This is a genomic window from Brevibacterium sp. CCUG 69071 (assembly GCF_021023135.1).
In the GTDB taxonomy this organism is placed as follows: domain Bacteria; phylum Actinomycetota; class Actinomycetes; order Actinomycetales; family Brevibacteriaceae; genus Brevibacterium.
Map to the genome: position 1 here is coordinate 746137 of NZ_PGFV01000002.1, position 115343 is coordinate 861479.

The following is a 115343-nucleotide window of genomic DNA, read 5'->3' on the forward strand; positions in this document are numbered from 1 at the left end:
CGAGGGCGTGCCCCGCGCGGTGGGATGAGGATCCTGTCGACGTGCTGCCATTCGATCGAGCGCGGGCGTCCGATGGAGCCGCACCAGATAAAACGCTCCGGAGTGATCTCCAGTCGGGACCGTGACCCCAGGTGGTAGTTGACCCAGGCGCCGATGAACAGCAGGACGGGTCCGAAGAGGAAGATGAGCAGCATGGGATCGGCGAATATCGCCAGGATGACGAGGACGATGATCGCGAGCACGCCCATGCACGCGAGCATCCAGGCGACGAACGTCGAGATGTTTCCGTCACGCCTGATGATCGTGTTCATGCCTTCGACTGCTCCTCGCGGGTTCGACGTTCTTCGGTATTGAGCGTAGCGGATACGACCGCGGCCCTGCCCCCACCGAAGGGGAGCAGGGCAGCGCGTGCCTGTGACCTGGCGAATCAGGCCTTATCGGTCGACGTCAAGCCCTCGGACTCAGAGGCATCGGCCGGCGAAGCGGCACCGGCCGACGAAGCGTCGTCGCCCTTGCCCCCGGTCGGCGCCGCGGACACAGTTTCGTCCTCCTCCTCGACCGGAAGCTCGGAGGTCTCGAGGCTGAAGACCGAACCGTCGTACTCATCGACGGCGGTGGCCACCGACTGCTCGAGCACATGGCTGGCCAGCTGTCCCTGGATGATCAGCGGATCCTTGGACAGGTCCTTCCACAGCGCCACACAGAGCAGAAGCATGACGATGACGAACGGCAGCGCGGAGACGATCGTGATGTTCTTCAGCCCATCGAGCGCCTCGGCGGGATCCGATCCTCCTGCCAGGAGCATCACGGCGGCAACGGCACCGGTGGCCGTACCCCAGAAGATCACGAGCGCACGGCCGGGTTCGAGCATGCCGTTGGCGGAGAGCGTGCCCATGACGATCGAGGCCGAGTCCGCACCGGTGACGAAGAAGATCGCGATGAGGATGACTGTGACGATCATGAGGATGATCGCAATGAGGTTCGGCAGGGGCAGAGCCGCCAGCAGGTCGAAGAGGATCGTGTCCATGTTGATGTCCGGCTCACCGTCGACGACCGAGGCGAGGGCCTTGACGGTGCCTTCACCGCGCTCGGCGCGTTCCTGGATGCCGATGGCGCCGCCGCCGAAGACCGCGAACCAGATGGTCGAGACCACGGAGGGGACGATGAGCACGCCAGTGACGAACTGGCGAACGGTGCGACCACGGGAGATGCGGGCGATGAAGAGACCGACGAACGGCGACCATGAGACCCACCAGGCCCAGTAGAAGACCGTCCACGAGGACAGCCATTCGTTGACGCCCTGACCATCGGCCGCGGTCCGCGAGGCCAGCTGCGGCAGATCCTGGATGAAGGCACCCACCGAGGAGGGAATGACGTTGAGGATGAACAGCGTCGGTCCGCCGATGAAGACGATGAGGGCGACGATGACGGCAAGGACCATGTTGATGTTCGAGAGCCACTGGATGCCCTTCTCGACACCGGAGACCGCCGAAGCGACGAAGGCTGCGGTGAGGATCGCGATGATGATCACGAGCACCGGCGAGGTGACCTCGGACATGATGCCCGCCGATTCGATGCCGCCGCCGATCTGAATCGCTCCGAGACCCAGGGAGCAGGCCGAGCCGAAGAGAGTCGCGAGGATCGCGAGGATGTTGATGACCTTGCCGCCGATGCCGTTGACAGCGCGTTCGCCGAACAGCGAGGTGAACATCGACGAGAAGAGCTGCGAACGACCGAGGCGGAACGATCCGTAGGCCACGCCGAGCCCGACGATGGCGTACATGGCCCACGGGTAGAGGGTCCAGTGGAAGAGCGTCGTGCCCATCGAGGTGCCCATCGCCTCGGCGGTGGAGCCGTCGACGGTGTTCGGGGGAGGCGACATGTAGAAGAAGAGGGGTTCGCCGACCGCTGAGAACACGAGCCCGATGCCCATGCCGGTAGCGAACATCATGGCGATCCACGAGGAGGTCTTGAACTCCGGCTTCTCATCGTCGCGGCCCAGCGGGATCCGACCGAAGCGGCTGACGGCGATGACGATGACGAAGATCGTGAAGATGGTGGCGGCGATGACGAAGAGCCAGCCGAAGTTGTTCATGACGCCGGTCAGCAGAGTGCCGGCGACGGCACCGAGGCTGTCGGGGGAGACGAAGCCCCAGACGACGAAGGCGACGGCGAGGATGCCGGCGGAGAAGAACACGACCCTGTCGAGTCCCTCGCGTTTGAACGGCCGCAGGGCGGTGGTCGGATTCTTCAGGAGCTCGATGAGCTCCTGAGTCTTACTGTGTTCACTGCTCATGTGGACGATGGTCGAATCGGTCGGCTCCCTGATCTCCAGGGGTGATCCGGCTCGACTCTCCTTCCTTGCTGTTCGACGACATCTGACGTAGGCACAGACTTCAGAATTGAGAATCCTCGGTACGTGCCCATTGAACGGCGATGGCTCCGTCGGACGACGACGGAGCCATATGGTGAGCTCCCCCGGCTGGGCTCGAACCAGCGACCCTTCGATTAACAGTCGAATGCTCTGCCAACTGAGCTACGGAGGAACGGCGCAGGTGCCTGCGCACAAGGAGACATCTTAGCAAAGAATCAGGAAATTGCAGGTTGAGTGCCAGAATCGGCCCCTCGGCAGGGCGGAAACGCCTGATCTGAGGCCGTGGCGGATATGCTGAGTGACACCATGCATCTCAAGAGCCTGACCCTGCGCGGATTCAAATCCTTTGCCTCGGCGACGACACTCAAGTTCGAGCCGGGCATCACCTGCGTCGTCGGTCCCAACGGCTCCGGGAAGTCCAATGTCGTCGACGCCCTGTCCTGGGTGATGGGCGAGCAGGGGGCGAAGAATCTGCGCGGCGGGAAGATGGATGACGTCATCTTCGCCGGCACCTCGAAACGACAGGCCCTCGGCCGCGCCGAGGTGACCCTGACCATCGACAACTCCGACGGAGCCATCCCCGTCGACTACACCGAGGTGACGATCTCGCGGACCCTGTTTCGCACCGGCGGCAGCGAATACGCCGTCAACGGGGCACCAGCCCGGCTGCTCGACATCCAGGAGCTGCTCAACGACTCCGGTCTCGGCAAGGAAATGCACGTCATCGTCGGGCAGGGCCGGCTCGACGCCATCCTCCACGCGGACCCCGTCGAACGCCGCAGCTTCATCGAAGAAGCCGCCGGCGTGCTCAAGCACCGCCGCCGCAAGGACAAGGCCGTGCGCAAGCTCACCGGCCTGCAGACGAACCTCGACCGCCTGGCCGACCTGCGCACCGAACTCAACCGCCAGCTCGGCCCGCTCGGTCGGCAGGCCGAGGCCGCCGCGAAGGCCGCGACCGTGCAGGCGACCCTGCGCGATGCCACGGCCAGACTGCTCGCCGACGACGCGGTGCGTCTGCAGTCCTCCCTGTCCTCGGCCGCAGACGGGGAGAGCCACACGGATCGCATCGCCGATCTCGAACACCGCAGCCGAGGCAGCGAAGCACGCCTGTCCGAGATCGAGACGCGCCTCGGCGGCCTCGATGCCGAACTGGAGACCCAGCGCAGCGCGGAATCACGGACCCAGACGCAGATCGTGCGGGCCCGCGGACTGGCCCAGCGCGCCGAAGACAAGCGTTCCCACCTGCTCTCGGAGGTCACGAGCCTGGGGCGGCGGGAATCGAAGTCGCCCGATGAGCTGCGTGCCCAAGCTGGCCATTTCAAGGAGGAGCTCAGCGGCGCCGAGGCCGCCGTCGCGGAGTCGACGGCGACCCTGGAGGCCAGCCAGGCCCGCAAGGAGAAGCTGAGCGAGGAGCTGCGCCGGGCCGAACAGGAGGTCAAGGCCGCCCAGGTCGCCATCACCGAGGCCGTGAAGAACCGCTCGGCACTGCAGTCGAAGCAGCACCAGGCCGCCGAACGCATCGCTGACCTCGGCACCCGCATCGAAGCCAACCGGGCCGAGATCGAGACCATCGAGAAGCGCCTGGCCGAATCGACCACTGAACTCGAGACCGCCGAATCCTCCGTCGAGGACGTCGAAGCCGGGGAGAGCGAACTCGACACCGCCTACGAGAGCGCCAGAGCCGCCCAGGAGAAGCTAGAGACCGAACTCGAGACCCTGCAGGCCGAGAAGGCGCGAACTTCCTCGGAGCTGGCATCCGCGCAGGCCAGGGCCGAGGCCTTGGACCTGGGCACTGCTCTCGAGGCCGACCTCGAAGCGATCGTCGAGGCGGACCTGCCGGGAGTCGGAACCGCGGTGACCGAGAGGCTGAGTGTCGCCAACGGCTACGAGATGGCGGCGGCCGCTGCCCTGTCGAGCACGGTCTCCGGAGTCATCGTCGACTCCGGTGATGTCGCGCTCTCGGTGCTCGACCACCTCGGCGAGGACACGAATGTGTCCCTGACCATCCCCGCCGAGACGAAGGAACCGACCACCCCGGCGGGGGCGGGCAAAGGCGGCGCTGCCACCCGGGAGCTGCCCGACATCGCCGGCCTCGAGTCGGGGGACCTGCGCTGGCTGGCCGACCTCGTCTCCAGCGACACCCCGGCACTCGAGGACCTCGTGACCGCCAGCCTCGACACGGTCGTGTGCACGCAGGACGCGGCGACCGGACTCGCCGTCATCGCCGCACGCCCGGATCTCACGGCCGTGACCATCCACGGGGAGGTGCTCACAGCGACGCGGATCAGCCGGGCCCGCACCGCCTCGGGCACCCGTCTGGCCTCTCAGACCGCGCTTGAGGACACGCGAACCCAGATCGCCGAACTCGAAACCGCTGCGGCCGGATTCGACGCCGAGATCGCCCGGGTCGAGCCGGCGCTGACCGAAGCGAAGACCGCCAGCGCGCAGGCCCTGGAATCGCTGCACTCCTCGGATGCCGCGATCATGGCCGCCGCCGAGGAGGTCTCCCGGATCACCGGCGAGATCAGCGTGGCGCAGACGCGGCTGCAGCGCGCCCGGGACAATGCCGCCGAACTCGACTCCCGACTCGAAGCCGCCCGACGCGAGTCAGCGGCCGCCGAGTCAGCACTGGCCGGGGCCGCCGACGTCGATGAAGTCGTCGACACCTCCACCCGCGACGAACTCAGCAGACAGGTCTCCCAATCCTCCGAGGACCTCATCGAGGCCCGCATCAACCACAAGTCGGCCACCGATCGCGCCCGCTTCCTCAGCGACCGCGTCGACTCCCTGCTCCGTGCCGCCGCTGCCGAGGAGACCGCGCGGGAGCAGACGCAGCGGACGATCGCGAAGAAGAAGCGCGCGGCCGCCTCGGCGACACTGATCGCCGAAACCGCCCAGGAAGCCGCGGAGCTCGCCGGGGCCACGGTCACCGAACTCGGTGAGGCCATCCAGGTCCTCGTCGACGAACGCGGCGGGCTGCGGGAGGAGAAGAACCGCCTCGGCGAGGAGGTGGGAACCGCGCGCACGGAACTGCAGCGACTCAAGGACGCCGCCGCCGAGGCGGAGCTGGCCAAGGAGCGCTTCCGGCTCAAGCTCGAGGAGATCGAGCATCGAGCCCAGGAGGAGACCGGGCTCGGACTCGAACGCCTCATCGACCAGTACGGTCCGCACATGCCGGTGCCCGCCTTCACCGAGGACGAGGAGGAGCGGCCCTACGTCCGCGCCGAGGTGGAGAAGCGGCACAAGCAGGCCGCGGCCGCGCTGGGGCGCATCGGCACGGTCAACCCGCTCGCCCTCGAGGAGTACGAGGCGCTCAAGGAGCGGCACCAGTTCCTCGAGAAGCAGATCGCCGACATCGAGGACTCCCGAAGGGACCTGATGAAACTCGTCGAGGAGGTCGACCGGCACGTCGAACGCGTCTTCGCCGAGGCCTATGCGGACACCGCACGTGAGTTCGAGGACATCTTCTCCCGCCTCTTCCCCGGCGGCGAGGGCTCGCTGAGCCTGACCGACCCTGATGACATGCTCACCACCGGCGTCGACGTGCATGCCCGGCCCGCGGGCAAGAAGGTCAAACGACTGTCCCTGCTCTCCGGCGGAGAACGCTCCCTGGTGGCCGTGGCGATGCTCGTCGCGATCTTCAAGGCCCGGCCCAGCCCGTTCTACGTCATGGACGAGGTCGAGGCCGCCCTCGACGACCTCAACCTGTCCCGCCTGCTCACGGTCTTCCAGGAGCTGCAGGACTCCTCCCAGCTCATCGTCATCACCCACCAGAAGCGGACGATGGAGATCGCCGACGCACTCTACGGGGTGACGATGCACGGTGACGGAGTGTCGAAGGTGATTTCTCAGCGCATCCCGTGAGGTGGGGCCGCCTCGGCGAGATTTCCCGGCGACGCCCAGGGGAGTCCCAGGGAATTCTGAAACTGCCATGCGGACCCGGAACACACATGTCGTCGACGGTGACTATAGACTTGGGGCGAAAGAAGTGTTGTCGACAAGTGTGAGGAGCGGGACGTCCATGACCGAGGCTGCTGAACCACGAGGTGGCTTGCGGGCGTGAATGCAGTACTCGTCGTCATCGTCGGACTCGCCATCTCCTTCGCGCTCGCCCTCGTCGTCGTCCTCCTCGTCGCCCTGCCCGGGCTGCGGGCCGAAGGCCGTCTGAAGTACTCCTCCGATGTGCAGCGGTTCCGCCTGCCCGGGGAGTGGACCGGATACGACGACGAGGTCTACGAATTCTTCGGCCACGACGACGGCACCTCCCACCTGGCCACGCGGGAACAGGCGGCCGTCACCGTGATCCGCGATCATTCCTATGTGCTCCGACCCCAACCTCGGCGCCACGCCGCGCCTTCGCTGATGACCGTGCGACCGCGCACCCGTCACTGGAAGATCCCAGAGTCGGGCACGGGGTGGAGGACCACCGCGGGCCTGCTCTTCGGCAGCCGAGGTTCGTGAGCTCAGACAACATTCGCCCCGACACGTGTGGGGCGCACCGGCGAGGGCCCGACCGCTGAGGCGGATTCGGCGGGCCCACCGCCACCCGGGGCCGACGCGCATTACGTTGCGCGAGCGACCCACAGGAACTCAAAGGAGGACGCAGTCCAATGGATCAGCCGATCATCTTGCTCATCGTCGCAGCCATCGTCTTCATTCTCGTCGTGGCGCTGGGCATCAGCCTCCGCGTCAACGCGAGGAAGAAGGGACTCGGGGACGACCGGGGGATCGACGCCGATGTCACCGGTGAGCTCAAGATCGATGAGATCTCCGAGGCGGTCGAGAAGGAGAAGGCCGAAGCCCGCGGCTCCGAGGTGCCCACCGCACCGGGCAACCGGCTCGTCCGCCTGCGCGAACGCCTTGCGAAGTCGAACTCCGGGCTGGGCAGGGGACTGCTCAACCTGCTCTCCCGCGACAACCTCGACGAATCGACGTGGGAGGAGATCGAGGACACCCTCATCCTCGCCGATGTCGGCGTCGACCCGACCACCGAACTCGTCGACAAGCTGCGCGACCGCGTCAAGGTCCTCGGCACCCGCGATCCCGAGGACGTCCGCGGGCTGCTGCGGGAAGAGCTGATCAACCTCGTCGATCCCACCATGGACCGGGACCTGGCCACCTCCCACGTGTCCGGTGATCCGGCCGTCATCCTCGTCGTCGGTGTCAACGGATCCGGCAAGACCACGACCGTGGGCAAGATCGCCCGTGTGCTCGTCGCCGAGGACAAGACCGTCCGCCTCGGCGCCGCCGACACCTTCCGCGCCGCCGCCGCCGAGCAGCTGGCCACCTGGGGCTCCCGCGTCGGCGTCGAGACCGTGCGTCGCGAAGAGGGCGCCGATCCCGCCTCGGTGGCGTATTCGGCCGTCGAAGAGGGCAAGGACGCCGGCACCGATATCGTCCTCATCGACACCGCCGGTCGCCTGCAGAACAAGATCGGCCTGATGGACGAGCTCGGCAAGGTCAAGCGCGTGGCCACCCGACCGCTGGGCGAAGGCCACGAGATCGACGAGGTGCTCCTCGTCCTCGATGCCACGACCGGTCAGAACGGGATGCAGCAGGCCAAGGTCTTCGCCGAGGCGGTCAACATCACCGGCATCGTCCTGACCAAGCTCGACGGCACCGCGAAGGGCGGAATCGTCATCGCCGTGCAGCGTGAGCTCGGCGTCCCGGTCAAGCTCATCGGCCTCGGCGAGGGCGCGGACGACCTCGCGCCCTTCACGGCCGAAGGCTTCGTCGACGCCCTGCTGGACTGAACCTTCCGGGGGCTGGTGCGCAGCCTCGGCGGGGGACTCCGCACCGCCTCGGCGCCGGACTTCGGGCTCGTGTGAGAGCCGCGACACATTCCTGAAACATGGGCGACTCACTGCTGTGACATCCGTCATGGACACTGTCTCTGTGCGATTCGACATGGAATCGCCAGAGACACGAAAGAGACGACATGGAACTCGATGCAGTGAATGTATGGATGATGGTCGCCGCGGGTCTGGTGCTGCTCATGACCCCCGGTGTCGCCTTCTTCTACGGTGGGATGACTCGAATCACTTCGAGCATCAACATGATGATGATGGTCTTCTCGGCGATGGCCGTCGGCGGACTCGTCTGGGTCCTCTACGGCTACGGACTGAGCTCGGGTGAGTCGATCGGCGGAATCGTCGGCAACCCGCTGGAGCAGCTGGGTCTGACCGGCGCGGTGGCGAACGAACCCGACTCCCTCATCTCCATCGGCTACGGTTCGACCTTCGCCATGATCGCCATCGCCCTCATCGCCGGCGCCGTGGCCGACCGTGCGAAGTTCTCCACCTGGCTGGTCTTTTCGGCCCTGTGGGTGACGCTGGTCTATTGCCCGCTGGCCTTCATGGTCTGGGGCGACGGCATCCTCACCGCCGACGGTGCGATCGGCAGCCTGTTCGGCCCGGCCATCGACTTCGCGGGCGGCACCGTGGTCCACATCAACGCAGGGGTCTCCGCGCTCGTCCTCGTCGTCGTGATGGGACGCCGGGCGCGCTTCTCGGCACCGCACAAGCCCCACAACATTCCCATCACGGTGCTCGGTGCCGCGCTGCTGTGGTTCGGCTGGTTCGGATTCAACGGCGGTGCCGCCTCCACGATCGAACAGGGTGGGCTGATCTGGATCAACACTCTCGTCGCCCCGGCCGCCGGCATGATCACGTGGATCATGATCGAGCGGATCCGCTCCTCGCGACCGAGCAGCATCGGCAGCGTCTCGGGCCTCATCGCCGGCCTGGTCGCGATCACCCCGGCCTGCGCCAGCGTCGATCCCTATGCGGCGATCCTCATCGGCATCGCCGCCGGGGCCGGAGCGCTCTTCGCCGTCGAGGCGAAGAACCGCCTGCGCTACGACGATGCCCTCGATGTCGTCGCCGTCCACCTCGTCGCCGGTGTCATCGGCACCGTGATGATCGGCTTCTTCGCCTTCCCGAACGAGGAGAGCCCGGCCGGTCTCTTCTACGGCGGCGGCTTCGAGCTGCTCATCGCGCAGATCCTCGCCTGCCTCGTGGCCCTCGTGTTCGCGGGACTCGTGACACTTGTCATCGCCCTGGCGCTGCGCAAGACGATGGGTCTGCGCATCGACCACCGGGACGAACTCGACGGGATCGACAACATCGAACACGCCGAGCAGGCCTATTCGTTCAACTGACGCCGCGGCCGCTCCCGGTTCGCTCGGTCCTCGCGGACCCGGCACCGGGGCGGCCCCGGCCCCGGAACTCCCACTAGGGGGCCGGTCGGTCTCGCCGGCCGCCTCGGTGTGGGGGAGTGCGTGAGCGTACTCATCGATCGCCTCGGTGCGGGTGAAGCAGACACCCCGCCGAGGCGATCGGTCATGTCCGGGGATTCCCAGCCGCTTCGGTTTCGGCCGAGCCCGGATGGGTTGCTAGTCTAGAGAGTCGACCAATTCATCGTGAAGAAGGCTTGTACGTGTTCAACTCTCTCTCCGACAGGCTCACCGCGACCTTCAAGAACCTGCGCGGCAAGGGCCGGCTGTCCGAAGCCGATGTGGATGCCACCATCCGCGAGATCCGGCGCGCCCTCCTCGACGCCGACGTCGCGCTGCCTGTGGTCCGCGCCTTCACCGGCCGCATCCGCGAACGCGCGCTGTCCGAAGAGGTCTCCGGTGCGCTCAACCCCGGCCAGCAGGTCGTCAAGATCGTCAATGACGAACTCGTCGGCATCCTCGGCGGGCAGACCCGGCGTCTGACCTTCGCCAAGCGTCCCCCGACGGTGATCATGCTCGCCGGCCTGCAGGGTGCCGGTAAGACCACCCTGGCCGGCAAGCTCGCCCACTGGCTCAAGTCCGAGGGTCACCGGCCGATGCTCGTTGCCGCCGACCTCCAGCGACCGAACGCGGTCAACCAGCTCCAAATCGTCGGCGAACGTGCCGGCGCCTTCGTCTACGCACCGGAGCCGGGCAACGGCGTGGGCAACCCCGTGCAGGTCGCCACCGAATCGCTCGAGGTCGCGAAGTCGAAGCTCCACGATGTCGTCATCGTCGACACCGCCGGTCGCCTCGGCATCGACGAAGAGCTCATGCAGCAGGCCGCGGACATCCGAACAGCTGTCAACCCGGACGAGGTCCTGTTCGTCATCGACGCGATGATCGGTCAGGACGCGGTGAAGACCGCGGAGGCCTTCCTCGAAGGCGTCGACTTCACCGGTGTCGTGCTCTCCAAGCTCGATGGTGATTCTCGCGGCGGTGCCGCGCTCTCCGTCGCCGAGGTGACCGGCAAGCCGATCATGTTCGCCTCGACCGGTGAGTCGATGAAGGACTTCGAGCAGTTCCATCCCGACCGGATGGCCGACCGGATCCTCGACATGGGTGACATCCTCACCCTCATCGAGCAGGCCGAGAAGAACTTCGACGAGAAGGAGACGGCGAAGCTCCAGAAGAAGGTCGAAGCCGGTGAGGATTTCGATCTCAATGACTTCCTGACGCAGATGTCGGGCCTGAAGAAGATGGGCTCGATGAAGAAGATGCTGGGCATGATGCCCGGCATGAGTCAGTACCAGGACCAGCTGGAGAACTTCGACGAACGCGAGGTCGACCGGGTCGAGGCGATTGTGAGATCGATGACGCCCGCCGAGCGGACGAACCCGAAGATCCTCAACGGCTCCCGGCGTGCGCGCATCGCCAAGGGTGCCGGCACCACGGTCACGGCCGTCAACCAGCTCATGGAGCGCTTCACCCAGGCCCAGAAGATGATGCGCGGAATGACCCGCGGCGGCGGCATGCCCGGGATGGGCGGTGGCGGCGGGATGCCTGCCATGCCGGGAATGGGCGGCATGCCCGGCGGTGGCGCCAACCGGAAGAAGAAGGCCGGGGCGAAGAAGGGTCGCAAGGGCGGCAAGTCCGGCAATCCGGCCAAGCGCGCACAGGAGGCTCAGGCCCTTCAGGACAAGAAGGACGGCAAGACCAAGGACCCGGTCGGCTCGGCCTTCGGCGGGGTCGATCTGGGCAAGGACGAGGAATTCGATCCGACGAACCTGCCGAAGGGCTTCGGCGGAATGTTCCCCGGCGGCAAGAAGTAGGACCGGGCGGGCTCGGGCGTTCGGGCCGACGTCGTCCTGGCGTCGGTTCGGCGTTGATTCGGAGTTGATTCGCCTGGCAATTGGCGAGATGCAGAGCCGTCTGGCACAATTGACTCTTGTACTTTTGCAACCGGTCCGGGCCCTCTCATCCGCGCCGATTGTGATTGTCCGAGTCACAGCCTCCGGCAGGTCAACCCCACGATTCTGTTGGAACCACTGTGCAAAGAAATTACCAAAGGAGACACCACTAAAGTGGCAGTCAAAATTCGTCTGACCCGCATGGGCAAGATCCGTGCACCCTTCTACCGCGTCGTCGTCGCTGATTCGCGCACCCGTCGCGATGGCAAGGCCATCGAGCAGATCGGCATCTACCACCCGACTCGCAACCCCTCGGTCATCGAGATCGATTCCGAGCGCGCTCAGTACTGGCTCTCCGTCGGTGCTCAGCCCAGCGATCAGGTGCGTGCCCTGCTCAAGCTCACCGGTGACTGGCAGAAGTTCACGGGTGTTGGTGAAGCGGTCAACACCGTGAAGCCGCAGCCGGAAAAGGAAGCCTACGTGGCTCCCAGCGCCGGTTCCGTGATCAAGGAAGCGATCACCAAGAAGGGCGGCGACAAGGCCGAGGCTCCTGCTGCTGAGGCTCCCGCCGAGGAGGCTGCTCCCGAGGCCGCCGCCGAAGAGAGTGCTGAAGCCTGACATGTTGGCTGATTCGCTCGAACACCTGGTCCGCGGCATCGTCGATCATCCCGACGATGTCGGCGTTCGCTCCCGCTCGTCACAGCGCGGGACGACTCTCGAGGTGCGGGTTCATCCCGACGACCTCGGTCGTGTCATCGGTCGTGCTGGCAGGACCGCCAAGGCCCTGCGCACCGTGATGAACTCACTGGCCGGACGCGAGTCGGTGCGAGTGGACCTCATCGAGGCGTAACACCTTTATTGCGAGAGGGGGCGCGGCGTACGAACGCCGCGCCCCCTCTCTCATATTCACCTCCAGGAGTGCTCGCTCCTCCGAGCTCTCGCGGACAGAGGCGGCGACGACTGCGATTAGACTGAGGGATGAACGAAATCGGGTGAAAAGGAGCAGAATGGACACGGTTCTCGCCAGGCTGGGCAAGCCGCACGGAATCAAAGGTGAGTTCACCGTCGAGGTGCGCACCGATCGGCCCGATGAACGGCTCACCCCCGGCAGCACCTTCGCCACAGACCCGGACATCGGGACGCTGACACTGAAGTCGGCGCGGTGGCATCGTGATCGACTGCTTCTGGCCTTCGCCGAGGTGCCCGATCGCAACCGTGCCGAGGAGATCCGCAATACGCTCATCCTCGCCGAGCAGGAGACCGAGGAAGACGACGAGGACGCGTGGTACCTCGACGACCTCATCGGGCTGAGCGTCTTCGCGGATGAAGAGAAGGTCGGCGAGATCGTCGACGTCACCAACGGCGTCGCCCAGGACCTCCTTCACCTCAAGCATGTCCAAGGTCACGAGGTGCTCATCCCCTTCGTCACGGCCATCGTGCCCGAGGTCGATATCGAGGGCGGACGGATCACCATCACCCCTCCGGCCGGACTCCTCGACGCCGAATGAGTGAGGACGGCAGCGTGAACGAAGCCGCGCCGAGTCGCTCGGACGAGCCGGTGCTCCCGACCTCGCCGAGGACGGCCATCGACGTCGTCTCGATCTTCCCGGAGTACCTCTCGGGCCTCAGGCTCTCCCTCATCGGCAAGGCCGTCGACCAGGGACTGCTCGGACTCAACGTCCACGACCTGCGCGACTTCACCTTCGACCGCCACAACACCGTCGACGACTCGCCCTACGGCGGCGGCGCCGGAATGGTGATGAAGGCCGAACCCTGGGCTCTCGCGCTCGAGCACATCCTCGGCGACAGCGCGGAGGGCACCAAACCGATCCTCATCGTGCCCAGCCCCGCGGGACCGGTGTTCGACCAGCGCATCGCCGAGGACCTCGCCCAGGCCGATCACCTGGTCTTCGCCTGCGGACGCTACGAAGGCATCGACCAGCGGGTCATCGACTGGGCAGGGGAGCACTTCGACCTGCGCCCGATGAGCATCGGCGACTACGTCCTCAACGGGGGAGAGGTCGCCTCGATGGTGATGATCGAGGCTATCAGCCGCCTCATCCCCGGGGTCATCGGCAACCCCGAATCGCTGACCGAGGAGAGTCACGAGGACGGCCTCCTCGAATACCCGATCTATACCAAACCCGCCTCCTGGCGCGGTCGTGATGTGCCGGAGATCCTCCTCGGCGGCAATCATGGGGCGATCGCCCGATGGCGACGTGACCGACGTCTCGAACGCACCGCCGAAGTCAGGCCCGATCTGCTGGCGAAGCTCTCGGACCTCGACAAGCACGACCTGACGGTCCTCGAGCGGTTTGAGTCCGAGGGCCCCGCCGTGCCAGAATAGATCGTCGCGTTTGTTGGCATCCACCTGCTTCAGGGGGATGGGTGCCCACAGCGATTCGCCGATGTCTGTGTCGGCGGGTTCCGGGGAGCAATCCCGACAGACGATCCAGTCACCGGTTCGACCGGTCCGATATGCGTGTCCTCGACCTGAAGCAGGGGCCACAGGAGAAACCACAATGCAGAAGCTCGATGTTGTCGATGCAGCCTCGCTGAAGACCGACGTCCCCGAATTCCGCGCCGGAGACACCCTCAACGTTCACGTCCGCGTGATCGAGGGCAGCCGCTCGCGTATCCAGGTGTTCAAGGGAATCGTCATCCGCCGCCAGGGCGACGGAGTCCGCGAGACCTTCACCGCCCGTAAGATCAGCTTCGGCGTCGGAGTCGAGCGCACCTTCCCGGTGCACTCGCCCATCGTCGAGAAGATCGAGGTCCTCTCTCGCGGCGATGTCCGCCGTGCGAAGCTCTACTACCTGCGCGAACTGCGCGGCAAGGCTGCTCGCATCCGCGAAAAGGCCTGATACTTGCCAGGCACTGTGGGCGATGATCACACTGTGCCGGACAGACATGAGAACGCGACCTTCGGGTCGCGTTTTCTGTACTCGGCCCGGTTCTGGAAGACGATCGGCATCATCGCCGTGGTCATCGTCATCCTCGGAGGCTCCGTCCGCGGCTTCGTCATCCAGCGCTTCACCATTCCGAGCGCCTCGATGCAGCCGACCCTGAAGGTCGGCGATTCGATCACCGTGTGGCGTCCCGATGCGCTGGGGCAGAAGATCGACCGCGGAGACATCGTCGTCTTCGACGGTCGCGGATCCTTCGTCGACGACGCCCTGCCGACCCCGCTGCAGAAGATGGGATCGTGGGTCGGGCTCGGCCCGCGCGACGTCTACTACGTCAAACGGGTCATCGCGCTCGGCGGTGACACCCTGCAGTGCTGCGATGCCGAGGGGCACCTGCTCCTCAACGGCGAACCCCTGAGCGAGGACTACGCCCCGGTGCCGGCCTCGAAGGTCGAATTCGCCATCGAGGTTCCCGCCGACACCATGTGGGTGATGGGCGACAACCGCAACGACTCCACCGACTCCCGCGCCCTCCTCGGGCGCCCCGGCGGCGGGTTCATCCCCCTCGACCGAGTGGTCGGCCCCGTGATCGGACACGGGTCCTCCGTCGACTGAGCTCGGCGCCGGGTCGGCGCTCCCGCCTCGGCGGGAGCGATGATCGGCGCCTGAGCGCGGCCCGGAACGGGTGCTGGTACGCTCATTTCAGTCCCACTGCGGTACCCATGGTCCGATGCGAAAGCGAACGAATGTCAGCCGAAACCGAAGCTTCCCCGCCACCCGCCTCGAAGAAGTTCTTCCGCGGTCTGCTCGAGACTCTCGCGATCATCGTCATCGCCATCCTCATCTCGACGGCGCTGAAGACCTGGGTGGTCCGGTCGTTCTACATTCCCTCGGGCTCGATGGAGACCACCCTGCAGATCGACGACCGCGTGCTCGTCAACCAGCTCGCCCCGCGCTTCGGACCGGCCAACCGCGGTGACATCATCGTCTTCGATGACCCCGACAACTGGCTCTCGGCCGCCGAAACCTCCGAATACCAGCCCAACCCCTTTCTCGAATTCATCGGACTGGCACCCTCCGACGCCGGCAATCAGCTGATCAAACGCGTCATCGGCGTCGGCGGGGACAAGGTCGAATGCTGTGATGCCGAAGGCCGCCTGATGGTCAACGGCAAACCGATCGACGAGACCTACCTCGATGAGGGAATGGCCCCCTCGGAGATGGAGTTCTCCGTCACCGTGCCTGAAGGCCACTACTGGGTGATGGGCGACAATCGGAGCAACTCGGCCGACTCCCGCTACCACGAAGACACCGACCCCTTCGTCTCAGAAGACGACCTCGTCGGCACCGTCTTCCTCATCAACTGGCCGTTCAAGCACTTCGGCTGGGTGTCCAACCCCGAGGACGTCTTCGCCGGCGTCCCCGAACCCGAGGGAATCACCGGCGACTGATGAGTGCACGCGGACTCACCGACCTCGGTCTCGAACGCAGTCTCCTCGCCGAGGGCTTCACCGGCGTCATCGGCGTCGATGAGGTCGGCAGGGGTGCGCTGGCCGGACCCGTCAGCGTCGGCGTCGCCTACTTCGACCTAGGCAGTGTCACCGGCGCCGAGGTGCCTGCGGGGATCCATGATTCGAAGCAGCTGAGTGCACTCTCACGTCGGGCCGCGACGAATCGGGTGCGTTCCTGGGCGCAGGCGGCGACCGTGGGTTCGACGAGCCCGAGCGAGATCGACCAGCTGGGCATGACGATGGCGCTCAACCTCGCCGGGCGTCGGGCGCTGCTGACGATGCTCGCGGAACTGGGCGTGGGCGAAGTCTGTCCCGAGGGGACACTCGTCCTCCTCGACGGAAAACACGACTGGCTCTCGGCCCCACTTACGCTCGATTGCCTGGGGATATTCGGCCCCTGCGCCGAGCTCGAACTGCCGAAAGTGCGCACCGTGATCAAAGGCGACGGTTCTGTCCCCGTCATCGCCGCGGCGAGTATCGTGGCGAAGGTGGACCGAGATGAGGAGATGATCGCCCTCGCCGAGGCGCACCCCCACTATGGTTGGGAGTCGAATGTGGGATACGGGACCAAAGCGCACCGGGCCGGCATCGCCGAGTTCGGCCCCAGCATCCACCACCGGAGAAGTTTCCGCCTGCAGGCGGTCGAAGAAACGAAGGAGGAGTCGTCATGAGCACCGATGATCTCGATGACTACGAAGCTCAGCTGGAACTCCAGCTCTACAAGGAGTACCGCGACGTGGTGGGCCTGTTCGCCTATGTCGTCGAGACGGAGCGACGCTTCTACCTGGCCAATCACGTCGACCTCAAGGCCCACAACGATGCCGGTGACGTGTACTTCGAGCTCACCCTGCGTGACGCCTGGGTGTGGGACAGCTACCGGTCCGCGCGGTTCATCAAGACCGTGCACGTGCTCAGCTTCAAGGACGTCAACATCGAGGAGATCGCCAAGAGCGACCTCGAGCCGCCCTCGTCGATCCGGGGCTGAACGGGTGCGAACCGGGGACAGGTCCGCGGTGCTCCGTCGATAGGGCGGGCACGTTCCCGGGGTTGCTTGCGGCCGCCGATCCACTCGCACACCGGACGCCTGTGGAGACCCATCCGACTTGCGCGTGATCGGCCTGTGGAGGCAGAAGCACTGTCCACAGGCCGATTCCCCGCTCTTGTCCGGCTTTCAATGACCATGCTGGTCTTGGCGGTATGGGACGAACAATGTCGGGCCGCGGCCGCACCGAACGCGGGATGCGCAAGCAAGCACTCGGGCGAATCGGTGAGGACCTCGCCGCCGACTATCTCGAGCGGGCGGGAATGGTCGTCGTCACGCGGAACTTCCGCTGCCCACAGGGAGAGATCGACATCATCGCCCGTGACGGAGAGACGATCGTCTTCGTCGAGGTCAAGACCCGCCGCACAGCGGCACTCGGCTCACCCCTGGAGGCCGTGACCCGAGATAAGGTCGCTCGTCTGCGCAGGCTCTCCGGGATCTGGCTGAGCCAGCAGCCGGCGTACTACCGATCTACTCGCATCGATGCGCTCGGGATCGTAATGGAACCCGCACCCATCTATGACCATTGCCCGAACATCCAGGTCGACTCATGAGCGAGGAGCCGATCCTCAATGTCATCGGACGTGCCTCGGCGGTGGCGCTGTGGGGTCTGACGGGAAAGATCGTATCCATCGAAGCCTGCATGAGCGCGGGTCTGCCCGGCATCGACATCGTCGGCCTGCCCGACGCCTCGGTCAGCGAGTCGCGCAAACGGCTGCGTGCGGCTCTGGCCTATCTGGGAATTCCCGTCGCCACCCAGCATCTGACGATCAACCTCACCCCCGGAACCGTGCCGAAGGTCGGCACCGGCTTCGATCTGGGCATTGCCGTGGCCGTGCTCAAAGCCCAACGGGTCATCACGAATGAGAGCACCGAGGGCGTCATCCATTGCGGTGAGCTCGGACTTGACGGGCGGATCCGCCCGGTCAGCGGAGTCCTGCCGAGCCTGCATGCCGGTCTTCACTCGGGCTTCGACCACTTCGTCGTCCCCATCGGAAACGCCCCGGAGGCCGCCCTGCTCGCAGGTGCGCGGATCCAAGCCGTGGCCTCGCTGGCCGAACTGGTCAACCTCTACGGCGGCGACCTCGAGGTGCCGTCGCTGCCGCCGGTGGTCGAGGTCGACAGGCCCGTGGCCAATCCGCCCGAACTCCATGACCTCGCCGAGGTGCAGGGCCAAGCCGAAGCTCGCTTCGGCATCGAAGTCGCCGCCGCGGGCGGGCACAACCTCCTCATGCGCGGCACCCCGGGCGCCGGCAAGACTCTGTTGGCGCAGTGCCTGCCGGGGATCCTGCCGCCGCTCGATGATGCCGAGGCCGTCGAGGTGGCCGCGGTGCGATCCCTGCGGGGAGAGCTCGACGGCAGTCAGGGACTCGACCACCGGCCACCGTTCGAGGCACCCCACCATCGCAGCACCGCCTCGGCTCTGATCGGGGGTCGCAAGCCCGGGACCGTGGGGATCCTGTCCAAGGCCCATCGCGGGGTGCTGTTCATGGACGAGGCGCCCGAGTTCTCCCGGGACGTCCTCGAGGCCCTGCGCCAGCCCATGGAGGCGCGGCAGGTGCACATCCACCGGGCCTGGGGTTCGATGGTGCTGCCGTCCTCGTTTCAGCTGGTCATGGCCGCGAACCCCTGCCCGTGCGGGGCGGGAATGCCGGGGACTCAGGTCACCTGCCGCTGCACGCCGATGGATAAACGGCGCTACCGCAACCGACTCTCCGGACCGCTGCTCGACCGGGTCGACCTGCAGCTCGAGCTCTTTCCGGTCTCCCCGGCGGACCTTCGCCTCGGCGGGGAGCAGGAGGACAGTGTCACCGTGGCCGCCAGGGTCGCGATCGCCCGCAGATGGCAGGCCGACCGCTACGTCGACTGTGCATGGACACTCAACTCCGGTGCACCCGGGGCATGGCTGCGCGAGCACTTCGCGATGCGACCGAGTGCTCTGGCCGATCTCGACCGGGCCCTGGACACCGGACGGATCACCATGCGCGGCTACGACCGGGTGCTGCGGGTCGCGACCACACTGTCCGACCTCGACGGGGGCGAGGGGCCGAGCCCGGACAAGATCAGGATGGCACTGGCATTGAGGACGCAGGAGACATGAACGAACACGCGCACGATGAGGTGTACCCGGGCGACGGGGCGCACCCGGACGACGGGGCACATCCGGACGGCGGGGCGCATCCGGACGACAAGGCGGGCCCGAATGACGGTGCGCACCCGGACGACGGGGCCGGTGCAGGAAGCGACGAGATGCGTGCCGCGGTGGCGGCGCTGCTGCGGATCGGGGAACCCGGCGACGGTCTCCTGAAAGGACTCGTCGATGCGATCGGGCCGGTGGCGGTCCTTGAGATCGTCCTCGCCGTAGCGGCAGGGGCAACCTCGTCCGCCGAGGCGGTGGCCGGGTTGGGGGCAGTCGTCGACGAGGTGCCCGGCAGCGGGCAGCTGAGCGAGGCGATCGACCGCTGGGCCGTTCGCGGTGGCGATGGGACCGGACCACGTGATCTCGAGGCCATCGACCGCCTCGGTGGTCGGCTCGTCATTCCCGGTGATGAGGAATGGCCGGCAGCGCTGTCGGATCTCGGGCCGGCGACGCCCCTGGGACTGTGGGTGCGGGGGACGGCGCGACTGGATCAGGCTCTTACCCGGGCCATCGCCATCGTCGGCGCCCGCGCAGCGAGCAACTACGGCACCAAATGTGCTTCCGATCTGGCATGGGACCTCGCCGCGAGAGACATCACCGTGGTCTCCGGGGGCGCCTTCGGCATCGACGCGGCCGCCCACCGGGCCGCGATCGCCCGCGAAGCGCCGACCATCGCCTTCATGGCCGGGGGAGTCGACCGGTTCTACCCGGCGGCGAACACCGAACTGTTCCAGCAGATCCTCGAGACCGGAGCCATCGTGTCCGAGACCGCACCCGGCATGACTCCGATGCGTCACCGGTTCCTGCTGCGCAATCGCCTCATCGCCGCCTCTGCGCAGGCCACGGTCATCGTCGAAGCAGGATGGCGCAGCGGAGCGCTCAACACGGCCCGGCATGCGCTCGAGCTCTCACGCGAGGTCGCCGCCTTTCCCGGCTCCGTCTACTCCGCATCCTCGACCGGGACCCACCGCCTCATCCGGAACCACGAAGCCGAACTCGTGACCAGCAGCGACGACGTCATCGCCCTCCTCGACGACGGAGCCCCGGCTCTGTTCGACACCTCGTCGTTCTTCGGCTCAGCGGCCGCGGGCGGGGTGGACGCGGAACACGCCGGAACGGGTGCTGTCAGCGGCCCGCTCGATGACCTCGGTGAGGGGGAGAAGATCTGCCTCAACGTCCTGTCGACGACGAAATCCCTGGACGTGGGCACCGTCGCGGCCAGAGCAGGGCTGACGGTGCCGGGGGTCCTCTCGGCGCTCGCCGCCCTCGAACTGCTCGGACTCGCGACCCGTCGCGACACCGGGTGGGTGAAGCTGCGACCTCGGACATGAGGCGAGGGAGAGCGCGTAACCTGGGGGAATGAGCACATCGTCGACCGTCGCCGAAGTGGTGTCCGGCTATGCCGAACACCTCCGGGCGCGTGGCGTGTCCGAACACACCTCGCGGGCCTATGTCTCCGATGTCTCCGACTTCTTCGACCACACCACCTCGGCGAAGACCGAAATCGATGTCAGCTCCATCGGGCTGAATGATCTGCGCTCCTGGCTCATCGCCCTCGACGATGCCGGAGCAGCGAAGTCGACGGTGGCCCGCAAGATCGCCGCCATCAAATCCTTCTTCTCCTACGGGGTCGACCAGCTCGGTCTGAAGAGCAATCCGGCCGCCCGTCTGCGTACACCCAAGAAGGACTCTCGCCTGCCGACCGTGCTCAAGCCCCAGCAGGCGGCCGACCTCATCACCGCCGGCTCTCGCGCACGGGCCGGAACCGGCGGCTCCGCGCGATCCTCCGATTCCGCGAATGACGGCGCTCGCGGTCAAGACAATTCCGACGCGGTCGACGGCGACTCGGGACCAGCCGGCGAACCCGATCCTGTCGAGATCGCCAAAGGTCTCCGCGACGCAGCGATCCTCGAACTGCTCTATGCCACGGCGGTGCGTGTCTCGGAGCTGACCGGACTCGACCGTGCGGACATCGATCAGCGCGCGTCGATGATCACCGTGCTCGGCAAGGGCAACAAGGAACGGCGGGTGCCCTTCGGCATCCCGGCCCGGCAGGCGCTCAGCGCCTGGTTGAGTGTGCGCGAGACCTTCGCCTCGGCGAACAGCGGTGACGCCCTGTTCCTCGGCTTACGTGGTGGGCGAATCGGGGCCCGTCAGGTCAGAGAGCTCGTCCATCACTACGGGGCGAACGACCCCAGCGCCCCGGACATCGGCCCGCACGGACTCCGCCACTCGGCGGCCACGCACATGCTCGATCGGGGAGCCGACCTCCGCCAGATCCAGGAGCTGCTCGGACACTCGACCATGTCCAGCACTCAGATCTATACGCACGTCTCCATGCAGCGACTCCAGGAGACCTACCGGCAGGCCCACCCCCGGGCCTGATCTCGCTGCCGGGCCGAGTCATAGCTCAAGAAGGGCCCGGACTATTGCTCACGAACGGCTCTGATCATCGCCCTAGAGCAGTCCGTCGGGAGTTCGCCACCTCGACCCACGGAAGCCTCACTTCACTTCCGGAACTCCCAGTGCCAGGGCTCCGGCAGCGACCCGGTCTGCCGAGCCCACCCGGGATGGATCCACCCGAACTTCGGTGCGTTCGCCCGCATCCACTGGTGCTGGGCGCTGCCGAAGGAATTGATTCCGCCACCGAGGTCGACCGCCAGCGCCCACCCGTGATTCGAGGTTCCCGGGGTTGCCGCCATCCGCCCCTTGCGCTTCTTGAGGATGACCTGGGTCGCGTAGTCGCGATAGGAATCCGTCACCGAGATCGGCACTTTGAAGCGAGCTTCGAAGGCGTGGGAGAGGCGATCGAAGGCCTTCTGCGCGTCACAGCGCAGCATGTGCCCGGGCGCGGTCGTCAGCGGGCACATCGCCGAGGCGGGGATCCGGCCGTTGCTGTGTCCGCCCCAGGCTCCCGCTCCCGAAGTGGTGCTGTCACTGCCGCCGGCGGGCTCTTCGGCGGGTTTGCGTTTCAAAGGAAGCAGAATCGACTGCTCGTGGCCGAAGAACTGTGCCGGATCGATATAGTCCTTATTGCTCGCTGCCGTCCACACACCGATGTGCAGACAGGACTTCTCGCAGTGGGTACCCTCGGCGACGACTCCGATCTCCTCACCTGCGGCGAACTCATCGCCCTTCTTCCTCTCTGTGCTCGCCGGCTGGAACGACACCACATGGCCGGAGTCGGTTTCGATGCTCACGGTCGGTGTTCCCGCCACGGACCCGCGGAAGCGGATGCTGCTGGCAGTCGGTGCGCGCAGCGGCTCACCGTCGACGGCGAGCACGTCGATTCCGCGGTGGCCTTTGAGCCAGGGTTTGTCCGGCGGGTCGAAGGCCTCGATGATCTCCATCGCCGGCACGGGGGAAACCCACGTCGTCTCGGACGCGCCAGTTCCGCTGGACCCACCAGCGTTACTGGCTCCAACGGGCCCACTGACCTTGCCGGACCCACCATGCCCACTGGACCCACGCGTATCTGCCTGTACCGCGCCGTCACCCGCTGGGGCGGCAAGGGCCAGCACGAACGAGAGGAAGAGCGCGGTGATGATGAACCGTGCGCGACGAGCCTGCGCCGAGTGCAGGCGGCGACCGGACAGGGGATGCAGTGACCGCGGCGGATCGAGAGAGAAGGGGTTCATAAGGCCATGGAAACCTCCCGACAGGTTGCGTGTCAGCACCGCCGACTTCACCTGTGGAAGGCTGTTCATCGTCCACAGGCAGATGACGCGCAAGTGGATGCGCAATCCACAGCTCGTCGCACTTGAGTCCGGGCTCCCGATGCACGGTCACAGAGGTGGACGTCGTCCCACCGAACGAACGCGACCGAGTCGGCCCAGGACAACCTCGGCGGGCGACGCTATCTATCCACAGCTCACAGCACGCAAGTCGGTGTCGGTGACACCCACGCAGCTTCCGCAAGTCGGTGTCAGTGAGCCCCGCGAGCCTTCCGACCCCGATTGGAAATGGCTTGCCCAACCGGGCTAGACTGGCCTCAGCAGAAGCGTGTCTTCTGACTACGCGTATCCGAATTCTTCTCCATCCCATGGTGCAAGGGAACCCGTCTGGGCTCACTTGTGGGGCGGACGAACCGGATACCAGGAATCAACCGAAAATGTCACCGTCGCCGTCAGCAGAATCGACGACCGGCTGTGACGTAAAAGCGCCTTCGCGGTGCGAGAGAAAGGAGGGCGTCGGCATGGCCGTCGTCACCATCCGCCAGCTGCTCGACAGCGGCGTTCACTTTGGACACCAGACCCGTCGTTGGAACCCGAAGATGAAGCGCTTCATCTTCACCGAGCGCAACGGCATCTACATCATCGACCTCCAGAAGTCGCTGGGCTACATCGACAACGCCTTCGAATTCGTCAAGGAAACCGTCTCGCACGGTGGTTCGATCCTGTTCGTCGGCACCAAGAAGCAGGCCCAGGAATCCATCGCCGAGCAGGCCAAGCGCGTGGGTCAGCCCTTCGTCAACCAGCGTTGGCTCGGCGGTATGCTCACGAACTTCCAGACCATCTCCCTGCGTCTGCGTCGCCTCAAGGAACTCGAAGAGATCGACTTCGACGACGTTGCCGGTTCCTCGCACACCAAGAAGGAACTGCTCATTCTCCGTCGTGAGAAGGACAAGCTCGAGAAGACCCTCGGCGGTATCCGCGACATGCAGCGGACCCCGTCGGCCGTCTGGATCGTCGACACCAAGAAGGAACACCTCGCCGTCGACGAAGCCAAGAAGCTGGGCATCCCGGTCATCGGCATCCTCGACACCAACTGCGACCCCGATGACGTCACCTACCCGATCCCGGGCAACGACGACGCCATCCGCTCGGTCTCGCTGCTCACCCGCGTGATCGCCGACGCCGTGGCCGAGGGCCTCATCGCCCGACACTCCTCGGACGACGCAGGTGGAGAGAAGAACGTCTCCGCCGTCGAGCCGATGCCCGAGTGGGAGCGCGAGCTCCTCGAAGGCAACGCCTCCACCTCGGAGGAGACCGCCACCGAGGCTGCTCCCGCCGAAGCTGCTCCCGCTGAGGCCGCTCCGGCCGAAGCCGCTGCTCCCGCCGAGGCTGAGGCTGCCCCCGCCGCCGAAGCGAGCGAAGAGCCCGCCGAGGCTGCTGCGGAGTCCGCAGAGTCGACCGAGTCCTGATTTCCGCCCACTCCACCACCCTTAGGAGAACGAATGGCAAACTACACTGCCGCTGACATCAAGGCACTGCGCGAGAAGACCGGCGCCGGAATGATGGACGTCAAGAAGGCCCTCGATGAGGCTGACGGCGACCAGGCGAAGGCAATCGAGCTGCTCCGCGTGAAGGGCCTCAAGGGCGCCACCAAGCGTGAGGGCCGCTCCACCTCCGACGGACTCGTCGCCACCCACGTGGACGGCGGAGTCGGAACCATCATCGAGCTGAACTCGGAGACCGACTTCGTGGCGAAGTCCGACCCGTTCATCGCTCTGGCCGACCAGGTCCTCGAACTCGCCGTGGCGAACAAGGCCGACTCGGCCGAGGCGCTGCTCGGGGCCGAGACCGACGGCAAGCCAGTCTCGCAGTTCATCACCGAGAGCGGTGCGACCCTCGGCGAGAAGGTCGCCCTGCGTCGCGTGGCTCGCCTCGAAGGTGGGAACGTCGAGTCCTACCTCCACCGCACGAACAAGGACCTGCCTCCGCAGGTCGGCGTTCTGCTGGCCTACGAGGGTGACGACTCCGCCGTCGCTCACGATGTCGCCGTGCACATCGCCGCGCTGAGCCCGAAGTACTTCTCCCGCGACGAGGTGCCTGCCGAACTCGTGGAGAACGAGCGCCGCATCGCCGAAGACACCGCGAAGAACGAGGGAAAGCCCGAACAGGCCATCCCGAAGATCATCGAAGGTCGCGTCAACGGCTTCTTCAAGGAAAACTGCCTGCTCGACCAGGGCTTCGCCAAGGAGCCCAAGCAGTCCGTGGCGAAGATCCTCGAAGCTGCCGGGGTCAAGGCCACCGGCTTCGTGCGCTTCCGCGTCGGAGCCTGAAGCACCACTGACCGCCCGGCGGGTCACCGCCCGCCGCGCAGTCCACGCCCCTGAACAGGTTCACCTGTGAGTGGGCGGCCGGAGAGCGGAAGCTCACTCATGAGTGAAACCTCACCGGCATGAGACGGGGTCGGACCAATCGGTCCGGCCCCGTTTTCGCTAGACTTGCCCCGATGACCATCCGGGCTCCCATCTGCCCGCACGGAAGAAGGACTTAATGACAAGTACTCCGGTTCACGAATCCAGCCTTGCCAGCAGACCCGTTCGCACCCATCGGCGCCGAGTGCTCCTCAAGCTCTCGGGCGAGGTCTTCGGCGGAGGCAAGATCGGTGTCGATCCCGATGTCGTCGCCGCGGTCGCCCGTGAGGTCGCCCCCACCGCAGAAGAGGTCGAAGTCAGCATCGTCGTCGGCGGCGGCAACTTCTTCCGCGGTGCCGAACTCTCCCAGCGCGGCATGGACCGCACGCGTGCCGATTACATGGGCATGCTCGGAACCGTGATGAACTGCCTGGCTCTCCAGGACTTCCTCGAACAGACCGGGGTTGACACCCGGGTGCAGACCGCGATCCCCATGTCGCAGGTCGCCGAGTCCTATATTCCCCGTCGCGCCATGCGCCACATGGAGAAGAACCGGGTCGTCATCTTCGGCGCCGGAGCCGGACTGCCCTATTTCTCCACCGACACCGTCGCCGCCCAGCGCGCACTCGAGATCCACGCCGATGAGGTCCTCATCGCGAAGAACGGTGTCGACGGCGTATACACCGCGGACCCGAAGATCGACCCGAGTGCGGAGAAGATCAAGGAGATCACCTACCAGGAGGCGCTGCAGAAGGGCCTCAAGGTCGTCGACGCCACCGCGTTCTCCCTGTGCATGGACAACAAGCTCCCGATGCACGTCTTCGGGATGGAGGGCGAGGGCAACCTCCGGAAAGCCATCGTCGGCGAGAAGATCGGCACCGTCGTCCACTGAGATTGTCCACTGAGGCCATCATCCACTGAGACAGCCGGGCAGCATACGTGCAGGTCAGAACACTCCGATACCGGTTCGGTGAGGAAATTGTGACCTATGGCCCATAGAATGAATCCAAAGCTCCCAGATACGAAAAGAGTGAGTCGTGATTGAAGAGACACTGGCCGAAGCCAGAGAGAAGATGGACAAAGCCGTCGAGTTCACGCAGGACGACTTCGCGTCGATCCGCACCGGACGCGCCAACCCGGCCCTGTTCGCCGAGATCGAGATCGAGTACTACGGTGCCCCGACCCCGCTGCAGCAGCTGGCCTCTTTCCAGACTCCCGAGGCTCGAACGATCCTCGTTACCCCCTATGACAAGGGCACGCTGAACGACATCGAGAACGCACTGCGCAACTCGGACATCGGAGCGAACCCGGCCAACGACGGCAACGTCATCCGCGTCGTGCTCCCGGAGCTGACCGAGGAGCGCCGCAAGGAATACGTCAAGATCGTCAAGGGCAAGGCCGAAGACGGCAAGGTCTCGATCCGCAACATCCGCCGCCACGCCAAGGAGACCCTTGAGCGCATCAAGAAGGACGGCGAGGCCGGGGAGGACGAAGTCACCCGCGGCATCTCCGAGCTCGATGATCTGACGAAGAAGAAGGTCGAGAACGTCGATCAGCTGCTTTCCCAGAAGGAAGCTGAGCTTCTCGAGGTCTGATGATCGCTGTGACCGGGTCCGACAGCCTCTCCTCCGATCCGGCTCCCCTCGGGGAGCCGGAGGAGCCGCGTGCGTCGGCGGCGGAGAACCCGTACCCCCGACGTCGGGACCTCCGCAATTCCGACAAGACCTATTCCCCGGATGATCCGGAGTTCGCGCCGATCCCGGAATCGGTGACAGAACCCGCCGAGGTGGCCGCCAAGGACTACGGCAAAGCCGGTCGCAATCTTCCCGCCGCCATCGGCATCGGTCTCCTCATCGGCGGGATCGTCCTCGCCTCGTTGATCTTCCTGCCCATCTCCTTCATCTTCATCATCCTCGTGGCCATCGTCGCGGCGATGTGGGAGCTGGCGAACGCGCTCTCACGGTCCGGCTCGCTGGTGTCCCGAGTGCCGACGATGATCTCTGCGGCCTGTATGGTCGTGGCGACCTACGTCGGCGGCCGCGAGGCCCTGTGGGTGACCTTTGCCGCCAGCGCCGGAGCCGTCATGCTCTTCACGATGGTCGAGAGGCGCAAGAACGCGGTCAAGGACGTGTCCCTGTCCCTGTTCGCGCTCACCTATGTCGGCCTCATGGCCTGCTTCGTCGTCTACCTGATCACCCAGCCGAACGGCAACTTCTACGTCATCCTGTTCCTCGCCGCCGTCGTCGCCTCGGATGTCGGCGGCTACATCTTCGGCGTCCTCTGGGGCAAGCACCCCATCGCCCCGACGATCTCACCGAAGAAATCGTGGGAAGGCTACCTCGGGTCGGTGGTGTTCGCCGCCGCCGTGGCGACGATCCTGGCCGTCACCCTCTTCGATGCGCCGATCTGGACCGGGCTCGTCTTCGGTGCGGTGATGCCGGCGTTCGCCACCCTCGGCGACTTCAGCGAATCGATGATCAAACGCGACCTCGACCTCAAGGACATGGGCACCCTGCTGCCGGGCCACGGTGGTGTGATGGACCGACTCGACTCGATCCTGCCGACCGCGCCCGTGGCCCTTGTGATGTTCTCGGTCCTGCCCGGCTACCTCTGAGGCCCGGCTGCCGCTGAGGCTCACCGCTCGCGGCGTGGCGGTCCGCACACCACAGCGACGGCCGCATCATGAGACAATAGGTGTGTGAGTTCTCAAGCAGGCAGAAGGCAGACCCGTCCCGTCGTGGAGCATCCCGACGGCACCACGTCGACGACACCGACGCGTGACGGCCGCCCCCTTCTCAATTTCAAGTCCCCGCGGGTCAGCCAGCCGCAGCAGCATCTGGCGGACATGAGCATGGACGAGCGCATCGACGCCGTCAAGGAGATGGGCCTGCCCGCCTTCCGCGCCAAGCAGATCTCCACCCACTACTTCACCCACTTCCAGACCGACGCCGAGTCGATGACGGACCTGCCCAAGGACCTGCGGGCCCAGGTGCAGGAGCGCTTTTTCCCACATCTGCTCACCGAGGTCCGCCGCCTGCGCACCGAGAACGGCGACACCATCAAGTTCCTGTGGCGCCTCTTCGACGGCGCGCTCGTCGAATCCGTGCTCATGCGCTACCGCAACCGCGTCACTCTGTGCGTATCGAGCCAGTGCGGCTGCGGCATGAACTGCCCGTTCTGCGCCACCGGACAGCAGGGCCTGACCCGCAATATGTCGACCGCGGAGATCGTCGAGCAGGTGGTTCGCGCCAACCAGGTCATCGCCGCCGGTGAGCTCGCCGCGGCTCCGTCCTCGGACATGCCGGGTGCCGGAGAGACCGCTCTGGGCGCCGAAGCCGATGAGGAACAGGGCGAGGAGCCGAGCTGGGGCGAGGACGGAGCGTCAGCGTCCGCCGGCGCTTCGACCGGATCCGGGCCGGCCACCTCGGCGACGGGACCCGAACGGGTCTCGAACATCGTGTTCATGGGCATGGGCGAACCCCTGGCCAACTACAAGCGCGTGATGAACGCGGTGCGCCGGTTCGTCGAACCCGCACCCGGCGGCCTGGGCATGTCTGCCCGCCGGATCACCGTGTCCACGGTCGGCCTGGTGCCCGGCATCAACAAACTCGCCGCCGAGGACATCCCCGTGACCTTCGCGCTCAGCCTCCACGCCCCCGACGATGAGCTGCGCGACGAGATGATCCCGGTCAACACCCGGTGGAAAGCCGACGAGGCCATCGACGCCGCGTTCAACTACTACCAGGTCACCGGTCGTCGCGTGAGCATCGAATATGCGCTGATCAAGGACATGAACGACCACGCATGGCGTGCGGAGCTGCTGGCGAAGAAGCTCAACGCCCGCGGCCGCGGCTGGGTCCACGTCAACCCGATCCCGCTCAACCCGACCCCAGGCTCGGTGTGGACGGCGTCCGAGCCTGAAGTCGCGAACGAATTCGTCCGCCGACTCATCGACCAAGGCATCCCGACGACGATCCGCGACACCCGCGGCTCCGACATCGACGGTGCCTGCGGACAGCTCGCCGCCGCCGACTGAGCAGCCCCGGGCACGCAAATTCCCCGCCATCCATTTATCATGGTGGAAACGACACATTCGCACGATTCGCTTCTGGAGGAGACATGGCGGACACGACTTTCCCTCGAATGTCCGGGTGGAAGAACGGGTACGACCCGAAACAGGTCGACAGCTTCTTCAAGCGTGCTCGTGAATCCTTCGAGCGCCCGACCCCCCAGCCCGGTGACCTCGACTCCCGTGCCGTGCGCACCGTCGGCTTCGACCTCGTCCGCAAGGGCTACCACGTCGCCGTCGTCGACGCCGCCCTCGACCGCCTCGAGGACGCCTTCGCCAAGCAGGCCCGCGACCGGCTCATCGCCCAATCCGGACAGGACGCCTGGGTCTCCGAGCTCACCCGCGTCGCCGCGTCCCTGCGAGGACGCCTGGTCCGCGAATCCGGCGAACGCTTCGACAATCCGGCACCCGGCGTCATCGGCTACGACATCGTCCAGGTCGACGACATGTGCGACAAGGTCAACGCCTACTTCACGCAGGGCGTGGCGATGAGCGTCGACCAGGTCCGTCGCGTGCTGTTCAAGACCGCGAAGGGCAACAAGGCCTACGACGAGGACCAGGTCGATGCGTTCATCGACCGCGTCGTCGAGGTGATGGCCTCCGTTGACTGAGTTCCACTTCTTCTCTGCACCGACGAGCACCTCGCCCGGCACGCTCAATCCGGTCTACGAACTCCTCGACTTCCCGATCGTCATGGGCGGCGCCGATGACATCGTGCTGACGGGTCCGGCCCCGGAGCGGCCGCTCGTCGACGGACGTGAGGTCAGCGACCCGCGCTTGGTCAAGGCGCTGTCGAAGCCGATCGAGCTCGACCGCGCCGAGGTGCTCGACCGGAGCGCGAAACTCGCCGGAGTGCTGCGGACGATGGGAATCGACCCGGAGTCCGGAATCCGACTGACCATCGCCGAGGATGTTCCGCCGACGGCGCGGGCGCTGAGCATCCTGGCTGCCGCGCGGATCGGCGTCATCGTCGATGCGCGCCAGGAAAACGGACGCCAAGCCGACGGAGTCGTGGGGGAGGAGCCCGCCGAGGCCGGTGATGGTCCCGTGGTTCGCATTCACGCGATCGAGACCCAGCCCGTCGAACCGGGGCGCGCCTCGGTCAAGGTCACCCGCTCACGTTTCGAAGGTGTCGGCGCCACCTTGGGTGAGCAGACGGCCAACCTCGACCAGGCGATGCGCGACTCCCGCGTCGAATCCGCCGAAGTTGTCCCGCTCACACCCGAGCGACCGCTGGTCCTCACTTCGGCCGGTGTGCTCGACGCCCGTGCGAGCCACGACTGGCTGCGCGCCGAGGTTCTCCCTGAAGCCTGAGCCGTCGGAGGCTGATTCAGTCGCGGCGCTTGTGAGTGAGCTCAGGGCCGCAGGCTGCGTCTTCGCCGAGGAAGAGGCGGCCATTCTGCTCGTGGCCGCCACTTCCGCGCCGGCCACGCTGGATGGGATGCTCGCCCGCCGAGTCGCGGGTGAACCCCTCGAGCAGATCGTAGGCTGGGTCGAATTCGCAGGCCACAGGCTCACCGTCGTCCCGGGAGTGTTCGTTCCCCGGCAGCGGACGACCCTGCTGGCCGAGCACACCACCCGCGTACTCCGCATGGCCGAAGACGCCGCGGTGCTCGTCGAAGCCTTCTGCGGGATCGGTCCGGTTGCGAGCACGGTCGCCCGTGTTCTTCCGGGAACGACCATCCACCTCGGCGATCGAGATCAGAGGGCACTCGACTGTGCCCGTGCGAACGTCGGGACCGGAGCGGGTATCCACCTGCTCGATTGCCTGTCGGGCCTGCCGTCCGAATTGGCCGGCCGCGTCGCTGTCATCTGCGCGGTGCCTCCCTACGTGCCCGAATCGGCGCGGGAATTCCTCCCGCGGGAGGCCACGGACCATGAGTCACCGAACGCCTTGTTCGGCGGGGCAGACGGGCTCGACCTGGTCAGACGCCTCATCGCAGAATCGCTTGACTGGCTGCGCCCGGATGGGACCGTACTCATCGAAGTCGGTCACGGGCAGACTGAAACAGCCGCCGCTTATGCCCGGGAACTCGGGTACACGACGCACAGCCACCTCGGCGAGGACGAGCAGACGGCGGTGCTGGAACTCCGGCGCTGACGGCAAGTACGTCGGCGCGGTGCGCGGCAGATACAGACAACCGCTGGCCAGAAGACCGACTGCTATGGACTAGTCCGATGCATGGGGTCTTCTGGCCAGCGGTTGCAAGCGCCAACGGGCCGACTCCGCTGGCTGGCCGCTGGCGGCTCAGTTCGCGAAGGCGTTGATTCCGGTCAGGGAGCGGCCGAGGGTGAGCTGGTGGACCTCGTGGGTGCCCTCGTAGGTGAGCACGGTCTCGAGGTTGACCGCGTGACGCAGCGGCGGGTACTCACTCGTGATGCCTGAACCGCCGAACAGGGCGCGCAGGTCACGGCAGACATTCATCGCGGTGTCGACGTTGACCATCTTGCCGAGGCTGATCTGCTCGGGACGCACACCCTTCTCCGAGTCCTTGAGCTTGCCCAGGTGAGCGGCGAGCAGGGTGATCTGCGAGTACTGGCCGAAGGCTTTCGCGAGCTTCTGCTGGCTGATCTGGAATGAGGACAGCGGACGGTCGAACTGGATTCGGGTGCCGGTGTACTCGAGGGCCGAGAGCAGAGCGTCGCGGGCGGCACCGGTGACGCCGAAGACGATGCCGTAGCGGGCCTCGGACAGGCAGGACAGCGGCCCCTTGAGTCCCTTGGCCTCGGGCAGCATCGCATCTTCGGGCAGGCGGACGTTGTCGAGGACGATCTCACCGGTGATCGAGGCCCGCAGGGAGATCTTGCGGTGGATCTCCGGGGTCTGCACGCCGGGCGTATCGCTGGGCACGACGAAGCCGCGCACGATCTGCTTGCCCTTGTCATCGGTCTCCTCGATCTTGGCCCAGACGACTATGACGTCGGAGACCGGGGAGTTCGTGATCCACATCTTCGATCCGTTGAGGATCCAGTCGGTCCCGTCCTTCTTCGCCGTGGTCTTCATCCCGGAGGGGTCGGAGCCGACATCGGGTTCGGTCAGACCGAAGCAGCCGATGGCTTTGCCGGCGGCCATCTTCGGCAGCCATTCCTCTTTCTGGGCTTCGGAACCGAAGTGGTGGATGGCGAACATCGCCAGGGAGCCCTGGACGGAGACGAGGGAGCGCAGACCGGAGTCGATGGCTTCGAGCTCACGGCAGGCCAGTCCGTACTGGGTGGCGGTGGAGCCGCCGCAGCCGTAGCCCTCGAGGTGCATGCCGAGGAGGCCGAGTTCGCCGAGTCCTTCGGCGAGTTCGCGGGCGGGGATGGTCGATTCGAGGAAGTAGTCGCCGATCTTCTCACGGACGTTCTCGTCCAGCCACTTCTTCACGATCGATGCGAACTCGAGGTCGTCGGGTTCGAAGACCGAATCCAGTCCCAGGATGTCATCGGGGCTCAGCGCCTTACTCATAAAAACCTCTCTCGCCGTCGAATCGGATTTCACGCCCACCGTATCGCTGTTCAGCAGGAGGACTGTCGAGTCATTTCCCAGAGAACTTTGGCATCATCGGTAGGCGTGAGCAAACGTAGAATCATTGTAGTCGGCTCGACCGGATCGGTCGGCACGCAGGCCCTCGACGTCCTCTCCGAACACCGAGAGACCTACGAGATCGTCGGTCTCGCCGCCGGCACCCAGCTCGACCTGCTCCTGACCCAGGCCCTCGACTTCGCGGTGCCCGTCATCGGACTGACCACCGCGCCGGCCGGGGGAGAGGCCGAGATCCGGCAGCGGCTGAGTGAGCTGGCGGCCCAGCGGGGCATCGCCGATCCCGTCGAAGAGATCCGACTCGGGGACAATGCCGCCGAGGCGGTCGCTGGGAACGACTGCGACATGGTCCTCAACGCGGTGACCGGGGCCGTCGGTCTCGGTGCGACCTTGGCCGCCCTCGAGCGAGGCTCCGACGTGGCCCTGGCGAACAAGGAATCCCTCATCATCGGCGGCTCCATCGTCCTCGACGCCGCCGCCCGCAGCGGCGCCCGACTCGTGCCCGTCGACGGGGAGCATTCGGCCATCGCCCAGGCTCTGCGCTCCGGGACCCACGGCGAGGTCAGCAAGCTCATCATCACCGCCTCCGGCGGGCCCTTCCGCGGGATGACCCGTGACGCCCTGCGCCGAGTCACCCCGGCCCAGGCGCTCAAACATCCGACCTGGTCGATGGGCTCGATGATCACCATCAACTCCGCGACCCTGGTGAATAAGGGCCTCGAAGTCATCGAGGCGCACCTGCTCTTCGGCATCGACTTCGACCACATCGAGGTCGTCGTCCACCCGCAGTCCCACGTCCAGTCGATGGTCGAGTTCAGCGATTCCTCGACACTGGCCCAGATCGCGCCCCCGGACATGCGACTGCCGATCTCCTATGCCCTGGGTACCCAGTCCGACGGTTCGACTCGCCGGCTGGCCTCGGGCGCGGTGGCCAACAACTGGGGTCAGCCCATGCACTGGTCCTTCGAACCGGTCAACCATATGGCCTTCCCGGCACTCGGCCTGGCCATCGAGGCGGGCCGCCGTGGCCGGAGCTTCCCTGCCGTGTTCAACGCCGCCAACGAGGTCCTCGTCGAGGCCTTCGTCAGTGGAGAGCTGTCTTTCACCGGAATCGACGACGGACTGGCCCAAGCTCTCGCCGCCCACACGCCTGCGGATGAGCACACCGTGGACACGGTGCTCGCCGCCGATGCGTGGGCGCGTGAGTTCGCCCGCGAATATGCGACCTCCCACGCACCGCAGGCGGCGGGGGTCTGAGATGACGGTTCTGCTCTACATCATCGGGATCATCCTGTTCCTCATCGGCATCTCGATCTCGATCGCCCTTCACGAACTCGGCCACCTGACCCCGGCGAAGCGCTTCGGGGTCAAGGTCACCCACTACATGGTCGGCTTCGGTCCGACCCTCTTCTCCTTCCGCCGCGGCGAGACCGAATACGGCATCAAGGCACTCCCGCTCGGCGGATTCATCGCCATGCCGGGCATGTACCCGCCGATCGAGGCGACGAAGCAGTCCCTCGTTCCAGCAGGACGCGCAGGGACGGCCGCAGGCGAGGACTGCGCCCCCGCCGACCCCGCAGACATCACCGCGGACGCGCCGAGGCGGGAACGCCGGCAGCGGAAGGGGCGGCTGTTCGAGAACACGATGGCCGATGCCCGCGAGTTCTCGAACCAGGAGATCGAGCCGGGGGAGGAGCATCGGACCTTCTATGCGCTGAGCATTCCCAAACGCCTCGTCGTCATGTTCTCCGGCCCTCTGGTCAATCTCGTGCTCGGGATCATCATTATGGCGATCTCGCTGCTGGGCATCGGCGTGCTCACCCCGACGACGACCGTCGAGACCGTCGTCGAATGCGCCGTGCCCGCCTCGGAGGCCGCGCAGAGGCCCGCCGATGCCAAGAACACCTGCCAGGACGACGATCCGCTCACTCCCGCTTGGGAGGCCGGGATCAAGCCGGGCGACGAGATCACTTCGGTCGCCGGGGTGGAGACGGAGGACTGGGACGAACTGTCCGGAGTGATCAAGGAGCACGCCGGGCAGCGGGTCGAGGTCGACTTCGTCCGCGACGGCCAGGCCCAGTCCGTGACCGTGCCGATCATCGCCTCCGAACGTCCCCGCGTCGACGATCAGGGACAGCTGATGACCAATCCCGACGGCTCCCCGCAGACCGTGACCGAGGGATTCTTCGGCGTCGGCCCCGTCCAAGAACATCAGTCGCTGCCGCTCGACCAGTTCCCCGGAGCCGTCTGGGATCAGGTCACCGGGGTCTTCCACGCGATCATCACCCTGCCGGTCAAACTCGTCGACATCGCCCAGGTGGCCACCGGGGAGAAGGAACGCGACTCCGAAGGCCTCGTCGGAATGGTCGGGGTGGGGCGGATCGCCGGCGAGATCGTCTCGACCGACCATCTCGAGATCGTCGAGAAGGCGCAGCTCGGGCTTGGCATGCTCGGCTCGCTGAATATCTTCCTGTTCGCGTTCAACATGATCCCGCTGCTGCCCCTCGACGGCGGCCACATCGCCGTCGGCCTCTACGAGGGGGCCCGCCGCCAGATCAACAAGTGGCGAGGCCGCGGAAAGATCGGCCCCTTCGACACAGCGAAGCTGCTGCCGCTGACCTACGTCGTCATCGGGCTGATGCTGTGCATGACCGCGCTGCTCGTCTACGTCGACCTCGTCAAACCGATCACCCTCGACGCGATCTTCAACTCCGGCGGGTAGGCCCGGGCCGCCGGGTCAGTCAGGCGCTGAGTCCGTGGGGCTGAGCCACGGGCGGGGCCGGTCCGTGGCTCAGTCGCTCAGGTTCTCAGTCGTTCAGGCGCTGAGCCCGATCGTCATCACCGCGCCGAGGTGGTCGAGGCTGACAGTGATCGTCGCCGGTGCTCCGGGTCCCTCACCCCGTCGGTCGTTGCCGTGTCCGTCACTGCCGGGCACCGTGACCGTTCCCTTGAGGGCGGTGACCATGGTGACCTCGGCGGAAGTGAACTCCCGATCGAGGCCCTTCTCCGCGGCCCAGGCGGTGAAGCGGGCACGCCGTTCGGTGCGGGGTTCGTCGAGGTCCACGTTCACGGTGAACAGCTCATCGGCGACCGCCTCGTCGAAGTTGACCACAAGGTTCGCCGCCCGCCGGACCGTCTCGGCCTGGGCCGGGCCGGCGGGGTATCGCGGGGCCGGCACCGAAGTGGTCGTCCGGCTCAGCTGCAGCTCAGGAGACCCGATGGCACTGGCCCAACCGGCGTCGATGGCATCGGCGACCACGCGCTGGGCCGGATAGTAGGTGGTGTTGCCGAGGACGACGATGCTCAGTCCCAGTTCCGGGAACCAGCGCATGTGAGAGCCGAAGCCGGGGTAGCCGCCGGAGTGGCAGATGACCCGACCGAACCGGGAATCGAGCCGGTTCTCGAGGCCGTACCCGTAGTGCAGGGACTCCGTGTGATGCTCGCTTCTCTGGAGTTCGACGAGCCGGTGGGCCTGCTGATCGTCGGCGAGGATCCGTGACCACGACCCCGGCGCATAGTCGTCGATGTTCTCGAGAGCATCGAGATGGGCGTTCATCCATGCCCCGAGGTCGCGCACCGTCGAGATCACCCCGCCGATGGGGGAGAAGACTCCTGGGCCGGTGACCTCGGCCGGGTGCAGCGACCCCTGAGCGTCGATACGGAAGCCGGGGATGAGATCGGGGAAGTCGGCAGGGTCGAAGCCGGTGCGATTGAGGCCGAGGGGAGTGAGCACCTCGGTGGTGACGATCTCAATGAACGAGCGCCCGGTGACCGCCTCGGCGACGACGCCGAGCAGGGCATAGCCGAGGTTCGAGTACTCGTAGCCGGTGTCGGCCGGGGCGATGGGGATGGCGCCGCGATGCAGATGGGCGATGAGCTCGGCCGGAGTCATCGCCTCCACCCGGTCGGCCCACGGGTCGTCCTTCGCGAAACCGGTGCCCATGGTCAGGGCCTGACGGCAGGTGCGATCGGCCACCTCGGTGCCGGCAAGATCAGGGACGAGCCGCGCGAAGGGCATGTCGAGGTCGAAGCCGTTCGCGGCGAGGAAGCCGATGGCCGTCGCTGTGAACGACTTCGTCATCGAGGCGATGCGGTAGGGAACGTCAGCGTTCACGGCTCGCGCGGCTTCGCCTCGGCGGAAGACTCCCCAGGCCAGGGACCCGCCCTGATCGATGAGCGCCTGCGCCTGACGGTCGAGGACCGCGGTCATCGCGTCGATATCGGGCTGGACGAACGGCGTGGACGTCGTATCGCTCACTGAAGTCTCCTTCGGGCCGGTGACAGGACACCTTCACATTACCCGGCATTGGGACTTGGGCCGGGCCGGGCCTTCGTGCAGAAATCGGGCCGGGGTCCCAGCACCGAGGAGGTGGTCGGAAGTCCTACAATATGAGTGGCCTGCGCAATACGGTCGACGGTCAGCGAAGATGGCTGGTCAGCAGGAGAAATGAGGGAACAAGGGTGCTGAGGCTGGGCCGGATGGGTCACCAACACACGACGTGGCTGAAGAGTCAGCTCGCACTCAACCCCTGTGAGAACGTGTACCTCATCTCGCTGCTCGAGGTCACCGGCACCGCGCAGCTGAACTCGCCGGCGGGAACCCTCTACGGAGTCTTCGACGGGGACCGACCCGTCGCCGCCTACTGGGTCGGCGGAAACATCATCCCGGTCACCGCGAGCCCGGGAACCAACCAGGTGCTCGCCGAAATGCTCAATGCCGATGGTCGCTATTCGTGCTCACTGATCGGGGACCGGACGATCATCCTCGACCTGCAGAGCCGACTGAACTGGGGTCGCGCCCGGGGTGTGCGGGAACGTCAGCCGCTGCTCGCAATCAGCTCCGACCCCGTGGTCGAACCTGACGAGGCGGTGGTGCGGGCGACTCTTGATGATCTGCACACGATCTATCCCGCCAGCATCGACATGTTCACCAAGGAGGTCGGGTTCTCCCCGATCGAGGATGGCGAGTCGAACTTCCTCGCCCGGGTGCGCGGCATTATCCGCGGCAAGAACTGCTACGCCAGGATCTCCGACACCCTGCCTCAGGGCGGTCCGGTGCCCCGCTGGCCGGCGACCGACCGGGATGAGCAGGTTCTGTTCAAGGCCGACATCGGCATCCGCGCTCGCCGCATCGTCCAGGTGCAGGGAGTCTGGGTCCACCCCGAGGTCAGGATGCAGGGGCTCGGGGCCGCTGGGATGGCCGCAGTGGTCAAGCGGACTCGCGACAAGGGGCACACGACCGTGAGCCTCTACGCCAACGACTACAACGAGGCGGCCCTGCGCATGTACTCCCGCGTCGGCTTCGAACAGGTCGGCACCTTCGCGACCGTGATGTACTGAGCCTGAACCGGCCCTTGTGCGGGCCTGTGCGGCGCAGTGCTGTCCTGTGCGGCGCAACCGCGCGCCAGAAGTCCCCTTGCAGCGGACTAGTCCGCTACGCAGGGACTTCTGGCAAGCGGTCGCGGGCTGGCAGGGACTTCTGAGGCGTTGATGCGCTGGTGGCGCCTCAGGTCAGGGGCGCTTGCGGTCGCGGTTCGTCGGCTTGGCCAGATCGCCGAGGAACTTCTCCATCTCGCGGCGGTCCTTCTTCGTCGGCCGCCCCAGCCCTTTGTCCCGACGAGGGACGAACCCGCGCAGAGCCGGATCCGGCGGGGGAGTGAGATCCTCATAGCACTGCACCGCGATCGAGGCCTGCCTGCGCGTTGGGATGAAGCCGGTGATCTTCCAGATGAACTCGGAGCCGGCCTTGCGGACTCGGACCTCCTGACCGATCGTGATCTTCTGGGCGGCCTTGATCCGCTGCCCGTCGACCTGCACATGCCCGCCCCGGCAGGCCTGGGTGGCGAGATTGCGGGTCTTGAACATGCGGGTCGTCCACAGCCACACGTCGATGCGCATGTGCCGGTTCGGCGACCGGTCGATCTCCTCGGTCACTGCGGACCTTCGGTTCCGGTGCGGGTGGTCTCTGCGCCGGCAGCGGCGGTGCCCCCGCCGCCGGTGAAGTCGGTACTGGTGAAGTCGGTGCTGCGCAGCGCGAGCTCGGAGCGGCGGCTGAAGGTCTGGGCCGGGCGTCCGCGTCCCTGGCTCACGGCCTGGCCGGTCGGTTCGAGCAGCGGCAGCATGGTGCGGCGGAAGGTATCGGCTTGTAGGTGTTCGCCGGCGACGATCTCATGGAGTTCGCGCAGCTGGCGCAGCGAGAACTCCGACTCGAGCAGGCCGAAAGGGTCCGGGGTGCGCTCATGTAGGGAACGCAGGCGGTGCACGGCGACGCGGACGATCTCCTGATGCTCCCAGCTGAGCTCCTGGACCGAGTGCACGGGCACGAGCTTCCGCCGGACCGCCTCGGCGTCGGTGGAATTGGCCGACGCTGACGCGCCGTCTGGCCCCGAGGCACCGACGGTCGCCCCCGCGGAATCCTGGGTGCCCACATCGGCGAGGCCGACGTCGTTCGTCGAGAGCACATCGAGGTGGGCCACGGAGATCACCCACCCGCGATCATCACGGTCCGGCTGGTCGAAGACGTGCAGCTGCACGGGGGCCCGGTCGATCAGCCGGGCCTTCTCGCGCAGGCACCGGGCGACCGCCTCGGCGAGGCGCTCCTGCGGGCGGAGGATCGACCCGGGCAGCTGCCATACACCGTCGCCTGGGTGGGTGAGGAGAACATGCAGGCCGCGTTCGGGAACGGGGCAGAGGACCGCGGTGTCGACCGCGACCGAGGGCCGCGGGAACTGCGTGAGTTGGTTGGATTCAGGCATGCTCTTCGTGTTGGTCGTCGTGTTGGTGTGCGGAACTGGACGGTGTATCGGGTGGTGCATCTGGCGCTGCTTCGGGGTGGTGCTGGCTCCAGTCTAATTCTCTTGCCCGAGGTGACGAATCCGCGGTGACGAGAGCACGCGTGCCGCAGCACCGACAGCACCCCTCCCGCGGGTTACCGCGGGCGCGCCCGCGTGAGATAGTGTTCGATCTGAGTCCTGACGAGTTGAGGAGAAACACCCATGGCCCTGCGCATGTCGTCCCTGTTCGTGCGAACCCAGAAGGAGGACCCGGTCGGCGCCGAGGTGGCCAGCCACAAGCTGCTGCACCGCGCCGGTTACATCCGCAGGTCGGCACCGGGGATCTACACATGGCTGCCGCTGGGCTTGGCCGTGCTCGGCAAGATCGAGACCATCGTCCGTGACGAGATGGCCCGCGCCGGTTCGCAGGAGGTCCACTTCCCCGGACTGCTGCCCGCCGATCCGTACAAGACCTCCGGTCGCTGGGAGGCCTTCGGCCCCGACCTGTTCCACCTCAAGGACCGCCGCGAGAACGACTACATCCTCGCCCCCACCCACGAAGAGGTCTTCACCCTCCTGGTCAAGGACCTCTACTCCTCGTACAAGGATCTGCCGCTCTCGATCTACCAGATCCAGACGAAGTACCGCGATGAGGCCCGCCCGCGGGCCGGGCTGCTCCGCGGCCGCGAGTTCATCATGAAGGACGCGTATTCCTTCGATATCGACGACGCGGGGCTCGATGCCTCCTACGAGGCGATGCGCGTGGCCTATCTGCGCGCCTTCGCCCGCCTCGGCCTGCCCTGCCTGCCTGTCAAGGCGACCCCGGGCGCGATGGGCGGCTCCGGCACCGAGGAGTTCATCTACCCCTCCGAGGTCGGCGAGGACACCTTCGTGCGCTCGCCGGGCGGATACGCCGCCAACGTCGAGGCCGTGACCTCGATCGTCCCCGAGGCGATCCCGTACGAGAACTCCCCAGCTGCCCATGTCGAAGACACCCCGGACACCCCGACGATCGAGACCCTCGTGGCCGCCGCGAACGCGAACCACCCGCGGGAGGACCGTGCCTGGACCGCGGCGGACACGCTGAAGAACGTGGTCTGCGCCGTCACCCACCCCGACGGTACCCGCGAGATCATCGTCATCGGACTGCCCGGCGACCGCGCAGTCGATCTCGACCGCGCCGCCGGAACCGGCATGCTCGGCGCCGGGGAAGTCGACCTCGAGGCCGCCACTGCCGAGGACCTCGCCGCCCAACCGGAGCTCGTCAAGGGCTACATCGGGCCCGGCAACGACCTCGAGCACCCGGTGCTCGGACTCGAGGCGCCCTCGAAGATCCGCTACCTCCTCGACCCGCGCGTCGTCGACGGCACCCGCTGGATCACCGGAGCCAACGAACCCGGCCGCCACGTCTTCGACCTCGTCGCCGGCCGCGATTTCACCGCCGACGGCACCATCGAAGCCGCCGAGGTGGTCCTCGGCGATCCCGCACCCGACGGTTCGGGACCGCTGGAGCTGGCCCGCGGCGTGGAGATCGGTCAGATCTTCAAGCTCGGCCGCAAGTACGCCGAGGCCCTCGACCTCAAGGTCCTCGACCAGAACGGCAAGGCCGCGACCGTGACCATGGGCTCCTACGGCCTCGGCGTCACCCGCGTCATGGCCTGCATCGCCGAGGAATTCCACAGCGACGACGGGCTGCTCTGGCCCCAGCACCTGGCCCCGGCCGACGTCCACGTCATCGTCGCCGGCAAGGGCGAGGAGATCGCGGCGGCCGGTGAGAAGCTCACCGCCGACCTCGAGGCCGAGGGCGTGAGCGTCCTCCTCGACGACCGCAACAAGGTCTCGCCCGGCTTCAAGTTCGCCGATGCCGAGCTCATCGGCATCCCCACGGTCATCGTCGTCGGCCGCGGGGTCGCCGACGGTGTGCTCGAGGTCCGCAATCGCCTGGCCGATGAGAAGCAGGAGCTTCCCCTCGCCGAGGTGGTCCCGACCACCGTGGAACGGGTCCGTCAGGCCTACGCACAGGCCGGTGCCGCCGCGGATGCCGCGGTCGCCGCCGACGCTGCTGCCGGTACGGCTGCCGACGGCACGGTCGAGACTCTCGCCGACTGAGTCACCAGAGGTGTTCGAGACACTCGCCGGCGGCATCGATGTCACCCTCACCATGCTCCTGTGGCTGCTCGCCGCAGGGGTGCTGGCCGGGTGGATCGATGCCGTCGTCGGCGGTGGGGGACTGATCCAGCTGCCCGCACTGCTGCTCGTGCCGGGGATGAGCCCGGTGCAGGCGGTGGCGACGAACAAGGTGGGCTCGATCGCGGGCACGACCGCCTCGGCGGTGACCTATCTGCGCAAGATCACTCCGGACAGGTCGGCGACGATCCCGGCCGCGGCCACCGCATTTATAGGCGCGATGCTCGGGGCGAAGCTCGCCACCTACATCCCCGGTGAGCTGTTCACCCCGATCATCCTCTTGGCGCTCATCGGGGTGGGCCTGTTCACGGTCCTCAACCCCAGCCTCGGCGCGGATGTCACCCTGCGCTTCGGGGAGACCTCGAAACGCCACCACGGACTGTCCTGGCTGATCGGCTTCACGATCGGCGTCTACGACGGGGTGCTCGGCCCGGGCACGGGATCGTTCCTCGTCATCGCCTTCGTCTCGATCATCGGCTTCTCGTTCCTGCAGGCCTCGGCTACGGCGAAGGTGATCAACTGGGCGACGAACTTCGGGGCGCTGGTCTACTTCATCCCCGACGGGCAGGTGGTGTGGCTGCTCGGCCTCGTCGTGGCCGCAGGCAATGTGCTCGGCGGGATCTTCGGTGCCCGGACCGCGCTGAAGCGGGGATCGGGCTTCGTCCGCGTCGTCTTCGTCGTCGTGGTCTCCGCGCTCATCCTCAAACTCGGCTTTGACATGATCTCCGGCCTCATCCACTAGCCCCACAACTACCTGGCGGGGGCCCAGCAACGTGGCGCCACGTTGCTGGGCCCCCGCCAGGTAGTTGTGGGGAGGGTGGTCAGCCGATGGGTTTGAGAGCGTGGGCGTTGACGCCGGCGACATCGGCGCCCGAGAGTGCGCGGGCCACCCACAGCGAACGCGCCGCATCGGCCAGGGAGGCCGTCGATCCGCCGCTGGCCGCCCGCAGGTACCAAAACATGTTCGTGATCTCCCTGGCCACCGCCGCACCCATCCCGTACTGCGGGTCGATGCCCGCGCACAGGGCCAGGTCCGTGGCGAAGCCGCGCAGCCAGGCCGCCTGCGCCTGCGGATGATCGGAGGGGATTTCGGCGAGGCGGTTCCACAGCACCGGAGCCAGCGTGTAGGCGGTCGGTCCGGCCAGCGGCTGCGGGTCGATGGCCTTCCAGGTCGAGATCCCGGCGGCGTCGGGGTTGCCGGCGAGGATGTTGTAGTAGTGGAGATCGGCGTGGATGAGCCAGTTCTCGTCCGAGGTCGCCAGGGTCTGCATCCAGTTCCGGGCGAAGGACAGCAGCAGCGCATCACCCTGGCCGGTCTCCGACCAGCCGGTGAGCAGGCTCGCGTCCTGATCGAAGGTGGTCAACCACCCGGCGACGAGGTCCTGGACCCGCATGAACTCCGCATCCGCGGGAATCTCGAGCGAACGCTGCAACGCACCCCACACGGGCGGCACATCGGCCAGGGGCAGAACGGAGAGGTTGTCCTTCGTCCGCAGCCGTTCCTGCAGGGTCACCCGGAAACTGTGGTCGTCACGGATGACGCGGACGGCACCGTGGCCGTTCCACATCTTCAGCGCCCGCAGGGCCTGGGCATGGGCGGCGGTATGCGCCGAGGTGGGAGCCGCGAACCGCAGCACACCCTGATAGTTCTCCTGGGTGAGGACGGGAATGACGAGGCTCTCGCAGCCGGCCCAGGGCGACCCGGGTACCTCGTCGAAGCGCAGCTTCCATCGGTCGAGGAGTTCGTTGGCCATGAAGTCGAGCGCGGCGATCCAGGAGCTGGTGCGGAACTCGCCGATGATGTCGCGGGTCGAGCGGTAGAGGACTGGCGGCACCTTCACTGGTGGGCCTCCGCCTCGCCGGAGTCGCCGGAATAGTCATAGCGCAGAGGCTGGGGGTCGGCGAAGATCGTGCGAGCTCGGGCCGATTCCCACAGCCGCAGGATCCCTGCCGTCTCGGTCTGCAGCCACGGCAGGATGGCCGCGGCGAGGGCGTCCTCGAGATTGAGAGCGAGTTCTCTGGCGCTGGCGGCATCGGTGGGGCTGGGGTCGAGCTTCCACGCCGAGGCGTTGGGATCGGCGTTCTTCTCGCCGAGGTTCTCGAGCATCTCCCCGGACAGGGAGCCGAGGGAATCGAGCCGGTCGATCGCGTCCCTGCGTTCGGCCGATTTCGTCTCGAAGTGCACAGCCAGGCGCTCATATCCGTAGGCCGCTGCCCGGGCCTGATTGAGGATCGCGTTGTAGGCATCCTGGCTGTCCGTGTCTCCGTCATTCCCGGCGGCGTCGGCCCCGTCGGCGGATTCGGTGCTCTCGGTCTGCGCATCCCCGTCGTCGGCGTCCTTGCGGCCTTGGCGGATGAGCTCCTCGGCGGCGCCGATGAGCTCGGGCTTCTTCGTCCCGGCCGTCAGGCTCAGGCCCGTGGCGACATCGGAAAGCACGGGGATCAGAGCCGAGTCGAGCTGGGAGGATGCCTCGAACACGGACTGGGAGACCACCTCGGCGGCCTCGATGAAGCTGCGCGGATCCTCTGTCGGGGGCGGTTCGGTGGCCAGTTCGCTCGGCGGCGCCCATTCTGCTCCGATGGCGTCCCGGAACTTCTGCAGATCCTCACCGGCGGTCTCGGGATCGCCGTCGCCGGGAGTGGTGGCGGCGAGGATGCGGGCGATACGATTGCGCAGCTGCTCGGTGGCGTCGAGCGTGGGAACCTCAGGCTCGGAATCGAGCCGCAGACCGCATCCTGAGAGCAGGCCCAGACTCACTCCGCTGGCGCCGAACAGGAGAAGGCTGCGGCGGCTGAGGGGAGAACGCATAGGCCAATCGTAGCGGATTCGCCGACCCCCGATCGGGCCGCACCCGAGACCGCGACGACCGCTGTGACCACGCCCCGGAACGGCCGGGTGCCTACCTTCGGACGGGGCCGTCCCTTAGGGTGGGGACAAAGCAGATCGCTGCGGCACCCGCAGGCGCCGCCGACCGGGTCGGCCCGGCATCTCACCGCTGACCACCGCCGGGCTCGCACCCGCGGCACACGAGAAGGAGGACACATGGACGAGGACGTCGACCGGATCAAGGAGCTGCTGCGCGGCCCCCTCGAGGAGGCCGGCTACCACCTCGAATCCGTCAAGGCGGTCGCCGCCGGACCGCGCCGCACGCTCACGGTCATCGTCGACCTCGACGAGTCGAGCACCGAGGCGATGTCGATGGAGAGGATCGCCGAGTCCTCGAAGATCGTCGGTGCCGCCCTCGACGAGGTCGAGATCTTCCGCGACAAGCCCTACCAGCTCGAAGTCACCAGCCCGGGAGCGACCCGGAAGCTCGAGATCCCCCGCCATTTCAAACGCGTGATCGGCCGTCGACTGGAGATCACGACGAAGAAGGACACCTTCAAACTCGACCTCGCCGAGGTGGGGGAGAGGTCGATCACGGGCACCGATCCCGCTCTCAACGAGGAGCGCACGGTCTCCCTCGACGACATCTCCAAGGCGCAGGTGGAGCTGAAGTTCCGCTGATCCGACTGAGGATCGGCTGAGCGAGTGCAGGCGTAATCTGGGTTAGACTGTGACGCCTGCATAATCGAAGACAGACAATTCAATGCTCGAGGGAGCCGGAGAGGATAGGGGCCCATGGATATCGATCTCAATGTTCTGCGAGTCATCGAGCGTGAGCGGGAGATTCCGTTCGACACACTGATCGAGCTCATCGAACAGGCACTCTACCTGGCCTATCAGAAGACCGAAGGCGCCTGGCCCGATGCCCGCGCCGAGCTGGACCAGTCCAGCGGCGAGGTGCGCATCCTGGCCGTCGAGTTCGACAACGACGACAATCCGATCGGCGAATTCGACGACACCCCCACCGGCTTCGGGCGCATCGCCGCCCAGACCGCCCGGCAGGTCATCCACCAGCGTCTGCGCGACGTCGAGGACGAGTCTGTGCTCGGCAGCTTCAAGGGCCGTGAGGGCGAGATCGTCTCCGGCACCATCCAGCAGGGTCGGGATCCGCAGATGGTCCAGGTCGACCTCGGCGATGTGGAGGCGGTGCTGCCCCCGCACGAGCAGGTTCCCGGCGAGGAGTACAAGCACGGCACCCGGCTGCGCGTCTACATCGCCGATGTGCACAAAGGTGCCAAGGGCACCTCGGTCACGGTCTCGCGCACCCACCCGAACCTCGTCCGCCGCCTCTTCGCCCATGAGGCTCCGGAGATCGCCGACGGCACCGTCGAGATCGTGTCTCTGGCCCGCGAGGCCGGTCATCGCACGAAGCTCGCAGTGCGCGCGACGAAGCCCGGCGTCAACGCGAAGGGCTCGTGCATCGGCGAACTCGGCTCGCGGGTGCGAGCGGTGATGAACGAACTCGGCCAGGAGAAGATCGACATCGTCGACTACTCCGATGACCCGGCGAAGTTCATCGCCCACGCGCTCTCCCCGGCCAAGGCCGGCAAGGTCGAGATCCTCGACGCAGCGGCGCAGGAGTCGCGCGTGATGGTGCCGAGGGACCAGCTGTCCCTGGCCATCGGCAAGGAGGGCCAGAACGCACGTCTGGCCGCGAAGCTCACCGGCTGGAAGATCGACATCATCGCCGGACAGTAGCGCATACCGCCGCCCCCGGCGTGATTCTCGACACCCGCCCCCTGGCAAGAGCCCATCGGCGAGTGATGTAGAATCATTCATTGTGAATGTCGGAAGTGCACCCCAACGGACGTGCATCGCCTGCAGACGCAAGGCCGACCGGGACGAACTCACACGATTCGTGATCCGCCCTGGTCAGCACCCCGCCATCGTCCACGATGTGTCAGCGACACTGCCGGGACGGGGAGCGTGGGCGCATCCCGATGAGACGTGCCTGACCAAGGCACTGACCACCGCTTCCTTCGCTCGAGCCTTTCGAACGAAGGTCACCGCCTCGGATCTGCCGAGGTTGGACGACGAACCCAACGAGAACGGGTGAGCTAAGAATGGTTGACAACTTGTGAGTGTCGCACGATGACACCCAAACGGAATTCGAGAGAGCAGTGAAATGAGAACTGCTCTTCATTGATGAGGTTCTTTCCTGACCGGGAAAGAACCCGGACAGGAGAACTGTGGCAAAGCCCCGTGTCCATGAGCTCGCGAAAGAGCTCGGCACAACCAGTAAAATCGTCCTCGAGAAGCTCCAGGACATGGGCGAATTCGTTCGCTCGGCATCCTCGACACTCGAAGCACCCGTCGTCCGACGGGTGAAGGAAGCCTTCGCCGACTCCGCCCCTGCAGCGGGTGAGAAGTCCGGCGGCTCCGCATCGGCCAAGAAGCCCGCCGCCAAGTCGGCTGCCAAACCCGGTGCCCCCAAGCCCGGAGCGAAGCCCGCCGCTAAGCCGGGCGCCAAGCCCGGTGCAGCACAGTCCACGCCCGCCGAGGCGACCGGATCCGAGTCCTCGTCCGCGCCCAAGCCCGGTGCGAAGCCCGCACCGAAGCCGGCCGAACAGGCTCCCGCCGCCGAAGCAGCCGAACAGGCTCCCGCCGAGGCTGCAGAAGCCCCGGCCCAGGCCGAGGCTCCGACAAAGGCTCCCGCCGAGTCGAAGCCGAACCGTGCTGCCGCACCGAAGCCCGGTGCCGCCCCGAAGCCGGGTGCCGCGCCGAAACCCGGCAGCGCACCCAAGCCGGGTGGCCGTTCGGCCGCTCGCCCCGGCAACAACCCCTTCGCCCCCTCCCAGGGGATGCCGAAGCCCGGTCGCGGACCGAAGCCCGGCGGACGCCAGGGTGGTCAAGGCGGTCAGGGCGGCCAGGGCGCACGCCCCGGCAACAACCCGTTCGCGAACTCGCAGGGCATGCCCAAGCCGGGTCAGAAGCCCCGCGGCACCGGTGAGGAAGCCTCGGCAGGTCCGCGTCCGGCGCCGCGTCCGGGTGCTCCGCGCCCGAACCCGTCGATGATGAAGAACTCGGCCCTGAATAAGCCGGCCCCAGGACGCGGTCGCGGCGGCGGTCGCGGCAATGCCCCGGCCGGCGGCCCCGGCGGCGGAACACCCGGTGCTCCGGGCGCCCAGCCGGCAGGTCGTCGTGGCCCCGGCGGCGGTCCCGGCGGTCGTGGCTCCGGTCGCGGTCGCGGCAGCACCCAGGGTGCATTCGGCCGCGGCGGCGGTCCCCGTCAGAAGGGACGCAAGTCGAAGCGGGCCAAGCGCGCCGAGCTCGAGCAGATGCAGGCGCCGTCCGTCGGCGGTGTGACTGTTCCGCGCGGCAACGGCGACACCCCGCTGCGCCTGCGTCGCGGTTCCTCGCTGGCCGACTTCGCTGAGAAGATCAACACCGATCCGACGAACCTCGTCACGGTGCTCTTCCACCTCGGCGAGATGGCGACGATCACCCAGTCCCTCGACGAAGGTACCTTCGAGGTCCTCGGCGAGGAGCTCGGCTACAAGATCGAGATCGTCTCTCCCGAGGACGAAGACCGTGAGCTGCTCGAGACCTTCGACATCGACCTCGACGCGGAAGCCGCGGACGAGGACGACGAGGATCTCGCTGCCCGCCCGCCGGTCGTCACCGTCATGGGTCACGTCGACCACGGTAAGACCAAGCTGCTCGACGCGATCCGCTCGGCCAACGTCGCCTCTCGTGAGGCCGGCGGCATCACCCAGCACATCGGCGCCTACCAGGCCGAAGTCGAACACGAGGGCCAGGATCGCAAGATCACCTTCCTCGACACCCCGGGTCACGAGGCGTTCACCGCCATGCGTGCCCGTGGTGCGAAGTCGACCGACCTCGCGATCCTCGTGGTCGCCGCCGACGACGGTGTCATGCCCCAGACGGTTGAAGCTCTCAACCACGCTCAGGCGGCCGATGTGCCGATCGTCGTGGCTGTGAACAAGGTCGATAAGGAAGGCGCCAACCCGGCGAAGGTCATGCAGCAGCTGACCGAGTACAACCTCGTGGCCGAGGAATACGGCGGCGAGACCATGTTCGTCCCGATCTCCGCGCTCAAGCGCGAAGGCATCGACGAACTGCTCGAGTCCGTGCTGCTGACCACCGATGCCGCTCTGGACCTGCGGGCCAACCCCGACAAGTCCGCTCGCGGCATTGCGATCGAGGCCAAGCTGGACAAGGGACGCGGTGCGGTTGCGACCGTGCTCGTCGAGTCCGGCACCCTGCGTCAGGGCGATGCCATCGTCTGCGGCACCGCCTACGGACGTGTGCGTGCGATGTTCGACGAGAACGGCAACATCGTCGACGAGGCGGGTCCGTCCCGTCCCGTCCAGGTGCTGGGTCTGTCCTCGGTTCCGCGCGCCGGTGATTCGTTCATCTCCACCGATGACGATCGCACGGCCCGTCAGATCGCTGAGAAGCGTGATGCCATCGAGCGCAACGCCGCTCAGGCTCGCGGTCGCAAGCGCATCAGCCTCGAGGACTTCACCAAGGCACTGGCCGAGGGCAAGGTCGACATGCTCAACCTCATCCTCAAGGGCGACGTGTCCGGTGCTGTCGAAGCACTCGAGGACTCGCTGCTCAAGATCGATGTGGGCGACGACGTCGACCTGCGCATCATCCACCGCGGCGTCGGTGCGATCACCGAGAACGACATCAACCTGGCGACGGTCGACAACGCGATCGTGCTCGGCTTCAACGTCCGTCCGGAAGCGAAGGCTCGCGACCTGGCCGACCGCGAAGGCGTCGATGTTCGGTACTACTCGGTCATCTACCAGGCGATCGACGATATCGAGAGCTCGCTCAAGGGCATGCTCAAGCCCGAATTCGAAGAGGTCCAGACAGGCACCGCGGAGATCCGCGAGGTCTTCCGGTCCTCGAAGTTCGGCAACATCGCCGGTTCGATCGTCCGCAGCGGAACGATCACGAGGAACTCCGGCGCCCGCGTCACCCGCGACGGTGTCGTCATCGGCGACAACCTCAAGATCGAATCGCTGCGCCGGTTCAAGGATGATGCCACCGAGGTCCGCGACGGCTACGAGTGCGGTATCGGACTCGGCTCCTTCAACGATCTGCGCGAGGGCGACATCATCGAGACCTTCGAGATGCAGGAGAAGCCGCGCGACTGAGAGTTGCAGGCTGATCCCAGATGATCGATCCCGCAGGGACCGATCATGACGAGAACCGGGCCCCCGAGTGGGGCCCGGTTCTTCGACTCCGGGAATATGAGAGAGAATGGCCGGAGCTCTCCGGCACCATCAGGCCCGGCACGACAACTGCGCGTGCCGCCACACATTACGAAGGACACACCATGGCAGACCCCACCAGGGCACGCAAGATCGCCGACCAGATCAAGGTCATCGTCGCCAGCACCATCGAACGACGCCTGAAGGACCCACGTCTCGGTTTCGTCACGGTCACCGATGTCCGCGTCACCGGCGACCTGCAGCACGCCTCGATCTTCTACACCGTCTACGGTGACGATCAGGACCTCGAAGCCACCGGCAAGGCACTCAACTCCGCCAAGGGATTCATCCGCTCCGAGGTCGGCAAGGGCCTGACGATCCGTTTGACCCCGAGCCTCGAATTCATCGCCGACGCCGTGCCGGAAGCCGCCGCCCACCTCGACGGACTCCTGGCCAAGGCCGCGGCCGACGACGCTCGCATCGCGAGCTTGGCCAAAGACGCGGCGCCCGCCGGCGACGAGGATCCCTACCGGAAGCCCGCTGCCGACGAAGAGTGATCGCGGCGACACACGGCGGGGGAGTGACACACCACCCCGCTGCGGGGGAGTGCGCGCGATCTTCATCACGTGAGCAAAAAAAGTTCTCGTAACAGTTTTGTTATCTTTGCCCGGTGTCGTAGACTTCTTCTGGTAACGAAATGATTACGACTCTGTTAAGGGATTTCTGCATTGGGTAAGCACTCTTCGCCACAGCCTTCCTTCGCGAAGCAGCTCGTTCGGGATCTGACTCCCAGCAAGCGCTCGTCTGGTCGGCACTCCGCTGATGTGCCATCGACGGCGACCTCCGTTCTGGCCACCGTCAAGCAGCGTCCCGTCGTTGCCGCGATCGCCGTCCCGGCCGCCGCAACCGCCGCCGTCGTCGGTTCGACCGTGGTCATGGGACCCCCGGACACGGGCAACGTCACCACCGAGGCCGCGAACACCGCGCAGGAGCAGGCGAGTCCCTCGGCCGTGAGCCAGGATGAGATCGACGCCCAGCGCGAGAAGGCCGGCGAAGAGTACCTCAAGGACGTCAAGGACGACCCGAAGTACAAGAACAAGTCATCGAGCAAGACCAAGCTCGAGGTCAAGACCCCGAAGCCGGAGCCGACCACCGAGTCCGCGACGAGCAAGAAGGCCGACGGCGGCAAGTCCGACGACGACTCCTCCTCCGAGGGCGGAGCCTCCGGTGACACCTCGGCGCCGCCGTGCAAGGTCTCGTCCTCGATCGAGTCCGGTCTTCTGCCCAACGCGGTCAACGGCTACCGTGCCGTGTGCGCGAAGTTCCCCGAGGTCAAGACCTTCGGCGGACGTCGTCCAGGCACCGGTTCCGATCACAACACCGGCGAAGCCGTCGACATCATGATCACCGGTAGCACGGGTGACCGCATCTCCGACTACCTGATCAAGAATCACAAGAGCCTCAACGTCAAGTACGTGATCTGGAAGCAGCGCATCTGGATGCCGGGCAGCGGCTGGAAGGGCATGTCGGACCGCGGTTCGACCACCGCCAACCACTTCGACCACGTGCACGCCTCCTTCAACTGATCGTCACCATCCCGTGAGCGATCCTTCCCCACAGGGCGTCCTCGTCTGCGACAAGCCGCAGGGACTGAGCTCCCACGGCGTCGTCTCACGCATCCGCCGCTGGTACGGCACCCGCAAGGTCGGTCATGCCGGCACGCTCGATCCGATGGCCGCCGGCGTGCTCGTCCTCGGCCTCGGCCGCGGGACCAAGCTGCTCGGCTACATCACGGGTGTGTCGAAAACCTATCTCGCGACGATCCGCCTCGGTGCGGCCACGCCCACCGATGACGCGGACTCCGAACCCGATCGCTTCGCCGATCCCGCCGTGCTCGCTGCGCTCACCTCCGCGAACATCGACGCGGCCATCGCCACCCTCCGCGGTCCCATCGACCAGGTGCCGAGTGCGGTCTCGGCGATCAAGGTCGACGGCAAGCGCTCCTACGCCCGGGTGCGTGCCGGGGAGGACGTCGAACTCAAGGCCCGCCGCGTCGAGATCTCCTCGTTCGAGATCCTCGACATCCGCTTCGCCGCGACCGAGGGCCACATCGATGTCGATGTCGAGGTCGACTGCTCCTCGGGCACCTACGTGCGGGCGCTGGCCCGCGATGTCGGCGAGCACCTCGGCGTCCATGGTCATCTCACCGCCCTGCGACGCACCCGGGTCGGTGCCTTCGACATCGAGGATGCCGCGACGATTCCCGACGACCTCGATTCACCCACACCGCGACTGCTCACCCTCGCCGAGGTCGCCGCCACCCTGCTGCCGACCGTCGAAGTCGACGCCGAGGCCGCCAAGGCCCTGATGCAGGGCAAGATCGTCACCCTCGCCGAGGCTGTTGCTGCTGCCGCCGAACCGGGCGAGGCCCCGAGCGAAGAGGAGGTCGCCGTGATCTGCGGAGGCGAACTCATCTCGATCGCGAACCTGAGGGATCGTCGTTCGCTCAAATCGCTCACCGCCTTTGCCATCGACCGCGCCTAGGGTACAAAGTTTCGCGTTGTTTTTCTCAAATACAACGAAAAGCATTGTTTCTGGGTAGGAATTCTGCTCTAATTGACCCATGTTCGTCATGACGATCGACCAACGCGGATCGCGCGCAGGCGACGATGCTGTGCCGGAGCTGCTGGCGGCGCTGGCTCGGATCGACACCGTGCGCGGCTTCCAGCGCACCATCGGCGATGAGGTCCAGGGAGTCCTCGATGACCCGGGACAGGTCGCCGAGGCGGTCCGACTGATCGCGGTCCTCACCGGCTGGCACATCGGCATCGGCATTGGAGCGGTCGAGGAACCGTTGCCCGACTCGACCGCCGAGGCCAGGGGAGAGGCCTTCTATGCCGCCAGGCGCGCCGTCGAAGCAGCCAAGAGCGCACCCGCCCACCTCGTCGTCGCGTCCGGGGATGAGGGGTCGGCTGGGGCCGAGGGGATGGGTGAGGAGTCCGGTGGACACCTGGGATTCGCCGAGGCGGCCCTCCGGCTGCTCGCGCGTACCCTCGATGACCTGCGGGAGCAGTCCCGCGGCTATGTCGCATACCGACTCGACCACCCCGAGGCCACGCAAGTCGATATCGCCAAGCACTTCGCCGTCTCCCAGCAGGCCGTCTCCCGAGTCCTGTCCCAGGGCAGCGCCGAGATCGTCGCCGGCGCCCGTGCACTCTCGGCCCATCATCTCGGACTCGCGGCTCGTGTCAGTGGTGCGGGGCACAATAATGGCTGAGGGGCACAACGATGGATGGGCCCAATCGCGAGTGGGGTCCTCGCCATGGGTGCGGGCCCAATCTCGAGTGAGGGACTCAACCATGAGTGAGAGCCTCAACCATGGGTGAGGGAGACGCACGGGGAGAGAGCGGACGGAGGATGAGGAATGTGGTCTGAGGTGCTCGTTGCGGTTCTCGCCGCCCTCGTCGCCGCACTGATCGGCTGGCCGCTGGTTCCGCTGTTCCTGCGGATGACCCATGGCGGACCCGGCACCAAGCCGAGTGTGACCGGCAGCGAGGACATCGAGGTGCTCCGCGGGGGCATGTGGATCGGCATCGTCGAACGCGCCCTCATCGCCGGAGCCATCGTCCTCGGCCGCCCCGAGCTCATGGCCGTCGTCGTCGCGATCAAAGGCCTCGGCCGGTTCGCCGAGATCAAGTCCTCGTCCGCGGCCGGTGAACGTTTCATCATCGGTACCTTCGTCTCGATCGCCATCGCCGCCCTGGCCGGGGTCATCGGCTGGGCGATCGTCGTATGAATCGTCCGGTTAGCACCCACGTTCTCCTCTGCGTTAATCTGATTCGGTGCACGGAAGGAGCGAGCCTGGGGTGAAGGTTTATCACGGACTGAGTGAGGTCGGGACCGACGATGTCGGCACCGTCGTCACACTCGGCAACTTCGACGGCGTCCACCGTGGTCACCAGATGGTTCTGCAGGCCGTCGCGGCGATCGCCCGTGAAGAGGACCTGCGCTCGGTGGCGATGACCTTCGACCCGCATCCGCGCACCGTCCACCGCCCGAGCGATCCGACGCTGATGATCACGAGCACGAGCCAGAAGGCCGAGCTCATCGCGGCCACCGGCATCGACGCGCTGCTCGTCCAGCCCTACGACCTCGACTTCGCCGCACAGTCGGCAGAGGACTTCGTGCGCAGCTACTTCGTCGAAGCCCTGCATTCGCGGATCGTCGTCGTCGGCGAGGACGTCCGCTTCGGCAAGGACAACGAAGGCACCATCGACACACTGCGCAGCCTCGGCGAGCAATACGGCTTCCGGACCGAGACGATCGAGGAGGTCGGACGCGGGGGTCGCTACTCCTCGTCACGGATCCGTGAGCAGATCGTCTCCGGCGGCGTCGCCGAGGCGGCCGATCAGCTGGGCCGCTACCACCGCGTCGAAGGCACTGTCGTCCACGGCGATGCGCGCGGACGTGACCTCGGATTTCCCACGGCCAACCTGTCCGAGGACGCCGAGGGGCTCGTGCCCTCCGACGGCGTCTACGCGGGCTGGGCCAGCTTCTCCGGAGAGGACCAGCCCTACCCGGCCGCGATCTCGGTGGGCACGAACCCGACCTTCCAGGGGTGCAGCCGCCGTGTCGAGGCCTATGTGCTCGACAAGGAGTTCGGGGAGTTCGACGTCTACGATCGCCATATGAGCATCGAGTTCGTCACCCGCATCCGCGGCCAAGTGGCCTTCACCGGGATGGACGACCTCATCGTGCAGATGCACGAGGACATCGCCGATGTGCGCGAGGTCCTGCACACCTGATAAACTGAACACTGCCGTTTTCACCGGCCGCGGTTCCATAGTGCCCAGACTGACAGGTCTGCGCGCCGCGCAACGATCACAAGGAGAAGTCCATGGCTCTCAGCACTGCCGAAAAGCAGGAAGTCATCAAGGAATATGCAACTCACGAGGGCGACACCGGTTCTCCCGAGGTCCAGGTTGCGCTGCTTACCCGCCGGATCACCGAGCTCACCGAGCACTTCAAGGATCACAAGCACGACCACCACTCGCGTCGTGGCCTGCTGCTGCTCGTCGGCCAGCGTCGCCGGATGCTCAAGTACCTGCAGCGCGTCGACATCGAGCGCTACCGTGCGCTGATCAAGCGCCTCGGCCTGCGCCGCTGATTCTTCCTTCGGCCCGGGTCCGCCCGACCGAACGGAGACTCGCAGAACTGATCGGCTGACCCGATCTGGGCTGCACCGCAGTCGAAACGAAGCGTCCCACCTGCGGGTGGGGCGCTTTCGTGCATCTGCGGTAGACTTCGAGGTGGACAATCAGGACATGGACGTTTCGGTCTTCGGTAGTGGCCTCCGGAGGATTGCGCGAGTTCGATCGCCGGTTCCGTGGGCCCCGATCGATGACCGGCTTGGATCCATGGATTGTCCATGCCGATATCCCGCCGGATCGCACAGGACGACAGCCCTCGCACGACGGGGGCGTGCCTCATGTCTCGAGGACGTCCGCGCGCCGGCACAGACTAGGAGAATACGTGGGACTCAACCCTGAATCCACCGCAGCGCACATTGACAATGGCAGCTACGGTTCACACACCATCCGCTTCGAAACGGGCCGACTGGCCCAGCAGGCCGCCGGTTCGGCCGTCGCCTACCTCGACGACGAGACCATGCTCTTCTCTGCCACCTCGGCAGGTAAGAGCCCTCGCGAAGGCTTCGACTTCTTCCCCCTGACCGTGGACGTCGAGGAGCGCATGTACGCTGCCGGACGCATCCCCGGATCGTTCTTCCGCCGCGAAGCCCGCCCCTCGACCGACGCGGTGCTGACCTGCCGCCTCATCGACCGTCCGCTGCGCCCCTCGTTCGTCAAGGGACTGCGCAACGAGGTCCAGGTCGTCGTCACCGTGATGTCGGTCCACCCCGACCACATCTACGACGCACTGGCCATCAACGCCGCATCGATGTCGACCCAGCTCTCCGGTCTGCCGTTCTCCGGCCCGATCGGCGGCGTGCGCATCGCCCTCATCGACGGCCAGTGGGTCGCCTTCCCGAACCACTCGCAGCTCGACGACGCCGTGTTCAACATGGTCGTCGCCGGTCGAGTCGTCGGTGACGACGTCGCCATCATGATGGTCGAGGCCGAAGCCACCGACAACGCCATCGACCGGATCAAGACCGGTGCCCCCGCTCCGACCGAAGAGATCGTCGCCGAGGGACTCGAGGCCGCCAAGCCGTTCATCAGCGAACTCTGCCGCGCGCAGCAGGAGCTGGCCGACCGGGCCGCGAAGCCCACCGTCGAATTCCCCGTCTTCAAGGACTACGAGGACGATGTCTACGAGGCCGTGAAGGAACTCGCCGAGGCCAAGCAGACCGCGAACTTCCAGATCGCTGACAAGCAGGAGCGCGAGGCCGCCGGCAGCGAACTCCTCAACGAACTCTTCGACAAGCTCGGCGAACGCTTCGTCGGCCGTGAGAAGGAGATCGCCGGTGCGCTCAACGCTCTGACCAAGCAGGTCGTGCGCAAGCGCATCCTCACCGAGCAGATCCGCATCGACGGCCGCGGCCTGAAGGACATCCGTCCGTTGACCGCGGAGACCAATGTCATCCCGCGTGTCCACGGTTCGGCGATCTTCGAGCGCGGAGAGACCCAGATCCTGGGCATCACCACGCTCAACATGCTCAAGCTCGAGCAGCAGATCGACTCGCTCTCACCGGTGACGTCCAAGCGCTACATGCACCACTACAACTTCCCGCCCTACTCGGTCGGCGAGACCGGTCGTGTGGGCAGCCCTAAGCGCCGCGAGATCGGCCACGGTGCGCTGGCAGAACGTGCCCTCGTGCCCGTCCTGCCCAAGCGCGAGGACTTCCCCTACGCGATCCGTGAGGTCTCCGAGGCCCTCGGGTCCAACGGTTCGACTTCGATGGGTTCGGTCTGCGCCTCGACGCTGGCCATGCTCTCCGCCGGTGTGCCGCTGCAGGCTCCCGTGGCCGGCATTGCCATGGGACTCGTCTCCGACGTCATCTCCACCGACCAGGGCGAGCAGACCGCATACGCGGCTCTGACCGACATCCTCGGCGCCGAAGACGCCTTCGGCGACATGGACTTCAAGGTCGCCGGTACGCGTGACTTCATCACCGCGATCCAGCTCGACACCAAGCTCGACGGCCTTCCCGCCTCGGTGCTCGGTGCCGCACTGAAGCAGGCCCGTGAGGCCCGCATGGTCATCCTCGACGTCATCGCCGAGGCCATCGACGCTCCCGCCGAGATGGCCCCGACGGCACCGCGGATCATCTCCGTGAATATCCCCGTCGACAAGATCGGTGAGGTCATCGGGCCCAAGGGCAAGATGATCAACCAGATCCAGGAGGACACCGGAGCCGACATCAGCATCGAGGACGACGGCACCGTGCTCATCGGCGCCACCGACGGACCGGCCGCCGAGGCCGCCCGCTCGATGATCAATGCGATCGCGAACCCGCAGGTCCCCGAGGTCGGCGAACGCTACCTCGGCACCGTGGTCAAGACAATGAGCTTCGGCGCATTCGTGTCCCTGACCCCGGGCAAGGACGGACTGCTGCACATCTCCGAGCTGCGCAAGCTCAACGATGGCAAGCGCGTCGAGGACGTCGAAGACGTCGTCGGTGTGGGCCAGAAGGTCCAGGTCGAGATCACCAAGATCGACGACCGCGGCAAGCTCTCGCTGGCTCCCGTGACCGACGATGATGACGCCGAGACCGAAGAGGACTCAGACAACTGATTCTCAGCGATTCTCACACCGGGGAGGGCAGCCGAATCGATCGGTCTGTCCTCCCCGGTGGTTTGACGGTGACCACCGAACACATGCCCGGGCTGGCCTCGGAGACGATTGGCATCTGGGTGGCGGCGGGCTCGCGCGACGAGTCCGCCGAGACCGCAGGGTCGACGCACTTCCTCGAGCACATGCTGTTCAAGGGCACGAGGACCAAGGACGCGAAGTCGATCGCCGCGGCCTTCGATCGCACGGGCGGTGACTCGAATGCCATCACGGCCAAGGAGCTCACCTGCTACTACTCACGCTGCCTCGTCACCGACCTGACCGGGATCACGGCGCTGCTGCTCGACATGGTCTCGAACTCCAGCCTCGACGTCGATGAGTTCGAACGCGAACGCGGAGTGATCATCGAAGAGCTCGCGATGTCGTCGGATGACCCCGGCGACGTGCTCTTCGACGACTTCGACAAGCTCGTCTTCGGCGAGCATCCTCTGGCTCGGCCGGTGGGAGCGACGAAGGACCAGATCCGGGTTCTCGGCCATCACACGCTGCTCGAGCACTACGAGAACACCTATGTCCCGCCGCGGCTGGTCATCGCCGCCGCCGGCGGTGCCAGCCATGCCGAGGTGCTGAGCATGGTCGACGATGCCCTCGCCGAGGCGGGGCTCGGGTCCCGCTCCGAGATCTGGTCGCCCAGCCGGCTGGGTTCGGTCGAGGGTGCCGGCGCGCTGCTGCGGCCGTCCGATGAGAAGGTCCACGGTTCCCACGCCGGGGCGCACCTGGCCGGGGCGAAGCGGGAAGCACCGAACTTCACTGCCGGCAGATCCCACACGATTAAGGACACCGAACAGCTGGGCGTGCTGCTCGGCTGCGAAGGCCTTGAGGAGGGACATCCCGACCGGTTCGTCTACTCGGTGCTGCTGACGATGCTCGGCGGTGGGATGTCCTCGAGGCTGTTCCAGAGCGTGCGCGAGGAGCGGGGGCTGGCCTATGCGGTCAACTGCGTGGCCAGTCAGTTCACGGACTTCGGCACCTTCGGCATCTATGCCGGCTGCACGGCCGAGAACGCGCAGGCCGTCGTCGATCTCGCACTGACCGAATGGGAGCGGCTGGCACAGACCGCACCGAGCCGGGCAGAACTCGACGAGATCGTCTCTCAGCTCTCGGGATCGATGGTCCTCGGCCTCGAATCCTCGGCGGCGCGGATGAATCGGCTCGCCAGGTCCGAGATCTTCGGGCTCCCGCTCGAGGATCCCTTCGACCTCATCGAACGCGTCCGCTCGGTCACCGCCGAACAGGTGAGCACTATGGCCGGCGAACTGTTCTCCCGTCCCCGGGCGCTGTCCCTGGTCGGCCCGGACGCTCGCGTCGACCTGCCCTGAGGTCGGACAGCCGGGCTCTGCGCGGAGGCCCCGAGGCGGGATCATGTCCATCCGGGCGCGAGGCCCGTGCCGACCTTTTCCGTTGTCACTTTGCGTAACCTGGAATAGGCCCGGCACATGCCTTGTTGTCCGAGATGAGGCCCTGATATAGGGTCGAAACGAAGCCGCCGACCTGGCGGACATCAATTCTCATCAGGAGGAATCTCATGGCTGAGCAGTACACCCTTCCGGAACTGCCCTACGACTACTCCGCTCTTGAGCCGCATATCTCGGCTCGCATCATGGAGCTGCACCACGACAAGCACCACGCCACCTACGTCAAGGGCGCCAACACCGCCGTCGAGCAGCTGGCCGAGGCCCGCGAGTCCGGCAACCTGGCGAACGTCCCGAAGCTGACCCGCGATCTCGCGTTCAACCTCGGCGGACACGTCAACCACTCGATCTTCTGGAACAACCTGTCCCCGGACGGCGGCGACAAGCCGGTCGGTGAACTCGCAGCGGCCATCGATGACCAGTTCGGTTCCTTCGACAAGTTCCGTGAGCACTTCACCACCGCAGCCACCACGATCCAGGGCTCCGGCTGGGCCGTGCTCGTCTACGATCAGCTCGGTGGAAACCTCTTCATCGAACAGCTCAAGGACCAGCAGTCCGACGTCCAGCTCGGCGGCACCCCCGTCCTGCAGCTCGACATGTGGGAGCACGCCTTCTACCTCGACTACCAGAACGTCAAGCCTGACTACGTCAAGGCCTGGTGGAACATCGTCAACTGGGCAGACGCCGGCGCACGCTTCGACCGTGCCGTCGCTCAGACCAAGGGCCTCCTCCTCGGCTGACCCTTCCCCCAGAACTACCTGACGGCGGCCCAGCAACTTCGCGCGAAGTTGCTGGGCCGCCGTCAGGTAGTTGGGGAGGTGTTGAAGAAAGAACGACCGGAGCAGACGATGAGTTTTGAGTTGAGGCACTGGCAACGCGACGACGCCGCCGTGCTTGCCGAGATCTACTCCACCGCCGACCCGGCGCTGCTGAGCAACATCCCCGACGACCGCAGTCTCAACGGTGCGCGCAGCTGGATCGAATCCATCACCGGCGCCGAGGCGGAGGGCCGGATCCGTGCCTTCGCGATCGTCGAGCACGGGGCCGGGATCGACGGCGACAATACGGTTGTCGATTGCGGTGCCGAGGCCGAGAACTCCGAACCCAGCGCCGAGGCAGCGACCTCCGAGCGCATCCTCGGCACCGTCATGGCCTCCGGCATCGACCGTCGTCACTCATCGGCGTGGATCTCCTACTGGACCGTCGCCGAGGCGCGGGGGAGGGGACTGGCGTCGGCAGCGCTGCGCAGCCTCGTCGATCATCTTCACGACGAGCTCGACGTGTACCGCCTCAAACTCGGCTACCGGACGAACAATCCTGCCTCCGCCGCGGTCGCTCGCAGCGCGGGCTTCCTCGTCGAAGGCCGCGAACGCGAGAAGCTGCTCTACGACGGCGTGCGCTTCGACACGGAGACGGCCGCGAGGTTGGCAGGGGACCCTCGCGGTACCGGCCGCCGGCTGTCTCTCACGTCACCGGATGACGATGATGCCGCGGGTTGTCGATAGACTGGCCTGCGAAGATCGTGGAGACGCGTCGAAGGCCGAGACCACGAGGATCGTTGAGCAAGGAGTCAGAGCACATGAGCATTCGGGTCGCCGTCATCGGAGCCAAGGGACGCATGGGATCCCACGCCGTCGATGCCATCAATGAGGCGGACGGCCTCGAACTCGCGGCCGCCCTCGGCAGCAGCGATTCGCTCGAGACCCTGCTGGATCAGAACATCGACGTCGCCGTCGAGCTCACCGTGCCGAAGTCCACCGAGGACAATGTGAGCTTCCTCGTCGAGCACGACATCGACACCGTCGTCGGCACCACCGGGTGGGACGCCGACCGACTGGCCCGCCTCGAAGCCACACTCAAGAACCACCCGAAGACTGCGGTCCTCATCGCCCCGAACTTCTCGATCGGCGCGGTCCTGGCGATGCGCTTCGCCGAGCTCGCAGCCCCTTACTTCGATTCCGCCGAGGTCGTCGAGACACACCACACCCGCAAGCTCGACGCTCCCTCGGGCACTGCGAACCACACCGCCCAGCGCATCGCCGCCGCCCGCAGCGCCGCCGGACTCCCGGCCGTCCCCGACTCCACGGAATCCGATCCGCTCGGTGCCCGAGGTGCGGTGATCGACGGCATCCATGTCCACGCCATCCGCCAGCAGGGCATGAACGCCCACGAGGAGATCCACTTCGGCTCCGACGGCGAAGCCCTGACCATCCGCACGGACTCGCACTCCACCTCGGCGTTCATGCCGGGAATCGTCACCGCGGTGAAGAACATCGCCGACTACACGGGGCTGCTCCACGGCCTCGAGAACATGCTCGATCTCTGATGTCGAAGGCCAAGGTCGGGGCGATCATCGTCTCCGTCGTTCTCGTCTTCTATTTCGTCCTGATGGGACAGCGGGCCTGGATCCTCGTCCGCGAACCCGACCTCATTCCGCGCATCATGGGCATCGCCCTGTTCGTGCTGCCGATCATCGGCGCGTGGACGCTCATCGTCGAACTCATCTTCGGCGCCAGGACGGAGAAGCTCGCCCGCATCCTCGGTGACGAGGGCGGACTGCCCGTCGACGATCTGCCCAGGACTCCGGGTGGGAAGATCATCCGCGAAGCCGCCGACGAGGAATTCGTGAAGTACCAGGCCGAAGCCGAGGCCGCGCCCGACGACTGGCGATCCTGGTTCCGTCTCTCCTGCGCCTACGATGCCAGCGGCGACCGCAAACGCGCCCGCGCCACGATGCGCAAGGCGATCAGTCTGTTCCGTACGGGGGAGAAGCAGGCCTCGTAGGCCCGGCAGGGTTCCCAGGCCCGGCAGGGTTCCCAGGCCCAGCAGAGTTCGCAGGCCCGGCAGGCCTCGTAGGCTGGGGAGACACCGCACGGATGAGTCCGGCGATCCCCGCCTCGAGCGGCCCCCGCGGGGACACGAACAGCTTCCACACCAGTGCGGAGACCACGAAGACGAGAGCGTGGAAGAGATACTCGCTCGTCTGTTCCCCGGTCGTACCCGCACCCGAGATCGGATCTCCGACGAACCTCGGACGGGTGATCTCGAGCAGCACCACATGCGCCGAGTACACGCTCAACGGCATCGACCCCGGTGCCGACAGCGGCGAGAGCAGCCAGGAGCGTCTGCCCAGGAGCACCACAGCGGACTGGCAGACCGCGATCGTCATCACCGCCGTGCCCGCCGTGGAGACCATGTCGAACGGGGTGCCCGAATGGGGGCCGGCGATCGCTTGCCACCACCAGGAGCCCGTCGGCGTGACCCCGTAGCTGCCCGTGTGCAGGGCGGCGAGGAGGTCGATCCCCGACTGCTGGGAGATCTGCATCAGCGCGGTCTCCCCGCCGCCGGGGCCCAGCAGCAGCCAGGATCCTCCGCGACCGATGAGCAGCGCTCCGAGACCGGCCAGGAACAGGCCCATGAGATGCCGGGACACGTCGAGCTTCGCCACGGCCATGCCGAGCAGAATGTAGGACAGCCACTGCAGGATCGGGTAGTAGCCGGTGAGGAACAGGTCCTGGACCATCGTCACCGGCGTCGCCAGGTCCCACCAGGCCATCGGCAGATACTCCGGCTCCAACGAGAACTCGGTGCGCAGGAGCATCGACACCAGGGGAGAGATGATCATCCACGCCCCGGCGAGGACGAACAGCGCCCACGCCCGCAGGCGGAGGAAGAACATGGCCAGGGCGAACATGATCCCGTAGTTGACGAGGATGACCGCCAGCAGCGTCGACACCGATCCCAGGCACAGGCCGATGAGCACGATGGCCGCCGCCCGGATGAGCACGCTCGGCGCGGCATCGCGGAGCCGATTCGACTCGGCCATCCGGGAGCGTGTCGAGAGCACGAGCGAACAGCCCGCCAAGACCGCGAACAGCGCCGAGGCGCGACCGGCGAAGACCGCGGCCCAGGTGGGGAACCCGACGGGATCGGCCAGAGAGAAGATATGCGTAACCATCATCGCCAGCAGGGCGATCCCGCGAGCGACATCGAGTCCGACGAGGCGTCCGGGCGGACAGAGCCGCGACAGGATGCGCGCCGAGGCGGTCGTCGGTTCGTCTCCGATGGCCGGGTGAGAGGTCATGCCACGATTCTCACATGGGTTCACCGCGATCCGCGGTCGCAAAGGGGTGATCGCGGTATCTTTATGCCATGACCTTCAACCGGAACGCCGACATCAGCGGCAACAAGACCAGTCGACGGGGTCGGAACACCGCGATCGCCGGCGGTGGAATCGGCATCGGCGGTCTCGTCCTGGTGCTGCTCGTCGGTCCGCTCTTCGGCGTCGATGTCAGCGGGCTGCTCGGCGGCGGGGGATTCGAAGGCGATCAGGGTTCGGACAGCTCCCAGCGGCGCAGCCTCGACGAATGCGACACCGGCCAGGATGCCAACGAATCCGTCGACTGCCGCATGGCCGGTTCCCAGGTCGTCCTCGACGACTACTGGTCTCAGCACATCGACGGATATGTCGAACCCACACTGACGATCGTCGACGGGCAGACCTCGTCTGCCTGCGGGACCGCATCGAACGCGGTCGGACCCTTCTACTGCCCCTCCGACCAGGGTGTCTACATCGATCCGACGTTCTTCGATCTCATGCGTCAGCAGTTCGGCGCCTCGGCGGGGGAGCTCGCCCAGCTCTATATCGTCGGACACGAATGGGGCCATCACATCCAGAACATCACCGGCGTGATGGCCGAGCACCCGAACAACGGCACCGGTGAGGACAGCAACGGTGTGCGCACCGAACTCCAGGCAGACTGCTATGCCGGGGCCTGGCTCGGCGATGTCACGACCCTGACCGACGACAACGGCACCCCGTATCTCGAGACCCCCACCGATGAGCAGCTCAAAGACGCACTCAATGCGGCCTTCGTCGTCGGCGACGACCACATCCAATCACAGTCCGGGTCGGTCAATCCGGAGTCGTTCACCCACGGTTCGAGCAAGGAGCGTCAGAAGTGGTTCTCCGCCGGCTACGAGAACGGACTCGGAAGCTGCGACACCTTCGCAGGCTGAGGTGGCGATGACCGAGGAGCGCTGCGACGGCTCGGCGGGCGATGCGAACTACGGTCGGATCGGAGCCGGCTACCGCGACTACCGACGTCCGGAACCGGAATTCGAATCAGCGATCCGACGGGCCCTCGGTGACGCGAAGTCCGTGCTCAACCTCGGCGCCGGCGCCGGTTCCTACGAACCCACCGACCGCGAGGTCACAGCCGTCGAACCCTCGGCGACGATGCGGTCCCAGAGGCCTGCACACCTGAACAGCGCCATCGCCGCCTCGGCGGAATCGCTGCCCTTCGACGATGGCAGCTTCGACGCCGCGATGACGACCTTCTCCGTGCACCAGTGGGGCGACCTCGAGGCCGGGTTGGCCGAGATGCGCCGGGTCAGCCGCGGACCCGTAGTCATCATGACCTGCGATCCCACCCTCCTCGACAGGTGCTGGCTCGCCGAATACGCCCCCGAGATGATCGCGACCGAAGCACGCCGCTATCCGCGTATCGACCGAATCAGGGACGGCCTGGGCGGTGGCGTCGAGGTGGAGCCGCTGCCGATCCCGCTGCACTGCACGGACGGGTTCTCCGAGGCCTACTTCGGTCGCCCGGAGATGCTCCTCGACCCGGGGGCGCGGAAGGCGAACTCGGCGTGGAGCTTCCTCGACGAGGCGGCGGTGCAGCGGTTCGTCGCGCGACTGGGGGGAGATCTGGCCAGCGGAGAATGGGATCGGACATACGGGTGGCTGCGGGACCGAGCACACTTCGAGGGCTCGCTCGTCCTGATCACCGCCCGACCCTGATCGGCCGGTCGGACGGCACCGTACAGCACCCGGCCGTCGGCCGTCGCCACCCGTCGTCACCCACCGACTCCGGACCCGAACCCTTGCCCCGGTTATCCATACGGTGATATGAATAATAGGGTCAGCCACCCGCCAGCATGCATCAAGGACGATCATGTCGCAGCTGTTCCCGCACCTCTTCGAACCCATCACGCTGGGCTCCCACACGATCCGCAACCGCATCGTCTCCTCCGGACATGACACCGTCCTCGACGACCACGGCCAGATCGGTGAGGACCTCGTCGCCTACCACGAGGCCCGTGCGGCCGGCGGTGCGGGCCTCATCGTCCTCCAGGTCTCCGGCGTCCACGAGACCGCGCGCTACACGAACCACGTCCTCATGGCCACCGACGACTCCTCGGCGCCCGGCTACCGAGCCGTCGCCGAGGCGGTCCACCGCCACGGAGCGACGATCATCGCCCAGCTCTTCCACCCCGGCCGCGAGGTCATGGACGGGCAGCGCGGCATGGCACCGAGGGCCGTGGCTCCCAGCGACGCACCCCAGGAACGATTCAAGGTCGTCCCCGAAGCGCTGAGCACCGCCGCAGTCAAGGACATCGTCGCCGGCTATGCGAGTGCCGCGGAGCGCATCGCGAGCTCCGGCATCGACGGCGTCGAGATCGTCGCCAGCCACGGCTACCTGCCCATCCAGTTCTTCAACCCCCGCATCAACACCCGCACCGACGAGTACGGAGGGACGCCGGCCAACCGCCGCAGATTCCTCGCCGAGGTGGTCGCCGCCGTCCGCGCGGCCGTCGGCCCGGACGTCGTGGTGGGCCTGCGGATCTCCGGGGAGGAGAAGACCGAAGAGGGACTCGTCGCCGCCGAGATCCTCGAACTCATCGGCCACCTCGACGAGCTGGAGCATGAGGGCACCGACTGCCTCGACTACTTCTCGATCACCGCCGGGGACTCCTCGACCCTGCAGGGAGCCGTGCACATCGTGCCGTCGATGCAGGTCGACCCCGCCTATGCGGCGAACCTGTCCGAGCAGGTCAAGAAGATCACCGACAAACCCGTCATGGTCGCCGGCCGCATCAACCAACCCCACGAGGCGGAAGCCGCCATCGCTGAAGGGCGGACGGACATGGCGATCATGACCCGCGCGATGATCTGCGACCCGGCCATGGCCGGCAAGGCGCGCCGCGACGCCGTCGAGGAGATCCGCGCCTGCATCGGCTGCAACCAGGCCTGTATCGGCCATTTCCAACTCGGCGTCCCGATCTCGTGCATCCAATACCCCGAATCCGGCCGGGAGCTGACGTTCCTGCCCCGTCCGCGAGTCCGCACCCGCCGCCGGATCCTCGTCGTCGGCGGGGGACCGGCCGGACTCAAGGCCGCAGCGGTGAGTGCCGAGCAGGGAGACGAGGTCATCCTCTGCGAAGCCGGGCCCCACCTCGGCGGGGCGGTGCTGCTGGCCCAGGAGCTGCCCTACCGGGCCGAATTCGGGGGAGCGGCGACGAACCTGTCCGCCGAGGCGGTCCGGGCGGGCGTCGACATCCGCACCTCGACGCCGGTGACCCAGCAGATCGTCGACGAACTCGACCCCGACCACGTCATCATCGCCACCGGCGCCCGGCAGCGGATGCCTGACCTCGAGATCGCCGACGACGCCTTCGTCATCGGGGCCCGCGACTACCTCGAGCAGAACCCGCAGCTGCCCGCCGGCCGGATCCTCGTCACCGACTGGAAGGGCGACTGGATCGGCCTCGGGATCGCCCTCCGCTTGGCCGAGGCAGGCACACTGGTGACGCTGGCGACGGCCGCGAACTTCGCCGGGGCCGCGATCCAGCAGTACACACGCACCCTGCTCGTCTCCCAGGCGCTGCGGACCGGACGAATCAGCTTTCTGAGCGACGCTCGACTCGTCGGCGTCGATGCCGACACCGGCTACCTGCAGTCAACGCTGTGCGAGATCGTCCACGAGGTCGACGAGGTGGCCGCCACCATCGTCTCCGCAGCACCACGGTCGGTCGTGCCCGATCTCGACTTACGAGCCGCCTCGGTGCGGGTGATCGGGGATGCTCTGGCGCCCCGGACCGTGGAGGAGGCCGTCTACGAGGGACTGACCGCGGCGAGCGAGCTGGCGGCTGCGGAGCTGGCGGTCACCGGATGAGCCCGCGGCCGGCGCAGTCGCCCGAGCAGACCGAGGCGAAGAGGCACGCGATCATCCGAGCGACCCTCGACGCGATCGTCGCCCGCGGCCCCGAGGCGGTCCGGCTCAGCGATGTCGCCACCGCGGTGGGCATGTCCGTCGGGACCGTGCAGTACTACTTCGGGTCCCGGGAGGGCCTGCTCACCCAGGCGCTATCCGTCCACACCGCGACGGTGCTCACGGGCATCGAGGAGATGTCGCAGGCGCGCGACGCGGGCTGCGGTTCCACGACCCGGCACAGCTCCTCGGCCCGGCACCGTCTGCACGAGAGCTTCGCCGCGGTGCCGGGAGTCGGCAGCCACAACCAGAGGTCACGGATCTGGGTCGAACTCGTCACCGCCGCCCGGAACGACGAGGGTCTGCGGAGCTGCGTCGATGCGGTCTTCGCCGGTTGGCGACGACACTTCAGAACGATCATCGACGAAGGCGTGGAACGGGGCGAATTCGAACTCGCCGGACTCAGTGCCCGAGAGGTCGTCGACACGATCATCGCCATCATCGACGGCTTCGACCTCGCCGCCGTGGCCGGTCACGCACCGAGCCCGGAGACGATGACCCGAATCCTCACCGAGACCGCGGACAGGCTGCTCGCCCGCTGAGTCCCCGATGGTCGAACCTGACGCTCGAACGTTGCGCCGTTCGGCGCCCGCTCGCCGGGGAGCACCGCCGAGGCGAGAGCTCACAGCCGGGCGATCGACTCCACGTCTTCACCGAACTCGCGGGCGGTCTCCTCCGAGACCGTGGCGCGGGTCGCCCGCAGCGCCTCGAGGTAGTCCTCGGTGGTGAGCACATCGGTCCGGGAAGCGATGTCGACCTGCTGTTTGCGCAGGGCCGAGGCCAGAGCTTCCTGGGAGGCCCGTCTGGCCGCGTACTCGATATCGGCCGGGGTCAGGCCGGCACTGGCATCGACGAGGACAGCGAGGTCGACCCCGCCGATCGTGTGCTCGGGAATGTAGCGGGCCCATATGGCCTCCCGGGCCGTGGCATCGGGCAGGCCGATGGGAATGACATAGTCGAAGCGACCATGCCGGAGGAAGGCCGCATCGAGAGCGCGGACGAAGTTCGTGGCGCAGATGAGCAGCCGACCGTCCCGATCCCGGAACTCGGCCACCTGCTTGAGCAGTTCATTCGTCACCCCCTGGGTAGGTGAGGGCGGTTCACCGCCGCGCTTCGAAGCGATCTCCTCGACCTCGTCGATGAAGACGACGGCATGTTCGAGTTCGCCGATCTGCTCGAAGGTCGCACGCAGGCCGGCGGCCACCCCGCCGGGCTCACTCGAGAGCCGAGAGGGAAACACCTCGACGAAGGGCCAGTCGAGACGCGAGGCCACGGCCTTCGCAAATGTCGTCTTTCCTGTCCCCGGGGGACCGAAGAGCATCACCGCGCGCGGTGGGACGACCCCGAAATGATCGGCCAGATCCGGCTCGGCCAAGGGCACGACGAGGCGGTCCTCGAGCATGTCCTTCTCCTGCTGCATCCCGCTGACGGCATCCCACAGGTGACGCGGCAGAACCCGCCCGCCCACGGTCTTGAGACGGTCGAGCTCACGACGGCGCACCGGCATCTGCCGCTCCAGATAGCGCAGATGCGGCTTCGCCTCGAAGCCGTTCTCCAACAGACCCGCGAAGGTCGGCGACACCTCAGGGACGAGCATCGACAGCGTCCCCAACTCCAAGGGCATGAGGCGACGTTCGAGGGCGTCGAGCAGGGTTGCCTCGATGGGGGACCGGCGATCGGCCTCCTCGCGGACGGAATCGAGGACGTGGAAGAAGACGATCCACCCCTGACCGTGGGCGGCGCGACCGACGGCGGCACCGACGATCTCCTCATCACGGACCGCGACGACCGCCTGATTGCGCTGGCAGGCGGCGACGACCTCGGGGAGGGGATGCAGGGGAACGGCGTCCGCCTCGGCGGGATCGATCATGGTGGACTCCCAGAGACGGATGATTCCGTCGAGATCGTCGTCGTGGAAATCACGGATACGGGTGCGAGACATCGAAAGCTCCTTCGGTGGCGGGCAGGATTCAAGACTATGCGATCACCCCAGCCGTCTGTGATCTGTCTCTCAACTCCGAGACGTCGCGACCGCCTCGGCGGGGGATGAACGGACAATGCCCTTGGGCGCGCCCCGGCCCACTGCCTTCGTCGTGGGGTGTGGGCGCTATCCTTGAACCATGGCGATTCTCGGTGACAGTGCAGCAACGGCTGCGATTGAGGCGTTCGGTACCGTCGGCACCGCAATGGTGACCCCGTTCAAGGGCGATGGCAGCATCGACTATGCGGCCGTCGAGAAGGTGGCGAACCACCTCGTCGACATCGGAAACAACATGCTCGTCGTCTCCGGGACCACCGGAGAATCACCGACGACGACCGACGACGAGAAGATCGAACTCCTCCACGTCGTGCGCGGCGTCATCGGCGACCGCGCGAAGATCATCGCCGGCACCGGCAACAACGTCACCGCCCACACCATTGACCTGTCGCAGCGTTCGGCGGCGGCCGGGGCCGACGGCATCCTCGTCGTCACCCCCTACTACTCGAAGCCGACCCAGCCGGCGATCGCCGCGCACATGCGCGCCGCTGCCGACTCCACCGACCTGCCGGTGATGCTCTACGACATTCCCGGCCGCGCCGGAGTGCCGATCAGCACGGAGACCCTGCTGTCCCTGGCGGGACACCCGAACATCCTCGCCGTCAAAGACGCCAAGGGCGACCTCTTCGCCACCTCCCAGGTGATCAGGCAGTCCTCGCTCGTCTACTACTCGGGAGAGGACGCGCTCAACCTGCCGCTGCTGGCCGTCGGGGCACTCGGCGTCGTCTCCGTGGCCGGACACGTCTGCTCCGCCGACTTCGCGAAGATGGTTGCCGCCGCAGCCGCCGACGACCTGAGAACCGCTCGCGCGATCAGCTTCGCGACGAACGACATGGTCGACGCGCTCATGAACCACATGCCGGGAGTGCTCTCGGCCAAGGCCGCATTGCAGGCCCAAGGAATACTCGACAACCGCGATGTGCGAATGCCGCTGCTCCCAGCAGATGATGAGCAGATGGCACTCGTCACCGCCCAATTGACCAGGAGTGGTTACCTCAGTGAATAATGCATTGACCAGGGAGCTCAAGCTTCCTCCGAAGATGGATCCGGAAGCCGTCCGCATCGTCGCCCTCGGCGGCCTCGGCGAAGTCGGACGCAACATGACCGTGTTCGAATACCACGGCAAGCTCCTCATCGTCGACTGCGGCGTGCTCTTCCCCGAAGAGGACCAGCCCGGCGTCGACCTCATCCTCCCCGACTTCTCCTACCTCGACGACCGCCTCGACGACATCGTCGGACTCGTGCTCACCCACGGCCACGAGGACCACATCGGCGCCGTTCCTTACCTGCTGCGCCGCAAGGGCGACATCCCGATCCTCGGCTCGAAGCTGACGATCGCGCTCATCGAGGCCAAGCTCAAGGAACACCGGATCAAGCCGATCACCCGCGTGGTCAAGGAAGACGACCTCGACCAGCTCGGTCCCTTCGACCTCGAGTTCGTCGCCGTCAACCACTCGATCCCCGACGCTCTCGCCGTGTTCATCCGCACCGGTGCCGGAAACATCCTCCACACCGGTGACTTCAAGATGGACCAGCTGCCGCTCGACGGCCGGATCACGGACCTGCGCGCCTTCGCCCGCCTCGGCGAGGAAGGCGTCGACCTGTTCATGACGGACTCGACGAACGCCGAAGTCCCCGGGTTCACCGCCCTGGAGAAGGACATCGGGCCGGTGCTCGAGAACCTCTTCGGCTCCGCCGAACGTCGGATCATCGTCGCCTCCTTCTCCTCGCACATCCACCGCGTTCAGCAGGTGCTCAATGCCGCTGACGCGCACGGCCGCAAGGTCGCCCTGGTCGGCCGGTCGATGGTGCGCAACATGAAGATCGCCGCAGATCTCGGCTACCTCGAGGTTCCCAAGGGTGCGCTCATCGACATCAAGGAAGTCGAGAAGCTGCCCGACGACCAGGTCGTGCTCATGTGCACCGGTTCGCAGGGCGAGCCGATGGCGGCCCTGTCCCGCATGGCCAACCGGTCCCACCGCGTCGAGGTCGGCGACGGGGACACCGTCATCCTCGCCTCCTCGCTCATCCCGGGCAACGAGAACTCCGTGTTCAAGGTCATCAACGGCCTGATGAAGCTCGGCGCCCGCGTGATCTCGAAGGCCGATGCCAAGATCCACGTGTCCGGCCACGCCTCCGGCGGCGAGCTGCTCTACTGCTACAACATCGTCAAGCCCCGCGGTGTCCTCCCCGTGCACGGCGAATGGCGCCACATGCTCGCCAATGCCCGGCACGCCGAGGCGACCGGAGTCGACCCCGACAACATCGTCCTCGCCGATGATGGCTGGGTCGTCGACCTCAAGGACGGCCGCGCCGAGGTGGTCGGGGCCGTGGACTGCAACTACGTCTTCGTCGACGGCTCCTCGGTCGGCGAGATCACCGAGGCCGACCTCAAGGACCGCCTCGTGCTCTCCGGCGAGGGCTTCGTGACGATCTTCATGGCCGTGAACTCGCAGTCGAAGCAGCTTATCGCCGGACCCGAGATCCACGCCCGCGGTGTGGCCGAGTCCGACGACGTCTTCGACTCCATCGTGCCGAAGGTGACGAAGGCCGTCGAAGATGCCCTCAAGGACGGCAACACCGATCAGTACCAACTGCAGCAGGTCGTCCGCCGCACCGTCGGCCGCTGGGTGTCCTCGAAGCTGCGCCGCAAGCCGATGATCGTCCCCATGGTCGTCATCGTCTGAGGTTCGTTGGGTGCCACGCGTCCCGGGTGCCGGGGTGTCGCGCGCTGGAGTGTCGCGCGCCGGCACCCGAAAGTGCCTGGGGATCGCGCGTCGGCACCCGATACCGCCATTGCTCGGCCACTTCCGAGCAGAATCAGGCCCGATTCTGCTCGGAAGTGGCCGAGCAATGCGCGCTTGAGGGGTGGAGACTCCGCCCCCGCCCTTCGCGAGGTCCCATCCTCTGCAGGGTCTTGCCTTCAGCGGGGTCCGATACCGCCGCAGAGCCCCCGCCCGCCGTGGCGATTCGTTCGCTCGGCGGGCCCCATGTGCAGGGATCGGGCTCTACACTGGCAGACATGGATGATGCCCGGGTCGTGGGCCGCGGTGAAGGCGGCGGTGAGCGCATTGGACGATGGAGTCTTCGTCTCGATGCCGCATATTGCTTTGTGCTCGGATCGCTGATGATGTTCGCGGCACCGTCGATCTCGCCGACAGTCTCCGTGCCCGCCGGGTACCTCGTCGTTCTGGGCGCTGTGGTGATCGCCTGGGCGGCGCTGATCCTGCTCATGCTCAGAGGCCTTGAGCTCCGAACGGCTCTTCGAGCTGTGATGGTCGCCAACCTCGGTGCGGCCGTGGCCGTCGCTGCGTTCTCGACGGTCGGTGCGGCGGTATTCGTCGCGTTGTCCGTCCTGGCGATCGCTGCGGACATCGCCCTCTTCGCCGGCAGCCAGGCATTCGCGTTGAGGCGCATGCGACTCGGTCGCTGACGCCCCACCCCAGCCCCACCCCGATCCCTGCCGACCCGCAGAGCCCGCCGACCCGCTGAGCCTGCCGACCTGTGCAGCCTGCCCACCCCCGTCGGTGTCGGTGATCTCAGTGGGAGGATAGGGTTTGACGAGATGTGCATCACCTCTTATTCTTTCGGTGTGTGAACATTAATTTTCACGATGTGAAAGTTCGCAGGTCAAACCCCGTTGCCCAGCGAACGCGAGGCACCACCCCGGTGCCGACAGACGCACCACCACGGTGCTGACTAAGGAGAACCACCGATGACTGCTCATATTGAGAATCTGGACATCCCGGCAGGCATGGAGATCACCGGCGAGCTGCCGGACGGTGCAGAGAAGGTGCTCACCCCGAAGGCCCTCGAACTCATCGTCGAGCTCAACCGGAAGTTCAACGGAGACCGCCTCGAGCGCCTCGAAGCGCGCAAGGTCCGCCAGGCGGAGATCGCCGCCGGCACCGACCTCGACTTCCTCCCCGAGACCGCGGAGATCCGCAACGATCCGAGCTGGCAGGTCGCGCCCCCGGCACCCGGTCTCGAAGACCGTCGCGTCGAGGTCACCGGCCCGACGTACAAGAAGATGACGATCAACGCGCTCAACTCGGGTGCGAAGGTGTGGCTGGCCGACCAGGAGGACGCGAACACCCCGCAGTGGGATTCCGTCATCGGCGGCCAGATCAACCTGCTCGACTCCCTGACCCGCGAGATCGACTTCACCTCGCCCGAAGGCAAAGAATACAAGCTCGCCCCCGATGAGGAGCTGCCGACGATCGTCGTCCGTCCCCGCGGCTGGCACATGCCGGAGAAGCACATCCTCGTCGACGGCGAGGAGACCTCCGGTTCGCTCGTCGACTTCGCCCTCTACTTCGCCACCGCCGGGCAGATCCAGATCGAGAAGGGCAAAGGCCCCTACTTCTACCTGCCGAAGATGGAATCGCACCTCGAGGCACGCCTGTGGAACCAGGTCTTCGAGCACGCCGAGGACGCCTTCGACCTGTCCCGCGGAACCATCCGCGCCACCGTGCTCATCGAGACTTACCCGGCGGCGTTCGAGATGGAGGAGATCCTCTACGAACTGCGCGAGCACTCCTCGGGCCTCAACGCCGGTCGCTGGGACTACATCTTCTCCGTGATCAAGAACTTCCGGTCCCGCGGCTCGGACTACCTGCTGCCCGACCGCCAGGACGTCACTATGACCGTGCCGTTCATGCGCGCCTACACCGAACTGCTCGTGCGCACCTGCCACAAGCGCGGCGCCCACGCGATCGGCGGCATGTCCGCATTCGTACCCTCGAAGGATCCGGCCGAGAACGAGGCCGCCTTCGACAAGGTCCGTGAGGACAAGTCCCGTGAGGCCTCCAAGGGCTTCGACGGCTCCTGGGTCGCCCACCCCGGCATGGTCGCCCTGTGCAAGGAGGTCTTCACCGAGACCCTCGGCGACAAGCCGAACCAGATCGAGAACAAGCGCGAAGACGTCAGCGTCACCGCCGCCGAACTCCTCGACGTCCGCTCCACCCCCGGAGCGATCACGGAGAAGGGTCTGCGGACCAACGTCAACGTCGGCATCCAGTACCTGCGCGCCTGGCTCGAGGGCAACGGCGCCGTGGCCATCCACGGCCTCATGGAGGACGCCGCGACCGCTGAGATCTCCCGCTCCCAGGTCTGGCAGTGGCTCGACGCCGGAGTCGAACTCGACACCGGTGAGACGGTGACGAAGGACCTTGTGGAGAAGATCGTCGCCGAGGAGGTCGCCAAGCTTCCCGGTGAGCCCGCCGACTGGAAGGACGCCACCGACACGTTCGTCTCGGTCGCCGTGGCTCCCGAGTACGTCGACTTCCTCACTCTGCCCGCCTACGCGCGCATGCCCTGAGATGCGAGCGTCGGCCCTTCATGAGGGTGCTGTACTTGAGTGAGGGCTGCCGCGCCTGAGCCAAGAGCGCGGGGTCTGACCTCACCGAACGCCTCCGAAATTTGTGCCGACAGCACAAATTTCGGGGGCGTTCTTCGTTAAGCTCGTCAGGACACAGGTGATCGCGCACCGGGCACTCAGCGGTGAGCCGGCGGCGCAGGAGGAGGCGAGGATGAGTCGGACCGAGGCACCCCTGCCCAGGCTCGCCAGTCCCGGCAACATCGCCGAACTCTCCGAACTCATGGCCCGCGCCCACTCCCAGAACCGCACCGTCGCCGTGTTCGGTGCCGGCACCGCCTTCGACGATCATCGTCCCGCCGCGGCTCCCGGTCTGCTCATCGACATGTCCGGCCTCGCCGAGGTGGTCGAATACGACCCGGAGGACGGAACCCTCATCGCCGGGGCCGGAGCGAAGATCGCCGATCTCGACGCGCTCGTCGCGCAGGCCGGCCAGGAACTCACCCCCGATCTTCCCGCGGATCGGACCGAAGCCGGCTCCAGCCTCGGCGGGGCCATCGCTACCGCCGCCCGGGGTCCGCGCTGCGGTGGTCGGGCGGGTCTGCGCGATGCGGTTCTCGGTATCCGGGCGGTGCTCGCCGATGGGACCATCACCCGGTCGACCCACGCCATCGACGAGAGCCTGTCCGGCTGGGATCTCAGCTCCCTGCTGATCGGGTCGTGGGGGACGCTGGGGATCATCGCCGCGGCCGAGATCCGCCTCTCGCCTCGCCCCGAGGCGTCCGGGTATGTGTGGATCCCCGGCGTCGAGGCGGCCGCTGAACTCCGCGTGTCCCGGCTCGCCCCAGCCGCGATCGAACTCGAACGTCCGCCGGGTTCGCCCGCGGCCACCGTCGCACTCATCGAAGGCACGGAGGCGCACGTCGAGGACGGGCTGAACTGGATCACCGAACACTATGCAGGTGCAACGGTGTGCGCCCGTCCGGCCTGGTGGGCACGCCGCGCGCAGGTGCCGGTGATCGTGCGGGTCTCGGCCTCACCGGATTTCGTTCCCACCCTCATCCAGCTGCTCGCCCGACTCGAGGACACGATCGGATATCCGCTGCAGCTGCGGGGGAGCGCCGCGGGCGTCGTCGACCTCGGTGTCGGCGCGCCCGACACAGAACCGGCCATCGCCACCCGGGTGGTCCTCGAACACCTGCGAACCTGGGGTCTGCACAACCTCGGCGCGCGGCTGCTGCGTGCCCCCGCCTCGGTGTGGGACGAGGTCGACGCCTGGGGACCGCTGCCGGGAATCGCGCTGCGAGCGTCCATCAAGGACCGGCTCGACACGAAGCATCTGCTCGCCCCCGGCCGCGGCCTCGGCGGGATCTGAAATCGGGCGCCGGTATCTGAAACCAGGCGGAGGGAACTGAAACGCAAGCGGCGGGAGCGCCGGGCCAACGGACCCGGACACCCCCGCCTCGGCGAGTGGAATCCTATTTGACGATGAGCACGGGGCACTCGGCCTCGAGGAGGACCCGCTGAGCCGTCGAGCCCACGAGCAGTTTGACCACGGGGGAGCGGCGGCGGGTGGCCATGACGATGAGTTCGGCGGAATGATCCTCGGCGAGGTCGATGATCTGGTCGGCGAGGTCATCGCCGGCCCGCTGCACCTCGTAGTCGAGGCCCGTCTCGGCGAGCTCCTCGGCCAGGCGGGTGCACGCCGAGGCCGCGCTGGTCACCGGGCCCGTGGTCGTGTCGGTGCCGAAGACGATGGCGCGCAGCCCGGCATTTTCACGGCGGGCGGCGGCCACGGCCTGCTCGAGCACGGCAGGGGAGGAGTCCTCACGGTAGGCGAGGACGACGGTGCGTGCGGCATCGTCGATCCCCTCCGAGGCGCTGACCCGCAGGCTCAGGACCGGGAACCGCTTGCGCGGGGTCGAGTAGAAATCGGTCATAGCTGCATTTCTCCTGTTCTTGTGCGGGTCAGGGGGACTTCCGGGCTCGTCAACCGATGGCGATGACACCGACGAGGACGCCGACAGTGAGCATCACGAGGGAAACACACAGGGCCCGCCACAGCACCTTCTTGTGGTGATCGCCGAGTTCGACGCCCGAGAGCGAGACGAGCAGCAGGATCGCCGGCACCAGCGGTGACTGCATGTGCACGGGCTGGCCGGTGATCGAGGCGCGAGCCATGTCGGCAGGCGAGATCCCGAAGTGCGCGGCGGTCTCGGTGAGCACGGGCAGGATGCCGAAGTAGAAGGCGTCGTTGCTCATGAAGAAGGTCATCGGGATCGAGAGCAGACCGGTGATCACGGCCATGAACGGTCCCATCGAGTCCGGGATGACGTCGACGAGCCAGGCGGCCATCGCATCGACCATGCCGGTGCCGGACATGATGCCGGTGAGCACGCCGGCGGCCATGACCATGGCGACGACGGAGATGATCGCCGAGGCGTGCGAGGCCAGCTCCTCCTGCTGATCCTTGATCTTGGGGAAGTTGACCATGAGTGCGATGACCATGGCGATCATGAACAGGTAGGGCAGCGGCAGGATGTCGATGACGAGCATGACCATGACGGCCACGGTCAGGACGAGGTTGAACCAGAACAGCTTCGGCCGCAGAGTCTTCCGGTTGGGGTCGAGTGCGGTGTCGGTCAGGGCCGAAACCTGGCCAGAGTCCGGCGCCGAGGCGGCCGCTTCCGAGCCATCGGAATCGAGCGTTCCCGTTCCGCCGCCGTTGCCGGCGTATCCGTCCGCGTCACCGTGAGTCGAACCGTGGGACGATCCGTGACCGGACGAACCATGTCCAGTCGATCCGTGACCAGCCGAACGGGCACCGGCGACGGCACCGACGAGCTCGGTGCGGCGGCTGACGCCCTTGTCATCGATCCAGGTCACACCGTTCTTCGCCAGGCGGCGGCGTTCGGAGATGCCGAGGAAGTAGGCGAAGACGAAGCACAGCACCAGACCGGCGGCCAGGGCCGGGACCATCGGCGCGAAGATCTCGTTGGCATCGATCTGCAGGGCCGAGGAGGCGCGCGCCGTGGGCCCGCCCCAGGGGACGATGTTGAGCGTGCCGTTGATGAGACCGGCCACGCAGGTGAGCACCACCGGAGACATCTCCAGGCGCTGGTAGATCGGCAGCATGGCCGCGGTGACGACGATGAACGTCGTCGAACCGTCACCGTCGAGGGAGACGGCACCGGTGAGCAGGGCCGTGCCCATGACGACCTTGACCGGGTCATGGCCGGCGACCTTGAGGATGAACTCGACGAGTTTGTCGAAGAGCCCGACGTCGATCATGATCCCGAAGTAGATGATGGCGAAGAGCAGCAGCGCCGCCGTCGAGGACATCGAGGCGATCGAGTCCATGACCATCTCGCCGATCCCCAGACCGGCACCGGTGAAGAGGCCGAAGATGGTGGGGACGATGATGAGCGCCAGGATGGGCGAGAGACGCTTGGTCATGATCAGAGTCATGAAGACGATGATCATGGCGAAGCCGAGAATGACGAGCACGAACTTCTCCTTCGAAGGCGAGGTTGTCGAGTGTGATGCTCGAAACACCCTAGGGTCCCCATCACCTCGGCCGCGCGTTTGTGTGCACTGATGACGTTCTGATCGTTGACCACCTTTTGTGCATTGCGCTCATTCGCGGATAGGGTGTGCGCGTGACCCGTCCCCACCGTCCGTTCTCCCGCCGCGTGCTGCTCAGCCAGCTCGCGGTCATCATCATCACCTTGGCGCTGGTGACCGCGGCGTTCTCATGGGTGGGGGCGCAGACCGTCACCGAGGTGACCGAGACGAAGGCACTGGCGACCGCGCGGACGCTCGCGATCGACCCGGATGTGCGGGCCGCGGCCACCGAGGTCTCGGCCACGCATGAGGATCCGCTCGATCCCGAGGTCGTCACCGCGATGGTCTCCATCACCGATGACCTCCGCGACCGGTCCGGCATCGACTTCGCCGTGATCACCGACGATCGCGGGATCCGCCTGACCCACCCTGACCGGTCGAACATCGGCAAACACGTCTCGACCTCACCGGATGAGGCTCTGGCCGGCCGGGAGAACATCAGCCACGAACGCGGGACCCTGGGCGAGACGGTGCGCGCGAAGGTCCCGATCTATTCGAGCGAGGACGAGAAGACCGTCGTCGGTCAGGTCTCCGTGGGCATCTACGCCTCGGTCCTCGACGCCGACCTGCGCCGCGAGCTGCTCATCCTCGGCTCCGTCGCAGTGCTGGCCCTGGCGATCGGCGTCGTCGCCTCGCTCATGCTCGGGCGACGGCTGCGCCGGGAGACCCTGGGAATCGGACCCGAGGAGCTCGCGGAGATGGCCCGCGACCAGGGTGCCGTGCTGCGCGGACTCGACGACGGGATCCTCGCGTTCAGCTCCACCGGCGAGCTGACCCTGAGCAATGCGATGGCCGATGAGCTGCTGGCCGGTGCCGTCCCGTCTACCGAGGCGACTTCCGCCGTGCCCGCCGAGGCGACGTCGTCGGTGACTGTGCCCGCCGAGATCGAGACGATGATGGCCGAGGCCCCCGAACAGGGTGCGCTGCGCCGACGCATCACCCTCGGCGATCGGATCCTGCTCGCCACAGCCGTGCGGGTCCAGCGCGGCGGGGTCGCCGTCGGCGGGGTCGTGACCCTGCGCGATGAGACGCAGATGCTCACCATGGCCCGGCAGCTCGAGTCCGTGACCGCGATGGCCCAGGCTCTGCGCACCCAACGCCACGAGTTCGCCAACAGCCTCCACACCGTGCTCGGACTCGTCGACACCGGCGCGACCGACGAGGCCCGCAGCTACCTTTCGAGGATCCTCGGCGCCGGACCGATCACGGCCCCGGTCGAAGACATCGATCTCGTCTCCGATCCGTATCTGCGTGCCCTCATCGAGGCCAAGGCCACCACCGCCGCCGAGGTGGGCGTGGCCCTGCTCGTCACCCCCGATTCCCTGACGCTGGGCCAGGTCAGAGACCCCGAAGCGGTGACGCTCATCCTCGGCAACCTCATCGACAACGCCGTGCGTGCGGCCGTGCGAACGGCGGCACCGGACGAAGGGAGAGTCACCGTCGAGCTGCTGAGCTCCGGGCCGGAGCTGCACGCCGTGGTCACCGACACCGGCAGCGGCGTCGACGCAGACGACGAGGAGCGGATCTTCGACGAGGGCTTCAGCACCGCCTCGGGGAGGGGATCGGACCCGGAGCACGTGCGTCCGGGCGAGTTCGATCACGAAGCCGGTGCCGAACACGGCCACGGGATCGGTCTCGCGCTCTCCCGCCGCGTTGCGCACCGCCACGGCGGCCGGGTGTGGCTCATCGACGGCCACGATCCCGAGCTCGGGGGCGCGAGCTTCGGAATGCTCCTGCCCGAAGCGCTCGACCAGGACGACCCGGACGAGACCGGCTCCACGAGTACCGGCCCCACCGACACCGGCCCCACGGACACCGGCACGAATCACACCGACACCACTGACAAGGAGTCATGATGATCAATGTTCTCGTGCTCGACGATGACTTCTTCGTCGGCCAGATCCACTGCAAGTACGTCGACGAAGTCCCCGGCTTCCACGCCCTCGAGCCCGTCCGGGATCTCGCGACCGCGCGGAAGGTCATCGCCGAGCAGGAGGTCGACCTGCTCCTGGCCGATTATGTCCTGCCGGAGGGCAACGGGGTCGACCTCATCCGCGAGACCGTGGTCGATGCCATCGTCCTCTCCGCGGTGACCGACCCGCAGGTGGTGCGGTCCGCGCTGCGGGCCGGGGCCATGACCTACATCGTCAAACCCTTCGCCGCCGAGGTGCTGCAGGGTTTCCTTCGCCGGTATGCGCGTCTGCTGCGTTATTGGGATCGGGAGAAGGTCGGTCACAGCGACCTCGCCCGGCAGCTGCGCAGCCTCCACGATGCCTCGGCGGTGGGCGGATCGGGAGCGGCGAGCACGGCGGGTTCGTCGACGACGGCGCGGATCCTCGATGCGCTCGAGTCTGCGGGCGGGCCGATGACGGCGCTCGAGGTCGCCGAGGCGGTCGGGGCGTCACGGGCGACCGCGCAGCGGCATCTGGCGAAGCTCGCCGAGGCGCGGACGATCACGGTGTCCCTGCAGTACGGGAGCACGGGCCGACCGGAGCACCTCTACGCCACGAAGTGAGCGGGTTCAAGTCCGAGGGCCGGTGACCGGTGGGACATCTCCGTCCTCGGGCCGGACATCTCCGTCCTCGGGGCGGATATCGCTGTTCTCCCGCGACGCGGTGTTGTCGGATGACTGGGCTTTCCCGCTGAGCAGGTCGAGCTCGCGCGGGAGCGTGCGCATCATCAGCAGCGGTGAGATCACCACCGGCAGAGAGGCCAGGGTCGCCCACGCGGCGAAGATCCACATCGTCGTCGCCACACCGAACTGATCGCCGAGGATCCCTCCGGCCAGGGCGCCGATCGGCATCGGCCCCCAGACGAGGAATCGGATCGAGGCATTCATCCGACCGAGCAGCGGCTTCGGGCACAGGCGCTGCCGGAAGCTGACCTGGGCGATGTTGTAGACGACGACGGACCAGGTCAGAGCGAACCAGCCGATGATGAGCGTCGGCATCGCGGGCAGGACGCTCGCCAGCGGCATGGAGAAGAAGAACACTCCGTTGAGCACGGCGGTGACGGCTACGCTGCGGCCTTCGCCGAGGAGTCTCTGCACATGAGAGGCGGTGAGGGCGCCGAGGATTCCGCCCGCGGCTCCGACCGACATGATGATGCCCATCTGGGTCTGGCTGAGCGACAGGGTGCGCAGGATGTAGAGGGCGAAGAGTCCGAAGATGGCCGAGGAGGCAAGGTTCGCCAGTCCGGTGCAGGCCGTCATCCGCCGCAGCAGGGGATGGGCGAGGACGAAGCCGAGGCCTTCACGGATCTCGGCGAGGAATCCGCGCCGGTGGGCAACCTCGGCGGACGTGGGTCGGTAGCGGATGCGGCTGACGAAGAGGCTGGAGAGTCCCATGCAGATGCTCGTCAGCCCGACCGTCAGCGGTGCTCCGAGGATCGTGACCAGTCCCGAGGCCAGGGTCGGTCCGGCCACGCGTGCGGTCTGCTGGCTGGCCTGGAGTTTGCCGTTGCCGTCACCGATCGATTCGGCCTCGACGATCTCGGGGAGGAAGGACTGGTTGGCGATGTCGAAGAACACGGTGACGATGCCGACACCGGCGGCGACGAGGTAGAGCTGGATCATGGTCAGCGCGTCGAAGGCCCAGGTCACGGGGATGGTGAGCAGGATGGCGGCGCGGATGATGTCGCCGGCGACGATGACGGCCTTTTTCGGCAGGCGGTCGACCCACGCCCCGGCGGGCAGGCTGATGAGGAGGAAGGCCGCGGATTCGAGGGCGGCGAGCAGGCCCATTTCGAAGGCGTCTGCGTGGAGGACTTGGACGGCGATGAGGGGGAGGGCGAAGAGCACGAGCTGGGAGCCGAAGACTGAGACGGTGTCGCCCATCCACAGCTGCATGAAGTCGTGATGGCGCCACAGGGGTGATCGTCTCGGCGATGTGGGTTGGGTTCGCGCCATGTGCTCGTCCTCGAGTAGGCGTGGGAATCGTCAATCGTCAGTCTTCCATCACCGATTGAGGAAAGTCAATCACTCAGGTACGAATGATTGACTTCTCCCAATCGATGGTTAGCGTTGTGTCCATGAATGAAGAGCGCGCCGAGGTGGTCGCACCCGTGAGTGGTCCGGATTCCGCTGATGTCGGGGCAGTGAGAGCCGGTGCCGTGGCTCGCGCGGTGGAGCGCCGGGATGCCACCGACGCCGAGGCCAAGGCGCTGGCTTCGAGCATCCGGATCCGGATTCTGCGGCTGTGTCTCGACGAGGCGCTGAGCAATCGGGAGATCGCCGAGGCGACCGGGCTCAACCCGGCGACGGCGCTCCATCATGTGCGGATGCTTGCTGACACGGGGTTCCTCGAGGCACAGGAGGCGAGGCGGGGGAGGCGCGGGGCGCGGGAGATCCCCTATCTGGCGACGGGCAAGAGCTGGTTCCTCAATGCCGGGGACATGACGAACCCGATGATCGAGGCCTTCGTCGCCGAGTTCACCGCCGCTCCCTATGAACAGCGGACGATGGGGCGGATGGCCGCGATGCTCACCGAGGACGAAGTCGAGGAATTCAGGACTCGCATCGACGAACTCTTCGAAGAGTTCCGCTCACGTCGCACGAAGCCCGATGCGCAGCAGTGGGGTCTCTTCATCGCCATGCACCCCAGCCAGAACGCAATCCGCAGCGACGAACCGCCCGTCACCGGCAACGACGAACTGCCCGTCGCCGGCGACGACGAACCGCGAGAGGACACTCCGCCCTCATGAGCATCCGAGGCAGCAAGCGAACCGAGCTTCCAAAGGCCCCGAATGAGACGACCTCCACGTGTATGCGGCGATGGTTGAAGAACCTGAAGCAACCTCGGCGATCGGCGTGGGCTACGGAACAGGAACGTTCGCCACGATGCTCACGAGCAGGGGCATCGACGTTGTCGGGGCCGATCCGTCGTCGGCGTCACGGTCTTAGAGCGTGATGGTGAACGCGTTGATGAGATCTCGGCCCTGCGCTACCGCAGCCGCTCAGAACTCACGGAGTCATTGGAGCGGGCAGGTTTCACGATCGACGAGGTTCGCGATGTACCCGACCGGCCGGGTCGCGATGTCGTGTCAGTGGCCCGCCGTCTGTGATTCTGACTCGACCCGAAGGGGTGCAATTTTGCCGTCTGCCCCCAGACTGATGGGAGTCAGGACGCGGCCATATCGGCCTTGGTGAGAGCCTTCGGCAGCAGGTCATTGTTCATGTATTCGGTGACTCCATCCATGGCCTCCTCATCGATCGCGAGACTGGTTTCGGCTTCGAATGCCATATTGTGGATCGTCATCAGTTCACCTGCCCAAGCGATATAGCACTCGGATGCGACGATTTTGCCTTGACCGACGAATGTGCCGCTATACGTAGTGGCGCAGAAGCCTTCGCCCTTGTTGCCGCTGGGCTCGAAGACCTTCACCGATTCGGTAGGCTCCGCGTTGATGGTCGTTTGACACTCATCGACGGTATCCCGAAGACCCTCGAGCATCTGTTTCGAATCATTCGAGGGCCTCGACAGCGAGGTCATGATGAAGGACCCGGAATTGTCTGCGGACTGATTGAAATTTCGTGCCGCCGAGACTCCGTCCAATTCTGACGAATGAGTCGCCATGGCCCCGACGATGCACTCGGTCTGCGTGGAGTCGGTCCCGGACGAATCTGAGTCAGAGTCAAAGGGGTTGTTCGACTGCTCTTCGGTCTCCCCGAATTCGACTTCGTCATCGAGTTCGAAGCCGCCAGGCAGGTCATCAAGAGACAGGATTCGACCACTGAAGTCTTCCGGGTTCAGTGCTGCCCGCTCCTCGGCTTCCTGCGTCTCGGCCTGTTCCGGATTCGGTGATTCTTGCGCCTGTTTCCCATCTCCGTCAGTCTGGTTTCCGGATTCGCCCCCGCAGCCTGCCAATGAGAGCGCGAAGGCTGCTGCCGTGAGTCCGAGAGTGAAGCGTTTCAACAATTCGCCCTTTCGTTTTCCGTGTTTGACCAGGATCCTACAGTAGATGTCGTAACGACAGCAGGTCTTGTCGGACAATGGCGCAAGCCGTATGGAATATGGCGTCCGGCGCGGCACAGTCTCGAAAGATCGGACTGCGCCTGGTCGACCGGCGAAAGCGGTTGTACTGGGACACTTCGGTGGCCGCAGAAGCATGCCATCCGGTGCCAGCCAGCGAAACGATGAGTCAGCTTGACGCTCCATATCGCGCCGCGATTGCAGCCATATGCCACGCCGAAGCCTGCGGATTTACTGGGCAGGAGCGCAGAATCACCCTAAGATAAGAGACATGGTGACCAGAACGACTTCCCCCGCTTCTGGTTCCGGGAAACGCACAGCACCCAAAAACGCTGGTCGGTCCGGTCAAGCGGGGACAGAAGACCCCGGGACAAACGTTGTCACCGGTGCGTGGAGGGGAGTGGCCCACATGGCCGGAAACCGTGCGCGAAAGATCCTCAGCGACGAACCGACCGATCAGTCACCGACGAAGAGAGACGGCACCGCCTTCTTCCTCATCGGTCTCTCGATCGTCATCGCCGCCTTCGAATGGTGGAACATCCCCGGCGCGATCAGCGACGTGGTCCGCTCCGTGGTCGAAGGCACCTTCGGCCGCGTCGCCCTCGCCCTGCCGGTGATCTTCACCTGCTATGCGATCCGCCTGTTCCTGCGCGGAGACGACAACCGCGGCAACAACCGGATCCTCATCGGCGGCATCTTCCTGCTGCTCGCCGCGGCCGGTCTGGCACACATCGCCGCCGGCAACCCGAGCTTCGTCAACAGCCGTGAGGCCATGACCAACGGGGGAGGGGCGCTCGGCTTCGTCGTCTCCTCCCCTTTGGTCACCGCCACGACCAACTATGTGGCTGTTCCGCTGCTCATCCTGCTCGGACTCTTCTCACTCCTCGTCATCACGGCCACACCCGTGCGCTCGATCCCGAAGCGCCTGACCGACCTCTACCTGCGTCTGACCGGCGGTGCCCGACCCGAATCCGACGCCGAGGCGAACGGAGAGACCCAGACCGACCTCGTCGCTGACAACGCCCGGACCTCGAGCCTCAAACCCGTCATGGGCGCCAAGCGCCGCAGCCGGAAGAAGAAGACCGAGATCCCCGAACTCGACGGCGAGACCGACGACGAAACGGTCACGAAGGCCTACGACAAGGCCTACATCAACGAGAACGAGATCTCCGAGGACGAGACCGACACCGCGGTCATCGACACCGAACCCAAGCTCAAGCCCGGCCAGCGCCGCCCGACCAAGGCCGAACGCGAAGCCGCCGCGCTGAAGAAGACCATCGGCATGGACGAAGACGCCGCCACGGTCGCGCGCAAGTCCGGAGCCGATGCCAAGCCCGCCGCCGCCTCGGCGCCGGTGCCCACGACGAACAACCCGCCGGCACCGCCGACGGAGCAGCTGCCCGAACGCGTCGAACAGCTCACCCTGGCCGGCGACGTCACCTACACCCTGCCGAACTCGGACTACCTTGTGCCCGGACCTCCCGCCAAGGAGCGCTCCGAAGCCAACGACCGGGTCGTCGAAGCCCTGCGCGACGTGATGACCCAGTTCAAGATCGACGCCGAGGTCACCGGGTTCTCCCGCGGCCCGACGGTCACCCGCTACGAGGTCGAGCTCGGCGCGGGCACGAAGGTCGAGAAGGTCACAGCGCTGAGCAAGAACATCGCCTACGCCGTGGCCAGCGCCGATGTCCGCATCCTCTCGCCGATCCCCGGCAAGAAGGCCATCGGCATCGAGATCCCGAACTCCGACCGTGAGAACGTCTCCCTCGGCGACGTGCTCCGCTCGAAGGCGGCGCGGAAGACCGAACACCCGATGGTCATGGGCGTGGGCAAGGACGTCGAAGGCGGATTCGTCGTCGCCGACCTCTCCAAGATGCCCCACCTCCTCGTCGCCGGTGCCACCGGTGCCGGTAAGTCGAGCTTCGTGAACTCCATGATCACCTCGATCATGATGCGCGCGACCCCCGACGAGGTCCGCATGATCCTCGTCGACCCCAAGCGCGTGGAGCTGACGATCTACGAGGGCATCCCGCACCTCATCACCCCGATCATCACGAACCCGAAGAAGGCCGCCGAGGCGCTCGAATGGGTCGTGCGGGAGATGGACGCCCGCTACGACGACCTCGCGAACTACGGATTCAAGCACGTCAAGGAATTCAACAAGGCCGTCCGCGAAGGCCGCATCCAGCCCCCGGCCGGATCCGAACGCGTGCTCCAGCCCTACCCGTACTTGCTGGTCGTCGTCGACGAGCTCGCCGACCTCATGATGGTCGCCCCGCGCGACGTCGAGGCCTCGATCCAGCGCATCACCCAGCTGGCTCGTGCCGCCGGCATCCACCTGGTGCTCGCCACCCAGCGACCCAGCGTCGACGTCGTCACCGGCCTGATCAAGGCCAATGTGCCTTCGCGTCTGGCCTTCGCGACCTCGTCGCTGGCCGACTCCCGCGTTGTCCTCGACCAGCCCGGTGCGGAGAAGCTCATCGGCCAGGGTGACGCCCTGTTCCTGCCGATGGGCGCGGCCAAGCCGATGCGCGTCCAGGGCGCCTGGGTCAACGAGTCCGAGATCGAGAAGGTCGTCGAGCACGTCAAGGGACAGCTCAAGCCCAACTACCGTGAAGACGTCGCCGTCGAAGCGCCGAGGAAGCAGATCGACGAGGAGATCGGCGACGATCTCGAACTCCTGCTCCAGGCCATCGAACAGGTCGTCACCACCCAGTTCGGCTCGACGTCGATGCTCCAGCGCAAGCTGCGCGTCGGCTTCGCGAAGGCCGGTCGCCTCATGGACCTCATGGAGTCCCGCGGCATCGTCGGACCCTCCGAAGGATCGAAGGCCCGCGACGTCCTCGTCCGCCCCGACGATCTGCCCGGCACTCTGGCCATCATCAAGGGCGACACCCCACCCGACACGGGCGGCGCCGCCGCTGAGGAACCGCACGCGACCGGCGGGACGACCGCCTCGGCGGCCGGAGACTACGACGAGGAATTCGAGGACTTCGGTGCCCCGGACTCATCCGAGGGTTCCGGCTCATACGGAGGATCCGGCTCGGGCGGCAGCTCCGACCGCTATGCCCACGGCGTCGGCCACGCCGAGGACCTGCACGTCGGCGACATCGACCCGGATACGGGACTCGAGGTCGTCGAGGCCAGCGGCGAGGACGCCTGGCAGCTGACCGGCCGCTGAGGCCGGGCCCGGAGCAGTCAACCGCACCACGCGCCGAGGTGGGTGTCCCGATCAACGGACACCCACCTCGGCGCGTCTGCACCTCCATGCCGTACCCAGCTCACTTCGATAGGGTGGAGGGGTGAACGAACGAGCCGAGGCAGGAGCCTCCAATCAGCCGGCCGCAGAGCCGAGCCCGTGGAACGTCCCCAACGCGCTGACGGTGCTGCGCATCCTCCTGGTGCCCGTCTTCCTCATCCTGCTGCTCGCCGACGGCGGACACGATCTGACCACCCGCTGGTGGGCGCTCGTCGTGTTCCTGCTGGCTATGCTCACCGACAAGATCGACGGTGACCTGGCCAGGAAATACAACCTCATCACGAACTTCGGCAAGATCGCCGACCCGATCGCCGACAAATCACTCATGGCCGCTGCGCTCATCGGCCTGGCCCTGGTCAGCGAGCTGCCCTGGTGGGTGCCCGTCGTCATCCTCGTCCGGGAGCTGGGCATCACGGTGCTGCGATTCTTCATGATCCGCATCGCGGTCATGCCGGCGTCGAAGGGCGGCAAGCTCAAGACAGTGCTGCAGACCGTGGCGATCGGGCTGTTCCTGCTGCTCTACCCGCTGGCTCACCTCGTCCCCGAAGGCGTGACCTTCGTGCTCGTGCTGCTGGCGTGGATCATCATGTCCGCGGCCATCGTCGTCACCGTGGTCACCGGCATCGACTACTGCATCCAGGCCGCGAAGCTCGCCAAGGACGCCCACGCCGGCGACGCCGGAAAAGACGATGCCTGAGACCGAGCTGTTCGCGCTCAACCAACGCCTCATCGCCACCTGCACACAGATGGGGCTCTCGCTCGCCTCGGCGGAATCGCTGACTGGCGGCCGCTTCGTCGCGGCTCTCGTCGACGTTCCGGGCGCCTCGGCCGTGGTGCGCGGGGGACTGGTCACCTACGCCACTGACCTCAAAGCCGCTCTCGCCGGAGTCGATGCCGACCACCTTGAGGAGACCGGCCCGGTCGATCCGGTCGTGGCCGCACAGATGGCCGTCGGTGCGGCCACGAAGTGCGTGTCCGACATCGGCATCTCCTGCACCGGTGTGGCCGGACCCGACCCGCAGGACGGCAAGGACGTCGGCCTCGTCTACACGGCCATCGCCTTCGGCGGCAAGGCCAAGGTCTTCGAACACGACTTCACCGGCGACCGCAACGAGATCCGCGAGCAGACGGTCCGGGCCATGTCGGTCAACCTCGAGGAATTCGTCGCCCACATCGCCTACGGACCCGAAAGCGGGAACGGCACGGAATAAGTTCCACCCGGACGAGGTTGACCAGGTGATGACGATTGGACGAACATTCACCACATTCTTCGAATGGACTGGCAATACCGTCCGCTCACTGGTCCAGGTTGGCGCAGGATCGCGAGCGGGCTGTAAAGTTGAAGGCACAATGAGGACGGATCGCGCTGACAAAGGGAGGGACGCGTTATGTTACTGAGAGTTGAAATCGGCGACGCACTGCGTTCGGCCCGTCGCCGCCAGGGACGCACCCTCCGCGATGTCTCCACAGGAGCCAGCGTCTCGCTGGGCTACCTCAGCGAGATCGAACGCGGTCAGAAGGAAGCCTCCTCGGAGCTGCTGTCGGCCATCTGCGAGGCACTCGACCTGCCGCTCTCGGCACTGCTGTCCTCGGTCTCCGATCGCTTCGCCCTCGAAGAGGGAGTCGAGATCCCCGACACCATTCCGCAGGAGCTCTCGGACAAGATCCTGGGCCACCCGGGATACCCGGTGCCGCGGTTGGCCGCCAAACCCTGATGCGCCACACCCTCTACTGGATCCTCATGAACGAGGAGTTCGGTGAGGCGCGTGCTGCCTCCCTGCACACCGACCTCACGCTGAGCAGCCTCGGTTCGCGGACCGCCCAACAGGCCTTCGAAGCCGGAGTCGAACCCCGTGACATCTGGATCGCCGTGTGCGATTCCATGGGCGTCCCCGAGTCCCGCCGCCTGGGCAAAGAGAAGCCGCGTTCGCGTCCGTTCTGAAACTCGTTCTCGACTGTGCTGAGACTCGTTCACGTCCGTTCTGAGGCCGGCTCTGCAGCGGATGTCCGCTGACGCCCGAGTGTAGACTGGCCGCATGAATCAGGCAGTCCCGTTCATCACCTTCCAGCCCGGTCGCGGCCAGAATGCCGCCGAGGCGATGGAGACTTACCTCGAAGTCTTCGCCGATGGGCGAGTGGTCTCCGACAACCGGTACGGTCCCGACGGACCCGGTGCCGAGGGCACGGTCATCATGGCGGAGATCGAGATCGCCGGCCAGCGGCTGCGATTGAGCGACAGCTTCGTCGACCACGAGTGGGACATCACCCCCGCAGTCTCGCTCATGGTCGATTGCGAGTCGGCCGAAGAGCTGGAACGCATCTTCACCGCGCTGAGCGCGCAGGGCACCGTGTTCATGCCGCTCGATGACTATGGCTTCGGACCATTCGGCTGGGTGGGCGACCGCTTCGGCCTCACCTGGCAGCTCGGACTGGCAGCAGAGTAGGGGAGCCTCGGGCAGTAAATGGTTCGCGTCCTGAATCGCTCTGGGAGACACGCGACACGCCCCGATATTTAGAACACCTGTTCGGATGTCGGCTATGCTGGTGGTGAATCACGGGACCTGTGACCATGAGTGGCTGGTTATCCACGGGGGAGAATCATCCTCTGTCGTTATGTCAGTGCCATCTTCTAGCCTTGGTCTCAACGGAAAAAGCAACGATGAGGAGACGTCATGGCACGCACACCCAAGAACCTGCAGATCCCCACCGGCAACGACAAGTCGAAGGCACTCGACGCGGCGCTGGGGCAGATCGACCGCAACTACGGCAAGGGCGCGATCATGCGCCTCGGCGACGGAGTCCGCGAGCCGATCGCCTGCATCCCGACCGGCTCGATCGCCCTTGACATCGCGCTGGGCATCGGCGGCCTGCCGCGTGGCCGCGTCGTGGAGATCTACGGCCCGGAATCATCGGGTAAGACCACCGTCGCCCTCCACGCGGTGGCGAATGCGCAGAAGGCAGGCGGAATCGCAGGATTCATCGACGCCGAGCACGCCCTCGATCCCGAATACGCGAAGAAGCTCGGTGTCGACACCGATCAGCTTCTCGTTTCCCAGCCCGATACCGGTGAGCAGGCACTCGAGATCGCCGATATGCTCATCCGCTCGGGAGCCCTCGACGTCATCGTCATCGACTCCGTCGCCGCTCTCGTGCCCAAGGCCGAAATCGAAGGCGAGATGGGCGACAGCCACGTGGGTCTCCAGGCACGTCTGATGTCGCAGGCCCTGCGTAAGATCACCGGTGCTTTGGCCCAGTCGAAGACCACCGCGATCTTCATCAACCAGCTGCGCGAGAAGGTCGGCGTGTTCTTCGGCTCCCCGGAGACCACCTCGGGCGGTAAGGCACTGAAGTTCTACGCCTCCGTGCGCATCGACGTGCGCCGCATCGAGACCCTCAAGGAAGGTCAGGACGCGGTCGGCAACAGGACGAGGGCGAAGATCGTCAAGAACAAGATCGCGCCGCCGTTCAAGCAGGCCGAGTTCGACATCATCTACGGTCACGGAATCTCCCGTGAAGGCAGCCTCATCGATATGGGCGTCGACAACGGAATCATCCGCAAGTCCGGATCCTGGTTCACCTATGATGGCGATCAGCTGGGCCAGGGCAAGGAGAACGTGCGTAACTTCCTCCGCGACAACCCGGGCCTGGCCGAGGAGATCGAACTGAAGATCAAGCACAAGATGGGCCTGATCAAGGTCGATGAACCCGAAGACGACGCCGAGGCGGCCGACGCCTCCGCCGAGACTCCGCAGACGGATGACGCCGAGGTCTGAACCCGGTCGCACTGACGACGAGCTCATCGAATCAGCACTAGAGAGTGCCGATTCGGTGGGCTCGTCTGCGCAGGCGGCGACTCTCGATCAGCTGCGTGCCGCCGTGTCCGAGATTGACGAGCGCCATGCGGAAGGGGAGTCGGAATTCTTCGCGCCCCTGTCGGGGCAGAGTCAGGTGCGGTCAGCATCGAGCGATAAGCCTGCGCGGTCGAAGACTCAGTCTGCGCGGTCGGGTTCGGTGGGGCGGTCGGGTTCGGTGGGGCGGACAAGTGCGAAAGCGCCCCAACGCGAGTCCGGCGGGGGAGGAGGCTGGCCGGCCTTCGACACCGGTGAGCCGCCGCCCTTCGCCCTCGGCGATTCCGACAGCAGCGACGGCGATGACGACTCTGAAGTATTCGGCAGCGAGGTCCTCGACTCCGAAGGCCTCGACTCCGAAGGCCTCGACCCCGAGGGATTCGGGGCGGGTGGCTTCGGCTCGGACGGCCTCGATTTCGATTCGGATGATTCAGATTCCGAGGAACCGGACTTCGAGGCGTCCTATGCGAAGGCGAAGAAGACGGCGATGAACATGCTCGCCATGCGCGACCACGCGAGCCAGGAACTGCGGGAGAAGCTGCTCAAACGCGACTTCCTGCCCGACGCCGTCGACGAACTCATCGCGAAGCTCCAGAAATCCAAACTGCTCAACGACGAGGAATTCGCCCACCGCTACGTCCGCGCCCACCGGGAGAGGCGCAAACTCTCCCGATCGGTGCTGAGGCGTGAACTGAACAAGAAGGGCATCCCGGCCGAGATCATCTCCGACGCCGTCGACGAGGTCGACGGGGAAGAAGATCTCGCCCGGGAGGTCGCCGCGAAGAAGGCCGCCTCGACAAGCAGACTCGCCTACGAGGTGCGCGAGCGACGGATCCTCGGCATGCTCGCCCGACGCGGATTCTCCTCCTCGATCTGCATCAAGGTCACCCGCGAAGTCCTCGCCGAAGACTGAGCATGGGGGCTCCGCGAAACGGCTAGAATGGTGGCGCCATGACTGAACTGATTGACTCCCCGGCGACAACCGAGCACTCGACCCGCAGCTACGAGGTCAAGACCTACGGCTGCCAGATGAACGTGCACGATTCCGAGCGACTCTCCGGCCTCCTCGACGACGCAGGCTACGTTCAAGCTGACACCGACGATCAGGCCGATGTCGTCGTCTTCAACACCTGCGCCGTGCGTGAGAACGCCGACAACCGTCTCTACGGAAACCTCGGTCAGCTCGCCAAGGTCAAGGAGAGCCACCCCGGCCTGCAGATCGCCGTGGGCGGATGCATGGCCCAGAAGGACCGCGACACCATCGTCAAGAAGGCCCCCTGGGTCGACGTGGTCTTCGGCACCCACAACATGGGCGCGCTGCCGGCGCTGCTCGACCGGGCCCGCCACAACCACGAGGCGCAGGTCGAGATCCTCGAAAGCCTCGACGTCTTCCCCTCCACCCTGCCCAGCAAGCGAGAATCCCAGCACTCCGGATGGGTGTCGATCTCCGTCGGCTGCAACAACAGCTGCACCTTCTGCATCGTCCCCAGCCTCCGCGGCAAGGAGAAGGACCGCCGTCCCGGCGACATCCTCGCCGAGGTCGAAGCCCTCGTCGCCGACGGCGTCGTCGAAGTCACCCTGCTCGGGCAGAACGTCAACTCCTACGGCGCCGAATTCCGTGACAAAGGTGCCTTCGCCAAGCTGCTTCGCGCGGTCGGCAAAGTCGAGGGCATCGAACGGGTCCGCTTCACCAGCCCCCACCCGGCCGCATTCTCCGAAGACGTCATCGAAGCCATGGCCGAGACCCCGACCGTGATGCCGCAGCTGCACATGCCGCTGCAGTCCGGCTCCGACACGATCCTCAAATCCATGCGCCGGTCCTACCGCACCACGCGATTCATGCGCATCCTCGACTCCGTGCGTGAACGCATCCCGCACGCCGCGATCACCACCGACATCATCGTCGGCTTCCCCGGAGAGACGGAAGAGGACTTCCAAGGCACCATGGACATCGTCCGTCGCGCCCGCTTCTCTCAGGCCTTCACCTTCCAGTACTCGATCCGCCCCGGTACCCCCGCGGCGACCATGGAGAACCAGGTGCCCAAGGAGGTCGTGCAGGAGCGCTTCGAACGACTCACCGCCCTCCAGGACGAGATCGCCTGGGATGAGAACAAGAAGCAGATCGGCCGTGAGGTCGAAGTGCTCGTGACCAAACTGCCCCACGGAGATTCGCCGAGGCTGAGCGGCCGGGCCGCCGACAACCGCCTCGTTCACGTCGGCATCCCCGCAGGCGCCGAGCTGCCGCGCCCCGGCGACTTCGTCACCGCCACCGTCACCGAGGCGAAGCCGTACTTCCTGCTCGCCGACTCCGGATACTCCGTGCGGCCCTCCCGCGCCGGCGACGCCCACGACCGCGCCCAAGCCGACAGCTGCGGAGCATCCGCCCCCGGCGCCAGCACGGGCGGATCAACGAACCTCGGTATGCCGACCATCCGCACCCGCAGCTGAGATGGCCTCATTCGCGGTCATTCCGGCCGCACCCGTGCTCCTGCCCGGCATCGACGAACTCGAAACCGAGAGAATCACGAGTCTGCGCAACGACATCGAGACTGTCCTGAGCTCCCACGAACAGTGGGCGCTGCCAGTCGATGCACTGCCCGTGCTCGCGGGTCTCGGGGGCTGGGGAATCGACCGCGGGATCGACACCCGCACCGGTCAACTCCTCACGGGTGAGGCGTGGGTACACGCCGTCGACGCACTGACCGAAGAGGAACGCGGGTCCTGCGAGACCGCGCATCCGGCGATCGGCGTCGTCCTGCTCCACGCACATGCAGCGGCCGTGCGCATCGGGCCGTTCGGGACCAGCGAGCATCTGCTCATCCCCATCGACCTCTCGGCCGCCGCCAGCGAGGATGCGCCACTGGCACCGGTCGACGGTGCACGCGAATTCGACGAATCGGTGGCCCATGCGCTCAAGGTCGGCGACACGACGACACTGAGCCGAGCCGCAGCGAAGGCACCGAACGTCCACGCCGACCTCGCACTGCTCGAGGCGGCGCTGCCGCACCTCGGGACGGAGTCCTGGGCGTTCGAGACGGCCTTCGACCAAACCGTGCATGAGGTTCGCTCCCTATGCGGACGAGGCAGCTGCTGACATGGCAGGCTCCGACACGACACCCGACGACATCGCACCCGGCGACATTGCCCCCTCTGAGAACACCGCCGCGCCCATCATCACGGTCATCGGAGCGACCGCCACCGGAAAATCGGATCTCGCCCTCGACCTGGCCGAACACCTCGGCGGGGAGATCATCAACACGGATTCGATGCAGTTCTACCGGGGAATGGACATTGGAACGGCCAAACTCCCCGCAGCCGAACGCCGGGGGACCCCGCACCACCTCCTCGACTTCCTCGACGTCACCGAAGAGGCGAACGTCCAGGACTTCCAAGCCCGGGCCCGCACCGCCATCGCCGAGCTGCGGGCACGCGGGAAGCGCCCGATCCTCGTCGGCGGCTCGGGACTCTACGTGCGAGCCGCCGTCGACCACATGGAATTCCCCGGCACCGACCCGAACATCCGCGCCCGACTCGAAACCGAAGTCGCCGCCGACCGCTGGGCCATGCACCGCCGACTCGAGGAGACCGACCCCCCGGCGGCAGCGAAGATCACGGTCAACGACCAGCGCCGCATCGTCCGCGCCCTCGAAGTCATCGAACTCACCGGCAGACCCTTCAGCGCCCAGCTCCCGGACTACCGGGAGATCGAACCGACACTCCACATCGGGCTGAGCATGGATCGGGAGATCCTGCACGCCCGGATCGCAGCCCGCGTGCACGCCATGTGGGAGGCCGGGTGGGTCGAAGAGGTCCGCTCACTCCTCAAAGCCGGCCTCGCCGAGGGCAAGACCGCCTCACGGGCCATCGGCTACGCCCAGATCCAACGCTTCCTGACCGGTGAGATCAGCCGTGAGGAGGCCATCGACGACACGATCGTGCGGACCCGGCAGTTCGCCCGTCGTCAGGACACCTGGTTCCGCCGCGACCCGCGGATCCACTGGATCGACGGCAGCGCGGCCGACCCGGCGAGCAACCTCGAGGGTGCACTGGCGATCCTCACCGACAACAGGGCGCACCCCGAAAGCGACGAGCCTCCATCGAGCTGAGCCTCCGCCGACGTGGACCTCCGCAGAGCTGAATAGGCGCTGTATCCACCGGCCCCGGTGCCCCGATAGGATGGACTCATGAGCACCTCCGAATCGCCGTTCGCCGCACTCGCCGACACCCCGTTCCTCAAGGGACACGGCACCCAGAACGACTTCGTCCTCCTCTCCGATGACGACAGCGAACTCGAGATGCATCCCGAGACCATCGCCCTGCTCGCCGACCGTCGCGCCGGACTCGGCGCCGACGGCATCATCCGCATCGTGCGATCGGCCAAGAGCGGCATCCCCGGAGCCGCCGAACAGGCCGAAGCCGGAGCCGAATGGTTCATGGACTACTACAACTACGACGGCAGCCTGTCCGAGATGTGCGGCAACGGCGTCCGCGTCTTCGCCCACACGCTCGTGACCACCGGCCGTGTGCCCGCCGACACCAAGGACATCCTCGTCGGCACTCGCGACGGCATCAAGACCGTGCGCACGACTCTCAACCCCGCCCTCGGCATTCAGACCGGGGACGGCCTGCAGACGACCACGCCGAACGCTCCCGGATCGGCCGAGGACGCCTGGTACACGATCGACATGGGCGAGTGGTCACTCGACGAGAACTCCTCGGTGCTCGTGACCACCGGAGGCATCGAGGTCGCCCGACCGGGGCTGAGCGTCGAAACCGGCAACCCGCACACGGTCGTCGCTCTCGCCGAGGCGGTCGAACTCGAAGGCGCCGACCTCCGTGACGCTCCCGTCCTCGACCCGGTGCCGCCGCAGGGATCCAACGTCGAATACATCGTCATGGAACCGGCCCGCACTGATGTCGCCGGGGGAGAGGGCGCCCTGCGGATGCGCGTGTTCGAACGCGGAGTCGGCGAAACCCGCTCCTGCGGAACCGGAGCCTGTGCGGCCGCCATCGCCGCCCACCACTGGGCCGGTCAGAACTCGCCGCTGCAGTGGCGAGTCGACGTTCCCGGCGGTCAGTTGCGCATCGGCATCGACCCGAACCAGAACGGAACCGCAGGTCGGGTGACTCTCGCCGGACCCGCCGTGCTCGTCGCCGGCGGCACCATCGGCTGAGTGGGCTCGGTCAGTCCCGTTCGATTGTCAGCACCCGGAAGCCCTTCGAGGATCCGGTGCGCACGACGCTGAAGCCCTCACCGAGCATCTCCACGATCCACTTCTGCAGCGAATCCGCGCCGAGGTTCTTCGACACCACGAGATCGGCCCGACCCCCGGATGCCAGCCGCGGCAGCCACGTCGAGAGCAGCTCGTGCAGGGCGTCCTTGCCGATGCGGATCGGAGGATTGGACCGGATCGCAGAGAACTGCAGATCATCCGGGACATCGGCGGCCGTGACGGTGCGGATCGAATCCAGGCCCAGGCGGGCGGCATTGGCCGCCGTGGTCTCCAGGGACCGGGAATTGACGTCGAGGGCCCACACCCGCAGATCCACCTCGGCGTCCTTGGCGCTCAGTGCGGCATCGAGGGCGATCGGTCCCCACCCGCAGCCAAGATCGAGGAGATCACCGGCGGGCGGTGTCGGCAGATGCCGCAGCAGCACTGCGGTGCCCAGATCGAGGCGGGTCGGTGAGAACGTGCCCGACACGGTTTCGACGGTGATCTCACGGCCGGCCAGATCGAGCCTGAGTTCGCGGGTTTTGGCCTCACTGCTCGGCGATTCGGTGAAATAATGCTCTGCCACCACATCAGTCTAGAGGCTGTGGGAGAATTGATGGACACCATGACGGTGTGAGAGAACACCCGCCCGCAGGCAGCAGGCCCGACCGGGCGGCAGCGAACAAAGGAATGAATGACGTCCACTGACAAAGAGCGTCGAGACGCGATGCTCGACCGCGTGCTCGGACGAGGAGCCCAGGCTCTCGGCGGCACGGAAGCAACTGCCGACGAGGCCTCCCAATACGACCTCGCCGAACGCGCCGCCCTCAAACGCGTCGCCGGACTCTCGACCGAACTCGAAGATGTCACCGAGGTCGAATACCGCCAGGTCAGGCTCGAGCGCGTTGTGCTCGCCGGCCTGTGGAACACGACCCTGGCCGATGCCGAGAACTCCATCCGGGAGCTCGCGGCTCTTGCTGAGACCGCCGGTTCCGAGGTGCTCGACGCCCTCGTCCAGCGCCGCGACAAACCCGACCCGGGCACCTACCTGGGCAAGGGCAAGGCCGCCGAACTCGCCGAGATCGTCGCCTCCGTCGGCGCCGATACGGTCATCATCGACTCCGAACTGGCCCCGAGCCAGAGACGTGGTCTCGAGGATGTCATCAAGGTCAAGGTCGTCGACCGCGTCGCCCTCATCCTCGACATCTTCGCCCAGCACGCGAAGTCCCGGGAGGGCAAGGCCCAGGTCGAACTCGCCCAGCTCGAATACCTGCTGCCGCGTCTGCGCGGTTGGGGCGAGTCCCTGTCCCGGCAGGCCGGTGGGCGGGTCGCCGGCGGTGCCGGAATCGGCTCCCGTGGTCCGGGTGAGACGAAGATCGAGCTCGATCGACGTCGCATCCGCACCCGCATGTCCAAGCTGCGTCGCGAGATCCAGGCGATGGCCCCGTCCCGGTCGACGAAGCGGAAGAACCGTGCCCGCAACCACATCCCGTCCGTGGCGATCGTGGGTTACACGAACGCGGGGAAGTCCTCCCTGCTCAATCGCCTCACCGACGCCGAGGTGATGGTGCAGAACGCCCTGTTCGCGACCCTTGACCCGACCGTGAGGCAGTCCCGGACTTCGGAGGGCATCACCTTCACCTACACGGACACCGTCGGGTTCGTCAGCAGCCTGCCCCACCAGCTCGTCGAGGCCTTCCGCTCGACGCTGGAAGAGGCCGCCGGATCCGATCTGCTCCTCCATGTCGTCGACGCCTCCCACCCGGATCCGCACAAGCAGATCCATGCGGTGCGGGAGGTGCTCAAGGACGTCGAGACCGGGGACATCCCCGAACTCCTCGTGTTCAACAAGACCGACATCGCCGATGAGGCCGTGGTCACCGGGCTGCGCGCCGAATACCCCGAGGCGCAGTTCGTCTCCGCAGTGACCGAGATCGGCATTCCCGAACTCGTCGACACCATCGAACGGTCCCTGCCGGCCCCGAGCATCGACGTCACCGTGCTCATTCCCTACGACCGTGGGGATCTCGTCTCGAAGATCTATGCCCTCGGCATGGTCGAACACGAGGAGCACGGATCTGCGGGAACCGGCATGCAGGCCAAGGTGCCCGCCGAGCTCGCGGCCGAACTCGAAGAATTCCGACGTCCGGACCTGGTCATCGATCAGTGACCGTCGACGCACTCCTCGAGTCCGCCGTCGGGGCCATCGGCGGTTCGCCCAGGGAAGGTCAGGAAGAGATGGCCCGGGCGGTCGCCTCGGCGGTGGACAAGGGCATCCATCTGCTCGTGCAGGCGGGCACCGGCACCGGAAAGTCCCTGGCCTATCTCGTTCCGGCCGCCGAGTATGCGAGCCGCACGGGTGGGCGGGTCATCGTCTCCACGGCGACCCTGGCCCTGCAGACGCAGATCATCCATCGCGATCTGCCACGCCTGTTCAAGGCCGTGAAGAAGGACCTCGATCCGCTGCCCCGGGCAGCCCTGCTCAAGGGCCGCCGGAACTATGTGTGCAAGCACAAGCTCGCCGGGGGTTATCCGGACGAGGGTGACGGCATGCTCTTCGACCTCGGTGCCGACGCCGAGGCGGGTCGCAAACCCGCTGACCGCTCCGGTCTGGGTGAGGAGATCCAACGAATCCGCACCTGGGAGAAGACCACCGAGACCGGTGACCGGGACGATCTGCTGCCCGGAGTCAGCGACCGCGCCTGGTCACAGGCCTCGGTCAACGCCTTCGACTGCCTCGGCTCGAACTGTCCGCTCTACACCGAATGTTTCGCCGAGATCGCCCGCAACAAAGCCGCCGAATCCGACATCGTCGTGACCAACCATGCGCTGCTGGCCATCGACGCCTTCGGGGACAACACCGTGCTGCCCGAACACGACGTCATCATCATCGACGAGGCCCACGAGCTCAAGGACCGGGTGACCAGCGCCCTGTCCGGGCAGATCAACCTCAGCATGCTCTCGGCGGCCACGAGTGCGGTGCGCAAGCACACCACCGTCCAGGACGGGGTCGTGGCACTGCTCGACTCTGCGGCTGCGGCACTCGAACGCGCCCAGTCCGGGCAGAGTGAAGGCCTCATCCTCAACCTCAGCGAGGCCATGTCGCTGGCGCTCATGCAGATCCGCGATTCGGCCCGTCAGATCATCAACGACATCGGCGGCAAGACCGAGGAAGCCGATGCGGGGCGGCAGATGGCCAAGGCCCGCTGCCAGGAGATCTTCGAACTGGCCGAACGCTTCTGCGATCCGGGCAAGAATGACGTCATCTGGCTCTCACGCAGCACTTTCCGGGAGAAGGAGACGACGAACCTCGTCGTCGCACCCCTGAGCGTGGCCGGGACCATGCGTTCGGGCATCTTCGAAGAGGCGACGGTGGTGGCCACCTCGGCGACCTTGGCCCTCGGAGGCAATTTCGATGCCGTCGCGGCCTCCCTCGGACTGTTCGGTCCGGATGCGCCGAAGTGGGACGGACTCGACGTGGGTTCTCCCTTCGACTACGGCAAGCAGGGGATCCTCTACGTCGCCGCCCATCTGCCCCGTCCCGGGCGATCGGGACTGAGCGAACAGGCTCTGGACGAGCTCGAGAAGCTGGTCAAGGCCTCGAACGGGGGAGCGCTCGGACTCTTCTCTTCGAAGGCCGCGGCCTCGGTGGCCGCCGAGCACCTGCGAGAGAAGTTCGATTTCCCGATTCTGCTCCAAGGCGATGACGGACTGCCCTCGCTGGTCTCGCAGTTCACCGCCGATGACCGGTCGTGCCTGTTCGGAACCATGTCACTGTGGCAAGGTGTGGACGTGCCGGGCCGGACGAACCGACTCGTCATCATCGATCGGCTGCCCTTTCCCCGACCCGACGATCCGCTCATGCAGGCTCGCGCCCGCGATGCCGACAATCGCGGGGTCAACGGGTTCATGGCCGTCAGCGCCACCCATGCGGCCCTGCGCCTGGCTCAGGGGGCTGGCCGACTCATCCGATCGACGAAGGACCAGGGAGTCGTCGCTGTCCTCGACTCCCGTCTGCGCTCGGCTCGCTATGGGGGATTCCTCGTCAACTCGATGCCGCGGATGTGGCCGACGACGGATGCCGCCCTGGTCCGGAAGAGTCTGGGGCGCCTGGCCGCGACAGGGGAGTGAGAGTCGCGGACGGCTGAGCCGCTCGGATAGCTGAGCCGCTCGGACGACCTGGCGCGACCATAGATGTGAATGCACGAACGCCCCCGACCGGTCACTGGTCGGGGGCGTTCGCATCGGTGCCGAGCCTCGGTCAGAGGCGGCGGACCACCGCGACGACGAGGCCCATGATCTGGGCGTAGGTGCCGTCGATGGGTTCGTAGTCCTTGTTCTGCGGCAACAGCCACTGATGTCCGGCCTTGCGCTTGAGGGTCTTCACCGTGGCCTCACCGTCAAGCAGGGCCGCGACGATCTGCCCGTTATCGGCGGTGTGCTGCTTGCGCACGACCACCCAGTCGTCGTGGCAGATGGCGGCTTCGATCATCGAGTCGCCGACGACCTTGAGCAGGAACATCTCTCCGGAGCCGACGACCTGCGTCGGCAAGGAGAAGACATCGTCGACCTCCTGCTCGGCGAGGATCGGACCGCCCGCGGCGATCCGGCCGACGACGGGAACCTGGACGGTGTTGTTCGCCAGCTCCTCGTACTTCGCCCGCTCCGCCTCTTCCTCTTCGAAGGGATTGACCACTTCGATGGCCCGCGGGCGCTTCGGGTCACGACGGACATAGCCGAGGCGTTCGAGCTGGGAGAGCTGATGGGCCACGCTCGAGAGTGAGGCGAGTCCGGCGGCCTTGCCGATCTCGCGCATGCTCGGAGGGTAGCCGTTGGCGACGACCGCGCGTTCGATCGTCTCGAGGACGAGCCGCTGGCGTGGGGTCAGGCGGAAATCGCCCTCTCCGGTCGAGCCTTCGGGAATCGGAATGTCCTCTTCGTCGATGCGAGCGGCCGCGATCTCGCTGGCAACGTCCTCATTGCGGGGCCTGCCTCTGCCCCTCTTGTTCTGAACCATTGCTCGTTCCCCTTCGTTCTATTCCCTGCCGTTCGACCCCGTCATTCCCGGGTTGGGAAGTCTCGTGTCAGTGCCGACTGAGATGGTTCTGACAGATCAATCAACAACGCTGGTTCTCTCTCATTGTCGCATAAATGTTCGAGTTGGACTGGACATTTGTTCGATTGGCATGTTGAATAGAACAGACGTTCTACCTATTACCGGTGGAATCGTACGGAAGAAAGAGGTAATGCGATGTCTGCACAGAACCAAGAACTGCGCCTGACCACTCGTGGACGCCAGGCGGTGCGCCTGCTGAGGACGCTGCTCGTCGCTGCCGTCATCATCGGCGGAGCCGTCCTCCTCGCCACCCAGTCATTCTCCGCGGCGGCCGTGGCCGAACCCGGATCCGAGGGCGTCGGCATCGAAGCCGATGCGGTCGTCGTCGGCGAAGGCGAGTCCCTGTGGACCGTGGCCGCGAACCTCGGCCTCGACCGCGACACCCGGGATGTCGTCTCTGACATCGTCGACATCAACCACCTGTCGACCCCGACGGTCCACCCCGGCCAGACTCTCGACGTCCCCGTCGAGTGAGCCCGGGCGGGACCGTCCGGCAGGGGCACTGCGGACGGTCCCGCCCATGAACGGCTAGGGTGCCCGCGAGCGGTCCGGCTGAGGAATCGAACGCCGGCCCCAGAGCGGCCCCGCCTCGGCCCCTCCCGAGGGTGAGCGGTAAGCTGAGCGCGTGGGAAACATCGAATCTCTGCCCGTGCGTTCGGACCTCGTCGGCCTCAAGCCCTATGGTGCTCCGCACCTCGACGTGCCGGTGCAGCTCAACGTCAATGAGAACGCCTATCCGCTCCCGGACGAGGTCGTTGAGAGCATGCGCGCAGCTGTCGACGCGCACTTCGCCGGACTCAATCGCTATCCGGACCGCGAGTTCGACGAACTCCGCCGCCACCTCGTCACCTACCTCGACGGCGTCAACGCCCGGGCCGGCAGCTCGGTCGACCTCGACCCGTCGATGATCTGGGCCGGCAACGGCTCCAACGAGGTTCTCTCCCATATCGTCCAAGCCTTCGGAGGACCGGGGCGGACGGTCCTCGGCTTCACCCCGAGCTACTCGATGCACCCGCTTATCACCACCGGCACGGGTGCATCTTGGCAGAGCTTCGAACGCAAGGATGACTTCACTCTCGACGCCGAGACGGTCGCGGCCGAGGTGGCACGCGTCGACCCGGACATCGTCTTCCTCTGCACCCCGAACAACCCGACCGGCACCTCGATCGGCCTCGACGTCATCGAGGCCGCCTACGAGAACTGCTCGGGCATCGTCATCGTCGATGAGGCCTATGCGGAGTTCTCTCGCCCGGCGAAGCCCTCGGCGATGACCCTGCTGGAAGGTCGGCCCCGCCTCGTCGTCTCACGCACCATGAGCAAGGCCTTCGCCTGCGCGGGTCTGCGCCTGGGCTATGCGATCGCCGCGCCCGAACTCATCGACGTCCTCCGGCTCGTCCGGCTGCCCTACCACCTCTCCGAGATCACCCAGGTCCTCGCGTGCACAGCACTCGAGCACGCCGAGGTGCTGCTGGCCAACGTGGACCGACTCATCGACTCCCGTGATCGGATGTCGGCACGCCTCGCCGAGGTCGGCTTCGCCGTGCACGCGAGCGATTCGAACTTCGTGCTCTTCGGCAACATCACCTCACCGCAGGAGCTGTGGCAGAAGCTGCTCGACCGCGGCGTCCTCATCCGCGACATCGGCATCGCCGGGCACGCCCGCGTCAATGCCGGCACCGAGGCGGAGACGGACGCGTTCCTCACCGCGATCGACGAGATCCTCGCCGAGTCACCCGGCATCCTCGCCGCTGAGCCCTCGGAGCCCTCGGAGCTCTCGGAGTCCTCGGACTCAGCGGAGCCCGCGGTCGCCGCTGAGAGACAATAGATCCACGCTCCACCGCCAACCCCGATCACAGCCGCCCCGACGAAAGGCATTTCATGAGGCAGGCCCAGCGCACCCGCACCACCTCGGAATCCTCCGTGTCCGTGTCCGTCGACCTCGACGGCACCGGCACCTCGGAGATCTCGACGAGTGTGCCCTTCTTCGACCACATGCTCACCGCGCTGTCGAAGCACTCGCTTATCGATCTGACGATCAACTCCGAGGGCGATACACACATCGATGTCCACCACACTGTCGAGGACACCTCGATCGTGCTCGGACAGACCCTGGCCGAGGCGCTCGGTGACAAGACCGGAATCCGCCGCTACGGTCTGGCAGCGGTCCCGTTGGACGAATCCCTGGCCCGGTGCGTCGTCGACGTCTCCGGTCGTCCCTACTTCGTCCACGAGGGCGAACCCGAGGGCCAGCAGTACCACCTCATCGGCGGTCACTTCACCGGTTCGATGACCTCGCATTCGCTCGAATCGATCGCCTTCCACGCCGGACTCACCGTCCACCTCGACCTGCTGCGCGGCCGCGACCCGCACCACATCGTCGAGGCCCAGTTCAAGGCCTTCGCCCGCGCCCTGCGCGAGGCCGTCGAACCCGATGAGCGCAACACCTCCGTCCCCAGCACCAAGGGAGTCCTGTGAGCACGACCGTCGTTGTCACCCCGTTCGGGAAGGCCCAGCAGCTCGCCGCGGCCTGCGTGCTCTCGAACATCCAGGGCACGATCGTGCCCATCGGCGACTTCACCGGCATCGTCCTGGCCGACACCGATGTGCAGGCCGGCAACGAGGCGGCCGCCGCGATCTCGAAGCTCGCCGGCAAACACGAGGTCCTCCTTCTCGTCCGCAGCGAAGAGCAGATCGACGCCGGACACTACCGCCACGGCACCCGCGAATCCGATGTGCCCGTCGGGCTGGCCCTGAAGAACCTGCCCGACGTGCTCGAGCAGCTGCTCCTCGAGATCGTGCCCGCCGAGGAGGTCGAGGGCAACATCCCCACCTCCTCGATGACGAAGCTGCAGGCCAGTGCCGCCACGATGACCCCGGGACGGGCCGCGGTGGCCCGCACCGCGCTGATCTGGATCGTCGTCGCCGTTCTCGCCGGTCTCATCACCGCCTTCGGTGTCACCGTCGGCCTCGGCGGGAACACCATGGCCTGGGTCGTCGCGGTCTTCGGCGCGATCGTCCTCGTGCTTTCCCTGTGGCGGATCAGCCGGGTGCTGACCAAGGGAGTGAAGTCATGACGACGGTCGCGGTCCTCGACTACGGGGCAGGAAACGTCCGCTCCGCGGTGCGTGCGGCCGAAGCCGCCGGGGCCGAGGTCACGCTCACCGCCGACCACGACATCATCGACCGCGCCGACGGACTCCTCGTCCCCGGCGTCGGAGCGTTCTCCGCGGTGATGGCCGGGCTGGCGAACGTCGACGCCCTCGACCTCATCCGCGCCCGCCATGCGGCCGGTCGCCCCCTCCTGGGCATCTGCGTGGGCCTGCAGGTGTTCTTCGCCCGCGGCGTCGAACACGGTGTGCAGACCGAGGGCATCGGGCTGTGGCCCGGAGCTGTAACCGGTCTCGAAGCGCCCGTCGTCCCGCACATGGGCTGGTCTCAGGTCAGCCCGCCGCAGGGATCGCGGATGTTCTCCGGCATCGAATCCGAACGCTTCTACTTCGTCCACTCCTATGCCGCCACGCAAGCCCCGACCGGTGCGCTGGTCACCACCGCCACCCACGGCCACGACTTCATCGCCGCCGTCGAGGACGGCACCACGTGGGCCGCCCAGTTCCACCCCGAGAAATCCGCCGAGGCGGGTGCCCTGCTGCTGCGCAACTGGCTCAACTCCTTCACTGACAACCCCGTCACCCCCTGAGAAAGGTCACAATGACTGACACTTCGAACAAGCTCGTTCTCCTCCCCGCGGTCGACGTCGCCGACGGCAAGGCCGTCCGCCTCGTGCAGGGCGAAGCCGGCACCGAAACCGACTACGGTTCGCCGATCGACGCTGCCCAGGATTTCGAGAACCGGGGAGCGGAGTGGATCCACCTCGTCGATCTCGATGCCGCCTTCGGACGCGGTTCGAACTCCGACCTGCTCAATCAGGTCGTCAAGGCAGTCGGGATCAAGGTCGAACTCTCCGGCGGAATCCGGGACACCGAGAGCCTTGAGCGGGCCTTGGACACCGGTGCCGAGCGCGTCAACATCGGCACCGCGGCACTGGAGAACCCGGAGTGGACGGCAGAGATGATCTCCCGCTTCGGCGATCAGGTCGCCATCGGCCTCGACGTCCGCGGCACCACTCTGGCCGCCCGCGGCTGGACCAAAGACGGCGGAGATCTCTACGAAGTCCTCGCCACTCTCGAAGCCGCCGGCTGTGCCCGCTACGTCGTCACCGACGTCCGCAAGGACGGCACACTGCAGGGGCCCAATGTCGAGCTGCTGAAGTCCCTGGCCGAGAAGACCGAACAGCCGATCGTCGCCTCGGGTGGAGTCTCGAGCCTCGATGACCTGCGCAGCCTCCGCGAGCTCGTGCCCTTCGGCGTGGACTCCGCGATCGTGGGCAAGGCCCTCTACGCCGGCAAGTTCACCCTGGAAGAAGCGCTCGACGTCGCAGGGCGGTGATGCGGTGACCTCCGATCCTCACGGTCAGGCGAACTCCGCCGAGGACCATCCCGGCCAGCACTCCGACTCGGCCGGGCAGACCTGGTCCGGGCGGGACCTCAAGCCCAACCCGTTCTCCGGTGACACGGGGGAGGCCGATCCCGGTCTCCTCGCAGCCCTCGAGGCGGTGCGCGCCGAACCCCTGGATCCTGCCGCCCACCGAGCCGTGCTCGCCGCCCTGTCCGGGGCCCGCCTCTACGCGCCGATCGTCCCGATGGCCCTCGACCACGAGGTCAACGAGAAGGGACTGATGGTCGATAACTCCTCGGAGATGGCGATGGTCCGCCTGCAAGCCGAAGACGGTCGCGAATGCACTCCGGGCTTCAGCGCGATCCCACCGCTGACGGCCTGGCACGCCGAGGCCAGGCCGGTGCCGATCGAAGCCGAACGCCTCGTCCTTGGTGCCATCGAAGCCGACTCCCAACTCGTCGTCCTCGACCCCGGGGCCGACTCCTCGTTCCTGCTCCGGCGGCCCGCGATGTTCGCCTTCGTCAAGGGCGAGGACTGGACCCCGTCCTGGGCCGACGCCGAGGTGGGGCGACGTCTCGCTACCATCGCCGAGTCGTTCGGCTGGCTGGCACGGCTGGGCATCAGTCCCGGCAGCCACACGGTCAACCTCGGGGGACCGGAGTTGGGGATCCGCCTCGGCGTCGAATCCGAGGTGCCGCAGACCGAGGTGCAGCGGTTCCAAGAGGCCGTGGCCGGCGATGAGGAACTCGTCGCGAAGATCGACTCTCTGGCCATCCGTCTGACCACAGTCTGAAATCCTGCCCGGTCGGTGCTGATATCCCGGACCCGGGACAATAGGCTCGACCCATGAGCGAAATCCGAGACCTCTCCCGACCGCAGACCCCGGACGAGTCCTACCTCGCGCACATGGAGCACGAGACGCAGGATCGGGCAGAGGCGGCACCGGCCTGGGAACCGGCCTTCACCGGTGCCCCCGTCGCCTCCACGACCGCGATCGCCGAGAGCATCGATGAGCTCTCGACCGACCTGACCGGACTGCTCCGGAGAATCCACGGCCTGGCGGAGACAGCCTTCGAGGAACACGAATCGGCCGCGGCCATCGCTGAGCTCCTCCGCTCCCACGGCATCGAGGTCGAGACCGGAGTGTTCGGCCTCGACACCGCGTTCAGAGCCACCACCGGCTCCGGCGCCACCGTTGGCTCGGGAGCCACCACGGGTTCCGCCACCGCCACCGCCTCCGGATCCGGCACGGGCCGGACGATCGCGATCCTCGCCGAATACGACGCCCTGCCGGAGATCGGCCACGGCTGTGGCCACAACCTCATCGCCACCTGCGCCGTCGGAGCCTTCCTCGCGATCGCGGCGCTCTGCGAGCAGAATCCGGACGCGGTCCCCGGCAGGGTCGTCCTCCTCGGCACCCCCGCCGAAGAGGGCCACTCCGGCAAAGAACTCATGGCCCGCGCCGGAGCCTTCGAGGACATCGACGCCGCGATCATGGTCCACGGCTACGGATACGACTGCGCCGAACAGGTGTGGTTGGGCAGACGCCTCCTCGACGTCACCTTCTCCGGAGTGCCGGCGCACGCCTCGGCGCAGCCCTTCATGGGCAGGAACGCCCTCGACGCGGCGAATCTCTTCTACCAGGGACTCGGACTGCTGCGTCAGCAGATGCCGCCGATCTCTCGCCTCCACTCCGTCATCTCCTCCGGCGGCACCCGGCCCTCGATCATCACCGAAGACGCCCAGGTCAAGTGCTATGTGCGATCGAAATACCCCGATACGCTCAAGGAGCTCTCCGCACGAGTCGAAGACGTCGCCAAGGGCGCTGCGCTGATGACCGGGACCGGCGTCGACATCAGCTGGGACGAACACGCCCCCTCCCTGCCGGTGCGCGGCAACGACGCCCTGGCCAGACGGTGGGCCCTCCACGAGACCGACCGCGGCCGCAGTCCGCTGCCCGCCCGCGTCCTCGACGAATCGATCGCGGCCTCCACAGACTTCGGCAATGTCTCCTACCGGATCCCTGGCATCCACCCGCTGCTCAAGACTGCGGATTCGGAGATCGCCCTGCACACCCGGGAGTTCGCGGCCGCCGCGATCTCCCCGGCCGCCGAGGAAGCCGCCCGCGACGGTGCCTACGGTCTGGCCTGCACCGCACTGGACTTCCTGGCCGATGACGCCCTGGCCGCCGACGTGGTCGCCGAGTTCGAAGCGGCAGGGGGTGCCATCGACGTCCCCCACTTCTTCGACTGAGACCACCCGCCTCGGGGCCGGCCGTCCGAACCTGACCGGCCCGACCACCACCGACCACCGACCGCTGACCCCATTAAACGCTGACCCCATTGACCGCTCACATAACGATCACGAGGTACCACCATGTCAACGACGACCCAGGGCAAGGTCGGCTTCGGCCAGCGCATGCTCGACGGCATCGAACGGGTAGGCAACAAACTGCCCGAACCCTTCACTCTCTTCCTCGGCCTCTTCCTCATCACCGGAGCGGTGTCGACGGCCATGGCACTCGCCGGTGTCTCCGTGTCCATTCCCGGCGGCGACGAGACCGTCGCGATCAAAGGCCTCTTCACAGGTGAAGGACTGTCGTGGCTGACGACGACGATGGGCGATAACTACATCGGCTTCCCGCCGCTGGCCACTGTCCTGCCGATCCTGCTCGCAGTGGGCGTGGCCGAGAAGTCGGGGATGCTCGCGGCCGCCGTGCGCGTGGCCTTCGGGTCGAGCCCCCGCTGGCTGCTGCCTTATGCTGTGGGCTTCGTCGGCGTGGTCGGGTCGATCATGGCCGACTCCGCGTTCATCATCATTCCGCCGCTGGCCGCCCTCGTGTTCAAGGCGGCCGGCCGCCACCCGATGGCCGGGCTCATCGGCGGTTTCGCGGCCACCGGTGCCGGCTATTCGACCTCGATCGTGCCGACCAGCCTCGACGCCCTGTTCGCTGGCATCACCACCTCGGTGATGGACACCCTGCCTGGCACCGAATATTCGGCGGTCAATCCGGTGTCGAACTACTACTTCAACATCGCCGCCTCGATCGTCTTGGCGATCATCGCCGGGTTCATCATCGACAAGCTCATCGAACCGAACATGATCCGCAAGGGTGTCCCGCGCGAATACGCCGCGACGGGCAAGAAGGGCCTGGCCAAGGAATTTCAGGCCAAGGACAGCCCCTACAGTGACACCGAGGTTGCAGCGCAGCACGAGGAGGACGCCCCGGAGGTCAAAGCGGAGCTCGAACCTGAGGAGAAGAAGGGGCTGATCTGGGCGCTCGTGTCCGCGCTGATCCTCACCGCGGTCCTGCTCGTGGCGTTCCTCGTCCCGAACTCGCCGTGGCGGAACGAGGACGGCGGATTCCTACCCGAGTCGCCGCTGCTGTCCTCGATCGTGTTCATCGTCTTCGCGTACTTCATGCTCATGGGCGTCGTCTACGGTTTCGTGGTGCGCAGTGTGCGCTCGATGAACGATGTGGTGCGGATGATGAGTGACTCGATCGTCGACATGATGTCCTTCCTCATCCTCGCCTTCATCCTCGGCCAGTTCATCGCCCTGTTCAATTGGACGGGCATCGGTTCGTGGATCGCCGTGGCCGGCGCCGACGGGCTCGAGAGCATCGGTCTGACCGGGTTTGCCGCGGTCATCGGGTTCATGCTCCTGGCCAGCGTGCTCAACTTGTTCATCGTCTCCGGCTCGTCGATGTGGACGCTCATGGCCGCAGTGTTCGTCCCGCTCTTCGCCCTCCTCGGCTACGAACCGGCGTTCATCCAGGCCGGGTTCCGCGTCGGCGACTCGGCGACCCAGGTCATCACCCCGCTCAATCCGTACATGATCGTCCTCCTCGGACTCGTCCGCCGTTACGAACCCAACGCCGGTCTGGGCACGGTGATCTCCCGAATGTTCCCGTTCGTCATCCCGTTCTGGCTGGCCTGGGCGGCGCTGCTGGCGATCTGGTTCTTCCTCGATCTGCCCTTGGGGCCGGGCAACGGAATCTTCCTCGACTGACCCCCGCCGAGGCGGTCCACCGGGTCGTACGCGACCGGACGGTTCGTACGCGGCCCCACAAGGCCGTACGCGACCCGACCGGCCGCACGCGACCCCACGGCTGTCGCCCCGGGTTCACAGCATCTGTCGAGCGCCCTGCTGCCACGGCGTGGTGCCGAGCTCCTCGGCGATCTCACCGGGTTCGACGATGTTGGGTCGGTACCAGAGCTCGCGGAGGGCGGCGATTTCGTACATCGACCGGTCGAACAGTCCCGAGGCGCGGGTGACCCAGTGGGGGAGTGCGAGGATCTTACGGGGCTTCGTGCCGACCTCCGAGGCCGTGAAGGCGGCGATCTCGTCGAGCGTCGGATTCGACGTCGGCGCGATGACCAGTCGGTGCGTCCCCGCCGCGTCGTTCTGTAAGAGTTCGCCGGTGCGGATCATCGCTGCGGCGAGATCGGCGATGACCGTGATGCCATGAGGGACTTTCGTCCGTGCCGGGGCGAAGGGGAGCTGATGGTTCTTCACCCGTTCGGTGATGCACAGGCGCACCACCGATGAGTTCGGTTCGGCTGTGGTGCCGATGAGGTCTCCGGCGATGACGCTGGCGGCCCTGGCCGGGTGTGACCGGCGGGCTTCGATGAGGCGCTGCCGGATCCGTCCCTTGTCCTCGCTCGGGGCGAAGGGAGAGGACTCGGTCAGCGGGCCTTCGAGTCCGACGAAGCCGTAGACGGATTCGGGGAAGACGACTGGGATGCCGAGTTCTGCGGCGGTGTCGAGGACCGCGGCGTCGAGTGCGGGCAGGATCCGCTCCCAGACCCTGCTGTCATAGGCCGCGTGGGCGCAGGCGAAGATGACGTCGGAGCCTTCGGCGGCGCGGCGCAGCTGATTGCGATCGGTGGCGTCGGCACGCACATGGAGGGGAGTAGGAGGCCCTTCTACGGTCCCCGTCTCCACTGGCCAAGCGTCCACCAGCGCAGCCTTTGCTGAGCGGGTCGCGATTCTTGTCTCGATCCCCGCCTCGCTCAGTTGGGCGGCGATCTCTGCGCCGATCTGTCCGTGTCCGATGATGAGTGCTGTGGTCATGATCCGTGTCCTCTGCTGTGTCGATGCGAGTGCGGTGGGTGAAATGCCAGTGATGATCGATCAGAACGAGAGCGGTGCTCTCTGAAATTCAGCGTAGAGCAGTCGACGACACAAAACAAGAGCAGTGCTCACTATTGTTATCTTTGCTCTCGGATCATAGGGTGGGGGGCATGGAGAATACGACGCCCCGCCAGCGCGCCCGGCTGGAGACCGAAGCTCAGATCACCCGCATCGGCAACCGGATGGTCGACGAGGACGGGGTCGACGGACTGTCGCTGCGGGCGGTCGCCCGGGAGCTCGGAGTCGTCTCCAGCGCCGTCTACCGCTACGTCAAGAGTCGGGATGAGCTGCTGACGATCCTCATCCGCGATGCTTTCACCCAGATCGCCGAAGAGGTAGATGCGGCCCTGGCCGAGGACCGGAGCGTGCCGAGCCTGGCGCTGAGCATGCTCGACTGGTCCAGGCGCTACCCGAACCGTTGGGCGCTCATCTACGGGACGCCGGTGCCCGACTATGAGGCGCCGAGGCAGGAGACCGTCGTGCCGGGAACCAGGGTCATGGTGGCGCTGACGCAGCTGATCGCGGAGGCTTCGACGCCCCCAATGGCAACCTCTGCGCCGAGCTCAGCCGAGCCGTCGCGGACCGCACAGGCCCTCGGGCCGCTGCGGGAAGGCCTCGAGGAGCTCGGAATCGACGCCGATGATGCCGTGATCATGCGAACCCTGACGGTATGGGTGGCCATCATCGGGGCGGTCAACGGCCTGCGCTTCGGGCAGTTCGGCCCCGGCTTCGACGATGTCGAGGCCGATCTCGTCCGGGCGCTCATCGCCGACCTCGGCGCGTAAGGACTCCGCACTCTCGCCCGTTCCGCGGCACCGCCTCGGCGAGGGTATGCGAAAACGGCCCCCGACCGATGGTCGAGGGCCGCAGTCAACAGCGGGTGGATCAGCGGACGGGGCCGGTGAACTTCTCTCCGGGACCCTGTCCGGGTTCATCGGGGATGTCCGAGGCTTCGCGGAAGGCCAGCTGCAGGCTGCGCAGGCCATCGCGCAGCGGGCGGGCGTGGTGGTCGCCGATGACCGTGGCGGCACCGGTGACCAGGCCGGCCAGAGCGGTGATGAGCTTGCGGGCCTCGTCGAGGTCCTGGAGCTCGGCGGCGGGCTGTTCGGGGGAGTCCTCGGCCAGGCCGCACTTGACGGCGGCGGCGGACATGAGATGGACGGCGGCTGAGGTGATGACCTCGACGGCGGGCACCTCGGCGATGTCGCGGGTGACCTCGGCAACCGCCTCGGCGGGAACGGATTCTTCAGAACTCATGGCATAAGCTTGGCACAGAATCCGCGCGCGAATCGCACGTTCGGCCCCGATGTGCGAAGTGTCATGATGCGTAGTACACTGGACTCTGGTGCGAAGCGGAGTCTGACTCCCACCTTGATCGCGAAGAGCGATCGGGTCCGATGATCTGCAGGTCCAGCGAGTGCGAACTCGGTGCGATTTCAGGTCGAGGTGTATTCACTGAAGCTCCAACGGTTCCCAATTCCGTTGCTGTGGTGTGTGCAGGCTCCCTTGGCATGCGTGTCAATGGGAGCCTTTTTCATTGCCACGACCCATTTGAGCTAAAAAGGAGTGAACACATCAGCGAGACGCGCATCAATGACCGGATTCGGGTTCCCGAGGTCCGGTTGGTCGGACCCAATGGTGAACAGGTCGGTATCGTTGCCATTCGCAAGGCACTCGATCTCGCCCGTGAGGCAGATCTCGACCTCGTCGAGGTTGCACCGCAGGCGAAGCCTCCCGTGGCCAAACTCATGGACTACGGAAAATTCAAGTACGAATCTGCTCAGAAGGCCAGGGAAGCCCGGAAGAACCAGGCGAACACGGCACTGAAGGAGATTCGCTTCCGTCTCAAGATCGACGAACACGATTATGAGACGAAGAAGGGGCATGTGACTCGCTTCCTCGACGGTGGAGACAAGGTCAAGGTCATGATCATGTTCCGCGGCCGTGAGCAGTCCCGCCCCGAGATGGGCATCAAGCTGCTCAACCGCTTGGCCGAAGATGTGTCGGACCTCGGCACTGTCGAATCCTCACCACGGGTCGATGGACGCAACATGGTGATGGTCATCGCCCCTCTCAAATCAAAATCCGACGCCAAGGCGGAGGCGCGCAAGGCATCTTCGGGTTCCAAGGGCCAAAACGCCGAGGTGAAGTCCCGACGCGATCGGGTCGCTGCAGAGAAGAACGCAGCAGACCAGGACGCGTGAGAAGTAAGTGACGTCACGGACCTGCGTGGTCCGAGTCGTGTGAAGTAGTTGCCGGCGGTGCGCCGCGGGTGACGAATTGCAAAGGAGAACGGCACGATGCCGAAGCAGAAGACGAACAGCAGTGCCAAGAAGCGCATGCGCGTGACTGGCAGTGGCAAGATCATGCGCGAAGGCGTGAACAACCAGCACAAGTTCGAGGGCAAGAACTCGGCTCGTAAGCGTCGCGTATCCACTGATCAGGAAATCACCGGCGGAGATCGCAAGGTGGCCCGCAAGCTTCTGGGCAAGCTCAAGGGAAGGTGATCCCCGCTCCGTACTGCCTCACTGCGGCGGAACGGACCAGGATCATCCACCTCAGCTTGAACCAGACACCGGCACTGCCGGCTGAACGATATTTTCAAAGGAGTAACACGTGGCACGTGTGAAGAGGGCCGTCAACGCCCACAAGAAGCGCCGGGTCATCCTCGACCGGGCAAGCGGCTACCGGGGACAGCGTTCGCGTCTGTACCGCAAGGCCAAAGAGCAGGTCATCCACTCGCTGGTCTACAGCTACCGTGACCGTCGCGCCCGCAAGGGTGACTTCCGTCGCCTCTGGATCCAGCGCATCAACGCCGGCGCCCGCGCCAACGGCATGACCTACAACCGTTTCATCCAGGGCCTCAAGGCCGCCGGAGTCGAGGTTGACCGTCGCATGCTCGCCGAGCTCGCCGTCAACGATTCGGCCACCTTCGCCCACCTGGTCAAGGTTGCCAAGGACGCTCTGCCGTCCGACGTCAACGCAGCGAAGACCGACGCCGCCTGAGCAGCGTCACCACAGACTGCCGATCACTGACGTGATCTTCAACGGCCCCGAACTTCCAGTTCGGGGCCGTTGAGTCTGTCCGGACCACCTCGAGAACACGGGAACCACGAACCTCATGAAGCTTCCAGACGTCATCTCCTCGCCCCAATCCAAGCGGATCAAGAATGCCGCGAAGCTGCTCAAGCGCCGTGATCGCAAGCTCACCGGTCAGTTCCTCGTCGAGGGGCCGCAGGCCGTGCGTGAGGCTCTGGCGTCGTCGGGGTCGGTCGTCGAACTCTTCATCACCGAGGAGTCCGCCGAGGTGCATCCTGAGTTCGTCTCGGCGGTGAAGGATGCGCGGATCCAGTGGAACATCGTCACCGCCGAGGTGCTCACCGAGTTGGCGACGACAGTGAATTCCCAGGGTGTGGTGGCCGTGTGCAAGGCCCTCGACGTGGAGTGGACCTCTGTGGTCGACAAGGAAGCCCAGCTCATCGTCGTGCTTTCTCAGGTTCGTGATCCGGGCAATGCCGGCACGATCATCCGCCTGGCCGATGCCGCCGGTGCCGATGCGGTGGTGCTGACCTCATCGTCGGTGGATGTCTACAACGACAAGACCGTGCGTTCGACGGCGGGGTCCCTGTTCCATGTTCCAGTGGTCACGGGTGTCGGCCTCGCCGAGGTGGCCGAGCTTGCCCGTGCCCGTGGCCTGCAGGTGCTCGCCGCCGATGCGAACGATGACGCTCACGATCTCCACCATCCGTGGGATACCGGGCTGGATCTGTCTGCCCGAACCGCGTGGGTGTTCGGCAATGAGGCGTGGGGGATGAGTGCCGGCGATCTGGCACTGTGCGATTCGTCTGTGGCCGTGCCGATCTACGGGTCAGCAGAGAGCCTCAACCTCGGGACCGCCGCCGGCGTGTGCATCTATGAGAGCGCGCGGAATCAGCGGATGTGAGGGTGCGGGGTCGGGATGAGTCGCCTCGATCAGCACTTATTTCGTTTTCATCGTCACTGGTGACGACTTTTTCCGACGGAGCATTGCCTGAGCCGGCTCAAGCCGTTTTTGGTTCATTGCGATCGCTCCATTGGATGTGCCCGGGGCTGCCGATGGTTCGGACTATGATGACAAATGTGTCATCACCTCAAGGAACATATTTCGAAGCAGACGGATCCAAGGCAGATTTCAGTGAAGCTCTGCATTCATGGGTCACTATCGCCTACGAGCTGCTGATTCAGACAGCCCAGAAGTACAACCGGACACTCACATACAAGGAAATTACCGAGGCAGTTCAGGCGCGC

Annotated in this window: 110 protein-coding genes and 1 tRNA gene (2 of these 111 only partly in view); 91 read left to right on the top strand and 20 right to left on the bottom strand. The window is 66.3% G+C overall.

What is annotated here, in order from left to right:
* The 3 genes from CV023_RS08615 to CV023_RS08625 all read right to left on the bottom strand — a co-directional run.
* On the bottom strand, nt 1-311 hold the 5' portion of the coding sequence (locus tag CV023_RS08615) for a hypothetical protein (RefSeq protein WP_230745052.1). The gene continues 175 nt to the left of window position 1, outside the view; the window shows 311 of its 486 coding nt (coding positions 1-311); its start codon is at nt 309-311; its stop codon lies beyond the left edge, outside the window.
* A 116-nt stretch (nt 312-427) separates the two neighbouring features.
* Entirely contained in the window at nt 428-2296 is a 1869-nt protein-coding gene (locus CV023_RS08620; protein WP_230745053.1) for a BCCT family transporter, read from the bottom strand.
* 177 nt (nt 2297-2473) lie between these two features.
* Nucleotides 2474-2546, bottom strand: a tRNA-Asn gene (locus tag CV023_RS08625).
* Nucleotides 2547-2680: 134 nt separating this feature from the next.
* Between CV023_RS08625 and smc the strand changes: the two genes are divergently transcribed.
* From smc to CV023_RS08715, 18 genes are all read left to right on the top strand, one after another.
* Entirely contained in the window at nt 2681-6238 is a 3558-nt protein-coding gene (smc, locus tag CV023_RS08630; protein WP_230745054.1) for a chromosome segregation protein SMC, read from the top strand.
* A 195-nt stretch (nt 6239-6433) separates the two neighbouring features.
* Nucleotides 6434-6835: a hypothetical protein gene (locus CV023_RS08635; RefSeq protein ID WP_230745055.1), complete on the top strand. Its 402-nt coding sequence runs from the start codon at nt 6434-6436 to the stop codon at nt 6833-6835.
* A 149-nt stretch (nt 6836-6984) separates the two neighbouring features.
* Nucleotides 6985-8127 carry a signal recognition particle-docking protein FtsY gene (gene ftsY / locus CV023_RS08640; RefSeq protein WP_230745056.1) on the top strand — a complete coding sequence of 381 codons (1143 nt, stop codon included), beginning with the start codon at nt 6985-6987 and terminating at the stop codon, nt 8125-8127.
* A 185-nt stretch (nt 8128-8312) separates the two neighbouring features.
* Nucleotides 8313-9533, top strand: a complete 1221-nt coding sequence (locus CV023_RS08645; protein WP_230745057.1) for an ammonium transporter — start codon at nt 8313-8315, stop codon at nt 9531-9533.
* Between the two features lie 278 nt (nt 9534-9811).
* A complete protein-coding gene (gene ffh / locus CV023_RS08650; protein ID WP_230745058.1) occupies nt 9812-11419 on the top strand; it encodes a signal recognition particle protein in 1608 nt (535 codons plus the stop codon).
* Between the two features lie 252 nt (nt 11420-11671).
* A complete protein-coding gene (gene rpsP / locus CV023_RS08655) occupies nt 11672-12115 on the top strand; it encodes a 30S ribosomal protein S16 (protein WP_230745059.1) in 444 nt (147 codons plus the stop codon).
* A gap of 1 nt (nt 12116) precedes the next feature.
* Complete coding sequence (locus CV023_RS08660) at nt 12117-12347, top strand: RNA-binding protein (RefSeq protein ID WP_230745060.1); 231 nt, start codon at nt 12117-12119, stop codon at nt 12345-12347.
* A gap of 157 nt (nt 12348-12504) precedes the next feature.
* On the top strand, nt 12505-13005 hold the full coding sequence (gene rimM, locus CV023_RS08665) for a ribosome maturation factor RimM (protein WP_230745061.1): 501 nt from the start codon (nt 12505-12507) through the stop codon (nt 13003-13005).
* A 77-nt stretch (nt 13006-13082) separates the two neighbouring features.
* Nucleotides 13083-13844, top strand: coding sequence for a tRNA (guanosine(37)-N1)-methyltransferase TrmD (gene trmD / locus CV023_RS08670; protein WP_230745190.1), 762 nt, complete (start codon nt 13083-13085; stop codon nt 13842-13844).
* 175 nt (nt 13845-14019) lie between these two features.
* Nucleotides 14020-14361 (top strand): 50S ribosomal protein L19, encoded by a 342-nt coding sequence (gene rplS / locus CV023_RS08675; protein ID WP_230745062.1) that lies wholly within the window; start codon nt 14020-14022, stop codon nt 14359-14361.
* 33 nt (nt 14362-14394) lie between these two features.
* Nucleotides 14395-15018, top strand: a complete 624-nt coding sequence (gene lepB, locus CV023_RS08680) for a signal peptidase I (protein WP_230745063.1) — start codon at nt 14395-14397, stop codon at nt 15016-15018.
* A 131-nt stretch (nt 15019-15149) separates the two neighbouring features.
* Nucleotides 15150-15854, top strand: coding sequence for a signal peptidase I (gene lepB, locus CV023_RS08685; protein WP_230745064.1), 705 nt, complete (start codon nt 15150-15152; stop codon nt 15852-15854).
* A complete protein-coding gene (locus CV023_RS08690) occupies nt 15854-16585 on the top strand; it encodes a ribonuclease HII (RefSeq protein ID WP_230745065.1) in 732 nt (243 codons plus the stop codon). Before lepB (CV023_RS08685) ends, CV023_RS08690 begins: the two co-directional genes overlap by 1 nt.
* The gene (locus CV023_RS08695) at nt 16582-16899 is read left to right on the top strand and encodes a DUF2469 domain-containing protein (RefSeq protein WP_230745066.1); all 318 of its coding nucleotides are present in this window, start codon (nt 16582-16584) and stop codon (nt 16897-16899) included. Before CV023_RS08690 ends, CV023_RS08695 begins: the two co-directional genes overlap by 4 nt.
* 212 nt (nt 16900-17111) lie before the next feature.
* Nucleotides 17112-17510, top strand: coding sequence for a YraN family protein (locus CV023_RS08700; protein ID WP_230745067.1), 399 nt, complete (start codon nt 17112-17114; stop codon nt 17508-17510).
* On the top strand, nt 17507-19057 hold the full coding sequence (locus tag CV023_RS08705) for a YifB family Mg chelatase-like AAA ATPase (protein ID WP_230745068.1): 1551 nt from the start codon (nt 17507-17509) through the stop codon (nt 19055-19057). The genes CV023_RS08700 and CV023_RS08705 overlap by 4 nt, the downstream gene beginning before the upstream one ends.
* Nucleotides 19054-20427, top strand: coding sequence for a DNA-processing protein DprA (gene dprA, locus CV023_RS08710; RefSeq protein WP_230745069.1), 1374 nt, complete (start codon nt 19054-19056; stop codon nt 20425-20427). Before CV023_RS08705 ends, dprA begins: the two co-directional genes overlap by 4 nt.
* Nucleotides 20428-20455: 28 nt before the next feature.
* Nucleotides 20456-21481, top strand: a complete 1026-nt coding sequence (locus tag CV023_RS08715; RefSeq protein WP_230745070.1) for a tyrosine recombinase XerC — start codon at nt 20456-20458, stop codon at nt 21479-21481.
* Between the two features lie 122 nt (nt 21482-21603).
* Here the strand turns inward: CV023_RS08715 and CV023_RS08720 are convergent, their stop codons facing one another.
* Complete coding sequence (locus CV023_RS08720) at nt 21604-22446, bottom strand: D-alanyl-D-alanine carboxypeptidase family protein (RefSeq protein WP_230745071.1); 843 nt, start codon at nt 22444-22446, stop codon at nt 21604-21606.
* Nucleotides 22447-22548: 102 nt separating this feature from the next.
* Here CV023_RS08720 and CV023_RS08725 point away from each other — a divergent pair, with 102 nt between their 5' ends.
* From CV023_RS08725 to CV023_RS08770, 10 genes are all read left to right on the top strand, one after another.
* Entirely contained in the window at nt 22549-22704 is a 156-nt protein-coding gene (locus CV023_RS08725) for a hypothetical protein (protein WP_230745072.1), read from the top strand.
* Nucleotides 22705-23291: 587 nt separating this feature from the next.
* Nucleotides 23292-24239, top strand: a complete 948-nt coding sequence (gene rpsB / locus CV023_RS08730) for a 30S ribosomal protein S2 (RefSeq protein WP_230745073.1) — start codon at nt 23292-23294, stop codon at nt 24237-24239.
* Nucleotides 24240-24272: 33 nt separating this feature from the next.
* Nucleotides 24273-25100, top strand: coding sequence for a translation elongation factor Ts (tsf, locus tag CV023_RS08735; protein WP_230745074.1), 828 nt, complete (start codon nt 24273-24275; stop codon nt 25098-25100).
* 217 nt (nt 25101-25317) lie between these two features.
* Nucleotides 25318-26070 carry a UMP kinase gene (pyrH, locus tag CV023_RS08740; RefSeq protein WP_230745075.1) on the top strand — a complete coding sequence of 251 codons (753 nt, stop codon included), beginning with the start codon at nt 25318-25320 and terminating at the stop codon, nt 26068-26070.
* A 145-nt stretch (nt 26071-26215) separates the two neighbouring features.
* Nucleotides 26216-26773: a ribosome recycling factor gene (gene frr, locus CV023_RS08745; RefSeq protein WP_230745076.1), complete on the top strand. Its 558-nt coding sequence runs from the start codon at nt 26216-26218 to the stop codon at nt 26771-26773.
* Entirely contained in the window at nt 26773-27792 is a 1020-nt protein-coding gene (locus tag CV023_RS08750) for a phosphatidate cytidylyltransferase (protein WP_230745077.1), read from the top strand. Before frr ends, CV023_RS08750 begins: the two co-directional genes overlap by 1 nt.
* 123 nt (nt 27793-27915) lie before the next feature.
* Nucleotides 27916-29214, top strand: a complete 1299-nt coding sequence (rlmN, locus tag CV023_RS08755; RefSeq protein ID WP_230745191.1) for a 23S rRNA (adenine(2503)-C(2))-methyltransferase RlmN — start codon at nt 27916-27918, stop codon at nt 29212-29214.
* 83 nt (nt 29215-29297) lie between these two features.
* A complete protein-coding gene (locus CV023_RS08760; RefSeq protein ID WP_230745078.1) occupies nt 29298-29858 on the top strand; it encodes a DivIVA domain-containing protein in 561 nt (186 codons plus the stop codon).
* Nucleotides 29851-30561 carry a hypothetical protein gene (locus CV023_RS08765; RefSeq protein WP_230745079.1) on the top strand — a complete coding sequence of 237 codons (711 nt, stop codon included), beginning with the start codon at nt 29851-29853 and terminating at the stop codon, nt 30559-30561. Before CV023_RS08760 ends, CV023_RS08765 begins: the two co-directional genes overlap by 8 nt.
* Before the next feature lie 31 nt (nt 30562-30592).
* Nucleotides 30593-31348 carry a N5-glutamine methyltransferase family protein gene (locus tag CV023_RS08770; protein ID WP_230745080.1) on the top strand — a complete coding sequence of 252 codons (756 nt, stop codon included), beginning with the start codon at nt 30593-30595 and terminating at the stop codon, nt 31346-31348.
* Between the two features lie 147 nt (nt 31349-31495).
* On the opposite strand, the gene CV023_RS08775 is transcribed toward CV023_RS08770, so the two are convergent.
* Complete coding sequence (locus CV023_RS08775; RefSeq protein ID WP_230745081.1) at nt 31496-32695, bottom strand: acyl-CoA dehydrogenase family protein; 1200 nt, start codon at nt 32693-32695, stop codon at nt 31496-31498.
* Between the two features lie 105 nt (nt 32696-32800).
* Here CV023_RS08775 and dxr point away from each other — a divergent pair, with 105 nt between their 5' ends.
* Entirely contained in the window at nt 32801-34027 is a 1227-nt protein-coding gene (gene dxr, locus CV023_RS08780) for a 1-deoxy-D-xylulose-5-phosphate reductoisomerase (protein WP_230745082.1), read from the top strand.
* Nucleotide 34028: 1 nt separating this feature from the next.
* Nucleotides 34029-35492 (top strand): M50 family metallopeptidase, encoded by a 1464-nt coding sequence (locus CV023_RS08785; protein ID WP_284934617.1) that lies wholly within the window; start codon nt 34029-34031, stop codon nt 35490-35492.
* Between the two features lie 93 nt (nt 35493-35585).
* Here the strand turns inward: CV023_RS08785 and CV023_RS08790 are convergent, their stop codons facing one another.
* Nucleotides 35586-37028, bottom strand: a complete 1443-nt coding sequence (locus CV023_RS08790) for a serine hydrolase domain-containing protein (RefSeq protein ID WP_230745083.1) — start codon at nt 37026-37028, stop codon at nt 35586-35588.
* A gap of 221 nt (nt 37029-37249) precedes the next feature.
* Here CV023_RS08790 and CV023_RS08795 point away from each other — a divergent pair, with 221 nt between their 5' ends.
* Nucleotides 37250-38110 carry a GNAT family N-acetyltransferase gene (locus CV023_RS08795; protein ID WP_230745084.1) on the top strand — a complete coding sequence of 287 codons (861 nt, stop codon included), beginning with the start codon at nt 37250-37252 and terminating at the stop codon, nt 38108-38110.
* Between the two features lie 171 nt (nt 38111-38281).
* On the opposite strand, the gene CV023_RS08800 is transcribed toward CV023_RS08795, so the two are convergent.
* Nucleotides 38282-38704, bottom strand: a complete 423-nt coding sequence (locus CV023_RS08800) for an RNA-binding S4 domain-containing protein (RefSeq protein ID WP_330166655.1) — start codon at nt 38702-38704, stop codon at nt 38282-38284.
* Nucleotides 38701-39525 carry an NUDIX hydrolase gene (locus CV023_RS08805; protein ID WP_230745085.1) on the bottom strand — a complete coding sequence of 275 codons (825 nt, stop codon included), beginning with the start codon at nt 39523-39525 and terminating at the stop codon, nt 38701-38703. The genes CV023_RS08800 and CV023_RS08805 overlap by 4 nt, the downstream gene beginning before the upstream one ends.
* 240 nt (nt 39526-39765) lie before the next feature.
* Between CV023_RS08805 and CV023_RS08810 the strand changes: the two genes are divergently transcribed.
* Both CV023_RS08810 and CV023_RS08815 read left to right on the top strand, forming a co-directional pair.
* Nucleotides 39766-41652: a proline--tRNA ligase gene (locus tag CV023_RS08810; protein WP_230745086.1), complete on the top strand. Its 1887-nt coding sequence runs from the start codon at nt 39766-39768 to the stop codon at nt 41650-41652.
* 10 nt (nt 41653-41662) lie between these two features.
* Entirely contained in the window at nt 41663-42472 is an 810-nt protein-coding gene (locus CV023_RS08815) for a TSUP family transporter (protein WP_230745087.1), read from the top strand.
* A 79-nt stretch (nt 42473-42551) separates the two neighbouring features.
* On the opposite strand, the gene CV023_RS08820 is transcribed toward CV023_RS08815, so the two are convergent.
* Both CV023_RS08820 and CV023_RS08825 read right to left on the bottom strand, forming a co-directional pair.
* Nucleotides 42552-43571: an aminoglycoside phosphotransferase family protein gene (locus tag CV023_RS08820; RefSeq protein ID WP_230745088.1), complete on the bottom strand. Its 1020-nt coding sequence runs from the start codon at nt 43569-43571 to the stop codon at nt 42552-42554.
* A complete protein-coding gene (locus CV023_RS08825) occupies nt 43568-44539 on the bottom strand; it encodes a hypothetical protein (protein WP_230745089.1) in 972 nt (323 codons plus the stop codon). The genes CV023_RS08820 and CV023_RS08825 overlap by 4 nt, the downstream gene beginning before the upstream one ends.
* A gap of 234 nt (nt 44540-44773) precedes the next feature.
* On the opposite strand from CV023_RS08825, the gene rimP reads away from it, so the two are divergent.
* The 17 genes from rimP to CV023_RS08910 all read left to right on the top strand — a co-directional run bounded on the left by rimP (nt 44774) and on the right by CV023_RS08910 (nt 61811).
* Nucleotides 44774-45238, top strand: a complete 465-nt coding sequence (gene rimP / locus CV023_RS08830; protein WP_230745090.1) for a ribosome maturation factor RimP — start codon at nt 44774-44776, stop codon at nt 45236-45238.
* A gap of 114 nt (nt 45239-45352) precedes the next feature.
* On the top strand, nt 45353-46315 hold the full coding sequence (gene nusA / locus CV023_RS08835) for a transcription termination factor NusA (RefSeq protein WP_230745091.1): 963 nt from the start codon (nt 45353-45355) through the stop codon (nt 46313-46315).
* Between the two features lie 82 nt (nt 46316-46397).
* Nucleotides 46398-46673: a YlxR family protein gene (locus CV023_RS08840; RefSeq protein WP_284934622.1), complete on the top strand. Its 276-nt coding sequence runs from the start codon at nt 46398-46400 to the stop codon at nt 46671-46673.
* 133 nt (nt 46674-46806) lie between these two features.
* On the top strand, nt 46807-49746 hold the full coding sequence (infB, locus tag CV023_RS08845; RefSeq protein WP_230745092.1) for a translation initiation factor IF-2: 2940 nt from the start codon (nt 46807-46809) through the stop codon (nt 49744-49746).
* A gap of 182 nt (nt 49747-49928) precedes the next feature.
* Nucleotides 49929-50360: a 30S ribosome-binding factor RbfA gene (rbfA, locus tag CV023_RS08850; RefSeq protein WP_230745093.1), complete on the top strand. Its 432-nt coding sequence runs from the start codon at nt 49929-49931 to the stop codon at nt 50358-50360.
* A 267-nt stretch (nt 50361-50627) separates the two neighbouring features.
* Nucleotides 50628-51389 (top strand): ligand-binding protein SH3, encoded by a 762-nt coding sequence (locus CV023_RS08855; RefSeq protein ID WP_230745094.1) that lies wholly within the window; start codon nt 50628-50630, stop codon nt 51387-51389.
* Between the two features lie 13 nt (nt 51390-51402).
* Nucleotides 51403-52347, top strand: a complete 945-nt coding sequence (gene truB, locus CV023_RS08860) for a tRNA pseudouridine(55) synthase TruB (protein WP_230745095.1) — start codon at nt 51403-51405, stop codon at nt 52345-52347.
* A 79-nt stretch (nt 52348-52426) separates the two neighbouring features.
* Nucleotides 52427-53080 (top strand): hypothetical protein, encoded by a 654-nt coding sequence (locus tag CV023_RS08865; RefSeq protein WP_230745096.1) that lies wholly within the window; start codon nt 52427-52429, stop codon nt 53078-53080.
* A gap of 147 nt (nt 53081-53227) precedes the next feature.
* A complete protein-coding gene (locus CV023_RS08870) occupies nt 53228-53599 on the top strand; it encodes a hypothetical protein (RefSeq protein WP_230745097.1) in 372 nt (123 codons plus the stop codon).
* 70 nt (nt 53600-53669) lie between these two features.
* Nucleotides 53670-54608 (top strand): bifunctional riboflavin kinase/FAD synthetase, encoded by a 939-nt coding sequence (locus tag CV023_RS08875; protein ID WP_230745098.1) that lies wholly within the window; start codon nt 53670-53672, stop codon nt 54606-54608.
* A 92-nt stretch (nt 54609-54700) separates the two neighbouring features.
* On the top strand, nt 54701-54970 hold the full coding sequence (rpsO, locus tag CV023_RS08880) for a 30S ribosomal protein S15 (RefSeq protein ID WP_230745099.1): 270 nt from the start codon (nt 54701-54703) through the stop codon (nt 54968-54970).
* 365 nt (nt 54971-55335) lie between these two features.
* Nucleotides 55336-57558, top strand: coding sequence for a polyribonucleotide nucleotidyltransferase (locus tag CV023_RS08885; protein WP_230745100.1), 2223 nt, complete (start codon nt 55336-55338; stop codon nt 57556-57558).
* Between the two features lie 68 nt (nt 57559-57626).
* A complete protein-coding gene (locus CV023_RS08890) occupies nt 57627-58934 on the top strand; it encodes a M16 family metallopeptidase (protein ID WP_230745101.1) in 1308 nt (435 codons plus the stop codon).
* A 206-nt stretch (nt 58935-59140) separates the two neighbouring features.
* Nucleotides 59141-59767, top strand: a complete 627-nt coding sequence (locus tag CV023_RS08895) for a superoxide dismutase (protein WP_230745102.1) — start codon at nt 59141-59143, stop codon at nt 59765-59767.
* A 108-nt stretch (nt 59768-59875) separates the two neighbouring features.
* Nucleotides 59876-60532 carry a GNAT family N-acetyltransferase gene (locus tag CV023_RS08900; protein WP_230745103.1) on the top strand — a complete coding sequence of 219 codons (657 nt, stop codon included), beginning with the start codon at nt 59876-59878 and terminating at the stop codon, nt 60530-60532.
* A gap of 74 nt (nt 60533-60606) precedes the next feature.
* A complete protein-coding gene (gene dapB / locus CV023_RS08905; protein WP_230745104.1) occupies nt 60607-61353 on the top strand; it encodes a 4-hydroxy-tetrahydrodipicolinate reductase in 747 nt (248 codons plus the stop codon).
* The gene (locus CV023_RS08910) at nt 61353-61811 is read left to right on the top strand and encodes a tetratricopeptide repeat protein (RefSeq protein ID WP_230745105.1); all 459 of its coding nucleotides are present in this window, start codon (nt 61353-61355) and stop codon (nt 61809-61811) included. The genes dapB and CV023_RS08910 overlap by 1 nt, the downstream gene beginning before the upstream one ends.
* Here CV023_RS08910 and CV023_RS08915 read toward each other — a convergent pair.
* A complete protein-coding gene (locus CV023_RS08915) occupies nt 61774-63111 on the bottom strand; it encodes a heparan-alpha-glucosaminide N-acetyltransferase domain-containing protein (protein ID WP_230745106.1) in 1338 nt (445 codons plus the stop codon). The genes CV023_RS08910 and CV023_RS08915 overlap by 38 nt on opposite strands.
* A gap of 68 nt (nt 63112-63179) precedes the next feature.
* Between CV023_RS08915 and ypfJ the strand changes: the two genes are divergently transcribed.
* The 4 genes from ypfJ (at nt 63180) to CV023_RS08935 (ending at nt 67623) form a co-directional block, all read left to right on the top strand.
* Nucleotides 63180-64046 (top strand): KPN_02809 family neutral zinc metallopeptidase, encoded by an 867-nt coding sequence (ypfJ, locus tag CV023_RS08920; RefSeq protein WP_230745107.1) that lies wholly within the window; start codon nt 63180-63182, stop codon nt 64044-64046.
* A gap of 7 nt (nt 64047-64053) precedes the next feature.
* Complete coding sequence (locus CV023_RS08925) at nt 64054-64830, top strand: class I SAM-dependent methyltransferase (protein WP_230745108.1); 777 nt, start codon at nt 64054-64056, stop codon at nt 64828-64830.
* Between the two features lie 154 nt (nt 64831-64984).
* Nucleotides 64985-66985, top strand: a complete 2001-nt coding sequence (locus CV023_RS08930; RefSeq protein WP_230745109.1) for an oxidoreductase — start codon at nt 64985-64987, stop codon at nt 66983-66985.
* A complete protein-coding gene (locus tag CV023_RS08935; RefSeq protein WP_230745110.1) occupies nt 66982-67623 on the top strand; it encodes a TetR/AcrR family transcriptional regulator in 642 nt (213 codons plus the stop codon). Before CV023_RS08930 ends, CV023_RS08935 begins: the two co-directional genes overlap by 4 nt.
* Before the next feature lie 80 nt (nt 67624-67703).
* Here CV023_RS08935 and CV023_RS08940 read toward each other — a convergent pair whose 3' ends face one another.
* Nucleotides 67704-69023 carry an ATP-binding protein gene (locus CV023_RS08940; protein WP_230745111.1) on the bottom strand — a complete coding sequence of 440 codons (1320 nt, stop codon included), beginning with the start codon at nt 69021-69023 and terminating at the stop codon, nt 67704-67706.
* A gap of 178 nt (nt 69024-69201) precedes the next feature.
* On the opposite strand from CV023_RS08940, the gene dapA reads away from it, so the two are divergent.
* The 5 genes from dapA to CV023_RS08965 all read left to right on the top strand — a co-directional run bounded on the left by dapA (nt 69202) and on the right by CV023_RS08965 (nt 75811).
* Nucleotides 69202-70125, top strand: a complete 924-nt coding sequence (gene dapA / locus CV023_RS08945) for a 4-hydroxy-tetrahydrodipicolinate synthase (RefSeq protein WP_230745112.1) — start codon at nt 69202-69204, stop codon at nt 70123-70125.
* A 34-nt stretch (nt 70126-70159) separates the two neighbouring features.
* Nucleotides 70160-71806 (top strand): ribonuclease J, encoded by a 1647-nt coding sequence (locus tag CV023_RS08950; protein WP_230745195.1) that lies wholly within the window; start codon nt 70160-70162, stop codon nt 71804-71806.
* Nucleotides 71807-72141: 335 nt separating this feature from the next.
* Nucleotides 72142-72552: a hypothetical protein gene (locus CV023_RS08955; protein ID WP_230745113.1), complete on the top strand. Its 411-nt coding sequence runs from the start codon at nt 72142-72144 to the stop codon at nt 72550-72552.
* Between the two features lie 282 nt (nt 72553-72834).
* Entirely contained in the window at nt 72835-74439 is a 1605-nt protein-coding gene (gene aceB / locus CV023_RS08960; protein ID WP_230745114.1) for a malate synthase A, read from the top strand.
* A 211-nt stretch (nt 74440-74650) separates the two neighbouring features.
* Nucleotides 74651-75811: an FAD-binding oxidoreductase gene (locus CV023_RS08965; RefSeq protein WP_230745115.1), complete on the top strand. Its 1161-nt coding sequence runs from the start codon at nt 74651-74653 to the stop codon at nt 75809-75811.
* 103 nt (nt 75812-75914) lie between these two features.
* Here the strand turns inward: CV023_RS08965 and CV023_RS08970 are convergent, their stop codons facing one another.
* Both CV023_RS08970 and CV023_RS08975 read right to left on the bottom strand, forming a co-directional pair.
* Nucleotides 75915-76376: a universal stress protein gene (locus tag CV023_RS08970; RefSeq protein WP_230745116.1), complete on the bottom strand. Its 462-nt coding sequence runs from the start codon at nt 76374-76376 to the stop codon at nt 75915-75917.
* Between the two features lie 49 nt (nt 76377-76425).
* Nucleotides 76426-77943 (bottom strand): CitMHS family transporter, encoded by a 1518-nt coding sequence (locus CV023_RS08975; RefSeq protein ID WP_230745117.1) that lies wholly within the window; start codon nt 77941-77943, stop codon nt 76426-76428.
* Nucleotides 77944-78095: 152 nt separating this feature from the next.
* On the opposite strand from CV023_RS08975, the gene CV023_RS08980 reads away from it, so the two are divergent.
* Complete coding sequence (locus CV023_RS08980) at nt 78096-79916, top strand: ATP-binding protein (protein ID WP_230745118.1); 1821 nt, start codon at nt 78096-78098, stop codon at nt 79914-79916.
* Nucleotides 79913-80575: a response regulator gene (locus CV023_RS08985; protein ID WP_230745119.1), complete on the top strand. Its 663-nt coding sequence runs from the start codon at nt 79913-79915 to the stop codon at nt 80573-80575. Before CV023_RS08980 ends, CV023_RS08985 begins: the two co-directional genes overlap by 4 nt.
* 6 nt (nt 80576-80581) lie before the next feature.
* On the opposite strand, the gene CV023_RS08990 is transcribed toward CV023_RS08985, so the two are convergent.
* Nucleotides 80582-81967, bottom strand: a complete 1386-nt coding sequence (locus tag CV023_RS08990) for an MFS transporter (protein WP_230745120.1) — start codon at nt 81965-81967, stop codon at nt 80582-80584.
* Between the two features lie 122 nt (nt 81968-82089).
* Here CV023_RS08990 and CV023_RS08995 point away from each other — a divergent pair, with 122 nt between their 5' ends.
* On the top strand, nt 82090-82761 hold the full coding sequence (locus CV023_RS08995; protein WP_230745121.1) for an ArsR/SmtB family transcription factor: 672 nt from the start codon (nt 82090-82092) through the stop codon (nt 82759-82761).
* A gap of 416 nt (nt 82762-83177) precedes the next feature.
* On the opposite strand, the gene CV023_RS09000 is transcribed toward CV023_RS08995, so the two are convergent.
* The gene (locus CV023_RS09000) at nt 83178-84050 is read right to left on the bottom strand and encodes a hypothetical protein (protein ID WP_230745122.1); all 873 of its coding nucleotides are present in this window, start codon (nt 84048-84050) and stop codon (nt 83178-83180) included.
* 388 nt (nt 84051-84438) lie between these two features.
* Here CV023_RS09000 and CV023_RS09005 point away from each other — a divergent pair, with 388 nt between their 5' ends.
* The 12 genes from CV023_RS09005 to dapF all read left to right on the top strand — a co-directional run bounded on the left by CV023_RS09005 (nt 84439) and on the right by dapF (nt 96310).
* The gene (locus CV023_RS09005; RefSeq protein WP_230745123.1) at nt 84439-87210 is read left to right on the top strand and encodes a DNA translocase FtsK; all 2772 of its coding nucleotides are present in this window, start codon (nt 84439-84441) and stop codon (nt 87208-87210) included.
* 121 nt (nt 87211-87331) lie between these two features.
* Nucleotides 87332-87985, top strand: a complete 654-nt coding sequence (pgsA, locus tag CV023_RS09010) for a CDP-diacylglycerol--glycerol-3-phosphate 3-phosphatidyltransferase (protein WP_230745124.1) — start codon at nt 87332-87334, stop codon at nt 87983-87985.
* On the top strand, nt 87978-88499 hold the full coding sequence (locus tag CV023_RS09015; protein ID WP_230745125.1) for a CinA family protein: 522 nt from the start codon (nt 87978-87980) through the stop codon (nt 88497-88499). The genes pgsA and CV023_RS09015 overlap by 8 nt, the downstream gene beginning before the upstream one ends.
* Nucleotides 88500-88676: 177 nt before the next feature.
* On the top strand, nt 88677-89003 hold the full coding sequence (locus CV023_RS09020; protein ID WP_230745126.1) for a helix-turn-helix domain-containing protein: 327 nt from the start codon (nt 88677-88679) through the stop codon (nt 89001-89003).
* Nucleotides 89003-89230, top strand: coding sequence for a DUF3046 domain-containing protein (locus tag CV023_RS09025; protein WP_230745127.1), 228 nt, complete (start codon nt 89003-89005; stop codon nt 89228-89230). The genes CV023_RS09020 and CV023_RS09025 overlap by 1 nt, the downstream gene beginning before the upstream one ends.
* A 94-nt stretch (nt 89231-89324) precedes the next feature.
* Nucleotides 89325-89732 (top strand): VOC family protein, encoded by a 408-nt coding sequence (locus CV023_RS09030; protein WP_230745128.1) that lies wholly within the window; start codon nt 89325-89327, stop codon nt 89730-89732.
* A gap of 228 nt (nt 89733-89960) precedes the next feature.
* On the top strand, nt 89961-91061 hold the full coding sequence (gene recA / locus CV023_RS09035; RefSeq protein WP_230745129.1) for a recombinase RecA: 1101 nt from the start codon (nt 89961-89963) through the stop codon (nt 91059-91061).
* Nucleotides 91045-92049 (top strand): regulatory protein RecX, encoded by a 1005-nt coding sequence (locus tag CV023_RS09040; RefSeq protein ID WP_230745130.1) that lies wholly within the window; start codon nt 91045-91047, stop codon nt 92047-92049. Before recA ends, CV023_RS09040 begins: the two co-directional genes overlap by 17 nt.
* A gap of 38 nt (nt 92050-92087) precedes the next feature.
* Nucleotides 92088-93584 carry a tRNA (N6-isopentenyl adenosine(37)-C2)-methylthiotransferase MiaB gene (gene miaB / locus CV023_RS09045; RefSeq protein ID WP_230745131.1) on the top strand — a complete coding sequence of 499 codons (1497 nt, stop codon included), beginning with the start codon at nt 92088-92090 and terminating at the stop codon, nt 93582-93584.
* A gap of 1 nt (nt 93585) precedes the next feature.
* A complete protein-coding gene (locus CV023_RS09050) occupies nt 93586-94230 on the top strand; it encodes a hypothetical protein (protein ID WP_230745132.1) in 645 nt (214 codons plus the stop codon).
* Nucleotides 94193-95242 carry a tRNA (adenosine(37)-N6)-dimethylallyltransferase MiaA gene (miaA, locus tag CV023_RS09055; RefSeq protein WP_230745133.1) on the top strand — a complete coding sequence of 350 codons (1050 nt, stop codon included), beginning with the start codon at nt 94193-94195 and terminating at the stop codon, nt 95240-95242. The genes CV023_RS09050 and miaA overlap by 38 nt, the downstream gene beginning before the upstream one ends.
* 78 nt (nt 95243-95320) lie before the next feature.
* Nucleotides 95321-96310 (top strand): diaminopimelate epimerase, encoded by a 990-nt coding sequence (dapF, locus tag CV023_RS09060; protein ID WP_230745134.1) that lies wholly within the window; start codon nt 95321-95323, stop codon nt 96308-96310.
* Nucleotides 96311-96320: 10 nt separating this feature from the next.
* On the opposite strand, the gene CV023_RS09065 is transcribed toward dapF, so the two are convergent.
* Nucleotides 96321-96935, bottom strand: coding sequence for a class I SAM-dependent methyltransferase (locus CV023_RS09065; protein WP_230745135.1), 615 nt, complete (start codon nt 96933-96935; stop codon nt 96321-96323).
* A 108-nt stretch (nt 96936-97043) separates the two neighbouring features.
* Between CV023_RS09065 and hflX the strand changes: the two genes are divergently transcribed.
* The gene (gene hflX, locus CV023_RS09070) at nt 97044-98519 is read left to right on the top strand and encodes a GTPase HflX (protein WP_230745136.1); all 1476 of its coding nucleotides are present in this window, start codon (nt 97044-97046) and stop codon (nt 98517-98519) included.
* Nucleotides 98516-100480, top strand: a complete 1965-nt coding sequence (locus tag CV023_RS09075) for an ATP-dependent DNA helicase (protein ID WP_230745137.1) — start codon at nt 98516-98518, stop codon at nt 100478-100480. The genes hflX and CV023_RS09075 overlap by 4 nt, the downstream gene beginning before the upstream one ends.
* A gap of 130 nt (nt 100481-100610) precedes the next feature.
* On the opposite strand, the gene lexA is transcribed toward CV023_RS09075, so the two are convergent.
* A complete protein-coding gene (gene lexA, locus CV023_RS09080) occupies nt 100611-101366 on the bottom strand; it encodes a transcriptional repressor LexA (RefSeq protein ID WP_230745138.1) in 756 nt (251 codons plus the stop codon).
* A 234-nt stretch (nt 101367-101600) separates the two neighbouring features.
* Between lexA and CV023_RS09085 the strand changes: the two genes are divergently transcribed.
* The 9 genes from CV023_RS09085 (at nt 101601) to CV023_RS09125 (ending at nt 109931) form a co-directional block, all read left to right on the top strand.
* Nucleotides 101601-101939 (top strand): LysM peptidoglycan-binding domain-containing protein, encoded by a 339-nt coding sequence (locus CV023_RS09085; protein WP_230745139.1) that lies wholly within the window; start codon nt 101601-101603, stop codon nt 101937-101939.
* Between the two features lie 151 nt (nt 101940-102090).
* Entirely contained in the window at nt 102091-103290 is a 1200-nt protein-coding gene (locus CV023_RS09090) for a histidinol-phosphate transaminase (protein WP_230745140.1), read from the top strand.
* Nucleotides 103291-103343: 53 nt separating this feature from the next.
* The gene (gene hisB / locus CV023_RS09095; protein ID WP_230745141.1) at nt 103344-103940 is read left to right on the top strand and encodes an imidazoleglycerol-phosphate dehydratase HisB; all 597 of its coding nucleotides are present in this window, start codon (nt 103344-103346) and stop codon (nt 103938-103940) included.
* Complete coding sequence (locus tag CV023_RS09100) at nt 103937-104539, top strand: hypothetical protein (protein ID WP_230745142.1); 603 nt, start codon at nt 103937-103939, stop codon at nt 104537-104539. Before hisB ends, CV023_RS09100 begins: the two co-directional genes overlap by 4 nt.
* Entirely contained in the window at nt 104536-105162 is a 627-nt protein-coding gene (hisH, locus tag CV023_RS09105) for an imidazole glycerol phosphate synthase subunit HisH (protein ID WP_230745143.1), read from the top strand. Before CV023_RS09100 ends, hisH begins: the two co-directional genes overlap by 4 nt.
* Nucleotides 105163-105173: 11 nt before the next feature.
* Entirely contained in the window at nt 105174-105911 is a 738-nt protein-coding gene (priA, locus tag CV023_RS09110) for a bifunctional 1-(5-phosphoribosyl)-5-((5-phosphoribosylamino)methylideneamino)imidazole-4-carboxamide isomerase/phosphoribosylanthranilate isomerase PriA (RefSeq protein WP_230745144.1), read from the top strand.
* A 4-nt stretch (nt 105912-105915) separates the two neighbouring features.
* The gene (locus CV023_RS09115) at nt 105916-106713 is read left to right on the top strand and encodes an SseB family protein (protein WP_230745145.1); all 798 of its coding nucleotides are present in this window, start codon (nt 105916-105918) and stop codon (nt 106711-106713) included.
* 53 nt (nt 106714-106766) lie between these two features.
* A complete protein-coding gene (locus CV023_RS09120; protein ID WP_230745146.1) occupies nt 106767-108173 on the top strand; it encodes an amidohydrolase in 1407 nt (468 codons plus the stop codon).
* Between the two features lie 123 nt (nt 108174-108296).
* Nucleotides 108297-109931 (top strand): AbgT family transporter, encoded by a 1635-nt coding sequence (locus CV023_RS09125; protein WP_230745147.1) that lies wholly within the window; start codon nt 108297-108299, stop codon nt 109929-109931.
* A gap of 114 nt (nt 109932-110045) precedes the next feature.
* Here the strand turns inward: CV023_RS09125 and CV023_RS09130 are convergent, their stop codons facing one another.
* Nucleotides 110046-110996, bottom strand: coding sequence for an NAD-dependent epimerase/dehydratase family protein (locus CV023_RS09130; RefSeq protein WP_230745148.1), 951 nt, complete (start codon nt 110994-110996; stop codon nt 110046-110048).
* A gap of 170 nt (nt 110997-111166) precedes the next feature.
* On the opposite strand from CV023_RS09130, the gene CV023_RS09135 reads away from it, so the two are divergent.
* Entirely contained in the window at nt 111167-111841 is a 675-nt protein-coding gene (locus CV023_RS09135; protein WP_230745149.1) for a TetR/AcrR family transcriptional regulator, read from the top strand.
* Between the two features lie 100 nt (nt 111842-111941).
* Here CV023_RS09135 and CV023_RS09140 read toward each other — a convergent pair whose 3' ends face one another.
* Nucleotides 111942-112313 (bottom strand): DUF1844 domain-containing protein, encoded by a 372-nt coding sequence (locus CV023_RS09140; protein ID WP_230745150.1) that lies wholly within the window; start codon nt 112311-112313, stop codon nt 111942-111944.
* A 254-nt stretch (nt 112314-112567) separates the two neighbouring features.
* Between CV023_RS09140 and infC the strand changes: the two genes are divergently transcribed.
* From infC to CV023_RS09165, 5 genes are all read left to right on the top strand, one after another.
* A complete protein-coding gene (gene infC / locus CV023_RS09145; protein ID WP_230745151.1) occupies nt 112568-113260 on the top strand; it encodes a translation initiation factor IF-3 in 693 nt (230 codons plus the stop codon).
* A 96-nt stretch (nt 113261-113356) separates the two neighbouring features.
* Nucleotides 113357-113563 carry a 50S ribosomal protein L35 gene (rpmI, locus tag CV023_RS09150; protein WP_230745152.1) on the top strand — a complete coding sequence of 69 codons (207 nt, stop codon included), beginning with the start codon at nt 113357-113359 and terminating at the stop codon, nt 113561-113563.
* Between the two features lie 109 nt (nt 113564-113672).
* Nucleotides 113673-114062 (top strand): 50S ribosomal protein L20, encoded by a 390-nt coding sequence (gene rplT / locus CV023_RS09155; protein WP_230745153.1) that lies wholly within the window; start codon nt 113673-113675, stop codon nt 114060-114062.
* 115 nt (nt 114063-114177) lie between these two features.
* Nucleotides 114178-114999, top strand: coding sequence for a TrmH family RNA methyltransferase (locus CV023_RS09160; protein ID WP_230745154.1), 822 nt, complete (start codon nt 114178-114180; stop codon nt 114997-114999).
* 59 nt (nt 115000-115058) lie between these two features.
* Nucleotides 115059-115343, top strand: the 5' end (the start) of a protein-coding gene (locus CV023_RS09165) for a hypothetical protein (protein ID WP_230745155.1). It continues 390 nt past the right edge of the window; 285 of the gene's 675 nt are visible here — the first part of the coding sequence; it begins with the start codon at nt 115059-115061; its stop codon lies beyond the right edge, outside the window.

Coding starts and splice junctions, on each gene's coding strand:
- CV023_RS08940 (WP_230745111.1), bottom strand. CDS start 69,023: ATGTCTCGCACCCGTATCCGTGATTTCCACGACGACGATCTCGACGGA.
- CV023_RS08620 (WP_230745053.1), bottom strand. CDS start 2,296: ATGAGCAGTGAACACAGTAAGACTCAGGAGCTCATCGAGCTCCTGAAG.
- CV023_RS08825 (WP_230745089.1), bottom strand. CDS start 44,539: ATGCGTTCTCCCCTCAGCCGCCGCAGCCTTCTCCTGTTCGGCGCCAGC.
- CV023_RS09125 (WP_230745147.1), top strand. CDS start 108,297: ATGTCAACGACGACCCAGGGCAAGGTCGGCTTCGGCCAGCGCATGCTC.
- CV023_RS08865 (WP_230745096.1), top strand. CDS start 52,427: ATGTTCGTCATGACGATCGACCAACGCGGATCGCGCGCAGGCGACGAT.
- dapA (WP_230745112.1), top strand. CDS start 69,202: ATGGCGATTCTCGGTGACAGTGCAGCAACGGCTGCGATTGAGGCGTTC.
- CV023_RS09040 (WP_230745130.1), top strand. CDS start 91,045: ATGACGCCGAGGTCTGAACCCGGTCGCACTGACGACGAGCTCATCGAA.
- recA (WP_230745129.1), top strand. CDS start 89,961: ATGGCACGCACACCCAAGAACCTGCAGATCCCCACCGGCAACGACAAG.
- CV023_RS08715 (WP_230745070.1), top strand. CDS start 20,456: ATGAGCACATCGTCGACCGTCGCCGAAGTGGTGTCCGGCTATGCCGAA.
- hflX (WP_230745136.1), top strand. CDS start 97,044: ATGACGTCCACTGACAAAGAGCGTCGAGACGCGATGCTCGACCGCGTG.
- CV023_RS08645 (WP_230745057.1), top strand. CDS start 8,313: ATGGAACTCGATGCAGTGAATGTATGGATGATGGTCGCCGCGGGTCTG.
- CV023_RS08870 (WP_230745097.1), top strand. CDS start 53,228: ATGTGGTCTGAGGTGCTCGTTGCGGTTCTCGCCGCCCTCGTCGCCGCA.
- CV023_RS09085 (WP_230745139.1), top strand. CDS start 101,601: ATGTCTGCACAGAACCAAGAACTGCGCCTGACCACTCGTGGACGCCAG.
- CV023_RS08925 (WP_230745108.1), top strand. CDS start 64,054: ATGACCGAGGAGCGCTGCGACGGCTCGGCGGGCGATGCGAACTACGGT.
- CV023_RS09160 (WP_230745154.1), top strand. CDS start 114,178: ATGAAGCTTCCAGACGTCATCTCCTCGCCCCAATCCAAGCGGATCAAG.
- CV023_RS08805 (WP_230745085.1), bottom strand. CDS start 39,525: ATGCCTGAATCCAACCAACTCACGCAGTTCCCGCGGCCCTCGGTCGCG.
- dapB (WP_230745104.1), top strand. CDS start 60,607: ATGAGCATTCGGGTCGCCGTCATCGGAGCCAAGGGACGCATGGGATCC.
- CV023_RS08695 (WP_230745066.1), top strand. CDS start 16,582: ATGAGCACCGATGATCTCGATGACTACGAAGCTCAGCTGGAACTCCAG.
- smc (WP_230745054.1), top strand. CDS start 2,681: ATGCATCTCAAGAGCCTGACCCTGCGCGGATTCAAATCCTTTGCCTCG.
- CV023_RS09025 (WP_230745127.1), top strand. CDS start 89,003: ATGCGCCACACCCTCTACTGGATCCTCATGAACGAGGAGTTCGGTGAG.
- CV023_RS08690 (WP_230745065.1), top strand. CDS start 15,854: ATGAGTGCACGCGGACTCACCGACCTCGGTCTCGAACGCAGTCTCCTC.
- CV023_RS09130 (WP_230745148.1), bottom strand. CDS start 110,996: ATGACCACAGCACTCATCATCGGACACGGACAGATCGGCGCAGAGATC.
- CV023_RS08700 (WP_230745067.1), top strand. CDS start 17,112: ATGGGACGAACAATGTCGGGCCGCGGCCGCACCGAACGCGGGATGCGC.
- CV023_RS08955 (WP_230745113.1), top strand. CDS start 72,142: ATGGATGATGCCCGGGTCGTGGGCCGCGGTGAAGGCGGCGGTGAGCGC.
- CV023_RS08705 (WP_230745068.1), top strand. CDS start 17,507: ATGAGCGAGGAGCCGATCCTCAATGTCATCGGACGTGCCTCGGCGGTG.
- hisH (WP_230745143.1), top strand. CDS start 104,536: ATGACGACGGTCGCGGTCCTCGACTACGGGGCAGGAAACGTCCGCTCC.
- miaA (WP_230745133.1), top strand. CDS start 94,193: ATGAGGTTCGCTCCCTATGCGGACGAGGCAGCTGCTGACATGGCAGGC.
- CV023_RS08910 (WP_230745105.1), top strand. CDS start 61,353: ATGTCGAAGGCCAAGGTCGGGGCGATCATCGTCTCCGTCGTTCTCGTC.
- CV023_RS09015 (WP_230745125.1), top strand. CDS start 87,978: ATGCCTGAGACCGAGCTGTTCGCGCTCAACCAACGCCTCATCGCCACC.
- CV023_RS08750 (WP_230745077.1), top strand. CDS start 26,773: ATGATCGCTGTGACCGGGTCCGACAGCCTCTCCTCCGATCCGGCTCCC.
- CV023_RS08795 (WP_230745084.1), top strand. CDS start 37,250: ATGGGTCACCAACACACGACGTGGCTGAAGAGTCAGCTCGCACTCAAC.
- rpmI (WP_230745152.1), top strand. CDS start 113,357: ATGCCGAAGCAGAAGACGAACAGCAGTGCCAAGAAGCGCATGCGCGTG.
- CV023_RS08725 (WP_230745072.1), top strand. CDS start 22,549: ATGCCCACTGGACCCACGCGTATCTGCCTGTACCGCGCCGTCACCCGC.
- hisB (WP_230745141.1), top strand. CDS start 103,344: ATGAGGCAGGCCCAGCGCACCCGCACCACCTCGGAATCCTCCGTGTCC.
- CV023_RS08895 (WP_230745102.1), top strand. CDS start 59,141: ATGGCTGAGCAGTACACCCTTCCGGAACTGCCCTACGACTACTCCGCT.
- ypfJ (WP_230745107.1), top strand. CDS start 63,180: ATGACCTTCAACCGGAACGCCGACATCAGCGGCAACAAGACCAGTCGA.
- priA (WP_230745144.1), top strand. CDS start 105,174: ATGACTGACACTTCGAACAAGCTCGTTCTCCTCCCCGCGGTCGACGTC.
- rimM (WP_230745061.1), top strand. CDS start 12,505: ATGGACACGGTTCTCGCCAGGCTGGGCAAGCCGCACGGAATCAAAGGT.
- CV023_RS09020 (WP_230745126.1), top strand. CDS start 88,677: ATGTTACTGAGAGTTGAAATCGGCGACGCACTGCGTTCGGCCCGTCGC.
- CV023_RS09005 (WP_230745123.1), top strand. CDS start 84,439: ATGGCCGGAAACCGTGCGCGAAAGATCCTCAGCGACGAACCGACCGAT.
- CV023_RS08915 (WP_230745106.1), bottom strand. CDS start 63,111: ATGACCTCTCACCCGGCCATCGGAGACGAACCGACGACCGCCTCGGCG.
- CV023_RS08775 (WP_230745081.1), bottom strand. CDS start 32,695: ATGAGTAAGGCGCTGAGCCCCGATGACATCCTGGGACTGGATTCGGTC.
- CV023_RS08760 (WP_230745078.1), top strand. CDS start 29,298: ATGGCGGACACGACTTTCCCTCGAATGTCCGGGTGGAAGAACGGGTAC.
- CV023_RS08950 (WP_230745195.1), top strand. CDS start 70,160: ATGGATCCGGAAGCCGTCCGCATCGTCGCCCTCGGCGGCCTCGGCGAA.
- CV023_RS09140 (WP_230745150.1), bottom strand. CDS start 112,313: ATGAGTTCTGAAGAATCCGTTCCCGCCGAGGCGGTTGCCGAGGTCACC.
- tsf (WP_230745074.1), top strand. CDS start 24,273: ATGGCAAACTACACTGCCGCTGACATCAAGGCACTGCGCGAGAAGACC.
- infC (WP_230745151.1), top strand. CDS start 112,568: ATGCGTGTCAATGGGAGCCTTTTTCATTGCCACGACCCATTTGAGCTA.
- CV023_RS08985 (WP_230745119.1), top strand. CDS start 79,913: ATGATGATCAATGTTCTCGTGCTCGACGATGACTTCTTCGTCGGCCAG.
- nusA (WP_230745091.1), top strand. CDS start 45,353: ATGGATATCGATCTCAATGTTCTGCGAGTCATCGAGCGTGAGCGGGAG.
- CV023_RS08785 (WP_284934617.1), top strand. CDS start 34,029: ATGACGGTTCTGCTCTACATCATCGGGATCATCCTGTTCCTCATCGGC.
- CV023_RS09120 (WP_230745146.1), top strand. CDS start 106,767: ATGAGCGAAATCCGAGACCTCTCCCGACCGCAGACCCCGGACGAGTCC.
- rplS (WP_230745062.1), top strand. CDS start 14,020: ATGCAGAAGCTCGATGTTGTCGATGCAGCCTCGCTGAAGACCGACGTC.
- rpsB (WP_230745073.1), top strand. CDS start 23,292: ATGGCCGTCGTCACCATCCGCCAGCTGCTCGACAGCGGCGTTCACTTT.
- CV023_RS08900 (WP_230745103.1), top strand. CDS start 59,876: ATGAGTTTTGAGTTGAGGCACTGGCAACGCGACGACGCCGCCGTGCTT.
- CV023_RS08965 (WP_230745115.1), top strand. CDS start 74,651: ATGAGTCGGACCGAGGCACCCCTGCCCAGGCTCGCCAGTCCCGGCAAC.
- rpsO (WP_230745099.1), top strand. CDS start 54,701: ATGGCTCTCAGCACTGCCGAAAAGCAGGAAGTCATCAAGGAATATGCA.
- CV023_RS09135 (WP_230745149.1), top strand. CDS start 111,167: ATGGAGAATACGACGCCCCGCCAGCGCGCCCGGCTGGAGACCGAAGCT.
- CV023_RS08970 (WP_230745116.1), bottom strand. CDS start 76,376: ATGACCGATTTCTACTCGACCCCGCGCAAGCGGTTCCCGGTCCTGAGC.
- CV023_RS08995 (WP_230745121.1), top strand. CDS start 82,090: ATGAATGAAGAGCGCGCCGAGGTGGTCGCACCCGTGAGTGGTCCGGAT.
- rimP (WP_230745090.1), top strand. CDS start 44,774: ATGGACGAGGACGTCGACCGGATCAAGGAGCTGCTGCGCGGCCCCCTC.
- dprA (WP_230745069.1), top strand. CDS start 19,054: ATGAACGAACACGCGCACGATGAGGTGTACCCGGGCGACGGGGCGCAC.
- CV023_RS08810 (WP_230745086.1), top strand. CDS start 39,766: ATGGCCCTGCGCATGTCGTCCCTGTTCGTGCGAACCCAGAAGGAGGAC.
- lepB (WP_230745064.1), top strand. CDS start 15,150: ATGTCAGCCGAAACCGAAGCTTCCCCGCCACCCGCCTCGAAGAAGTTC.
- dapF (WP_230745134.1), top strand. CDS start 95,321: ATGAGCACCTCCGAATCGCCGTTCGCCGCACTCGCCGACACCCCGTTC.
- CV023_RS08720 (WP_230745071.1), bottom strand. CDS start 22,446: ATGGAGATCATCGAGGCCTTCGACCCGCCGGACAAACCCTGGCTCAAA.
- CV023_RS08935 (WP_230745110.1), top strand. CDS start 66,982: ATGAGCCCGCGGCCGGCGCAGTCGCCCGAGCAGACCGAGGCGAAGAGG.
- CV023_RS09050 (WP_230745132.1), top strand. CDS start 93,586: ATGGCCTCATTCGCGGTCATTCCGGCCGCACCCGTGCTCCTGCCCGGC.
- CV023_RS08660 (WP_230745060.1), top strand. CDS start 12,117: ATGTTGGCTGATTCGCTCGAACACCTGGTCCGCGGCATCGTCGATCAT.
- aceB (WP_230745114.1), top strand. CDS start 72,835: ATGACTGCTCATATTGAGAATCTGGACATCCCGGCAGGCATGGAGATC.
- CV023_RS09030 (WP_230745128.1), top strand. CDS start 89,325: ATGAATCAGGCAGTCCCGTTCATCACCTTCCAGCCCGGTCGCGGCCAG.
- ftsY (WP_230745056.1), top strand. CDS start 6,985: ATGGATCAGCCGATCATCTTGCTCATCGTCGCAGCCATCGTCTTCATT.
- pyrH (WP_230745075.1), top strand. CDS start 25,318: ATGACAAGTACTCCGGTTCACGAATCCAGCCTTGCCAGCAGACCCGTT.
- miaB (WP_230745131.1), top strand. CDS start 92,088: ATGACTGAACTGATTGACTCCCCGGCGACAACCGAGCACTCGACCCGC.
- CV023_RS08990 (WP_230745120.1), bottom strand. CDS start 81,967: ATGGCGCGAACCCAACCCACATCGCCGAGACGATCACCCCTGTGGCGC.
- lexA (WP_230745138.1), bottom strand. CDS start 101,366: ATGGTTCAGAACAAGAGGGGCAGAGGCAGGCCCCGCAATGAGGACGTT.
- rbfA (WP_230745093.1), top strand. CDS start 49,929: ATGGCAGACCCCACCAGGGCACGCAAGATCGCCGACCAGATCAAGGTC.
- CV023_RS08930 (WP_230745109.1), top strand. CDS start 64,985: ATGTCGCAGCTGTTCCCGCACCTCTTCGAACCCATCACGCTGGGCTCC.